We start from the raw sequence: 94,903 nt of genomic DNA, 5'->3' as shown, positions 1-94,903 counted from the left end.
CTCAGCACTGCCGGACACCGAAACAGCGCTCCGGCTTATCGACCGGTGGATCGAGGACTACAACGAAATCCATCCCCATTCCGCGCTCAAGATGGCTTCCCCTCGGCAGTTCATCAGGGCAAAATCAAACTAGCCGACATGTCCGGTGAAACGGGGTGCACTTCAAGGAAGGAATGCAGATGCCACCCTGAAAGAATAGCATCGAGGCAATGTTGATCACCTTGCCTCGCCCCCTTTCGATCATTGATCGCGCCACGGCCAGCGTGAGGAAAAGGTTTTCTTGAGGTTAATGTTTATCACCGCGTGAAGTCGACGGCATCCGCAGGGCCTACGATCCCGGCATTGTTGACGAGTATATCAATGCAGCCAAAAGCGCCAAGCACTTCGGCAACGATCGACTTGAACGGATCGAGCGAACCGAGATCGGCCTTGATGGCATGGAAACGAACGCCCTTCGGCGCGAGCAGCGCTTCCATCTCGTCCATGGGCGAGCGGCCGACCGCAACGATTGCCGCGCCAGCCTCGGCAAGCGCGAGCGCGATACCTTGCCCAAGTCCTGTATTGGCACCGGTCACGACGGCCGTCCGGCCGGAGAGATCGAAGGGATTGATCATGGCGCTCACTTCAGATCGCCGAGCGCGACATGATCCATGTCGGTATAATCCTTGTTGTCGCCGGCCATGGCCCAGATGAAGCTGTAGCTGCTGGTGCCTGCGCCCGAATGGATCGACCAGGGCGGCGATATAACCGCCTGTTCGCTGGCGACCAGAAGATGCCGCGTCTGCGTGGGCTCACCCATGAAATGAAACACGCGACTGTCCGACGGAAGGTCGAAGTAGAGATAGGCCTCCATGCGCCGATCGTGCGTGTGGCAGGGCATGGTGTTCCACAGACTGCCGGTCTCAAGCGTAGTGAACCCCAGGCTCAACTGGCAGGACTGGCAGACTTCCGGGTGGATATACTGGAAGATCGACCGCCGGTTTGCTGTTTCCGCTGCGCCGATTGTCTGCTGCCTAGCCTTTTCCGGCGTCAGATGTACGGTCGGGTGAACGACATGGGCAGGCGCTGAGACGAGATAGAATTTCGCCGGCCGTTGCGGATCGGCGCTTTCGAACAGAACCTCACCGATCCCCCTGCTCACATAGAGGCAGTCGAGCCCGCGCCAGTTCATGGACAGTGCCGTCCAGCCGTACACGCCCTGCCCCGCCAATGTTGAGAACACCAAGTTCCCGTTCTGCCAGAAATGTCTTCTGGCCGATCGCAATCGGCGCCGTCAACGCCAGCGGTTCGGCCAGAGGCATCGCGCCGCCAAGCACCATTCGATCGTAATGGGAATAGGTCAGCGCGACCTCACCCGGGCTGAAAACGGTTTCCACCAGAAACTGCTCCCGAAGCTTGTCGGTATCGAAAGCCCGCACGGCTTCCGGATGGGAAGCGTGCCGCACGTCAATTTTCATCATCTCCACCCCTGTTTGCCGGGCGCTCCCGCCGCCCGATTCCGGCAGATGAAGGCGTCGCCGATACTGCCAGCACAGTTTCTCCATCATATTATCCTCTTACCTTGTTGTACGACAAGCTTTATGTCAATGTCTTTGTGAACGAGACATCGAAAGCGGTGAAGCGTTGGCAGCAAGCCGGAATACGAGGGAGGAAACATGAGGAAGATCGAATCGCGCACTGTCACGGAAAGACTGAGCGTCACTACCATGGGTCTTGGAGGAACCGGGCTCGGTAACATGTATCGCTCGACCGAGCCGAAAGATGCCCATGCCACGGTGCATGCCGCGTTCGAAAACGGTATTCGTTATTTCGACACCGCACCGGTCTATGGCTTCGGACTGGCTGAAAGCCGGCTGGGCGAAGCGATCCGCTCCCTGCCGCGTAAGGACATCGTGATCTCCTCCAAGGTCGGCTACGATCTTGTGCCGATCCCGGAATCGGAAATGAAACCGCAATTATGGGACGCTGCCCCGCCCTTCCGTGCCGATTTCGACTATTCGCGGGACGGCGTGCTGCGCTCGATCGAGGGCACGCTGAAGCGGCTCGGCACCGACTATGTCGATATGCTGGCGATCCACGATCCGGATGAGGCCCTTCATTTCGCACCCGGCGAAGACCCCTATGCCCGTAGCCGCTTCCGCGAGGCGATGGATGGCGCCTATCCGGTGCTGGACGACCTGCGCGCACAAGGCGTGATCAAGGCCATTGGCGTCGGCATCAACCAATGGCAGATGCTGTCGGATTTCGTCGTTGCGGGTCAGTTCGACTATTTCCTGCTCGCCGGCCGCTACACACTGCTGGAACAGGAGCCGCTTTCGGTGCTGTTTCCCGTGTGCGAGCAGCGTGGCACGAGAATCGTCATCGGCGGCCCCTATAATTCCGGCATTCTGGCGACCGGCGCAAAGGACGACGCCACCTTCAATACCCGCAAGGCTCCGCCCGCCGTGCTCGATCGCGTCCGACGGATCGAGGCCGTTTGTGACCGCCACGGCATCCCCCTGCCCGCGGCCGCACTGCAATTTCCGCTCGGCCACCCCCTCGTCGTCAGCGTCATTCCGGGTGCGAGATCTGTCGCGGAACTTACCCAGAATCTCGACTACATGCGCGTAAAAATCCCGACGGCCCTCTGGAACGACATGATGACGGAAGGGCTGGTGGAAAGCGGATCACCGCTGCCGCTCGGCGCTGCGGCCTGATAGAAAAAGCCGTCGCTTTCAAATCGAATCCCGCATCCTTGCCGCGCTTGCCATGATGCGCATGGCGGCTGAAGCCGCGCCGTAACCGTTGTCGATATTGCAGACTGTGAGGCCCGGGGCGCAGCTGGCGAGCATGGCGTTAAGCGCGGTGCGACCGGCTTCCGCCGCGCCGTAGCCAACCGAGGTGGGAACGCAGATGACGGCGGAGGAGACCAGACCACCGAGCACGCTGGCCAGGGCTGCATCCATGCCGGCGACGGCGATTATGATCGGAAAACGGCGAATATGCTCCAGCCGCTCGGTCAAGCGCCAGAGACCGGCGACGCCGACATCGACGATCATCTCAGCTTCGATGCCGCGATGGCGCAACGTCCGCGCGGCCTCGCGTGCAACCGGGGCATCCGATGTGCCCGCACCGACGATCGCCACTATTCCGCGCGAAAAGACCGGCCGGACCTCACCGAAAAATGCGGTCTGCGAGATTGAGCAATAATCGATCCGCGCCTGATTGGCGGCAGAGAGCGCCGCGAGTTTTTCAGGGACGAGACGCGTCAGCAGAAGCCCGGCGTTTCGCGCAAAGGCTCCATCCAGAATGGCATCGATGTGGGTCGGCGATTTCATCTGGCAGAACACGGCTTCATCTAGCCCGATCCGTTCAGCGCGGTCGAAATCGAAAACGATGTCCTCGCCACTCATGGCTTAACCCCGACGAAGGCGCTGCCGTTGCGATAGGGCGCGAAAGAGATACCCTTGTCCGCGAGGGCCGCCGGCAGGAGCCCTGTTATCGAGGCGGTCAGGTTCGCTCTCGTTGCCGGGCTTGCGGCATCAAGACTTGCCGCATCCAACTCGATGACCACTCCCGTCTTCCGGACGCGGCAGCGCACCGTACGGGGCGACAACCGATCGAGAACCAGCAGCTCGACCGCATGGATGGCCGACAGCATCTCAGGCTCGATGCGGATCAGCGTTTCCACGCGGCTGGAGAGACAGGGGGAGGCCGGCAGATCGGACAGGTCTCCAAGACCGAGTTCACGGGCCAGCCCACGCACGCCGCTCTTGCCGATTCCAGCTTCGAGATAGGGATGGCGGACGCCATATTCGCGGGCGGCATCGAGACCTGGCCGATATTCGCCGAGATCGTCGGTATTGGCGCCAGACAGGACCTGCCGATCCGTCAGGGCCGCGATGGTGCCGTAGAGATTGCCCTTGCAGAAGAAGCAGCGGTCGAGCGGATTGTTGCGGTACCGCTCGTCGGCCAGTTCGCCGGCATCGATGACGTTGAGGTCCCAGCCCTCTGTGCGGGCCCAGTGCCGGACACGTTCCGTCGCCTCGCGCGGCACGGCGGCCGAGGCGGCATGCATGACCATCACTTTTTCGCAGCCGAGCGTGCGATGGGCGAGCACCGCAAGCGTCATGGAATCGACGCCGCCGCTGACGGCGATCGCCAGAGGTCCCATGTCGCCCAGAATCTCACGCAAGCCATCCGTCATGAAGCGTCCCAGTCTCTTTCGACCTTTGCACGAATGCCATCACGCGCGGCCTTGCCTGCGATGCCGGCGAGATCGTCGGCCTCGATCTTGACCGTCTCGCCGCCTGGTCTCGTGGCCGTCTTGATCCGCAACATGCGCCCCTCGCTCTCGATAGTGCCGGCCTCTCGTGGCAAGGTCAGCCGCTGGACGAACTGATAGCGGATGCCGATCGTGCTTGTTTCCTCGAAAACACGCTGCGCGACGGCTTGAAGCGCATCCGGCCGCACAAGCAGGCGGATATGCGCCATCATCCGTCCCTTCTTGCCGAACACGGTAGATTGCACGACGTCGAGCACCGCCTCATGCGCCCTCAAATGATCGATTGCATGGACGAGGTCCTCTGCCGTCTGGTCATCGGTCTCGAATTCGATGACGGCTATGGTTTCGGATTCGGGGAAATCCTCTGCCGTTTCGAAGCAGAGGACACGCAGGCAATTGCTGATGCCCGGCAGGCGCTTCGTCCCGAAGCCATGGCCGGAGGCGACGAGTTTGCGCGCGGTGTGCGGCACCGGCTTCCTGCAGAGATAGCGCAGGATTGCCGCACCCGTCGGCGTGACGCGCTCGCCGCCGATTCCGTCATCGATCGTGTTGAACCCTGCGATCAGCAGCGCCGTTGCCGGAGCTGGAACGGGCAGTAATCCATGAGCGGTCTTGACCCGTCCAGACCCAAGCGGCAGCGCGCCCGCCGTCCATGCCGATGCACCAAGCTGCGTGATCAGATAGGCGGCGCCGACGATATCCGCGATCGAATCCCAGGCGCCGACTTCATGGAAGGCGACATTGTCCGGGGTGGTTCCGTGCACCCGCCCTTCCGCTTCCGCAAGCAGCGATAAAATGCCGATAGCGTGGTGGACCACATCCCGGTCAAGACGCGATTGCTCAATGGCGATGCGAATGTCTCGCCAGGCGACATGAGCGTGATCACGGCCATGATCGTCAGCGTGATGGTGGTCCTGATGATGGTCATGCCTGTGAAAATGGGCATGCGCGAGCGTTTCGCTGTTTCCCTTGCGCACCAGAAAACGTCGCCCCGTCAGAATGCCGTCGTTGTGCGCAACGAGTTCAACCTTGACGCCCTCGATCATCGGGCAAAGCGCCAGCGTGTCGCGAAGCCCGGCTTCGAGATCAGGCCTGAGATCGAGCATCGCGGCGATGAACATGTCGCCCGCAATACCGCCAAGGGGGTCGAGGTGAAATGCCGTCACGTGCCCACGTCCTCACTTCGCCGGGATGGGGTCTGTCAGCGAAACGCCGTTCAGGCCGGCGATCACATCGGAAAGAGCGGGCACGAAGGCTTCGCCGTGGCCAGTCGCGACAGCCGTGGCAAAACTGTTGCGCACCGCCGCACCGATGGGATTGGCAACACTTGCCGATTGCGCGAAGGAGGCGAGATAGGACATGTCCTTGAGCGCATTGACCATGGCGAAGCGCTGGGCGTTCTCGTTGCGGTTCAGCACGAAATCGAAAAAGGCCTGGTAGAATGAGCAATCCATGCGGCTGCCCCTGATGACACTATCGAATACCTGCGGTGTCAATCCGGCCTTGACGCCGAGGGTCAGCGCTTCGGAATAGATCGCCGAGTAGCCCATGGAGATGAAATTGTTGAGCAGTTTCATCGTATGGCCGCTACCGGTCGGCCCGGTATGAATAACGCGTGCAGCGAAGGCGTCGAGCACCGTTTTTGCGCGCGCGAAAACGTCCGGCGAGCCTCCCGCCATCACGTCGAGCTTGCCTTCCGCCGCCTCCTTGGGCGTACGCGCCAGCGGTGCATCGATGAGCGTGATGCCGGATTGGGCGAGATCGGCGGCGAGCGCTACGGTAGAGGACGGATTGGATGTCGAGCAGTCGATGATCAACAGCGGTTTACCGGCGGAGGCAAGGCCATCGGCCCCCTTGATTGCCTGCTCCACCTGCGGGGAGCCCGTAACGCAGAGAACAACAATATCGCTTGCGAGGGCCAGATCCCGCGCTGTCTTCGCTTCCGTCGCCCCCTTCATCACAAGGTCATCGACTGCCTCGCGTCGGCGATGCGCAAGAACCGCCAGAGGAAATCCCTTGGCGAGCAGGTTCGCCGCCATGCCAGAGCCCATGGCGCCAAGGCCGATAAAGCCGATCCGTTCCTTCATGGTGTTGTCTCCCGTATGTTCAGGCCGGCAATGAACCGGCCGTTTTGCTTTTTTTGCTGCCATCGGATAGCAGAGGTGGAATGGACTTTATCGGAAGTGCCCGCTTGAAAGGGTCTCGGAGAGAATGACGGATAAGGACACGGCCTTTTTCAACGCCATCCAGCATACGCCGAACCTGCGCAGCGGCTTGGTGGACACGCTGATCGCGCAGATCGAATCCGGCGATCTCGCACCGGGTCAACGGCTTCCGACCGAGCAGGCAATCATGACTGCAACCGGGGTCAGCCGCACCGTGGTGCGCGAAGCTCTGGCGTCGCTGCGAGCCAAGGGGTTGATCACCACCCGGCAGGGACTTGGCGCCTTCGTGTCCAACGATCCCAATCCACGTTCCTTTTCCATCGTTCCCAACGATCTTGAATCGATCGGTGATGTTATCAGCGTCCTCGAATTGCGTATCGGCATTGAGGTGGAAGCGGCAGGGTTGGCCGCGCAACGGCGCACGGACGAGGATCTTGAGCGCATGCAGGCCAAACTCGATGCTTTGGATGCCTCGATCCTTGCCGGTGGCTCCGGTGCGGCCGAGGATTTCGCGTTTCATCGGGCAATCCTGGTCGCCACACAGAACTCCTATTACGCGCGGCTGTTCGACACATTCGGCAACCTGATGATCCCGCGCCAGTGGGCGCGCTTCGATACGATGAGCCCGGCCGAGCGGCAGAAGCACATGGCGCGGATGCGCCGGGAGCATGGCGCGGTCTTTGCCGCGATCCGCGACCGTAACGAGAATGCCGCGCGCAAGACCCTGCGCAGCCACCTCTCCCGAAGCGCTGCCCGTTTCGCCGACCTTCGCGACCAAACCAGCCAACCGGTCGACTGAGGCATCACGCCGAAAACTGCGGGATGACATATGGCCCCTCCGGTATGACGGCCACCTGCCGGTCACCGCTGCGCGCGACGCTTCGCGCGATGGCCTCGGTGACATCGCCGATCATGGTGACGCCGGTCAGGTCACGGTCATCGCCGACAAGGCCCGTGGTGAAAAGCTCGATGCGGCCGGCGCGCATAGGCTTGAGCTGCATTTCCGTCTGCCATTCGTCGATTTCAGCAAGCGATTTCGCCGTCAGGGTGGCAAGGAAGCGTTCAGGCCCCAGTTCAACCAGCCGCGCCTGTGCCTCGCGAAATTCGTGCGATCCGAACCCTTCCGAGCACTCCGACACCATGATCAGCGTGCCGCCGGGTTGAAGGATATCCAGCGGCGTCACCATGCCCTTGATCGTCTGGTAATATGTCTTGTCGAGCGGGTAACCGGCCGATGAGGTGACGACGGTGCCATATTTGCGCGGCAGGCCGATGCGCGTCGCGTCGCTGACGAAATCGACGGCAGCCGCGTGGCTGGCGATGATTTCACCGAAGGTGACGCAGACGAGATCGCGTTCTTCGTCCAGAACGGTGTTCAGCGCATAGACCTCACCGAGCAGCTTGACGATCTCCAGTTGTTCCTCATGCAGCGGATTGCCGACAAGATTGCATTGCACCGCCAACGGGTCTTCCATGAAACGGGCGGAATGGAAGGTGCGGATCGTTTCGTGATGGGCGACACCCGGTGCAATGACCTTGCGTCCACCGGACCAGCCGGCCATGAAATGCGGTTCGACCAAGCCGGTCGCGATCCTGAGATCAGCCTCGACGAACAGTTTGTCCAGCTTGACCGGCGTGTTGCGTGTCGGCGTAAGGCCGAGATCGATATGATCGTCCTCGTTGCGCGCATAATGGTTTTCAACGCGAACGGTTTCGAGCACCCAGGGATCACCGACCAGTTCCGCCAACTCCTCCCCAAGATTGGGCCGGTGCAGGCCGGTCGCGACGAGAACTGAGATGTTTTCGCGCGCAATACCGCCGGACAGCATGGTCTCGATCATTGGCCGCAGGAACAGGTGGTTCGGCACGGGCCGGGTAATATCGCAGATGAGGATGCACGCGCTGCGGCGGCCCTTCACGAGATCAGACAAAGGCGCGGAAGCGATTGGCTGTTCCAGGGCCGCGATCACCGCCGCCTTGGGATTGGTAATCTTCGGCAATGGCTGCTTGCGAATGACGGTCGGTACGGTTCCCTCCGGCAGCTGAATGGCCATATGGCCGCGACCGTAGGAGACTTCGATTGTTGTGTCACGCATCATGCCGTCTCCTTTATCCCGCCGAGATAGAGTTCCCGCATCAGCGACATGTCTCGCAGTTCCTCGATCGGACCGGAGAGGGCTATCCGGCCATTCTGCATGAGATAACCCCGTGCGGCGACGGAGAGCGCAAGGCCCGCATTCTGCTCAACCAGCAGCACGGATGCGCCGAACCGTTCACCGATATTCAGAATGATCGCCTTGATCTCCTTGACGAAAAGCGGGGAAAGGCCGAGCGACGGTTCATCGAGCAGCAGCACTTTCGGCCGGGCCATCAGACCCCGCGCGATCGCCAGCATCTGCTGCTGGCCACCGCTCAGCGATCCCCCCTTGTCGTTGCGCTTTGAGGCGAGGATCGGGAAGAACTCCTCCATCAGCCTGACGTCCGCGTTGACGGCATCGGCATCGCGGCGGGTATAGGCGCCAAGCCGCAGGTTTTCCTCGACCGTCATGTCGGCAAAGATACGCCGGCCTTCCGGAACCAGCACGACACCACGTTTGGCCATCACATCAGGCGGCTGGCCGGTGACTGTTTCGCCGTTGAAGGTGATCTGGCCGGAGCGTGGTTTCACCAGCCCTGCAATGGTCCGCAGCAGGGTCGATTTGCCCGCACCGTTCGGCCCGAGAATGGTGATGATCTCATTTTCGCCAAGGGTGAGCGAGGCATCGCGGTTGACGATCGTCGGCCCGTAGCCGGTTGTGACATTGTTGACGGAAAGCAGCGTCACAGTTCACCTCCCAGATAGACTTCGAGCACCTTGGGATCGTGCAGCACGTCCGCCGTCGGCCCGTCGGCGATCTTGGAGCCGAAATCGAGCACGATCAGCCGCTTGCACAGCATCTGCATCAGCTTCATGTCGTGATCGATGACGCAGACGCTGATGCCATGGGCCGGAAACTGCTGAACGAGGCCGACGAGGGACGCTGTTTCACGATCGTTGAGGCCGGCGGCCGGCTCATCAAGCAGAAGCAGTGACGGGCGAGTGGCGAGCGCCAGCGCAAGACCCAGAAGACGCAGGCTGCCGAAGGGCAGGATGCCGGCCTTTTCTCCTGCAAGGCCGGGAATGCCGACAAATTCGAGCAGTGACATGGGCGTTGGCCAAGCGAAATCCTCTCGTGCTGAGGCAGAAGAATGCTCGGTGGCGATCTGCACGTTCTCCAGCACACTCAGCCCCGGAAACGCCATCGCCTGCTGGAACGTGTAGCCGATCCCGTTGCGGGAAATGCGGTTGGCGGGGATGCCCGTAATATCCTGGCCCTTCCAGCGAACTGTGCCGGCAGTCGGCTTGTGCACGCCGGTGACGACGTTGAACAGCGTGGTTTTGCCGGAGCCGTTCGGCCCGACCACGCCAAGGATTTCGCCATCATGGATGGTAAGGTCCACGCCAGAGAGAGCGGTGACGCCGCCGAACTGCTTGCGCAGCCCCTTGATCTCGAGAATGGCGTTCATTGACCCGCCTCCGAAACCGCACTCGCTGTGACCGCGCGGCGCCTGGACGCGCCCATCAGTTTCGACCAGCCATCAGCAAGGCCGGCGATCAGGCCGTTCGGCAGGAAGAGAATGACGGCGATCAGGCAGACGCCGTAGAGAATGCGCGACTGGACGGGATCGAGGTTCAGCACTTCCGGAAGGAAAGAGACAAGGATACCGCCGGCAAGCGGCCCGAGCAGCAAGCGTGCGCCGCCGATCATCACCATCAGCGCCAGATAGATACTGGGGAACGAAGCGAACTGGCCGGGTGAGATGTGGCGCAGGAAATAGGCGAGCAGAACCCCGGAAACACCGGCAAAGACGCCGCTGACGACGAATGCACCGATCTTGTGGCGGCCGACATTGATGCCGATCGCGGCCGCCAGCTTCTCGTTCTCGCGGATCGCCCGCAGCGTACGGCCATAGGAGGAGTTGATGATCGCCCAGCTTGCGACGGCGCTGATCGTCACGAAGGCGATCACTAGCAGATAGAAGTTTTGAAGGTCGCCGATATCGGAGCCCAACAGGGTGACCGGCTTGCTCATGTCCAAACCGCTCGCAGCACCCGTATACTCGCCGCCATTGGTGAGCACGATGGTGAGCAACTGCCCGAAGGCGAAGGTCATGATGACGAAGTGGTGGCCGCTGACCCGCAGTGAGGGAATGCCGATCACCGCCGCCACGACCGCCGCCATGATGCCAGCGACAGGGATCGAGAACCAGAAGCCGATATCGAAGTCGCGTGCGAGCAAGGCTGCGGTATAGGCGCCGACCCCGACGAGCGCGGCATGGCCCATGGACAGGATACCTGTCTGGCCGAACAGGACCGAGAGACCATAGAGCGCGATGATATTGATGCCGGCCGAGATCGCCAGCGACAGGAAGCGGTTGCTCGGCCCCATCAGCGGCACAAGCGCGAGCAGCGCCAGCACGATGAGCACGGGAACGAGCGACCGCAGGGAAGAGAAGGATGTGATCATGGTTTCCGACCGATCTTTGTCATGGGTCCATCAGGCCATTTTCGGACCGCTGGTGCCGCCGAAGAGGCCATGTGGACGGAACAGAAGGACGAGGATCATCAGCCCGAACGAATAGGCGTCGGTCCATTCGGAAAAACCGTAGCCGGCGCTGAACCCTTCGACGATGCCGAGGATGAGCCCAGCCGCGACCGCACCGGTGAGATTGCCCAATCCGCCGATCAACGCGACGGCAAACCCCTTCATGACCATGGTTCCGCCGGTAAAGGGCGTGATCGGGAAGAGCGCGATCAGGAGGCCACCGCCCAGGCCCGCCAGGGCGCTGCCAAGCACGAAGACGCCGGTGATATAGCGGCGCACCGGAATACCCATCAGCGCCGCCGTGTCGCGATCCTCGACGCTGGCGCGCAAGGCCCGTCCGTAACGGCTTCGGGTGATCATCACATAGGTCATGACGACAACCGCAATGGTCATCAGGATAACCATGACGCGGACGGATGCGATGCGCACGCCGGCAATTTCCCAAACGGTGGTCAATGGCCGGGGAATGCTCTTCTGGTTGGCGTTCCAGAACAGGATGACGACGTGCTGCAGGACGACGATCAGACCCAGCGACACGATGAAGCCATTGGTCGGCCGCTCCAGCGTGAAGCGGAAGATTGCCCGTTCAAGCACCAGCCCCATGATCGCGACAGCCAGAACGCCCAGCACGAGCGCGACCGGAAAGGACATGCCGTTGCTGACGGCAAGCCAGGTGACGATGCTGCCGACCATGAGGAATTCGCCATGGGCGAAGTTGATGATGCCGGTCAGGCCGAAAATCAGGGTGACGCCGACGGCAATCAGCGTGATGACGCTGGCGATCGACAATCCGTTGAGGATCTGTTGCAGAAGAATATCCACGGTTCCGTCCCGGTGCTGCTCCCCGTCGGTAACCCGCGAGGATTTGCCTTCAAGCAATTGTCTGCCGGGCATGGCGCCCGGCAGACTGATGGCAGCTTTGCAGGAGCATTGTCGCCGCCATCCTGGGAGAGGCTTTATTCCGGCGCTTTTTCCGGCGGCTGCTGCATCGAGCAGGTGATGTCGCCGCCCGGTGCAGCCGCGCAGACTTCCGTTGCGTGCGTGACCTGATGGGTCTCGTTGAAGGCGAGCTGGTCGGAGACGACGCCCGAATATTTCATCGACATCAGGGCTTCGACAGTCTTGTCCGGATCGAACGTGCCGGCCTTTTCCCATGCCTTGGCCAGGAAGTGGACATAGTCATGGTAAAGCAGCGATACCGACGAGGTCACGCCATGGGGTGCACCGGCCGCGAAATAGGCGTCGAAATAGGGCTTCGAGTTCGGGTTGGACGATGCGCCCCAGCAGATCGGCACGCAGCTCATGGCAACCGGCACATCCGCCGTCAGGCCGCGTTCCTTCCAGATGCCGGGATCGACGCCGAACAGGAAGTAGCTCTTGGCGGCACCGAGTTCCAGCGCCTGCGGCAATGCCGTCAGCGTCGAGTCGCCATTGTACCAGAAGTGGATGACGTCAGGCTCGAAGCTCTTGGCCTTGGTCAGGAACGGCGAGAAGTCCGTGGTTTCCGGCGGGTAGAAGATGATGTCCGGGACGTCCTGTCCTTCGGCCTTCAGGGCCGTGATGTAGAAGGACGACAGGAACTGGCCGGTCGCATCATTGCCGACCACGAGGACCGACTTCTTCGGCTTGGCGCCGAGCAATGGCTCGAGCAGGCTCAGCACGCCGCGCGCGGTGGAACCCGAGCGCTGGAATTCCTGTGGCTCCGACTGGAACAGATAGTGGTTTTCACCGCCTGCCTTGACGGCTTCAGGCGTCAGCACCTTGCCGAGCGTGGAATTGCCGGCGAAATGCATGATCTTTGCCGGCTGGGTGATCTTCGCCATGGCCAGCGTGAAATCGTGGGATTCAGAACCGAAGATCGCGGCGACCTTTTCGTCGCGCACCAGTTCCTGGGTTGCCGCAATCGCGGTCGCGATATCGGTGCGGTCGTCGCGCTTGACCATTTCGAGCTTGTAGTTCTTGCCGCCGACATTGATGCCGCCGGCGTCGTTGATCTGCTTGACAGCGAGGCCGACGCCGGCCGGAAGCGTGTGCCCGGCGGAAACGAATGCACCCGACTCTGCTGCGACAACGCCGATCTTGACTGTATCTCCTGCATCCTGGGCAAGCGCCGGAAGTGCGGGCGCGCCAAGGCACAGCGCCAGTGCGGCGCCCCTCAATAGATTGCTTTTCACTGTTTCATCCTCCCGATGAAAGTTTTGCAGCCTTACCGGGTTGTCGTACAACCCTGTTTTCTGATAATCCTATGGGTATAGGATGTCAAGCGAGAGAGATTTGGCATTCGTCCGGCAGAAAGCCGGCTCGAAACACGAAGGGAGAGAGAAATGCGATCAAGACCATTCGGCCGCACCGGCAGGAATATCAGTGAAATCGGCTTCGGCGCCTGGGCCATCGGCGCTGCCTGGGGAGAGGTCAATGACGACGATGCCATCAAGGCGTTGCATGCGGCGCTGGATAGTGGCGTCACGTTTATCGACACTGCCGATGTGTATGGGGACGGCCATTCCGAGCGACTGATCGCGAAGGCAATGAAGGAGCGCGGCGGCGAACGGCCCTTCATAGCCACAAAGGCAGGACGTCGCCTGCCGGAACAGACGGTGGCCGGTTACAGCGCCGAAAACCTGACGGCCTATATCGATCGCAGCCTGAAAAACCTGGAGACCGACACGCTCGACCTCGTGCAACTCCATTGCCCGCTCACCGACCTCTACTACCATCCGGAAGTGTTCGAGCGGCTCGACCGTCTGGTCGAGCAGGGCAAGATCCGCAATTACGGCGTCAGCGTCGAGCGCGTCGAGGAAGCGCTAAAGGCGATCGAATATCCCGGCGTTGTCAGCGTCCAGATCATCTTCAACGCCTTCCGGCAACGTCCGGCCGAACGTTTCTTCAAGATCGCGCAGGAAAAGAACGTGGCGATCATCGCTCGTGTCCCGCTGGCGAGTGGTTTGCTCTCCGGCAAGTTCAAACGTGATACCAAATTCGAAACCACCGACCATCGCCTGTTCAACCGCAACGGCGAGGCCTTCGATGTCGGTGAGACTTTCTCGGGCGTTCCCTACGAAGTGGGTCTCGATGCGGTGGAGCGGATTCGGCCGCTGGTCTCGGGCGATACGACCATGGCCAAGTTCGCCCTGCGCTGGATCCTGATGTTCGATGCCGTGACCGTCGCCATTCCAGGCGCACGCAATCCGGCGCAGGCCCAGTCCAACGCCGAGGCCGCCGCGCTGCCACCGCTGCCGGCCGATGTCATGCAGGAAATCGCGCGGATCTACGACGAGGACATCCGCAAATACGTTCATCAACGCTGGTGAGCGCCGGATCGATCGCGAAGCTGACAATCGAGAGACAACACCATGCCCACACCGATCATTGATTCACATCATCATTTCTGGGACCCTAAAAGCGGCGGCGATTACGGCTGGCTCAGCGGCCCCTTCGAGCCGATCAACCGGGTTTTCGAGCCGGCCGATCTCAGGCCGTCGCTGGAGGCCAACAGGGTAACCGGAACCGTTCTGGTCCAGACCTGGAACGATCTCGGCGAGACCTGGGATTTCATCAAGACGGCCGAAGCGACGGATTTCGTCGCCGGTGTCGTCGGCTGGGTCGATCTCACCGATCCCGCCGTCGGTGAAACCCTTGCTGCGCTGAAAGCGAGCCCGGAAGGGAAATGGCTGGTCGGGGTGCGCCACCTTATCCAGACGGAAAGCGATCCGAACTGGCTTCTGCGCGACGATGCCCGCCGTGGCCTGAAGGCCGTCGAGGCCGCCGGGTTGGTCTACGATCTCGTGCCGAACCTGCCCCAGCTTCCGTCCTGCGTGCGTACCGTCGAAGCCTTCCCGAACATGCGCTTCGTACTCGACCACATCTCCAAGCCTAACATTCGCGATGGTGAATTCGACGATTGGGCAAGGCTGATGCGGGGCTTCCGCGCGGAACGGGATCACGTCTGGTGCAAGCTGTCAGGCATGGTAACGGAGGCCGACTGGCAGAACTGGACGCCGGAAGACCTGAAGCCCTATGTCAACGAAGTGCTCGATATTTTCGGTGTCGATCACTGCATGTTCGGCACGGACTGGCCGGTTTGCCTTGTCGCCGCTAGTTATGACCGCGTTGTCGGTGCGCTGCGCGACTGCCTAAAAGGGCTCCATGAAAGCGATCTCGACAAGATCTTTGGTGGGAATGCCATCGAGGCTTACCAGCTGCCGGAATTCACCGGCCGTCAGGCCGGGTGAACTGCGATGACAGGCAAAAAATTACGTTCGCATCGCGTCTCGGGTTCGGTGCAAGCGGTATCGGCACGCTTTATCGGGACGTCTCGGAAGAGGCGGCGCGGCAGGTGCTAGCCACGGCCTACGAGGCGGGCCTCCGCTACTTCGACACCGCACCGCTTTACGGGCATGGCCTCAGTGAACTTAGGCTCGGGCAATATCTGCGCACCGTACCGCGTGACACCATCACCGTCTCGACCAAGGTCGGGCGATACATGGTGCCACCGCGCGGTGAGGCCGTGGATTATGGCCTCTGGGCCTCGCCGCTCCGACTGAAACCGGTGTTTGACTACAGCTATGACGGCACACTGCGCTCACTGGAGCAATCGGCCAACCGGCTCGGCTTCCCGGATTTCGATCTGGTCTACATCCATGATGTAGACCGGTTTACCCATGGCGATGATTACGAACGCCGTTTCGGGGAGGCAATGGAGGGTGCCTACCGGGCATTGGACGATCTGCGCAAGGCCGGTCACGTCAGGGCAATCGGGGTCGGCGTCAACGAGAGCGACGTCGCAAGGCGCTTCGTCGAGGCAGGTGATTTCGATGCGGTGATGATCGCCGGGCGCTATACGCTCCTCGATCACAGCGCCGCGAACGACCTGTTTCCGGCTGCGAAAAAGGCGGGGACGGAAATCGTTGTCGCCGGCGTCTTCAATTCCGGCATTCTGGCAACGGGACCGGAAGCGAGCGCCGCGACCTACGATTACGGCGCCCCACCTGCCGCCATCATCGCCCGCGCGCAGGCGATCGAGCGAATCTGCGAAGCCCATAGCGTGCCAATGCAAGCAGCAGCGATCCAGTTTCCGTTCCGGAACCCGCTGGTCTCCGCAGCCGTGCTCGGCATGAGCCGACCTGAACGGATCGCGCAGAATCTCAAATGGTCAAGCAATGCGATCCCGGATGCCTTCTGGCGGGACATCGACAGCATTTGAGGTTCAGGCCACTCTCTGGAAACTCTGCCCCAACCAACTGCCCCATCCCCGGCTTTGATCGAGAATGGGGCGCACGGTCGGTGTATCAGGTGGCATCCACCGTCAATTGCTGCTGTTCGCCAAGCCCTTCAATTCCGAGACGAATGGTCTGGCCGGCGTGGAGGAAAACGGGCTCCGGCTTGATGCCGAGGCCAACGCCGGGGGGCGTGCCGGTGGAGATGATATCGCCCGGCTGCAAGCTCATGAACTGCGAGATATAGTGCACGAGGAAGACGACGCCGAAGATCATCGTCTTGCTCGAGCCGTTCTGGCGGGAAACGCCGTCCACGGTCAGCCACATCTTGAGGTTCTGCGGATCGGCGATCTCGTCACGGGTCACGACCCAGGGGCCGATCGGGCCGAAGCTGTCGGCCGATTTGCCCTTGGTCCACTGCCCGCCACGCTCGGCCTGGAAGGCGCGCTCGGAGACGTCGTTGATCAGGCAATAGCCTGCGACATGCTTCATCGCATCTGCCTCGGTGACATACCGCGCCTCGTCGCCTATCACGATACCAAGCTCGACTTCCCAGTCGGTCTTCTTCGAGTTGCGCGGGATGATGACGTTGTCGTTCGGTCCGGTGATCGCGCTCGTCGCCTTCATGAACAGGATCGGTTCTTCCGGGATTTTGGCACCGGTTTCGGCGGCATGGTCGGCATAGTTCAGGCCGACACAGATGAACTTGCCGACACGCCCGACGCAAGGGCCGAGCCGACCCGGATTGTCAACCAGCGGCAGGCTCTTCGGGTCGATTGCGGCAAGCGCGGCAATGCCCTCGCTCGTGAGTACCGAACCGGCGATATCGGCGACATGGCCCGAAAGATCGCGCACCTTGCCATCGGCATCGAGAAGTGCGGGCTTTTCGGCGCCCGGCTGGCCATAGCGAAGAAGCTTCATGGAAAAAATGTCCTGTAACTGAAGAAACGGATGATCAGGCGTTGGACCAGCCGCCATCGACGACGATGGCATTGCCGGTCATGAAGGCCGATTCATTGCTGGCAAGGAAGACAACGAGCTCGGCAACCTCCTCGGCAGTGCCAAGCCGGCCCATGGGCTGGCGGGCGATGAAGGCCGCGCGGGCAGCGTCGTAATCGCCTGTGGCACGCATGCGATCTTGCAATGAGGGGCTTTCCACCGTGCCCGGGCAAATCGCATTGGCGCGGATGCCCTTGGCAACGTAGTCGACCGCGACGGACTTGGTCATGCCGATGACCGCCGCCTTGGTCGTGCCGTAGATGAAACGGTTCGGCGCGGCAATGACGGTGGAAGCGACCGAAGCCATGTTGATGATGGAGGCACCGCCATTGTCGAGCATGCCCGGCAAAAAGGCCTTGATCATCCGATACATGGCGCGAACATTGAGATTGACCGAAAAATCGAAAGCATCCTCATCGCAATCGAGGATCGAGCCATTGTGGACATAGCCGGCACAATTGAACAGGATGTCCGGCGCCTTGATCTCGCTGGCAAACTGCGTGATCGCCTTTTGATCCAGTACGTCAAGTGCGCGGATCGTGACACCCGGCAAATCTTCGAGCCCTGTGAGTTTCGATGCATCGATGTCTGTCGCGATGGTTCTTGCGCCCTCCCGCGCGAAAGCTAGAACCGCCGCACGCCCCATGCCCTGCCCGGCAGCCGTTACGACCGCCGTCTTTCCGTCAAGTCTGCCTGTCATTTCTGGATATCCCTGGATGTCTTCTGTAACGCCGGGTCGTCATCACCCGGAACTGATTGGCTTGCGTCGGAAGCCGGAGGCAGCCCGACACGCTGCGCAGCACCCGCCAGATGCAGATGCATGGCCTTGTGGGCCGCCACGGGATCCCCTGCCTCGATGGCATCGAGGATCTGCTGGTGTTCGCCAAGTGTGATGCTGGCGAGGTCATCTGAGCGTCGCTGGTTGCCAGAGGCGAGGATACTGTCGCGTACACGTTCGGAGGCGAACATCAGGAACGGCGCCATATAGGTGTTCTGGGTAGCGGCGGCGACCGTCCTGTGAAATTCGAGATCCGTCTTCAGCCAGGTCACGCTGCCGTAGGGCGCCGCTGCCATGGTCGCCAGCGCCTCGCGCATGGCCTGCAGGTCGGTCTCGGTGCGCCGCTCCGCCGCCAGTGCCGCGATCTGCACTTCCAGAATTCCGCGTATTTCGAAAAGATTGCGGAAAGCTTCGGCCGGATGCAGGGCATCGTGATCGATGGTCAGTACGGTGGAATTCGGAACATCGGCGACGAAGGCACCCCTGCCCTGCTGCGACCAGATACGACCCTCCGAGCGCAGCCTCGCGATCGCCTCTCGCACCACGTTGCGGCTCACGCCGAATGTCTGCGCCAGCGCCTGCTCGGTCGGCAACTGGTCACCCGGTTTAAGGCGCCCCTGGGCGATCTCGCGAGTTATGGAGCTTGCGACCAGCGTCGAGAGATGGGGTCCCCGGTTGACCTTGTCGAGTTTCAACATCATCGCTCACCTGCTTCCTGAATCTGCCGCGCGCGGCAGGAAAATCCGTCCCCGGCTCATGATCGCGCCGGGGTCGAGGGCATCCTTGATCCTGCCGGCAAGATCAAGCGAAACTTCGTCTATGCGCTTGAGGAATGCATTCTGCTTCACCTTGCCGATGCCGTGTTCGGCACTGAGCGAGCCGCCATACCTGTCGACCACTTCGAAGATGACTTCTTCGGTCTCATGGAAGAGCGAGTCGATCTCGCCAGCGCCCATGCCGACTGGCGGCACCACGTTCAGATGAATATTTCCGTCGCCGACATGACCATAGGTCACAGGCAGAGCATGCGGATGGCTTTTCGAAAGCGCTGCCAGCGCATCTTCCACGAAGCCCGAAAGGGTCGAGATCGGCACCGAGACGTCGGTGCGCAGATAGCGACCGCCACGCCCCTGCGCCTCCACCATGAGCTCCCTGAGCAGCCAGAGCTGGTCGCCCTGCGCCCGGCTGGAGGCCACGACGCCATCGACGACGAGGTCCTCGGCGCTGATCAGGAAATCCTGCAGGATGGCGCGTAAATCGACACGTCCGCCTGCGGACGCCTCGATCAACACGTAGACCGGGCAGACTTCAGAAAGGGGATCGCGCAGACCGCTGCGGGCGCCAAGCGCAATCTCGATGCCGCCACGCAGGATCAGCTCGAAAGCTGTCAGAAGATCGCTGCATTCCCGTCGTGCCCGCGCATAGAGCGCCATGGCATCTTCCACGGAGCGCAGGCCGACAAGCGCCGTCTCCACCTGCGTCGGCTTCGGGAACAGTTTCAGCGAAACGGCAGTCACGATGCCGAGCGTGCCTTCGCTGCCGATGAAGAGTTGCTTCAGGTCGTAGCCGCGATTGTCCTTGCGCAGCAGTTTCAGGCCGTTCCAGACACGGCCGTCGGCCAGCACCACTTCCAGCCCGAGCACGAGATCGCGAGTCATGCCGTAGCGCAGCACGTTGAAGCCTCCGGCATTGGTGGCGACATTGCCACCGATGCGGCAGCTTCCCTGCGCGCCGAAGGTGATCGGCAGGATGCAATCTTCCGCCTCGGCGTAACGCTTGGCCTCCTCCAGAATACAGCCAGCCTCGACCACCATGGCGAAGTCGATGGCACTGATGGAACGCAGCCGGTTCATCCGTTCCAGTGATATGACCACCTCACCGCCTCCGGGCGCAGCAACCGCCGCACCGACGAGCCCCGTCAGCCCGCCCTGGGGTACGACCGGAACACCATGGAGGCTGCAACAGCGCATCAGCGCAGAGACCTCATCGACAGAACGCGGGCGCGCAACGGCAAGCGGCAGGCCGAAATGGTCGCCGGACCAGTCACGCGTGTAGCGCTCCATCTCATCGGCGCCGGTCAACAGGATGCCATCTGGAAGCGCCTCCCTCAAGATCGCCAGCATGTGTTCGCGTGGTAGGGTGACGGCGTCCATCAAACGGCCTCCGGTGTCTGCGGAAAACGACTGGACAACGACGCCAGTTGCATGGTTATCATACAACACTGATAATGAACATCAAGGGCAGCATCATGTTTCGCACAGCCCTGTTTTCGAAAATCAGAATGAAAACCATATCTTAATGGAGGAGTGATCCGATGGACGCCGAAAGCCGCTTCCGCAACATGCATGTGATGATCCGAGTCTTTGATCTCGATGTCTCGATCAAGTTCTATACCGAGCTTCTGGGCATGACCCTTCTGCGCCGGGACGACTATCCGGGCGGCAAGTTCACCAACGCCTTCGTCGGCTACGGCCCCGAAGAGACTGACACCGTCATCGAACTTACCTATAACTGGGGTCGCGAGGAGCGTTACGAACTCGGCACTGGCTTCGGCCACCTCGCCCTTGGCGTGCGCGATATTTACGCCGTCTGCGCCGAACTCGAAAAGCAGGGCGCCCGTATTCCGCGCCCGCCCGGCCCGATGCTGCATGGTACGACCCATATCGCCTTCATCGAGGATCCGGACGGTTACAAGATCGAACTGATCGATCTCGATACGATGTCCTGAGCCCTGACTTCTGGAACCGCGCCGCCGGGCGCGGTTCCTTTTTCCGATGCTGTAGACATCCCTGGGAGGAAGCTCGGTTCTCATTTGATCACGGGAATCTTGCTGCGATCGATGGTGATGGCGACCGCGATGATGAGAACCGCACCGAACACCACGTTTTCCGCAAAGATATTGACGCCGACGAAAGTCATGCCGATCCGCACGATCGAGATTATCAGCGCGCCGACAGCTGTGCGCGCAACACCGCCAAGCCCGCCGGTAATGGCCGTTCCACCAACGATGACGGCCGCGATCGCGGGAAGCAGGAGCTGGTTGGCAAGGCTCGGCGAGCCGCTCGACAGCCTGGCGGCTAGGATGACGCCGGCAATGGCGGCCAGCGTACCGGAAATGGCAAAGGCGATGATCTTTGTGCGATCGACGTTGATACCGGCGGCCAAAGCGGCCGGTTCGCCGGCTCCAACCGCCAGGCTGTGACGTCCGAAGCGGGTGTAACGTAGCGCCATGAAACTGATCAGGCCGACGATGGCGGCAAGGATGGCGACGACAGGTACGCCAACGACGGTTCCGTTGATCCAGGTCGTGCTGAGCCGACCACCTTCCTCGATGGTGATGGCGCGACCCTGCGCGAACAGCAGCGCCATACCGGCGACCACACCACCGGTCGCAAGCGTGGCGACAAAGGACGGCACCCGCAGGCGAACATGCACGACACCGCTCAGGATACCGAAGACAAGACCAGAGGCGATGGCGACTGGAAAGGCGAGCGGCCCGATCGAGGGCAGCAATTGTGCGAGGATGACGCTGGCAAGCGAGGCGACCGCCTGAATGGAAAGATCAATGCCGCCAATCAGGATGACGAAGGTCACGCCGGTCGCGAGGATGAAGAGCACGGCAGTGTTGCCGAGCAGAAGCCCCAGTGTCTCGCCGGTCAGAAAGCCGGGCGAGCCGATCTCCACGACGATAATCAGAAGGACCAGCAAGGCCGGTGGAATCGCGCCCTGAACCCAGCCGGCCGCGAACATATTGGATAATTTCTTCATGGCCCTCTCCTCACACCATTTCCCGTACGAGTTCCACCTGGTCCGGCTTGTTGCCGGGAGCAGCCTCGAAGCGAGCCGTCACTTCGCCGTCCTTCATGACCAGCACGCGATGGGAAAGACCGATCGTTTCCTCCAGTGTGTCGGACAGAAGAAGGATGGCGATCCCTTGGGCCGAGAGATCGCGCACGAGTTCGTAGACCTCCTCCTTGGCGCCGACATCGAGGCCGCGCGTGGGGTGATCGAGGATCAGAACGCGTGAGCCGGCCGTCATCCAGCGGGCGAGGACGACCTTCTGCTGGTTGCCGCCTGAAAGCTTGCGGCAGGCGATATCGGGACCGGGTGCCTTGATGCGCAGCTTGCGTATCCACTCCGTGGCAAGGCGCCGTTCCGCGACATAATCGATCCGGCCATTGCGCATCACGGTCGAAAGGTCGGCGAGCGTGATATTCTCTGCAATCGAAAGAAACATCACCAGCCCCTCGATCCTGCGCTCGCGCGGGATGTAGCCGATGCTCTTGCGCACCGCCTGTTCAGGTGTGGTGAGCCGCACGGCCTCGCCCTTGATCTTCAGCGTACCTTCCGTCTGCGGCAGGAAACCACCGAGCGTGCGGCTGATTTCCTCACGCCCCGAGCCGACAACGCCGGCTATGCCGACAATTTCGCCGGCATGGATTTTGAAATCGACTCCATGGAACGCGCCCTTCACGCCAAGCCCATTGGCTTCGAGGATCACCTCCGGCCCGGGCGGCACCTGCCGCGGCTCCTTGTAGTATTCGGTCTGCAGCCCGCGGCCGACCATGATCTCGTGCAATTGCGGGCCGGTAACCTCACTTGCCCGGTGTTCGGCGACGACCTCTCCGTCCTTCATCGTATAGACCCGGTCGGAAATGCGCAGGACCTCGTCGAGCCGGTGCGAGACGAAGACGAAGCTGGCACGCTTCTTCAAGGCCCGCACACGCTCGAACAGCACGTCGATATCGGATGCGGTCAGCACCGAGGTTGGCTCGTCGAGCAAAATTACCAATGGCCGCGAAACGCTCTCCTCCAGCGTCAGCGCCTTGGCGAGTTCCACCATCTGGCGGGCCGCGAAAGACAGCTCCGAGGTCCGCGTCGTCACGTCGATATCGACGCCGATCTTGCCGAGTTGCCTGCGCGCGGCCTCCCGCATCGCCCGCCAGTTGACGATGCCGAAGCGGGTGAACTGATGTTCCTGTCCGAGATAGATGTTTTCGGCGACGGACATATTGAGCAAAAGCGATTGTTCCTGGAACACCATACCGATGCCATGGACGGCGGCATCGCTGGTGCTGCGCAGGCGCAACCGTTCTCCGTCCAGCGTCATCGTGCCGGAATCCGGCTGCAGCGTTCCAGCAAGCGTACGCATCAGCGTCGATTTGCCGGCGCCGTTTTCTCCGATCAGGCCGATCACCTCGTTGGGGCGAATCTCCAGCGAGACGTTTTTTAGAGCCTTGACGCCCAGGAAGGATTTCGAAATTCCGTTGACTGTCAGCATGGCCGCTCACTTCACGATCTTGAGACGGAGACGGTCGAGCGACAGCGCGACGGCGGCGATGATCATCAGGCCCTGCACCGTCTGCTGGATGTAGGGCGAGATGCCGAGCAGGACCATGCCATTGGCAAGCACGGTCACGATCAGGACGCCAACCAGCGTATTGAGCACGCCACCTTCGCCACCGGTGAGCGCGGTTCCACCGACGACAACGGCCGTCACGGCGGCGAACAAGCGTCCGTCGGCAATGACAGCATTCGATTGGCCAAGTTGCGCAGCGGCAAGCACACCGGCAATGCCGAAGAAAAAGCCAGCGACTGCAAAGGCCGTAATGCGAACACGCTTGAGGTTCACGCCCGACAGTTCAGCCACGTCCTCGCCGCCGCCGATCGCCAGGATATGGCGGCCGAGGCGGGTGTGATACTGGATGATGACGGCCAGGCCGAATGCCGCCAGGGCAACCCAGACCGCAAAGGGGAAGCCGAGAAATCGCTCCAACGCAAGCGAGCGGATGGAATTATCCATCAACCGCACGGCTGAGCCACCGAGCATGTAAACGGACGTCCCGAGCCCGATGAACCAGACCCCGAGCGTCGCCATAAAGGAGGGAATGCGCAGAACCGTCTGGATGATACCGTTCATCAGCCCGATCAGTGTGCTTGCGGCAATCGCGGCAATAACGGCGAGCCAGCCATATTCATTGGTGTTGGCGTCATTGCTCGCAAGCAGCACCAGCACCATGGCGGCGACAGACAGCGCGCCTTCCACCGAAAGATCGATACTGCCCATCAGGATGATGAAGGTCATGCCCATGGCGAGCGTCAATGGCACGGCCGAGGAATTGGCGATGCGAATAAGATTGCGCGGCTCGATGAAATTCGGATTAGCCAGCGTGATCAAGATGCACAGGACGATCAGCACGATAAGAGGTGCGAACGTACGCAGCCTGCGCGCGCCCTCTCCTTGGAAAAAACGCGAAAAGGCAGCATGCATAGCTGATGTCCGCTCCAGGTTGGTGACGGGCTTCATGGTTTCAGAATTGATCGACAAAAGAAATACTCCGCATCCGGGCCGAAACGCCGGCAGCGGAAGGCTTCCGCTGCCGGCAAAGGTTCGCGGCCAAGGCCGCACCGGTCATCCCGTAAAGAGAGACTTACGTTCTGATCTGGCCGACGACACGGCCCCACAGATCGTTCCAGTCGAGCGTCGGCTGGGCTTCGACATTGGTCTTGTAATATTCCTCGACATTGTCCTTGGTGATCGAAACCACCTTGCCGTAGAACTCGCGATGTTCCGGCGGTTCGGATGCAGGATCGAACTTCTTCATCAGCGCGTTGTAGCCGAGCGCCAGACCAATGCCGCCCTGCCAGAACGGATCCGACGTGATCGTGGCGGCGAATTCGCCCGTGCGGACCGCGTCAACTGCAGCCTTGATGCCGTCGATCCCGACGACCGGAATCTTGCCGGCAAGGCCTTCGCCACGCAGCGCCTCGAGCGCACCGACGCCCATGTCGTCGTTTGCGGCCCAGATACCCTTGATCTCGTCGCCGAAGCGGGTGAGCAGGTTGCTGGTCAGGTCGAAGGCTTCGGTCGACTTCCAGTTGGCGACCTGGAAATCGAGCAGCTTGATATTCGGATTGGCGGCAAGTGCTGCCTCCAGGCCCTTCTTGCGCTCGATGGCTGCCGTGTTGGAAATCTGACCCCCGAGAGCGATGATGCCACCGGAACCACCGATCGCCTTGAACAGGATATCTGCAATCTGCTGGCCGCTGGAGACACCGTCGAACTCGATGTGCGAAACATAGTTGGGGTTGAAGTCCGCAGGATGCAGGTCAGCCGGCTTGTTCCACTGGGTGACGACATAGGCACCGGCCGCCTTGCAGGCCTCGACGATCGGCCGCGCATCCGGCGTGTCGTTCGGGTCGGAGTTCAACACCATGTTGCCGCCTGTCTTGGCGAGCATCGCCTTGATGTCGGCTATGCCCTTTTCACTGTTACCCTCGGAAACGAGTGTCACATGCTCCAGCCCAGCGAACTTGGCATAGGCTTCGGCACCCGTCTTCCAGACTGCATGGTATGGGTTGGACAACGAGCGGATCGAAGTGACCAGCGTCGGAGCTGCCTGCGCGAACAGGCGTTTCGGCATGGCGGAAACGGCGAGACCGGTCGCAGCACCGATCATCAGCGTGCGGCGGTTCATCGCGCCGAAATTCATCAGGGTCTTTCCGTCTTTCATTCTCGATCCTCCCGTTGAAATCCAAAAAACAGCGGTTCGGCAGCTCCTTGCGGCTGCGGGAACAGGTCAGAAAAGGAAGTCGCGCCCTCCGTAATTTGTACGACAACCCTTCAACACGATAACCATACCCTTTCTCTTGACGCCGCACAAGGGACTTGAGATGGTGCGTGCCGAAGAGATGCGAAGCCGCCCGAAAAACGCTGAGAATCTCGCAGTGGAGGAATGAAATGCCCGACTACATCGTGATCGGCGCCGGCTCTGCCGGATGCGTGCTTGCCGCGCGCCTGACCGAAGATTCGTCCGTCACCGTCACCCTGCTGGAGGCAGGCCCGAAGGACACGAATTTCTACATTCACCTGCCCGTCGGCTTCTTCAAGATGACGGCCGGACCACTGATCTGGGGTTACGAGACCGCGCCAGGCCGCGCGATCGGCGGTCGCAAGATGGTCTATCCGCAAGCCCGCGTACTCGGCGGCGGCAGTTCCATCAATGCGCAGGTCTTCACCCGCGGCTGCCCGGAGGATTACGATACATGGGCAATCGAAGACGGTTGTGAGGGCTGGTCCTACGCCGACGTCTCACCGTATTTCCGCCGGTCGGAAGGCAATGATTCCCTCGGCGGACCGCATCACGGCACCGAAGGACCGCTCGGTGTCAGCTCCACGACGCCGCATCCACTGACACGCGTGTTCGTCCGTGCCGCGCAGGAAGCCGGACTTCCCTATAACGGTGATTTCAATAGCGGCCGCCAAGAGGGTACGGGTTTCTATCAGGCGACAACGAAAAACGGTAAGCGCAGCAGCACGGCGACCGGTTATCTGAAGCCCGCTCTTTCCCGCAAGAACCTGACATTGCGCACGGATGTCATGGTCAATCGTATCGTCATTGAAAATGGACGTGCCATCGGCGTGGAAATCATAGAAGGCGGCCGGCCGGTTACCCTACGCGCCGACCGCGAGGTGATCGTCACCTCCGGTGCCATCGGCTCACCGAAGCTGCTGATGCTGTCGGGCATTGGTCCCGCGGATCATCTGCGGTCGGTCGGCGTTGATGTCGTTCACGCATTGAATGGGGTCGGCCAGAACCTGCAGGACCATATGGACGTCGACGTACTCGCCGAACTTTCCGGGTCCCATGGCATTGACCGCTACAAGAAGCTGCACTGGCAGGCGATGGCAGGGCTCGAGTACATGCTGTTCGGCAAGGGGCCGGTCGCGTCCAACATCGTCGAGGCCGGCGCCTTCTGGTGGGGCGATCGCAACGAAAAGACACCCGATATCCAGTTCCATTTCCTGCCGGGCGCGGGCGTCGAGGAAGGCATCGGCAGCGTCCCGGGCGGCAATGGCTGCACGCTGAATTCCTATCCGGTCAGGCCGCGTTCGCGCGGCAGCGTCACCCTTCGCACTGCCAATGCGACCGACGCGCCGCTCATTGACCCCAATCCGTATGCGGAACCCTATGATCTCGAGCGCGCCGCCGATGGTATCCTCATCAGCCAGGACATTCTCTCGCAGCCGGCCTTCAAACCCTACATCCGGCGCGAACATCTGCCGGGCGCGCAGGTCAAAAATCGCGAACAAGCAAAGAGTTTCGCGCGCGAGCACGGCCGCTCGGCCTATCATCCCGTCGGCACCTGCCGCATGGGCGCTGCCGACAATCCGGATGCCGTGGTCGATCCGCATCTTCGTGTCCGCGGCATCGAGGGCCTGCGCGTCTGTGACAGCTCCATCATGCCGCGTCTCATCTCCTCGAACACCAACGCCGCAACGGTCATGATCGCTGAAAAGGCGGCGGATTTGATCCGCGCCACCCGCTGAATACGGAGACCGCCGGTGCAAGACATTGATCCCCGCGCCTTGCTGCGCGCCACCTTCGATGCTGCGGTAAAGGCGGCCGATCCGACCCACGGCATGCGGGCGAACCTGCCGAAAAAGCCGAAAGGGCGCACCATCGTTGTCGGCGCCGGCAAGGCCTCCGCGCAGATGGCTGCGGTGCTGGAAAATCTTTGGGACGGGCCGCTCGAAGGCGTTGTCGTCACCCGCTACGGGTTCGGCGCACCATGCCGTCAGATCGAGATCATCGAGGCGTCCCATCCTGTCCCGGATGCGGCTGGGCTTATCGCCTCGCGCCGGCTGTTGGAGACGGTCAAAGGGCTTACCGAGGACGATCTCGTGATCGCGCTGATTTCCGGCGGCGGCTCCGCCCTCTTGCCTTCGCCAGCCACCGGCCTGACGCTTACCGATGAAGTCGCCGTCAACGAGGCGCTTCTCGTCTCGGGCGCGCCGATCTCGGCCATGAACACGATCCGAAAACATATCTCGACCATAAAGGGAGGTCGCCTGGCGGCAGCCGCGCACCCGGCAAAAGTCGTATCCTTCCTGATCTCGGACATACCCGGCGACAACCCGGCCTTCGTCGCCTCCGGCCCTACCGTGGCCGATCACGCAAGCCGACGCGATGCGCTCGGCCTGATCAATGCCTACGGCATTCCCCTTCCCGATGCGGTGATGGCACATCTCAACTCGGATTTTGCGGATAGCTTGAAGCCCGACGATCCACGCTTCCGGACAAACGAAACCTTCGTTGTTGCCTCCGCCGCCGTATCGCTCGAAGCGGCGGCAGCCGAAGCCCGCAGGCATGGTATCGAAGCCCTCATCCTTTCCGATTCTGTCGAGGGGGAATCCCGCGATGTTGCCAGCGTACACGCCGCCATCGCCCGCGAGATCGCTACCCGCAACAGGCCCTTCCGCAAACCGGTGCTCCTCCTGTCCGGCGGGGAAACCACCGTCACACTACGGGCAAAGGGCAAAGGGGGCCGGAACAGCGAATTTCTCCTCTCCTTCGCGCTCGGCATCAACGGCTTTGACGGAATTCACGCAATCGCCGCTGACACGGACGGGATCGATGGATCGGAAGACAATGCCGGCGCCTTTGCCGATGGCGGCACGATCGAACGCATGCGCAAAGCCGACACCGACGCCAAGGCAATGCTCACACAGAACAATACCTGGACCGCGTTCGACAGCATCAACGAGCTGCTCGTGACTGGTCCCACAGGAACTAACGTCAACGACTTCAGGGCAATATTGGTTCGATAAAGGACTGGCTTCTCGCGGACAATGAACACAGGTCGGAGCGACGTTCCCTTGGAGCCGTAAACTGCGAGAAATCAGGTTTGTTGAACCGGCGTTGGCTTTCTCAGAGTGGCGCCCCGCCGGACTGTACGTTCCATCAGGGCCGGACACCCTCTCTCGTTTCGCGTCGGAAACTGGCCCACGTGAAGTGGATCGAACCACCGCCCACTGATACGAGACAAGTTAGCTGGTCGGCAAAGAGTCTGGCCATTCCTGCGCGCCATGAAGGACGCGAAGAATGCGAACAGTTGTTCCGTTAACGGTATACGCCACGATGTATGGCGTCCCGTTGATCACAAGCTCGCGCGTACCAGCCATTCTGCCAATGCGGTCGCTCGCGGGAAAAACAATCAAGCGGCGAACAGCGGCCACGATCCGCTCGTCAATCAAGATGGTGGCTGAAGGATTATCTGCCTCGATATATGTGAAGACGGCGTCGCGATCAGATAACGCGAAATCAGACTAGGTAAGCTTCACTATCTGGACACATCCGCTTTAAGTCGAGCTGCCGCTCGACGTTTCGCGAAATGTCCCTCCACTTCATCGTGCGAGATGTCCGGTCGAGTATCGTTCAGCGCCTCAAGCATCTTAGCGCGAAACCAAGCGTCGTGCGCCTCGCTTCCGGAAAGGAGTTCGACAGGTGGCGCGTTCTTTTTGAAGTGACCGGCCACTGCCTCTGGCCCCGAGATTTGTAGACGCCTTCTTTCCTAATTTTGAGGCAGGAAGAGCATCATGAGCAAATCGAATTTCACCGAAGAATTTAAGCGTGACGCTGCGCGCCAGATCACGGGGCGAGGCTATCCGGCTGCGGAGGTTTCGCAGCCTCTCGGCGGGATCAAGCGAACATCGCGGCCAAGTTTGCCGATCTCACGCGCCCAATAATGCGTTGTAGCACAGGCCTCCATCGCGACCGTGCATTTGCGCAGTTCTGTAAAGAAGGTGAGCACTCGGGCCGCGAGACAGTTTCCTGCGCAACACTGAACGCGCCATGGCGGAATCAGCAGCAAAATCAAAGCTTTCCGCAATACTTCTCTCTTCTGCTCAAACTCTGGCAGCCGCCGTCAACAGAACGCCGCCGTGTTCAGAACGTCCAATTCACGGCATGTTGGAAAAAATACCTGCCCCCCCGAGGCGGTCAGAATCAGCGCGAAAAGTGTGTCAAAGCATCAGGGTCGGCTTCGCCCTACGACTTCTTTTCGTAGAAGTGGGCGTGGACCGAGGCGATGGCCATCAGGACGATAATGGCGACCAGGCCGATGATCTGCGCGATGGCCGTGCCGAGGAACCGGATGGCGGATAGTGGCGATGATAGTGTGGTCGACATCCCCTTGCTCGCTTCCTGTTCGGCAGGCGCATTGCCTGCCGTGACCTTTATCGCGTGTTTCCTGAGATGTTCCGTCAGCTTTCGATTGATCTGCGCATCCGTGCCGTCGGCGTCGCCGTGGAAGCGGGGACCATTCTTTTTTGTCGATGAATCAATCATGGCAACCTCTTCACTCCAGATCTAAACGCCGCGCGACCGGTGGCGCGGATGCGCGGGATCATCGACCACTCTCCGAGTCCCGCGCGTTTCATTGCGTGTTGAGGACGGACGTCACCTTTACGACGTCTCCTGGCTGCACCCGGGTGCCCTCGTCTGCCGGTATGACGACCGATTTCCCATCCTCTTGGCGAACCAGAGCGTAGCTGATATCGGCCGCGGCGCCTGCGCCTGTTGCCTTTTGTGCGGCATCAGCGGATTGGAGAAGTGCCTCCGTCATCAAGTCCCGGCTCGTCGCCAGCTTCAGGTTCAACGTGTCGAGTTCCGCCTCGGTGTTTTGCAGTTCCTGCGCGAGTTGGGCATTCCAGTCATTGCGCAGGGTGATCTCGTCCTGGTTTGCCTTGCTGACATCCTGCTTGGCTTTCAGTGACGCGGTGTCGATATCGAGAACCGAAGCCTGGATGTCTGCGATCCGTTGCTCGACCGAAAGCAACCGGGCGCTGAGTGCCAGCCCCTTGTCCGCCAGATCATCGACGCGTCCCTTGTCTTCCATGACCAGAGTCAACTGCCGGTTCTGGGTGGCGGATTTCTTGCCCAGCGATTCTATCTCGCTCTGGAGAAGAGCCTTCAGTTCGGCAAGGGCGGTCAGTTGCAGCTTGAGGCGCTTGTCTCGCGAGACCATCAACGCCTTTTCGCTTTCGACGAGGCTCTGGACATCCACAGCGTTCTTCAATTCCGCCGGCACTGCAATGTCATCCTTTTCCGCTATTTCGGCCTGCAGCCTGGCGCGGCGGATGAGAAGGCGGTTGCGCTCGGCGACCTGCACTGCCGAATCGCCTTGGGCATTGATGAAATCGCGGGCGAAGCGCTGGCCGTTTTCCGACCGGTGAAGCCCTCCTCCGAGGCTGATGGCTTTCAGCACCGTCATGTCGGGCGCAAACGGATATTCTCCGGGCGTCTGGACGTCGCCTGCCAGATAGATCGGCCGGTATTGTGCCAGTTCAACCGAAGCGGATGGCCGGTCGGGTAGACCGAAAAGTTTCTGGAGCTGCACACCCACTGCATCGGCGATCTCTGCCGTCGTCTTTCCCGATGCGGGTACTGTGCCAAGGAAAGGCAGGGAAATGTCGCCGGAAGCGCCAACGGTATATTCGCCGCTGATGGCCGACCAGTCCCGGACTGCACCCTCTGCCGTTTGCCATTCCGCCACGCGGATTCGCAATTTGTCCATGGCGCCGAGCGCATAATCGTCGGCTGCAGCCTGAATGGCTGACAGGCCAATGACCGCCGACGCAACAGAGATGCGAAGCATCGCGACTGCAGACAGGCCCCAACCCTTGCGGCCTGGGGCGGAAACTGCCGGGGCGAGAGATATTTTCATGAAAATCCCCAATCTTCGGAACTGCATCGTTCCGGGTGGAAAACAGCCGCGACAAGCGGCTGCTCTCAATAACTGCCTCGGGACAGGCAGACGGCCGGAATTGTCTTGGCGACGATGACGACATCGCTGATCAGCGACCAGTTGGTGACATAATGCGTATCGAAAGCGATACGAGATGCATACGAGACGTCATTGCGTCCGCTGACCTGCCAGAGGCCGGTCAGTCCCGGACGTGACTGCAGGTAGAAGACAGCCGATGTTTCGTAGAGTTCGAGTTCGTCTTCGACCACGGGACGCGGTCCGACGACGCTCATTTCACCACGCAGAATGTTGATCAGTTGCGGCAGTTCGTCGAGGCTGAGTTTTCGCAGCACGCTTCCGACTGCGGTGACACGCGGATCATCCTGCAGCTTTCGGGTCGCTTGCCATTCCTCGTATGCTTTCGGATTTTTCCGCAGGTGCTCCTGAAGAATCCGGTCCGCGTCGGGCGCCATTGTCCGAAACTTCAGGCAATGAAAGAAACGCCCGTTATGCCCGACGCGGCGATGGCCATAAAAGACGCGGCCGCCGTCCGAAAACTTCACCAGCGCAATGAGCATCAGGAAGAGCGGGCTGAAGACGATGAGCGCCAGAGACGCCATCACGATGTCGAATCCCCTTTTGGATATTCCCCCTATCGGCCGGTGTCCCCCGGCTTCGATGGTCGTGAAATACGGCACGCTTGCCGATCGAGTCGCAGACTTCATGGGAGATAACTCCATTTTGGTGGGCGATTGGTCGGGTCCCTTGGGAGGGTTTTGGGTATCAACTGCAGGGGAGAGTGTAGAGGGGGATTTTGTTTTTAAAAGGCAAGATCTAGCAGGTAGGCAGTTTATGAGCAAAATGCGGCGAAGCTAAAAAATATAACAGGTCCTACCAATTCACGATTCGACTGCATAACGGCGTGTAGTCGCAGTTAAAATCCAGAATTTTCAAGAAATCTACCGGAAATGTAATGTAGTTCTGAAGCGTAATACAATTACGACCCGAACGTGATTTTTCTTTCGTATTGATATTCTCTTTACGGTCCGGAATCGGAACAGGTTTTTTCTGAAGCAAAAAATCCTTCTCGCGCCGCACCATTGTTTTGCACTGCACTATCGTACATTAGAAAAATACGATTTTTGTAACAAAAGTTGATCAATAACCTCATTTGAGTACAACCAAAAGGGGCTCTTATTTGCGCATGCCTCTTTGGTTGTGTCGCCTCGATGCGGGGACGCTCGGCTGTGGTCCTTCCGCAGTTACCCCCGGTTAGCCATGACCACAGTCAATCACGCAATAACATCAAAATGCTGCCATCGCCTCGCAATCTAAAGATGAAATTAGGCTGCGGCTAAGAATTGATGCGGTAAATGACTTAATCAAGATGGAACATAGTGTTGTTCGGGCGGTTGAATCTGAAAAGCACGTTCGATATGTTAAAAAAATCCTAAGAGGAGAGGATATCTTTCCATGCCGGCTGCAGTTCAAGACATAGCCTCGGAGGGGTTCTGATGTTTGCGCCCAGGGTTTTTGTGAGCATCATCGGCGTCTTGGTTGTTTTTGCCGCTGTCACTTTCTTCTTGACCGGTTCAGCCTGGACGACGGCATGGCAGACGGTCGCCTGTGCTGTGCTGATCCAGATTGGATATTTTATCGGAGTGATGATCCTCGTGGCGAGGACCAATCGGGATAGGCGCAACGCCGCCCGGCTGCAGAATGCAGTCGCATCGACCGCCGAGGACAAGGATACAAAAACCATCCGTGTGCAAACGCCTCCGCGCCATTTCAACACCTGATCGCTGCTCGTCGCCGTCCCTTTTACCGGTCCGCCTGTAGCCAGTCCCGCGAGATAAAACCTTCGCACGTGCAGCATAAAGCTTGCGCCCTTCTCCTGATCGACCTACGTCTTGGCAAAGAGCCGAGTGTTTCGAACCGACCCCAGTTTCGGGATAACAACCAGACAGGAGCACGATCATGGAACAGGACAGCAATGTCTGCGTGGTCATCGCCGCGAAAAATGCGGGCAACACGATCGCGCGGGCCATCCGGTCGGCGCTGAGCCAGCCGGAAGCCGCCGAAGTCGTTGTCATCGATGATGGCTCCAGTGACGGGACGGCGGACGTGGCCCGCAGCGTCGATGACGGCACCGGGCGTCTGCAGGTCACAAGCTTCGACGTGAACAAGGGGCCGGCTGCAGCACGAAATCATGCGATAGCCCAATCCAGGTCTCCCATCCTTGCCGTCCTCGACGCAGATGATTTCTTCTTTCCGGGCAGACTGAAAAACCTCCTGGCCCAGCGGGATTGGGATTTCATCGCCGACAACATCGCCTTTGTAGACGAAGAAACAGCTGCAGGTGCCTATCTCCGCCTCGACGTTTTTCCGGCTGCCCCGCGCAACCTGACGCTCAGCGAATTCATTCAGGGCAACATTTCGAAACGCGGTGTCCGCAGGGGCGAAATCGGTTTCCTGAAACCATTGATACGCCGCGCCTTTCTTGATCAGCACCAGCTGCGCTACCGTGACGAACTCCGGCTGGGAGAGGATTACGATCTCTATGCGCGCGCCCTGACAAAGGGCGCCCGCTACAAGATCATTCACAGCTGCGGTTATGGCGCAGTGGTGCGGGGCAACTCGCTTAGCGGCAGTCACCGGACGATCGACCTGAAGCGTCTCTACGAAGCGGACAGGGCCATTCTTGCCCAAGACGGTCTTTCGCCCGAGGTGCGAAATCTGATTGCGCAGCACGAACGCCACATTCGCGGACGCTATGAGCTGCGGGAATTCCTCGACGTCAAACGGCAATCAGGCCCAGGAGCGGCCATCGCACATGCGGCCGGAAGGCCGACGGCGATCCCGGCGATTGTCAGCGGAATATGGGGCGATAAAACCGAACGCTTTCGGACCAAAAATGCCGACGCCCCAATCGGGCTGGGAGGCGACGGCACATTGCGCTACCTGCTTCAGCCACCAGGCAACGCTCGAACGGCGTGATGGTGGCTGAAGAGCAGGACGGTCACAGATAATCGCGGCGTATGCTCTCGATCACATGCAGGAACTGATCCTTGCGGTCGGCGAGGACCTGATCCGCGCTCAGTTGCGGGGACGCCCGCATCGCCTGCCACAGGGATAATGCCGACGGGGCAGCCAGAAGCTGCTTTGCAGCGGCGCGCAGCGAAGTCTGCCTCGGTTCCTGCACCGCCAAAGCGACGTTGCCGTCAATCTTCCGCTTGTTCGGATCCTCGAGTGCAGGTCTGTTCGTATCGAAATCGACGCCCCAGAATCGCGCACCCTTGACGATCGCTTCGGCCCGGCTGGAGACCGGAACGTGACGCGGTCGATAGGTGACGCCGACGGTCTGCGCCCAGTCGTTCCATTTGAAACTGTTGATGCTGTCCGAGGTCGTCACGGAGATCCACGGCACACGGAAGGCATCGGCGAGAATGGCGCCGTGCATGGATTCCGCCACGATCATTTCCGACTGCGCAATCTGGCGGATGACGTCCTTCGCCTCCCCGCGCGGATCGATGTAGTTCAGGCCGACCATCGTGCAGACTGCCGGCCACATGCCGGCGATTGCCGATTCCCAATGCGGCACGAAACTCTTCTTGTGGAGCTTCGGCAGGTTCCTGAAATCGGGCATTTCGGCGACCATGACGGCGGGATCGATGATTCCGAGCCTGGGATCGATACCCACTTTCTGAGCGGTCAAGGGTCCGCGAACGCAGCGAATATCCCATTCTGCCCTGTTGCTCATATCCGGCAATGAGCCGTAGCCGAAGCCGGACCCGAGCACCAGCTTGTGGCGGCCCTCCGGCAAAAGGGCGCGGTTGAGGACCGTACCGACACCGACGAGCAGGGTCTCCGGGTGTACGTCTCGAAAACCCGGAATCAGGAAGTCCCAAAGCCAGAGGTTGAGGTCGTCGCCAAAATTTCCGTGCTCGGATTCCCAGTAGTATGGGTCCATGACCATCTCCTGTGTGCGTTACGGAAGGTTTCTCAAGGGTGATCTGCCTCAGCAATCACGCGCTTCAATGGGTGTGGCAAAAAATGCTGCACCTGCTAAGGCTAGCGGGATAGTTTACCCACGGCAAGCTGGAACGCACTTTGCAACAGCCTGGGGTCGCGCCAGATCCAGCGGGCCAGCAGATCGAACTGCGGCATCTTTCGCCGCTTGATGCGCCTTGCCTGGCTCCAGAGCGCCTGCCGGCGCGCCGTGTGCTTGTAGGAATGTATGGACGCGATTTCCGTCGGCTTGCGCGAAAAGCGTCCTTCCAAAGTGTCGAGAGCAACCCAGGTGTTGAACTGTTGCGAGAGAAATTGAGGAGAATCGTTGTCGATGCTGTGAAAGATGTTCACGCCCTCGCCTCGTACCGCACCCGGTTCGTTGCACAGCACGATCCGCTTGGCTGCGATGGCGCAATCGCAGAAGAACAATACGTCTTCCGCCGCCAGCCGCAGTTCGGCTTCGAAGCGTATGGTCTCGAAAAGCCGTCTGCCGAGCACCATGCAGGACAGGTGAAGGAAGCTCCAGTTGCGCAGCATGACCTGCGGAAAATCCGGAACCTCGAGCAAAAGTGGCGTTTCGGAGAGGCGGATGACCGTCTCGGTTTTTTCCAGTTCGGCCATGCCGAAATGGTAATAGAAGGCATCGCCCCCTGTTATCGATGCCCAGTAGCAGTCCGATTCGAAACGGGTCATCGTCTCGTGGGCGTTAAGGAGATGATCTTTGGTCCAAAGGTCGTCCGAATCCAGGAAGGCGACAAACTCAGCCTGAGACGAGACGTTATCCAGACCCGTGTTTCTTGCGCCGCCCGGTCCGGCATTGGCCTGCTTGATGACCCGGACGCGGGCGCGCTCGTCTTGAGACAGTCTGTCGAGATCGGCTTCGATCGGAAACGGAGACTGGTCATCGACGATGACGATATCGAAATCCTGATAGGTCTGCGCGAAGACCGACGTCAGCGCCCGGTGCAGGATACCTGCCTGTTTCTGGTAGTAAGGAATGATAACCGTAAACTTTGCCATCTTTTCGCCCCTGCGGTTTCTCTAGAAGATGTCCCTGGTTTCCTCCCTCGGGCAGCGGCCCGGATGTCGAGGAGTTTGACCTCCCTCGTGAGCCGCCTCAGTCATTTTTGGGCTTCGTGCCCAAACATCCTCCCTCTCGATGATCCTCCCATTGCCATACAGGATGCACGCCATGCCCCCTACAGTTAACGTCAAATCCGTTACGAGCAATGTCGGTTGGAGCGTTTTATCCAAGACAAGCACATTCGGGCTTAAGTTTGTCACCGTGCCGATTCTGGCTCGTATCCTCACGCCGGAGGAGTTTGGAGCGGTTGCCGTCGCCCTGACTGTCGTGCAATTTCTGGCGATGATTGGTGGTGCCGGATTGACCTCCGCACTGGTGATCCAGCGGGAAGAGGACATGGAAACGGTTCATTCCGTCTTCTGGGCAAATCTTGCAATTTCCTGCCTCATGGCACTTGGCCTCTTCATCGGCGCGGACTTCTTTGCGGCGCTCCTGGGTGCTCCGGAAGCGGCTTACCTGTTGAAAGTCATGAGCTTTCTTATACCCCTCCAGCTCGGTGGAGATGTCGCCTATTCGCTCCTTGCCCGGCGGATGAATTTTTCCAAGGACGCCGTGTGGTCGATGATTTCCGAATCACTGGGAGCTGTGGTCGCCGTCGTTCTGGCAATCTTCGGGTGGGGCGTCTGGGCGCTGATGGCGCAACTGTTCGCGTCGGCGCTGGTGCGCTTGTGTGGCCTGTATGCCGTATCCCACTACCTGCCGCGCTTCGTGTTCAACCCGGGCCGGGTTCTGGGCCTGAGCCGTTTCAGCCTTGGCATGATGGGTTCCGAAGTCGCAAACTTCATCACCTTCCAGTCGCCGATGGTCATCATTTCGCGCTATCTCGGCCTTGCCGACGCTGGCGCTTATTCCGCCGCCAACCGTTTTGCGAGCATTCCAAACCAGGTGGTTCTGTCGGCTGTCATGGGGGTTCTGTTCCCGGCCTTCAGCGGCATGATGCATGACAAGGAGCGCCGGTCGCAGGCCCTGATGTTCAGCACGCAGGTGACGACCGTGCTTCTGGCACCGATGATGTTCGGCATCTGGGCATTGGCGGAACCGGCCATGCGTGTCCTGTTCGGACAGCAATGGGCCTATGCCTGGCCTGTCCTTGGCCTACTCGCCTTATCCAAGGGCATTCTCACACCCTGCAGCACGTTCATTCCCTATCTCAAGGGCGTTGGGCACGGTCGCGCACTGTTCTGGTCGGCAATCATCCGGGCCATCGCCACCTGCTTTGCCGTCGCCTATGGCGCAGCCTCGGGCTCTCTCATCGACGCGATGATCTGGCTGTGCATCGTCAACGCCATCACGCTTGTCGGTTATTCCTGGGCGGTGTTCCGCGCCGACGGCACACCGTTCCTCAAGGGTCTTTACATCAGCAGCCGGCCCATGCTGGCGGCGCTGGTGATGGCGCTTGTCGTCCGCTTTTTGCTTGATACGTGGGGCGGGGTGATGCCGAACGAAGTCCTGCAGATTCTGGTGGGCGCCGCCGTCGGTGGGATGATCTACTGCTTGCTGGTCATCCTGTCAGAGCGTGATCTCCTGCGAAAGATTTATACGCTGATCAAAAACAGACGCAAAAACGGCGCCGTGGATTCGTCCGAGTGAGGTGTGGCAACAAGCCTGACGCGCCTTCTTCTGGCACAAATTGCCGCTGAGCGACACAATTTCATAAACCCTGGCGTGCAATGTCGAGTCGTTTCCAGAGAAAATCAGAGACGACTGCGGGCTGCATCCTGATCTTCATCAGAACATTTGGATGTTCTGCAAAACGCTGTGGTTAAGGGCTTTTTGCCAGGCCCAGAACGGAAAAGCAGCCTCGCCGATCGCCTGATCGTGTCTTGGATGCCTGCGTGCATTGCAGCAAATCATTCATTTTTTTGCTGCGTCGCCATATTTTTCCGGCCGGTCTGCTCTATCTTTCAGATCGCAGGCCAAAATCTGCTCTGGTTGAATCGGCTGCTCTTGGGGGAGACAGCAGCCCAAACAGAGGATGTCGTCTTTGATTATCGACGCTAACACATCGGCGCGGATCAATCTGATGCGCATCTTGCTCATCTCGGGTATCGTCTTCGTACACGTTCCCCACGATCCACTGACAAGCCCGTTTACGGGTGACAACGGTTTCATCGACTGGATCCGCGTTTTTCTGGGCGACAGCCTTTTTCGCGTCGGGGTCCCGTGCCTCAGTGCCATATCCGGCTATCTGCTGTTTCGCCGCGGACTCGGGGCTTTCGACTACGGAAAAACCCTCAGCTCCAAGGCGCGCACGGTTCTTCTGCCATTCCTGATCTGGAACCTGGCGTTTCTCGTTCTGGTGCTGGTTGCCCAGCGAAGCGGTATCGGCTTCGGCTATCTGCCGGATGCGCTGAACGCAACGCCGCGAGACCTCGCGACGCTGGCAACCGCCCTTGAGGCGGCGCCGATCAACATTCCTCTCTATTTCCTGCGCGACCTCTTGCTGTGCATCCTGCTGTCACCGCTTCTTGCCGCCATGATCAGCCGATTTCCGCTGGCGACGCTGGGGCTCTTCTTCATCTATGTCGTCTTTCCGGTTCCGAACGGCATCTTCCTGAAGAAATCCATCCTGTTCGGCTTCAGTTGCGGGATTTATGTGAGCCTTCACAAGGTTGACATTCGAACTCTCGACCCGTTCGCCGGCCGGATTGCGGGTCTGTTTCTCGCGGCGGCAGTCATGCTGGCAACCGTCCTATACTGGACCGGCCCCGATTACCCCGTCTGGGTAGATATCCTGCGCAGCCTCGTGGCGCTCTGCGGCATCATCGGTTCATGGGCGATCTCCCTGCTGCTCATCCGCTCACGTCTTGGTATGCGCCTGTCGAAGCTGGAAGGCCTGAGCTTCTGGATCTTCTGCGCTCATTATCCGCTGCTGATCCTCTTCTGGATGATCTGGAACCGCGCGGGAAATGCCGATTTCTATCCGCTCTTTTATTTTTCGGCACCGATCCTTGCCCTTGCCATTCTGATCCTGACCCACAATGCAACGCGGCTTCTGACGCCACGGCTCCACGCCGTGCTGACGGGCAGCCGTGCCGGCAAATCGACCCAAGCACCGGCAGTGTCCCCGCCGCTCGGCCATGCGGAGAACAACTGGCAAGGCCCCTACCCTGCAAAGAAAGAGGTTATCCGATGACCACGACCCTTACGCTCCTTGCGAGCGCGACGTTTCTTTCGGCCGCTCTGTCGACGCCTGCATTCGCGGATGCCGCAAAATCCGGAACATCGTTTGTGGAGAATTTCGACCGGATCGACCCGCAGGTCTGGTACGTGTCGGACGGCTGGGACAATGGCGCGCACCAGAATTGCACTTGGTCGAAAAAGCAGGTTGCCGTTGAAAACGGTGTGCTGGAATTGACGTTCGAACAACGCAAGGCGGGCAAGCGAAGCTATGTCTGCGGCGAGATTCAGACCCGCAAACGCTTCGGCTTCGGCACCTATGAGGCAAGGATCAGGACGGCCGAAGGCTCTGGGCTGAATTCCGCCTTTTTCACCTATATCGGACCGACGGACAAGAAGCCCCACGACGAGATCGATTTCGAGGTGCTTGGCAAGGATTCCGGCAAGGTTCAGGTGAACCAGTATATTTCCGCCAAGGGTGGCAATGAAAAGCTGGTCGACGTTGCCGGCGGCGCGAATGCCGGTTTCAACGACTATGCCTTTGTCTGGGAACAGGGGCGCCTGCGTTATTATCTCAATGGCACCCTCGTCCAGGACGTGACGGACGCCGCCAAGATTCCCGTCAATGCTCAAAAAATCTTCTTCAGCCTCTGGGGCACAGACACCTTGAGCGGCTGGATGGGGAAATTTGACTACAGGGGGCCGGCGACGATGCAGATCGATCGCATCGCGTTCACCGCACCCGGCGACAAATGCACGTTTCCTGAATCCATCACCTGCACGCTGAACTGAATCTTGGCCGCCTCTGCCACGCGGGCAGGAAGATGATCGCTCCAAGCCGAGCACGGAGAACGGAATGTTTGTATGCTGAAAGTTCTGTACCTCGCCCATGATCTGGCCGACCCGGCAATCCGGCGAAGAACGCTGGTGCTGGAGGCGGGGAGCGCTGAAGTGACCCTCGCCGGTTTCCGCCGGGGCGCAGCCGCGCCCGAGGGTACGCGCGCGATAGAACTTGGCGTCACACGGGACGGCCGATTTGCCCAGCGGATCGCCGCCGTGGCCAAAAGCGCCATGCGCTTGGGTACAAAGCTCAGAGGTGCCGCAAAACCGGACGTCATCATCGCACGCAATCTGGAAATGCTCGCCCTTGCCAACAGGGCCAATGCGATTTTCGGGGGCAAGGTGCCCATCGTCTACGAATGCCTCGACATTCACCGCCTGTTGCTGCGTCAGGATGCCGTCGGTCGTATTCTGCGTGGTGCCGAGCACGCTCTCGGGCGCAAGATAAGCCTCCTCATCACGAGTTCGCCCGCGTTCATCGAGAACTATTTCCGCCCGCTATCGCGTCTCGAAGCCCCGATACTGCTTCTTGAAAATCAGGTCGTTGCGCTCGACGATGATCGCGCCACAAGCCTGCCCGCCGCTCGCCCGCCACTCTCCGGCCAGCCCTTCAAAATCGGCTGGTTCGGCGCCTTGCGCTGCCGGAAATCGCTTCATCTGCTGGCCGATTTCAGCCGGGCCATGAACGGAAAGTTCGAGGTTGTTCTTCGGGGACGTCCTGCCTATTCGGAATTTGAAGACTTCGACGGCTTCGTCAGGAACGAGCCCTTCATGACGTATCACGGGCCGTATCGAAACCCGGAAGATCTCGCGGATATCTACAACGAAGTGCAGTTTTCCTGGGCGATCGATTTCTTCGAGGAGGGCCTGAACTCAAGCTGGCTCCTGCCGAACCGGCTTTACGAGGGATGCCGCTACGGTACGGTCCCGATCGCGATGCGTGGAACGGAAACGGCGCGCTACACTGGCGCCAGGGGTATCGGGCTCGTCCTCGATCATGCCGATGCTGCGACGCTTGCCACACTCCTGTCGACCATGACGGCCGAGCGCTACCTTTCGGAATTCGACCGGGTCGCGGCAACGGACCCGAGACACTGGACCTTCGACAGGGGGGACGCCCGAGCGCTTGTCACGCGGTTGTCGGAACTGCGCACGCAGGCTGCACCGACCGGTCCCCTCCTGCAGGATCTTCACCAGACACACAGCAACAAGGGTGGATTGCTATGAGCGCCAATGATTTGAAGCATGACCGCTGCCTTATCGTGATACCCTGCCTCAACGAGGCGAGGCATATCGAAACCTTGATTGCAAAGCTCGACGGGGCCTTGCAGGACCTGGATGCCGACATCGTGGTTGCGGACGGCGGCAGCACGGACGGCACGCGTGCGATTGTCCAGCGGATCGCCAGCCTGAACAGCAAGGTCTCGCTGCTCGACAACCCGAAGAAAATCCAAAGCGCCGCGATCAACCTCGCAGTGGCAACGCTTGGCAGCGGTTACGAGTACCTGATCCGTATCGATGCGCATGGTGAGTATCCTTCTGACTACTGCCAGCGACTGATGGAAGATGCCCTTTCGACGGGCGCCGATTCCGTCGTGGTGGCGATGCAGACAGTGGGTTTCTCCACATTCCAGAAGGCAACGGCCTTCGCGCAGAATTCAAAGCTCGGCAATGGCGGATCAAAACACCGCACGGGCTCCGTCGGTCATTGGACCGATCACGGTCATCATGCGCTCATCCGTATCTCGGCCTTCCGGGCAATCGGCGGCTACGACGAGATGTTCAGTCACAACGAGGATGCCGAGTTCGACTATCGCCTGAACAAGGCCGGCTACCGCATCTGGATGACGGACAAGACGAGCATGATCTATTATCCGCGCAGCACGCCCGGCGCCCTGTTCCGGCAATATTTCAGTTATGGCCGCGGCCGGGCGAAGAATTTCATGAAGCATCGCTCGATGCCGAGTCTGCGGCAGTTGCTGCCTTTGGCGGTCGCTCCGATCGCCGCCGGCGCGCTGCTTGCTATCATCAGTTGGGCCGCGGCCATCCCAGTCGGGCTCTGGGCGTTTGCGTGCCTTGGATATGGCGTCTGGATGGCCCTTGGGCAGAAGAACCCCTATGGCCCGCTGGCCGCTGTCTCGGCGATGCTCATGCATTTCGCCTGGTCTGCCGGTTTCTGGCGAGAACTTCTCGATGTCCGAAATCGCCGGGTGACGCCATGAGAACCGGCTTGAGCAGCAAAGAGGATCACATCCGCATCGATATCGGCGTGTGCACCTATCGTCGACCGGAGCTCGAAAAAAACCTGCATTCGCTCGCCATGCTTGATCTACCGGCGAATGTCGGCCTGCGGATCATCGTTGCCGACAACGACAGCGCGCCCAGTGCCGCGGCGACGGTGGATGGCCTGAGGGCATCGCTCCCGTACGAGATCACCTATGTCCATTGCCCCTCGTCCAACATCTCCATTGCGCGCAATGCCTGCCTCGAGAATGCCAAGGGGGATTTTCTTGCCTTCATCGATGACGACGAGACGGCCAGCCCCGGCTGGATCGAAAATCTCCTGAGAACGGCGCAGGCGACGACGGCCGACGCGGTGCTGGGACCGGTGAAAGCCACCTATCGCCCGGATGCGCCGCGCTGGATGAAACGCGGTGATTTCCATTCGACGTTTCCTGTCTGGGTCGCGGGAGAGATCATCACGGGATATACGTGCAACGTGTTGCTGCGCCTCGACACGCCCTCGCTTGCCGGCCGGCGCTTCAATCTGGCGCTTGGCCGCAGCGGCGGCGAAGATACCGAATTCTTCACGCACATGCACAAGGTTGGCGGCAAGATCGCCTATGCCGCCGGAGCCTGGGTCGAGGAACCCGTGCCGCCTGGGCGGGCAGCCTTTTCATGGCTCGCCAAACGGAAGTTCCGGTTCGGACAGACACATGGCCGCCTGATTGGCAACCAGGCAACGGCCATGCGCAAGGCAAAGCAACTGGGCCTGGCCATGGCAAAATCCGGCTTTTGTGCCTTGGCAGCCCTCCTCTTCCTGTTTTCACCGGTGCGGCGAAACAGATATGCGCTGCGCGCCAGCCTGCATATCGGGGTCGTCGTCGGCCTTCTCGGGGTGCGCGAAATCGAGCAATATGGCGCAGTGGAGGTGAGGTCATCGTGATGCCCAGCCATCCGCAGGCAACATTCCTTTTGGCAGCCTTCAATGCGCAAGACACGATCGCACGCGCCATCGATAGCGCGTTGTCGCAGACCGGCATCAGCGTCGAGGTCGTGGTTGTCGACGATTGCTCAGCCGACCGCACGGCCGACATTGTGGCGGCCTATTCCGACCCGCGCGTCCGGCTTATCCGTCTTGAAAAAAACCGTGGCCCCGGCGGCGCGCGCAATGCCGGTCTTAACGCCGCACGCGGGGACTGGATCGTCATTCTCGACGCCGACGACGCCGTCTCCCCGGACCGCACGGAGCGGATGATGGCGCGCGCGAAGGCAGCGCAGGCGCAGATCGTCGTCGACAACCTGGATGTTATTTCACTCGAGGGCGACACCCGGCGCATGTTCGACGAAACGGATCTCTCGGCTCTGGGAACATTGAGCCTTGCAGCCTTTATCGATTCGAACGTCCTGTTTCAGACAGAACACAATTACGGCTACATGAAACCGATCTTCGAGCGCCGGTTTCTCGAGGAACATGGTCTGCAATACGATGCAGATCTCCCGATCGGTGAAGATTATCTGCTGCTGGTATCCGCGCTTGCCAAGGGCGGCCGCTGTGTCATCGAGCCGACGGCCGGGTACGCCTATCATATCCGCAGTGGCTCCATTTCTCGCGTCCTCAAGCTCCAGCATGTGGATGCCATGCTCGCCGGAGACGCCCGCTTCCTGAAGGAAAACCGGCTGGATGCCGCATCGATGATGGCTCAGAACCGCCGCCATCGCAGCATCGAGATTGCACGGTCCTTCGTTATCCTGGTCGATCAACTCAAGGCACGCTCGGTCACGGGCGCGATCAGGACCGCATGGAAAAATCCTGCGGCTGTCCGCCACTTGAGCATGCCGATCGCCGTCCGCCTGCAGCGGATGATGGCGCCCCTAGGCGCAATCGGGCTCTTCGGTAAAGGCACCAGACAATGAACATGACAAAGCCGAACTCGGCCCCGCCGACAACGTCGCAACGAGACAGCCAGCATTCCCAAAGGACCCGGAGACAGAGCGGCCCATGAATCAAAGACCCCTTCCGCTGAACACCGTTTCACCGATCCGCACCGATGATTCCGACTCCTTTATCGACCTCAATCGGCTAACCGCGATTCTGGCGAGGCGATCGCGCATGGCGGCGGTCTGCGTGATCGTCAGCTTCGCGCTGGGTGGAGCCTATCTGCTCACGGCTACGCCGGTCTATACGTCACAGGCCCAGATCCTGCTCGACGACAACCTGTCGAAATATGCGGAGGAAACGCCGGCATCGCCGCAGAGCGCCCAGCAGGCCGACACGCAGATCTCCAGCGCTGTCGAAATCCTGAAATCGGGCGAACTTGCACTGCGCGTAACCGACAGCGAGAAGCTCGCTGAAAACGACACTATACTCAATCCGCCGCAATCTGTGATGTCGATGGTGAAGTCGGCGGCAAAATCGCTGATCGGCGTTTTCAGCAGCCGTCCGGAAATTTCCGAGGCAGCCCTGAAAAACGGCAGGCGAGAGACGGCCGCAGCCTATATCCAGCAGGCCTTGACGGTGGAGCGCGTGACCAGAAGCTCGGTGATTGCTGTATCGTTCAAATCCACCGATCCGCAACTTGCCGCCCGCATTACCCGCGCCTATGCCAACGCCTATCTCAGCGACCAGTTGAACGCGAATTTCGACGCGACCGAGCGCGCCTCGGTCTGGCTGCAGGAACGCCTGACGGATCTGCGCCAGCGTGCGCAGGCGGCGGCACTCGATGCGGAGAAATTCAAGGCGGCAAACGGACTGACATCGACACGCGGTGAACTCATGTCCGAACAGCAGCTGTCCGACCTGAACAGCCAGCTGATCGTCGCACAAGCGGATAGCGCCAGCGCGTCCGCGCGTTACAGCCAGTTCAAGTCCATCCTTGAACAAGGCGCCGAAAACGCCATCAACAATGCCACGATTTCATCGGGCCAGACCGACAATTCCGTCATCCAGGATCTGAGGACACGCTATCTCGCCGTCAGCAAGCGTGAACAGGTCATCGCCCAGAATTTTAGCGCTGATCATCCACAGGCTGTCGCGTTGCGCGCGGAGAAAGCTGAGCTTTCCGGGCAGATATACCGCGAACTGGAACAGTTGACGGCGAACTACCGCAACGAGTTCGAGGTTGCGAAATCCCGCGAAGCGTCCTTGCGGAAAAGCATCGAGGGCCTCGTTGGAAACAACTCACAGGCCAACCAGTCTCTCGTCCAGTTGCGAGAACTGGAACAACGCGCAACGGCGCTCAAAACACTCTATGAATCCTATCTCGGCCGCTATGAGGAGGCAGCCCAGCAGCGCTCCTTCCCCATTGCCAAGGCGCGTATCATCTCCGAAGCCGGCGTGCCCGTGGCCCCCTCCAGCCCGAAGAAGACGATGGTGCTTGCCCTTTCGATCGTCCTTGGCCTGATGGCCGGCGCGGTCATTGGCGGTTTTCAGGAGTTTCGCGAACGGTTTTTCCGGCTGGAGGACGACATAAGGTCGATTCTCGGCCACAAGTCCCTGGGCTATCTGCCCTTCATCGGCAAGAACACCAACACGCTTTGGCACAAGACGCGAGGGCGTATCTCCAAGGCCGATGTCGAGGTCGCCAATGCTGACGCTTCCATCCCGCTGACCAAAATGACGCGGATCGCGATTGAATCGCCGCGTTCGGCTTTCGCCGAGACATTGCGCAGCGCCAAACTTGCCAGTGACGTGATCCTGCAAGGGCGCGCCAACCGGGTGATCGGCGTGATTTCGGCGCTGCCGGGCGAAGGAAAATCAACCGTTGCCGCCAATTTTGCCGGCCTTCTCGCCGCCAGTGGCAAGCGGACATTGCTGATCGATGCGGACTTGCGAAACCCGGCCATCAGCGAAATGATCTCACCGCCGGCGAAAACTGGCCTGGTCGAGGCGGTCCTGGGCGAAGCCGACTGGACCGCAGGCCTCAGGGTCGATCCGCAAACGAAGCTTGCCATTCTGCCGACCGCTTCGCGCGAGCATCTCCACCACACAAACGAACTGCTTGCCTCGCAGGGCATGGAAACCCTCATCGCCAATGCACGCAAGGTGTTCGATTACGTCATTGTCGATCTTGCCCCGCTGGCGCCTGTTGTAGACGCCAAGGCGTTCTCACCGTTTGCAGACGGGTTCCTGATGGTCGTCGAATGGGGGAAAACGCCAACGCGTCTCGTCCGTGATGTCCTCCAGTCCGATCCTCAATTCAACGCCAAGATCCTTGGCGTGATGCTCAACAAGACCGACATGGACGAACTGGGAAAATACAGCGATTTCGGCGCAGCGGAAAAATACCGCAAGAGCTACGAGAAATATTATATCGAAAAGACGTGAAGGCACTGTTCGACGGCTTCCCCACTTCAGCGTCGTTTCAACCGGAAACGGCGCTAAGCCAGGTCGTCGAGCGTATAGGCGCGAATATAATCGATCTTCATGTGGGAGCCGTCGTCCAGATCCGCGCCGGGAGCACCGGCCGATCCGCCGACCGCAAGATTGACGATCATATACATCGGATCATGCATGTCGGACGGGGTATCGGCGCGTGCAACGGCGACGTCGTCGATATACCAGACGATTTCATCCTCTTGCCAAAGGACGCCGTAGGTGTGGAAGCCCGTCGTTTCTGCCACGCTGACAGCGGTCGAGACAGAGGTTTGCGTGCCGGTTTCGTTCGAATGCACGGTAACATGCACCGTATTCTGGTCCTGACCGCGCATCTCCACGACATCCAGCTCCGGCGGCCACGAACCGTCCTCCGGAAGCAGCCAGAAAGCCGGCCAGACCCCTTTATCGTCAGGCATGTCGGCGCGGATTTCAAAATAACCATAGGTTTGTGCAAAGGATGAATGTGTCGTCAGCATGCCCGATGTGTAGGCGTGGCCCTCGACGTGGCCACTGACCGACGCAGGCGTCTTCTGGGCCGTGATCGTCAACACACCGTTGCTGACCGAAAACGGATTGGCGGCCGAGGTCGGCGCATAGGCCGGATTAACGTACCATTGCAGCTCGCCGTTTCCCGGCAATGTCGCGCCCTTCTCCGGCGCCCACCAGTATTTGCCCTCCCATAGCCCTTTCGTGCCGGTGCGAAGCTGCAAGCTGTTGAAGTCATCGTTGAATGTGCGGACGAAAGCGGAGCGGTCCAACTGCAGCTCGAACTGGCTGGCATGAAGGTCGGCGACGGTCCTGTCGGCGAAGACGAGGCTCTCCCCTCCGCCGAGATCCAGTTTGAGATTGCCGCCCTGCTGCGTCGCCCGATCGAGGATCTGGTCGAAGGATGTGAACGCATAGCCCTTGAGCCGGATGCTGTCGTCGGCGCCGAGATCGACCACGAGATCGCTGCCGTTACCCTTGGAGAAGATGAACGTATCGGCGCCAGCACCTCCGAACAGGACGTCATTGCCGCCATATCCGTCCAGGGTCTGTCGGCCGGCCGCGCCCTTGATGATATTGTCGCTGGAATTGCCGAAAGCATATCGCAAATCTCCGGTCACCGTCAGGTTTTCGATATTCGTGGGCAGCGTATAGCTCATCCATGTGCTGACGGTGTCGATGCCCTGTCCGGCACTCTCATAAGCACGATTGATCGCCGAATAGAGATAGTAGATATCGTCGCCGGCCCCACCCTTCATCGTCACGTTGACGGCACTGTCTCCCCACATGGAATCATTGGCGGTGCTCCCGGTCAAAACCGGACCAGAGCCGGTCGCGGAAAAATGCCGCGTCGATGCGTCACTATAGAACAGCGATTGCCCAAGGGCGTTCAGCACGGTTTTGCGCATCGGGAGCCTCCGTCGCGTGTCGGGCCGCAAAAGCCCGGCGACACCGGTTTATCGGAACCAAACGGTACCATCGTGACTATAGGGGAACCATCGCGCGGCGCCGTTTTCAGGCCTCAATCGACCGGTTTGCCGGTAATCCGCGCATGGTCGTTAATGGCACACTAACCCGTCCCGTTTTGGGCATGGTCGGCAGCCAGGAACGCCGGGATCATACTCCCTTCGCGGGTGCCGGGCCGGGGCGCGGAGCCACGCGTGGAAGCCGGAGAAGCCGGACCAGGGGCTGCTCAATCAACACATAGGCGATGGAACCCGCAACGATCCCTGCGGCAACGGCGCCCACAAAGGCGACGCCGGACGCCAGGCCGAGGATTGCGGCGGCTTTTGCGACGACCGAAATTGCAAATGTGTGCCAAAGATAGATCGAATAGGATGCATTGCCCAGGAAGGCAGGCACCCGCAAGGGGCGCACACGTCCTGCCGCTTCGAGCGACAAAGTGCCGGCCACGAGCGCTGCCGCAAGCGGTCCACAATTGTATTCGCCGAAGGGCAGCCGGAAGACCTGCAGAACGACGAAACCGGTCATTGCAAAAAGAACGAGCGCTAAACCAATGCCCGGTCCGGGAATGCGGCCCTTGAGCCAGAGCTCCCCGATTACCATACCGACGACGAACTCCAGCATGATGGACCGCGTATAGGTCAGAACCAAAGGATTGTTGGACCCGCTTGCCGCACCCGATACGACCAGCATCACAAAGACCAGCGTCACGGCCAACAGCCGGACATTGCGCCGGAGAAAAAGTGACCCCGCGAAGACGAGATAGAAGAACATCTCGTAATTCAGGGTCCAGCCCTGCACCAGGACGGGCCAGAGTTCACCATTGCTCGGCGAACGGGCGGGAATGAAAAAAAGCGATGCAAGTATATGTTGCGACGTCAGCACGAGATTGGGGAACAGGCCGATAGCTGCCCCGGCAATCATCAAAGCCGTTGCCAGCCAATAGACGGGAACGATTCGTACGATCCGTTCAGCCAGGAACCGGCCCGGAGACTGCGGCCGGCGGTCGCTGATCACCCACATGATGAAGCCGCTGATAACGAAGAAGACGTCGACGCCGGCGGCGCCGATGGCGAAATGATGTCCCGTCTTCTCGGCCGCATGAAACAAGACGACGGCGAGCGCCGCGCAGGCTCGCAGATACTGGATCCCGTAGATGATCTTCATTGAGCCTCGCTGTGCATGAACGTTATCTTCCATTGCCCTCGCGATCCCGTCAGCCGGCGCTTGCCCGCAAATAGGATCCGGCAAACGCGGGTCTCGTCACAGCCAACGTCAACCGGCCAGCGGAAAAATAAAGCAGGAAGGATCCGACGTGATAGGGATTGAGGATGTCGACCTCGACGAAAGCCCGCATGAAAAGAAGAACGGCGACGCCGAAGAAAACCGAGGCTTCGATGGCGTGATCCTGCGATAGAAATCGCTTCAGGTGTCCAAAGACCGTGATCAACAGAACCGAGCAGAGCAGGACCAGGCCGATACCGCCAGTTTCGACCGCGGTTTCGATGAACGTGTTGTGAAAATGAAACCCGCTGCGCGAGCCGATGAAGAACTCGGTCCAGAGACGCTCGGCTTCGGAGAAACCCTGAACCCAATAGGCCTGGTAGCCGACCCCGATGATCGGCGCATCCCCCGCTGCGGCAATCCCTTGCTGCCACAGATAGGTGCGCCCGGTCAGGGTCGAATCCTTGCCGAAAATACCCAGAACGCTGTCGACGGCGCCGCCATAGATGGCGCCGACAGCAGCGAATATCGCGAGCACGACGGTGGCGAAGAAAACCAGTTTGCGGTTTTGCGGCGACAGTTTCGACAACACCCTCAACCCCAGGCAAATACCGAGGACAGCAAGCGTCGTCAGGGCTGATGTCGCCGACTGCGCGGCATACAGGCAATAGCAGGCGATCAATCCCACACCTGCGGCCGGTCCGAGCCATGCGGAGCGCTCGTGCGTCATGAAAAAGGCGGCGAAGGAAAAATAGACACCGAGCGAAGCATAGAATCCAAGCTGGTTCTTCGAGGCGAAGGCGCCGACGAAACTGAACGTGCCGTCAAGCGGATCGAAATGATAGACCCCGAACAGCAGCGAAAAGACGAGAACCAGGCCAATGCCGGCCAGCATGCCCCTAATCAGCGTATCGATGCTGACGAGGCGCATGGCAATCAGGGCGCAAACAATATGCGAGAGATACTGCAGCCCCGCCCGTGCCGTCACTGCCGGTGCGGCCGACCAGAAGAACGACAGGCACGCAAAAATCCCGAACGCGAAAATCCATCCGAACCGCCTGTAATCTCCCAGAACGCGGCGATAATCGATCAGGACCAGGGGAAGCCAGAGGGCATAGTAAAGAAGAATGGAGACCTGACCAAAACGGGACGAATAGGCAAAGACGAAGAGAGACAAGGCGAGCGCCCCTATGGCGTAGACGCCATTTCGATCAGGGCTGATGAAGCTGGTTTTTGCTATTTTCACGATCGATCCTTGAAGCCGCCCGAGGTGGGGCGGCGGGAGACGCGAAGACGGTGGCAAGATGCTCGGCCGTTATCGCAAGGCTCCGAAAGATTCGGCTATTTCCCAAGCCGTACAGTTGCTCGCACGTCGCTGCACTCGCGGTTCAGGACACACTCCTCCGGCGATATGAATGCACGGGTATCATAGGGAACGTTCTTGTGCACCGCAACAAAGTTCTGCTCCATTACGTTGGAAGCCACTTTGAAAACAGGGTCATCCATGCTGGCACGCATTTGATGACGGCCGTTTTTGACACAAAAAAGACCGAGGTCATTTAATCTCTCCGGGCAATCCGAATTTCATAGCGCCAAATGACATCTTGCAAGAGAAACGCAATGTAGCGGCGAGCGCAACCGTGCGTCCTGCCAAGGGGTGACTTGTCGGGCAGGCGATCCGACGGCGACGTCCATGTCCTACAGTATCCCCCAGGGGCGAAACCTCCCCTGCCCGTCATTGCGCCCAATTGAACCTCGTCAAAACTCAACGGCACAAAGTCGCGGGCCATTCCATCCTTCTGAAACCATGGCCACTATTGTCCTCGTTGGATTTGAAAATGGAATCTGCCCAGCCATAGCGCTGACCACTGACCGAAGCTAAACCCGGGGGAGACCTCAAAATCCGCGAAGCCTGGAATTGCGCTATTAAATAGTGACTCTTCGTTACATCAGACCATCAGGTGCGCCCAAAATTGATATCCCCGGTTTGTCACGGCGCGAGCGCCACTGAACCGCCGCGCAATCCGACCAGCATGGAGGGCCAGTTCGGAATCGGTGTCTTTTCGGCGAGTTTGAACTGGACGCTGCTCCACCCAGGCCACATCGTGAACAGCTTCACAGATCAGGTTGAATGGGTCTCGGCCAGCGGCGAATCCGAGCAGGATTCCTGCTACCCTTTCCCACGAACAAGGCTGTCTTCCGGCATCCTTTCGCCGGTCGCGCTATCGAAAAGATGCAGCCGCTCGCCGGGAAAGCGCAGGCTTACCTTTTCGCCGGTTATATGTTGGACGTTATCCTGTGTCCGTGCGACCACGCGGCCAATGCCGGTCGCAAGAAACCAGAGCTTCTCGTGTCCGAGATTTTCCATTCCCTCCACAGTCGCATCGATGGACGGTCCCTCGCCCACATTGATCAGCACATGCTCAGGGCGGATACCGACCGTGAGCGCCGCCGGTATGGATCCGCCGATCCGCAAGGAGACAGAACCCAGTCGAACCTCGCCATTCTCCATTCGAACCTCGAACAGGTTCATCGGCGGCGAGCCGATGAATTTGGCGACGAAGAGATTTGCCGGGCGGTGATAGACCTCTTCCGGCGTGCCGAACTGCATGAGGTTGGAGCGCCCCGCCTGCTTCAGCGGCGCAAGCACTGCGATGCGGTCGCCCATCGTCATAGCCTCGACCTGATCATGGGTGACGTAGATCATCGTCGAGCCGAGTTCGCGGTGCAGGCGGCTCAACTCATAGCGCATGGCGGCGCGGAATTCGGCATCGAGATTGGAAAGCGGCTCGTCGAACAGGAAGACGGCAGGCTTGCGCACGATGGCGCGGGCGAGCGCCACGCGCTGGCGTTGGCCACCGGAGAGCGCGCCCGGCCGCTTGTGCAAATGGTCCTGAAGGCCGACCATGCGCGCCACGTCCGCGACGCTCGCCGCGATCTTCTCCTTCGCCTCGCCGCGCAACCGCATGCCGAAAGAGATATTGTCGGCGACCGACATATGCGGGAAGAGCGCATAATTCTGGAAGACCATGGCAACATCGCGCTTGGCCGGATCGATCTCGTTGACGACACGGCCGCCGATGGAAATCTCACCGGAGCGGCCTTCCTCAAGACCAGCGATCAGGCGTAGCGTTGTCGACTTGCCGCAGCCCGAGGGGCCGACGAAGACGACGAACTCGCCGGATTTGATGTCGAGATCGAGATTGCGGACAACATCGACGGAACCATAGGAAATATCGATACCCTGAAGGGAAACGGCGGACATGGCTTTTTCCTTGATTGATTGGTGGCTTACTTGACCGCGCCAAGGCTGAGGCCCTGGACGATGCGCCGTTGCGCCAGAATGGCGAACAGCGCCATCGGTAGGATGATGATGATCGAGGCGGCCGACATCGCGCCCCAATCAATGGAGGCGTAACCACGGAAGCCGGCAACGGCGAGTGTCACGGTCTGTGCCTTCTCGAAGGTGAGCGCGAGCGCGATGGTCAGTTCGTTCCACATCTTGATGGAATTGAGGATAACAGTGGCTGCGATGCCGGGAGCTGCGATCGGCACGTAGATCGTCCAGACGATCCGCAACGTGCCGGCCCCTTCCAGCCGCGCGGCTTCGGCGAGCGCTTCGGGAATATCGGCGAAGAAGGCGCGCAGCAGCCAGATCGTGAAGGGCAGTGTGAAGACCTGGTAGATCAGCGCCAGCCCGATCACCGTGTCGTAGAGCCCGATCGACTGGAAAAGCACATACATCGGCACGATGAACAGGAACTCCGGCAGCATGTAGGAAATCAACAGCAAGATCAGGATCGTCCTGCGCCCAGGTACATGTCGCTTGTTAAGATAATAGGCTGCGGGAATGCCGGCGGCGAGCGCCAGCACATTGCCGATGGCGCAGACGATCAGGCTGTTGAAGAAGGCGCCGGAAAAGCCCTGCGCCGACCAGGCACGGCCGAAATTCTCCCAAACCGGCGAGAAGAACCAGACCGGTGGCATGGCAAAGGCATCCATGCGGCTCTTGAGCGCGATGGTCAGGATCCAGAAGATCGGGAACAGCGACACGGCCACCGCGACCACGGCGACGACGTAGGGCCAGAGCCGGCGGCGGAAGGAAGCGGACGTGCTCATGCTTTTTCTCCATCGTCTGTATCGATCACCAGATAGATGATGCAAAGCGTGAGGATGATCAGCGAGAAGACCACCGCGATCGCCGCGGACTCGCCAAACTTGTAGGATTTGAACGCGGTCTGGTAGGCCAGCGTCTGGACGCTCTCGGTTGCCCTGAGCGGGCCGCCGCCGGTGGTGCCGAAAATGATATCGAAGACCTTCAGCGTATCGATGGTCCGGAAGATGATGATCGTGATCAGCACGGGCTTCAGCATCGGCAGCGTGACATGGCGGAAGCTCTGGAAGGGCGTGGCACCTTCGAGCTTGGCAGCCTCGAAAGGCTCCGCCGGCAGGCTCTTCAGCGCCGAGGAGAGAATGATGAAGGTGAAGGCTGTCTGCCACCATGTATCGATCATGATGATCGAGGGCATGGCGGTCGGCACCGTGCCGAGCCAGGCAGGGCCGGCAATCCCGACCAGCGACAGCAGGTAGTTGATGATGCCGAGCGTCGGATCCAGCATGACCTTCCAGATCAGCGAGACGGCGATGCCGGAGACCATCAGCGGCATGATCATCAATGTACGGACCAGGCCCGCGCCGATGCGGATACGGTTGATGGCGAGTGCCAGGCCGAGGCCGAGCAATGTCTCGATCACCACCGCAAAGATCGCGAAGTAGAATGTGTTGAACAGCGCTTTCGGAAAGCCGCTGCCCGACAGGATGCGAATGAAGTTCCGCAGGCCGACGAATTTTGCCTCCGAACCCCAGTTCCACTGAAGAAGCGAGAGATAGCCGGAATAGACGATGGGATAGAGCGTTCCTGCCGCCAGAAGCAGCAGGGCCGGCGCAATCAGCCAGCGGATGTGTTTGTCTCGGCGCATGGTCGATAAGATCCTGCTTTGGGGAGAGACGGGACCGGACAAGCCGGCCCCGTTGAGAAACAGCTTATTCGAGTGTGTCTTGAACGTTGGTCTGGAGTTCCGCCACTGCGTCCTCAGGTGACGTGCCCTGATAGATCTGGTGGATGGCGTCGACGATCAGCAGCACGACGTCGCTCCAGCCTTGACGGAACACCGAAGTGGCACGGGTATGCTGCATCTGGGTCTTGACGGCCTCGACATAGCCGGCATTGAGCGCCTTGACGTAATCGGCATCAGCCCAGGCTGAATCGCGCGGTGCGCCACCGGTCGCAACACCGAGCGTGGCGGTCATCTTTCTGTTCGTCGCCCATTGCACGAAGAGCCAGGCGGCATCCTTCTTCGGCGAATTCTTGGCAATCGAAATGCCCCAGGACCAGTGACCGCTATAGCCGATATCACCTGACGATGCAGGCAGCGGTGCATAGCCGACCTTGCCTGCAATCGCCGACGTCTTTGCGTCCTCAAAGCCCGGGCCGAAGACCGAGGCATCGACGAAGAAGGCCGCATTACCCTGCGAGAAGAAGCGGCTTGCATCTTCCCAGCCGTAGGACAGCGCGCTCGGCGGACCGGCTTTCAGAAGGCCGGCATAGTAGGACAGGCCTTTGGCGATACGCGGATCGTTGAAGCGGGGCTTTGCCCAATCGCCATCGAACCAGATGTTGTAGGGAAGAGCGGCCGCCTGCTCGCCCCAGGCGTCGAGCACGATACCGGTCATGGTGTCGACCAGTTCGGCCGAGCGCTTGCCGCGCATTGAGGCTCCGAAGATCTTGCCCTCGCCCTTGGCGCTGATGTCGTTGGCGGCGGCGATCAGTTCGTCCATCGTCGCCGGCACCTTGCCGCCGAGATATTTGTCGACCAGGTCCTTGTTGTAGAAGAGCGTATAGGCCTCGAACGAGATCGGGATCGCATAGAGCTGCGGGTTCGGCTCGCCGACCGGGAAGGATGCGCCCTCGCGGAAACCCTGGGGATAGTCGGCGAGATCATAAGCCGCATCCGTCTTGGAAGCGTCCTCAAGATAGGGCGTCAACGGCTCGACGACGCCGGCCTCCCACTGCGTATAGAGCGCCGAGTCCATCTGGATCATGTAGACGTCGGCAACGGATTCGGCCGAGCGAACCGCAAGGTTCATGCGATCCGAATAGAGATCTTCAGCAAAGGCATCGATCTTGACCTTGATCCCGGTCTCCGCCTCGAATTCCCCGACATGCTTGCGCAGTTCCGCCGTCCATGGGTGCTCGCTCAGAAGCACTGTGATTTCCTGGCCCGACTGCGCTTTCCAATCCATGGCAAAGGCGCTCGTGGACAGGGTGAAAGCCGCAAATGCGGCTGATAGCGTTATGAATCCCCTTCGTGTCATCGTTCTGCTCCCGGTTGAGTTTCGTGACATGTGGTAAGTTGTTCGCTTGACAACTTGTTACTACATGTTAAAGAGTAGCTAACACAGGCTTGAAGCGCTGTCTAGTGCCGGATGAAAACGCAAAAGACAGTTTCGCCGGACTGCAGGACACGCCAGACTATCCGGCGCAGCGTGACAAAGAGGACGATATGAGCAAGAGCATCCAGGAATTCGATTATGTCATCGTCGGCGCCGGTTCGGCCGGATGCGTGCTGGCAAACCGGCTGACGGAAAATCCAAGCATTTCGGTCTGCCTTCTCGAAGCCGGCCCGAGCGATCGCTCGATCTTTATCCAGATGCCGGCCGCGCTGACGTTTCCCATCGAAAGCGATCGTTACAACTGGAAATTCGAGAGCGAGCCGGAGCCCGAATTGCACGGCCGCAGCATCGGTCAGGCCCGCGGCCGTGGCCTTGGCGGCAGTTCCTCGATCAACGGCATGGTGTATGTGCGCGGCGCGAAGCAGGACTACGACGCCTGGCGCAGCCTTGGTGTCGAAGGCTGGGATTTCGAGGACTGCCTGCCCTATTTCAAGAAGATGGAAAGTTTCGAAGGCGGCCGCGATCTTGTGCGCGGGGGCTCCGGTCCGATCAGCGTCGTGCGCAGCAAGGCCGACCATCCACTTTACCGCGCCTTTCTCGATGCCGGGCAGGAATTCGGTTTGCACGATGCCGGCGACTATAATAGTGGCGCCCAGGATGGTGTTCACATCACCCAGGCGACCATTCGCGACGGCGTGCGCTGCAGCACCAGCCTTGCCTACCTGACGCCGGCCCGGCAGCGCCCAAACCTGACCGTCATGACGGGATGCCTCGTCGAAAAAATCCTCCTTGATGGACGCACCGCGACGGGCGTGACGATCCTGCATAAAGGCGAACGAAAGACCATCCGCGCGGCCCGTGAAACCATCCTTTCCGCCGGCACGGTGGGCTCTCCGCACCTTCTGATGCTGTCGGGTATCGGCGACCGGGGCGCTCTGAGAGAGCACGGTATTGCAAGTGCTGCCGACCTGCCTGGCGTCGGCGCCGATCTGCAGGATCATGTGGTTGCGCCACTGCGCTTCACCTCTCCAAAAGGCGTATCCATCCGCCGGCAACTCAACATGGTCGGCCGGCTCAAGCTGGGCATCGAGTGGCTTCTGTTCAAGCGCGGCCTCGGCGCGACCAACTTCTTCGAGGTCGGCGCCTTCTTCAAGAGCAGCGAGGCGATCGACTACGTCAATATGCAGCACGAGTTCCTGCCGTTCCTCGCCGACTTCCAGTCCGGCAAGGTAACGATCTCCGATGGCTTCCAGTATTTCGTCAGCCAGATGCGACCGTATAGCCGCGGTCGAATTGCGCTCAAATCCGCCGACCCCGCCGCCAAACCGTCGATTCGCTTCAACTACCTGACCGACCGCCGCGACACGATCGAGATGGTGGACGGCATCCGCAAGACCCTGGAAATGGCAAGCCAGTCCGCCTGGTCACGCTATAAGGGGGCTGCCGTCGACACGCCGGAGCGCGGTGCTTCCGATGCGGAGATCGAGGCCTGGCTGCGTACCGTCGCCAACACCGAACATCACCCGACCAGCACCTGCCGCATGGGTTCGGACGACTTGTCCGTTACCGATTCCGCCGGCCGTGTGCATGGGCTGGAAAAGCTGCGCATTGTCGATGGCTCCATCCTTCCACGCGTGCCGTCAGCGAATATCAACGCCCCGATCATCATGGCGGCGGAAAAGATCGCTGCGGCGATGACACGCCACTAACCGCGAAAGGAATGCTCTCGAAGGCATGCTTGCCGACTTGTCTCGACATGTTAGAGACTGACGACCCGACTGCCTTTAAAAGAGAGGAAACATCGATGACCGAAACGTGGCTGAAAAAGAAACCGATCCGCAAGAGCGGCGCCGTCCCCATGTATATGCAGGTGGCGGAAATCCTCGATGGCGAGGTGAAGGCCCGCAACGGCGCCCATTTCGCCCTGCCCTCCGAAGGCGAACTGTCGCGGGAGTTCGGCGTTTCGCGCGTCACCGTCCGCCAGGCACTGAAACAGTTGGAAACCCGCGGCGTCATCTACAGCGAACACGGGCGCGGCTATTTCAGCACGGCATCGCGCATGAAGGGCGTCTCCGGCTTTCACAGTTTCACGACGGAAGTCCGAAAACTCGGCGGCGAACCCGGCTCGACCATCGTCGCCTATGAGGAAGGCAAGCCGCTATCTCCGTCTTTCCGCAAGCATTTGCAAAGCGAGGGCGAAAGCGGTGCGGATTTCATCTTCCTGCGACGCGTGCGCAGCATAGACGGGAACCCGGTGGCGCTGGAGGATGCCTATCTCCCTGCGGCGCTCTATCCCTCCGCCACCCGTGCCATGTTCGAGGGCGGTTCGCTCTACGCGGAAATGGCTGCGACCTGGGGCATCGTGCCGACCTGGACGGATGCTCTTTTCGAACCAGTCGCCGCGACCGCCGAGGAGGCCGATCATCTGAAGATTGAGCCCGGCGCTCCTGTGCTCGCCGTCTGGCGCGTCACGGTCACCGATACGGACCAGGCCGTCGAATATGTGAAGTCCGTCTACAAGGGCGACGGCTTCATGCTCAACGTCAACCGCTACCGCCTGTAGGAGCCCGTTCGTGTCGCAACAGGATTTCGCAATCGGCATCGATATCGGCGGTGGCAGCACGAAGATCGGCCTCGTCTCGTCTGGAGGCGAGGTTGTCGAGCGGCGGCGCATTGTCCTTGGCAACGACGAAGCAGACGCCATTGTCGGACAATATGCTCATGCGATCCGCGACATCGCGGCGGCACATCCGCACGCCAGACTGCGAGGTATCGGCATCGGCTTTCCCGGCCGCATCCATCCCGACAACCTGTCGGGCGATCTCGGCAACATACCGAAGCTCGACGATTTCCCCTTGGCCGAGCGCATTGGCGGACTGTTTGGCCTTCCCGCCCGGATGGAAAACGACGGAACCGCGGCCGGTCTTGCCGAAGCGATGTTCGGCAAGGACAAAAATGCCCGGCGCCTTCTGCTGATCGCCGCCGGAACCGGCATCGGCGTGGCACTCACTGTCGATGGCAAGCCTTTCATCACGTCGGGCGGCGGTTTGGGCAATGCCGGGCAGTTGATCATGCACGGCAGCGATGGCCGCCCCTGTCGCCAGGGGTGCGTCGGTTGCCTGGAGTCGCTCGCCTCCGGAGACGCCTTGAACGGGATCGCGCAGCGTTATTGCGACGAAGTTCCGCAAAGTCCGCTCGCCATCCGGGCACGCGACTTCGGCCGGGAGGCCGATGCCTCGGACGTCGTTGTGGCGGCGCTTGAAGGCGATCCGGCGGCAAAAGCGATGCTGGCCGATGTCGGGCGCTGGCTTGGACGGGGTGCTGCCACCTGGGCGCAGATTTTCGCTCCCGATGTCATCCTGCTGGGGGGCGGACTGAGCGCCGCCGGCGATCTCCTGCTGCAGCCGCTCGAGCGCGAAGCCCGGATGTGCGGCCTTGATATGTATCTCCGCAATGTCCGTTTTTCGCTCGCTTCGCTCGGCAATGACGCTGGAATGATCGGGGCGGCCGCACAGATTTTTCTCAACACTTGAACAGAATGGAGTTTCCGTGTCCCAGTCCTATCTCGATGAAATCGGCGAGCAGCCGGCCGCCATCCGCAAGCTCAGCCACCTGATCACGGCTTCCCTGATCGATGAGGTCAAGGCGATCCGGACGATGATCGACACGGGTGACGTGCGGCATGTGATCCTGACAGGCATGGGCGGTTCGCTGTTCAGCGCCTACGGCACTTGGCTGAGGCTCAGCCAGGCACTGCCTGTGCCGGTGTCGTTGTGGGACACGTCGGAACTGATCCAGCAGGCGCCTGCCCTTCTGCGTTCGGGTGCGCTGGTTGTGGCGATTTCGCAATCGGGGGAAAGCGTCGAACTCTGCCGAATGACGGAACTCGACGCTGGCGTGAGCGCCAGGGTGGCCATCACCAATACCCGCGACAACAAGCTGTCGCGCTGGGCTTCGCTGAAGCTTGCGACGGAGGTGGGCCCCGAACAAACTGTCTCGACCAAGACCTACACCGCCGGCATCGTCGCGCTCTACATCTTCGAACAGCTTCTGGTTGGCCACCAAGAGGCGCTGGCCGAGGAAATCGGCATCCTCGCCGACGCCGTCGAAAGCCTTTTGTCCACCCTGCCGGAACAGATGGAGGAAACGCTTGCCTATCTCGGCCACGAGCAACCGTTGACTTTCATCGGGCGTGGTGGAAGCTATGCCAGCGCCATGATGGCGGCACTGGTGACGGCAGAAGCCGCCAAGGCGCCGACCCAGGCGCTGTCCGGCGGCCAGTTCCGCCACGGTCCGCTGGAATTGGTGCGGAATGGCTTCCGCAGCATGCTGTTCCTGGGCGGTCCCGGCGCCACGCTTGACCTTAATCTTAAAACCGCTGCCGATATTTCACGCCTCGGCGGCCGTTGCCTCGTTGTTGTGCCAGATGCAACTGCGATCGCAGTCTCCGACGACCTGCGGACACTCCGTCTGCCCGATGTCGCCGAAGGTCTCCGCCCTGTTCTGGAAATACTTCCCATCCAGCTTCTGATGGTTCCGATGGCGACGGCGCGTGGTTTCGAGCCCGCCAAATTTCTGAACGGCTCCAAGATTACCATCATCGAGTGACATCTCACACGCCGATCCGCTAACACGGGTCGGCGCTCTCGCCTTCAGCCAATACTAGCGTTTCCGCTCCACGGGGATCAATACGGAACGAAGGCCGCTTGTGCGGGCAATCTGATAGACTTGGCGAACCGAAGTCAGCTTGCGGGTCAAAGGATTCTTCGGTGTTGTCACGCGTAACAGCGGCCCATGCTTCTCTCGCAGCAGCAAAAGCCAGACCGGATGAAGAAACGACGATTCCTGATCGAGCACGAAGACGGGTTCGCCACCCTGCTGGATCTTCTTGCGGAATTGCGCCATGCCACAGGCCGGCAGGCTTTCCAGCCAGTCGCCATCGGCACGCCGGGCGACTTTCTCCAGAGGTTCGCTGCATGCGCTCGTATCATTCAGCATGAGTCACTCCTGCTGCCTTGACGAGGTCACGCTGCTCGTGTTGCGCATCGTGTTGCTTCATGCGCTGGCTGAGATAAAGCGTCCCCACAGAAATGAGAGCGAATGCCAGCATGATAAGGCCTAGGCTGACGGTCAGGCTTGAACTCTGCGCCACGAAACCGAGTAGCGCCGGGCCGAGCAGCAAGCCGCTATAGCCCATGGTCGTGACGATCGCCATTGCCCGGCCCGCGGCATGCGCTCCGATGTGACCGGCGGACGCAAAGACGGCGGGGATCATGTTGGCGACGCCCAGGCCACAAAAGGCCAGAACAACGAGCGTCACTGTCGGGCTCTTTGCCAGCAGCATCGTCAGGATCGACAAGGCGCAGATGATACCTCCGAATTTCAGAAGATTCCCATGGCCGAGATACTGGGTCGCACGGTCGCCGAGTAGCCGCCCGATCGCCATGGCTGCTGCGAATGTCGCGAAGGCATAGGCGCCACGGCTTTCGGAGGCACCGAGAACATCGACCATGTAAATGGCAGTCCAGTCCATCAACCCGCCCTCTGCCAGGAAGGCGAGAAAACCGATTGCACCGAACAGGACGATAAGCAGGCGTTGGGAGGACGTGAACGGCGCGCTAGGCGTGGCGCCGGATGTTGGGTTCGCGGATGACGCCTGTGTGGGGACCTTCGTGATGAGCAGTGTCGAAAACGCCGCGAGCAGGACGATGATCCCGGCTCCTCCCAGGCACTCGTACAGGGTGCCGCCATGGGCAACGGCTTTTCCAGCCAGGAAAGCGCCGATAATATTGCCGATGCTGAACAAAGCATGGAAGGACGACATGAGGTGCCGGCCGGTCGAGCGTTCCACGGCGGAGGCCTCCGTGTTCATCGACACATCGAGCGTTCCAAACGCCGCCCCCACCAGAAAAATCAAAAGCCCCAGCAGCCAGATACTTTCGACATAGGGCACGAGCGCAATCGCAAGCCCGAAGACGATGCTGCCGCACAGGCTGACGGAATGAATGCTTTTCAGTCGATCCAGATATCGGCCGACATTGATCATCAGGACGATGGCGCCGAGTGCGAAGCACAAAAGTACGGTGCCAAGTTCGCTCTTATCTAGATCCATTTTTTCAGACAACAACGGCAGGCTCGCGGCCCAGCCACCGATCCCGACCCCTGCCGCCAGGAAAAACAGACTGGAACGCAACCGTCTCGAACTGCGGATACGGGCGGTGCCAAAGCGATTTGCGGTCATGCTTCGAAAAATCCTTCGTATTTCGTTCGAGAAATCGCACGGCGCGGCGCCTGCCGCGATCGATGATGAACAACGTGATGACATCGAGCGCAAGGTCGCAGCCGGCATAATAATGACGCAAACCGAAGCACTCCGTTCTCCAATTCGGCGCGATCATATGTCGGCCCAGTCAGCGGAAAGGCAATTTCACGTCAAAATCAATAATTGCATGATATTGCTTATTCATGCAATATCATGCAAACGATTTGCGCATTAACGCGCATGTAATTGCGAAGGGATTTTCAATGAACCCACATCTGCGGCTTGCCTACAGCACGCTCTTCCCAGTGACGACCGAACTGCGGCTTTCACCCGATCTCATCGAATTCCTTGAAAACGGCGGACGGGCGATCCTGTTCGGCGAGGACGGGATGGAATATGCAACGGGCATCATGCATCCCGACAGAATACGCGATGAGACGGCCGAAACCTGGCACGCTGTGGCGGATCAGATCCGCGGGATCGCCGGACCGGCCCTGATTGCTCTCGATGCCGACATTTCCGCTGTCCATCGCCTGCATCGCTTGACTGCCGCCTTGCCCACATTAAGCGACAGCGTGGGCATGACCGATGAGGCCTTTACAGACAAGATAAGGACCATGGCGCAAGATGCCCGTCGATTGGGGATCAATTTGCTGCTGTCGCCAACCGCCGATGTCGTCGCCAGGGACAATCCGTGGCTGGCTGGACGCACGCTCGGTGACGATATAGCCGAGGTCTCGCGACTGGTTGCCGCCTATGTCCGCGGCGCGAAACAAGCGGGTATTGGCAGCACCCTGAAACATTTCCCTGGCAACCCTGTCATCACAGGCCTGCCGGCAACGCAAGAAGCCCGGGTTCCCATGACCATGGATGAGTTGCGACCCTATCTCGCGCCGTTCAAGGCAGGGATCGAGGCCGGCGCCGATGCCGTTTTCCTCAGTCCGGCCATTTTTGATGCCGTGACGCCGCCGCAGCCGGGCTCGATCTCACCGGATCTGATCCGCCTGTTGCGCGAGGACCTTGCCTTTTCCGGCCTGGTGATCACTTGCGATCTCGATCACCGGTCGACGATGGGCGACAGATCCCTCGACCAGACCGTGGTCGATGCATTGATTGCCGGAGCCGATCTTCTGCTGGTGTCGCCGGCGGCGATGCCGCATCTCGGCATCCTCGCCCAAGCCATCGTCAAGGCAGTCGAAGACGGACGTCTACCCCTGGAGCGTTTGCAATCGGCTTCGGCCGCGATCAACCGTGTTTCGAGCTGACAGATCGTAAAGGTCGCCAAAATACAAAGGCCCGCCGGCGGAACTCCGGCGGGCCTTCGTTGTCAAAGGGTCTGTTATTCAGTCCAGTCCGGCAGCATTCAAGCGCACGCGGTTGGCGGCATCCGAAAGACGCTCGGCGGACAATGCACCTGTCCGCACCGCCTCGACAAGCCCATTACACAAGGCTTCGAGATGCGGCCCGCCGGCGACGAGGAGCAAATCTGCACCGGCGGACAGAGACGCGATGGCGGTTTCGAGCAGCGACCGGCCGCGCATTGTCGCAGGCGCATCGAGGTCGTCGCTGACGATCAGGCCGGTGAAACCGAACTGCTGCCTGAGTAGCGTCATGACGGTTGCCGACGTGCTTGCCGCATTGTCCGGGTCCAACGCCACAACGGGTGCCGGGCCGGTCATGATCGCCTTCGTGCCGGCGGCAATCGCCGCCGTGAAGGGCAGTGCATTGGCCATGATGCGGTCACGTGTCGTGTGCAGCGAAACGTCGATTAATGCCGGATCGCCATCCAAATCGTTGAAACCCGGAAAATGCTTCGTGACCGCGGTCAACCCGGCTCGCTGAACGCCTTTGACATAGGCGGAAACCAGCCGCGCCACGACCTGCGCATCCGCGCCCATAGTCCGGTTTTCAAGCCAGATATTTCGACCATCGATAATATCGGCGATCGGCGCCAGGAACATCGATACCCCGAGTTCGCGGGCGCCGCGGGCCGTATCAAAGCAGCGATCGGCAAGCGCCTCGTCCGTCAAAACATTGGCCTTCGCCAGATCAGGTAGCGCGGGAACGAGACCCTGAAGTCTCTGGATACCGCCCATTTCCTGATCCACCGCAACGATCAGGTCCGGCCGCCGGGCTTTCAGCCTTTCGACGAAGGCCCGAAACTGGTCCGGCGTCTCGGATGCAAGCCGTTCCGTCGACATTCCCCGCGAGACATATTCCGTCCGCGTCTCACCGATCAGAACGGATTGACCGCCCTTTTCCAGAAACGGTTCGGCGACATCAGCAAAGTCAAGGCTGTCGAAAGCGGGCAGCAGAACGGCCCTGGCGTCTTCGCCAAGTGAAAAACTCATCATCATCTCCTTGAAACAATAGTATTTTGTCAGGTCATCTCGACATCGACGCCAAGCTCCTGGATGCGCTTGAGGATGGCGTTGTCGTGCGCGCTGGTGAAAAGCGTCGAAACCAAGGATACCGGCGCAACCTCATAGGTCGCGACCTGGCCAAGTTTGTCGGCGGTTGCCAGCAGCAATGTCTTGTTGGACGCCTTGATCATCGTTGCCTTCAGGTAGGCGTCCTCATAATCATCAGCGCGCAGCATCAGATTGTTGTCCAGCGCACAGGTTCCGAGAATGCAGTAATCGGCCTTGAGGGCGCGAACCGCCTCGATGGCACCGGCGCCGGTTGCATTGCGAGTCAGCCGGCCGAGCCGACCGCCGATCATGATGACCTCCGACAGCGGGTGATCGAGCGCGGCAGCTGCTACATCCACGGCCGTTGTAATGATCCGCACCGAAAGCGATGGCGGAAGGCTACGCAGAAAATGCAGAACCGTCGTGCTGGAATCGACCAGCAGCGTTGCGCCTTCGGGAATCACTACTGCTGCAGCCCGGCCGATCAACTGCTTCTCGCCCGTCCCCACCGTTTCGCGGCGATGGAAATCGAGAGCCGGCGTCACCAGCCGTGACGCCCCGCCATGAAACCGCTGCACAAGGCCAGCATCCGAGAGGTCGCGCAGATCCCGCCGGATCGAATCTTCCGAAACCCCGAATTCCTGCGCAAGCGCAGCCGCGACCACGCGACCGGTCGCATTGACCTTCTCCACGATAACGGCCTGCCGTTCTTCCGGAGAGAGCACTGCAAATTCCGGCTTTTCCGTACTCACGCATTCACCCTTTCGTTTTCAGTCAGAAGGCCCATATCGACCAGCCGCAGCTCCAACGCCTCGGCCGAACGGAACAGTTCCGTCTGGAATCCAAGTGCCGTCGCCGTCGCGATATTAGCCGGATTATCGTCGATGAACAGGCAATCTCCTGCGGGTACGCCGGCCCGCTGCAGGAACAGGTCGAAGATTTCCCTGCCCGGCTTCACCATCTTCTCTCGTCCCGAAACCACGAGAATGTCGAAGGCATCCAGAAACGGAAATCGCTCGAGCGCACGAGGAAATGTTTCGGCCGACCAGTTGGATATGGCATGCACGGGGACATCAGCGATCTTAAGCCGCTCCAGGATTTTGGCAGTGCCGGGTATTTCTCCGCCCAGCATTTCATGCCAGCGATGCCAGTAGGCCTCGATCAGGTCGGCTTGAGCCGGATGGCGCTCTGCAAGTTCGGCAATACCTTCGGCAAATGGCGTTCCGGCATCGAACTGCTCATTCCATGCGCCGTTGCAGACCTCTGTGAGGAACTGCGCGACGCTTGCATCGTCCGGAAGCATCTTTTTGTAGAGATAGACCGGGTTCCAATCGATCAAAACCCCACCGATGTCAAAAACGACGATACGCGCACTCATGCTGGCCTCACTGATCATTGCTCTTGAATGACGTTATGCACGAATACGATTAAACATGCAAGAAAAAGCACAAATGTGCGCATGAATTTGTAATGCACGATGAAACATGCAGAGAGCAGTACGAACAAGATGGATTGCCGATCATGCGCGTGAAGTGAGGACGTGAAGAGGCTCGGTGCGAAAAAGACCATGCGCACCTGTGTCACCGGCCACGCGAGGCCGGTGACACAGATGGGGGTATCGTGACTTCACAGGTCGAGAAGGTTCGTGACGAAATCGAAGGGCTCTACGCGCGCAGAAACTCGGCCGCCCGCTCGCCGATCATGATGCAGACCGAATTCGGATTGCCCGAAATCAGGGTCGGCATGATTGAGGCATCGGCGACGCGAAGGCACTCGATACCCCTGACCCGCAATTGCGGATCGACGACAGCCATGTCGTCATGGCCCATGCGGCAGGTGCCGGATGGGTGAAGCGCCGCGTGCGCGGTTTTCTGGCAAAAAACCCTGATGTCGGCGCGTGACTTGAGCTGAGGCTCGGGCGTATGTCGATCCTGTACATAGGCCGCGATCGCCGGCTTGGCCATGATGTCGAGGGCTGCCATCGTGCCTTCGGTGATCGATTCCAGATCATAGGGATCGGAGAAATAACGCGGTGCGACGCGTGGATTGGCGAAAGGATCGGCGCTTGCAAGGGTCACCTCGCCCCTGGAGCGGGGCCTGATCTGGCCAAGATTGACAGTACAGCCATTTCCGCCTGGGACCGCATCGACACCCTCCTCGATACCGGCGCCTACGACCATGAAATACTGGATGTCCGGCACGGCTTCATCTTTGTTGCCCCACCAGAAGGCGCCGCCCTCGATCAGGTTGGACGATGCCGGGCCGTTGCGGAAAAGCGCGTAGTTCAGCCCAGCCGCCGCCTTCCAGCGCAGCTTCTTGTATTTGTCGTAGCTGTGTGGACCGTTGAGTTGGTAGACCAGCGAAATCTCGGTGTGATCCTGAAGATTCTGCCCAACACCCGGGAGATCGGCTTGCACGTCGATGCCCTGGGCACCGATTTGGTCCTTGGGGCCGATGCCCGACAGCATCAGGAGCTTGGGCGTCGCGATCGCACCTGCGGACAGGACGACTTCCTGCTGTGCGCGAAAGACGATCTGTCGCTTGCCCCTGGCGCATTCGACGCCCACAGCGCGTCCGTTCTCAATGATTACACGCGTCACCGTGCAACCGGTCTCGATCCGCAGATTGCTCCGCTTGCGGGCAGCCTTGAGATAGGCAACGGCCGCCGAACTGCGCCGGCCGTTGCGGGCGGTGATCTGGTAAAGGCCGCAGCCCGCCGGATCGCCGGAATTGAAATCGGGATTGTAGGGAAGCCCCGCCTGCTGACAGGCCTGCAACCAGGCGCGGGTCAGCGGATGGATATAGTCGACATCCGAGACACCGAGCGGTCCACCGACGCCATGAACGTCGTTACAGAACCGATTGTTGTCCTCGGCGCGCTTGAAATAGGGCAGGACGTCGGCATAACCCCAGCCTTCTGCACCCATCTCCACCCAGTGCTCGTAATCGGAGGGAACGCCTCGAATATAGATCATCGCATTGACCGAGCTGCCGCCGCCGAGAACCCTGGCCTGCACCATGGTCGGTGTCTCCACGCGCTCCTGTACGGCCGTCGGCTCCCATGCAATGCGCTTCAACAGCGGTCCTTGGGCGGTTTTGTAATAGGCGCCGGGAATATGAATGTAGGGGCTGCGATCGCGCGGCCCTTCCTCCAGCAGCAGCACGCTGACATCAGGATTTTCCGACAGACGCGACGCGATCACGCAACCGGTGGAGCCGCCACCGACAACAATATAGTCGAAGGTGGTCAATTCATCCGGCCGGGCGGGGCAGATACCAAACCGTCCTGAGCCAAAATTACGAAGTGACATCATGACTGCCTCGCGATCGAAGCGCCGGCCTTGATCGCCAGCGCCGAAATGGTCAATGCCGGATTGACGGCCGCCGACGTCGGCAGGACCGAGGCGTCGGTGATGTAGAGATTGTCAACGTCATGGCTTCGGCAGTTCAGGTCGACAACCGATGATTTCGGGTCGCTGCCCATCCGCGCCGTGCCACACTGATGCGAGGTTGTCTTGCGGCCAAATGTATGGGTCAGCACGATTGGAAACCCTGCCTTGCGCATGACCGCGCGCGTCTTGGCGATCAAGGCTTCGTGGGCGCGCATGTTCGACCGGATCCAGTGCATGACGATACGGCCGTCGCGGACCATGACGCGGCTTTCCGGGTTCGGCAAATCTTCGCTGGTCAGGAACCAGCCATAGGCATGCCGGGCAATCAGTCGGGTGAACCAGGCCGGCGCGGGAACCGGGAAATTGGCCCGCAGGATATTACCCGTGATATGACCGAGCAATTGCACGTTTCCGAGAGGAAACCCGTATTCGTTGTTTTCATTGTAGAAATCGTTGAAGGCGATGGTCTTCTGATAAACACAGCTGTTTCGCCGGAACGGGTCGATGGCAAGCATCGCCGTCGTATTGTGGTTCATGAAGTTGCGGCCGAGCTGATCGGAACTGTTGCCGAGACCCGTCGGATGCGCCTTGCTGGTCGAGCGCAGCAGCAGCGCGGCCGACTGAACGGCACCGGCTGCGACTACGAAGCGATCAGCCGAGATGCGCTGCTCGATGCCGTCCTTCACAAAAACAGCCGCGACGATCCGCTGTCCGCTCTTATCGACGTCGAGCCGCGACACTTGGGCGCCGGTCAGGATGCTGACATTGGGATAATCAAGCGCGCTCTTCAACGGCCCAACCTCCGCGTCGATCTTGCCGAAACCGGTGTTGGGGAAGGCATCCCAACCGGTCGGCGCGCGCTCCAGCCAGGCGTCGAGATCGATCGACAGCGGAAGCGCGGACGGATGCACGCCGGCCTTTTCCAAGCGCTGGCGCACCGCCGCGATAGAGGTTTCATCGGGCACAGGCGGATAGGCGTAAGGTCCGGTATGCACAGGTTCGGTCGGGTCCTGCTGCGTGGAGCCTCGAACCTGGAAGATCGCCTCGGCCTTGTCGTACCACGGCGCCAGCTCGTCATAGGACATTGCCCAGCCCGGCGAGGCTCCATCCATATGCGGGCGGGCTGAAAAATCCTCGCGACGATAGCGATACATGACCGCGCCGAAGAACTTGGAATTTCCGCCGACGTAATAATAGTTGCCTGGCAGGAAGCTCTCGCCGTCGGTTCCCAGCCATTCCTCGGACGACCTGTAGAAGCCCTTCTGGAAGATCGCGATATCGTCACGGGCCTCCGGACTGTCCTTGAGGTGTTCGCCCCGTTCGAGGATGACGATGCGCAAGCCAGAAGGCGCGAGGCTGTAGGCCAGCGACGCGCCGCCGATGCCGGAACCGATGATGACGATGTCTGCCGTTTGTGCCATCGAACGACCTCAATCGATCCGGTTTTCGGTATCGGCATCGAAGATGACGACCTTGGATGTGTCGACGCAAAGCGCGGCCTCGCGTCCGGCACTTGCCTGTTTCGGCGGCAGGCGCGCGGTCACCTCGGCACCGCTGCAATGGAACACGACCAGCGTATCGGGACCGGTGGGCTCGACCACATCGACGTCGACGGTGAGCGTCGGCCGGATATCACCGGCAGCAATCGAAAAGTTTTCCGGCCGGATGCCGACAAGCACCCTCTTGCCAGCATATTTCCGCGCGGTTTCCGGCGACACCGCGACACCCGAAATGCGCGCCGAACCGCGCTTTGCGATATCGACGACGGCGCTGACCACCGTGCCCTGGACTTCGAGCACGCCGGGAATGATGTTCATCGACGGCGAGCCGACGAACTTCGCGACATAGACATTGGCCGGGCGATCGTAGACCACCTGCGGTTCATCGAGTTGCTGCACGACGCCGTCCTTCATGACGGCGACACGGGTCGCCAGCGTCATCGCCTCGATCTGGTCATGCGTGACGTAGACGATCGTCGTTCCCAGTCGTGCATGCAAGCGCTTGATCTCGGTGCGCATATCAACCCGCAATTTGGCATCGAGATTGGAGAGCGGCTCATCGAACAGGAAGAGCTTCGGCTGACGTACGATCGCGCGGCCCATAGCAACACGCTGGCGCTGGCCGCCGGACAGTTGCGACGGCTTGCGATCCAGGAGATGGCTCATCTGCAACAGATCGGCCGCTGTCCTGACTGCCTTGTCCCGTTCCGGCGGAGTGATCCCCCGGATTTTCATTCCGAACTCGATGTTCTGGCGAACTGTCATCGTCGGATAGAGCGCATAGGACTGGAACACCATGGCGATATCGCGATCCTTAGGCGAGAGGTCGTTGACGACTTTTCCCGCGATACGAATCTCGCCACCGGTGATGCTGTCCAGGCCGGCGATCATGTTGAGCAGCGTGGACTTGCCACAGCCGGAAGGTCCGAGAAGCACGAGGAAATCGCCTGTACCGATGGAGATCGAAACCTCCTTCAGGACCTCGTGAATGCCATAGGATTTGCGGACGCGATCGATTTCGAGAGTGGACATGGGCTCAGCCTTTCACGGCGCCGGCCGTCAGCCCGCGGACGAAATAGCGGCCCGCGACGATGTATACGACCAAGGTTGGGATGGCGGCGATCATGGCGGCAGCCATGTCGACATTGTATTGCTTGCGCCCCATCGTGACGTTGACGATGTTGTTGAGCGCCACGGTAATGGGGGACGACTGTCCCGCGGTGAAGGACACACCGAACAGGAAGTCGTTCCAGATTTGTGTGAATTGCCAGATGCAGGATACGACGATGATCGGCAGGGCCGCCGGCAGCATGACGGAGAAGAAAATCCGGAAGAACCCTGCCCCATCGATCTGCGCCGCGCGCGTCAGTTCATCCGGGATTGTGATGAAGTAATTGCGGAAGAACAGCGTCGTAAAAGAGATGCCGTAGACAGTGTGGACCAAAACCAGCCCGGGGATCGTTCCGGAAAGACGCAGGCTTCCGAGTAACTGCGCCATCGGCAGGATCACAGCCTGGAAAGGCAGGAAACAACCGAACAGCAGCATGCCGAAGAAGAAGTTGGATCCCGGAAAACGCCATTTGGTCAGGATATAGCCGTTGATGGCGCCGATGCCGGTCGAGAGAATGACCGCCGGAATGACCATCAGCAGCGAATTGATGAAATAGGGACGAAGGCCATCGCAGGCCGTGCCGATACAGGCCTGCCCCCAAGCCTTTTCCCAGGCTTCGAACGTGATCGCCTTGGGTAGGCCGACGAAGGAGCCGGCATAGATTTCGTCGAGCGACTTGAGCGATGTAACGATCATCACCCAGAGGGGCATCAGATAGAAGGCCGCGAGCGCCAGCAGCGAGCCGTAGATAAAAAGCCGGCCAAGGAGATGGGAGCGCCGTGCCGAGTTGGCCTCAGTGTTCATTGCGGCTCTCCCTCAGTTCGGAATAGAGGTACGGAACGATGATGGCAGCGACGGTCATCAGCATCATCATGGCGCTGGCAGCACCGACGCCCATCTGGTTGCGCCGAAACGTGGCCGAGAACATGAACGTCGACGGCATCTCGGTGGCGTTGCCCGGACCGGCATTGGTCAGCGCGAGAACCAGGTCGAAGCTCTTGATCGAGATGTAGCTGAGCAGCACGATGACGCTGAGAAACGCCGGCCGAAGCATGGGCACGATGATGCTCATGTAGATGCGCGGCAGGCCCGCGCCTTCAATCTGCGCCGCCTTGATGATGGAGGTGTCGATGCCGCGAAGCCCGGCCAGGAAAATCGCCATGGCGAAGCCGGTCGATTGCCAGACCGCAGCGATCACCACGCAATAGATCGCGGTATCCGGCCGCGTGATCCAGTCGAAGACAAACCCGCTCCAGCCGAGGTCATTGACGACCTTCTCTACGCCGAGATCAGGGTTCAATATCCATTTCCAGGCTGTGCCGGTGACGATGAAGGATAGTGCCATGGGGTAGAGATAAACCGCGCGCAAAAAGCCCTCGGCGCGGACCCGTTGATCGAGCAGGATGGCAATCAGCAGGCCGATCGCGATGGTGATCGCCAGGAACAGCACCGTAAACAGGAACAGGTTGACGACCGCGGTTTCCCAACGCGGGGTCGCCCACAGACGGATATATTGCTCCAGTCCGACGAAATCATATTTTGGAACCATCTTGGACGACGAAAGCGAGATCCAACCGGTCCAGGCGATGAAGAGATAGACCCCGATAAAAACAGCGACCAGACTCGGAGACAGGACGAGCCGGGGCAGCCAATGGGTCAATCGGTCCCTCATCGAGAGTGTACTGCGCATGACAGCATTCCCATCATTTTTCGCGAAACACCATTTGACCCGTCGGCCGGACTGATGCCGGCCGGCGGACCAGAACTGGATCAGCGCGCGTTATTGATACCGTCGACGAGAGACTGAACCGCATCCTTCGAAGACATGTCCGTCACGAAGAACTTGGCGACCACGTCGCTGTAGACCCCGGAAAACTGCGGCTGTGCTGCGAAGCCTTCGGTCAGACCGCCGAGCATGGCGCCACCGGCGACCGCAGCTTCACGATCGGCGAAGCTGCGCTTGGCGCAATCATCGAAATCATCAACCGGGACGTCCGAACGGGCCGGGATTGAGCCCTTGATCTTGTTGAAGTTCGTCTGAACTTCAGGGTCCATGATGGATTCAGCCCAGGCATCCTGGCCGGCAACGACTACGGGATCGTCACTCTTGAAAACGCCGAATGCGTCGATAACGAACTTGTAGTTCGGGGTCGCCGTCGGGGTCGGGAAGCACAGGAAGTCGACGCCGGGCTTCATGCCCTTGGCCAGGAACTCGCCCTTCGCCCAATCACCCATGACCTGCATGGCGGCCTTGCCGCTGGCGACCATGCCGGTTGCAACGGCCCAGTCGCGGCCGGTGAAGCCATCATCCACGAGCCCTCGAACCTGACGCAGCTTGTCGAACGCATCAACCATCTGTTCGCTGGACAGCGCGCCTTCGTCGAGATCGATCACTGCCTTCTCGTAGAAGTCCGGCCCATTGACGTCGACGAGAATGGCTTCGAAGACCTCGAGGATCTGCCAGGGCTCGTCGCCGATCGCGAGCGGAATGACGCCGGCTTCCTTGAGCTTCGGACCAGCAGCGATCAGCTCGTCCCAGCTCTTGGGCTCGGCAAGGCCGGCCTTGTCGAAGACGGCCTTGTTGGCCCAGACCCAGTTTTGGCGATGCATGTTGATCGGCAGCGAGATGTAATCATCGTCGGACTTGACGAAGGCCAACAGTTGCGGCGCGAGCGCCTTGTCCCAGCCATTCTTCACATAGAGGTCGTTCAGGGAGCGAAGAACGCCTTCCTTGGCCCAGTCCAAACCTTCATAGCCGAGAAACTGCATCGTCGTCGGCGGATTGCCGGCGGCGAGACGGGTCCGCAGCGCCTGGAGCGCGTTGGCGCCGGAGAGGCCGCCGACTGCGCTGTCCTGCCAGATATATCCCTTGGTCGCGAGCTTGTCGGTGATGACCTTGAGCGCGTTGACCTCGCTCTCGGAAACCCAGTGGTGAATGCCTTCCACCTTGCCTTTTTCCTCGGCCATGGCGACGGCTGGAATGAAGGCGATCGAGGCAGCAAGAAGTGTCGTCAATTTCATGTCAGTTCCCCTGTTTTTAGCATTGACGGTTGAGTTGGGCGGCAAGTCCGGCAGGCGGTGCTGCGCACTTGCCGTTCGGTTTTATGCGTCGATGGGGTCCACCGCCGTCGCATAAGGGATGTTGCGGCCGCCATAGCGACGGACGCGGATGTTTGCCTGCTCGGCATGCCCGGCGAAGCCCTCCATGAGGCAAAGCCGCGAACTGTAAGCGCCGATCAAAGCCGACGCTTCGTCGGTCAGGATGCGCTGGTAGGTGCAGGTCTTCAGGAATTTCCCGACCCAGAGGCCGCCGGTATAACGAGCGGCCTTGTTGGTCGGCAGCGTGTGGTTCGTGCCGATCACCTTGTCCCCGAAGGCGACATTGGTGCGGGCGCCGAGGAACAGCGCGCCGTAATTCCGCATCTTGTTCAAGAAATAATCCGGATCGCGGGTCATGACCTGAACGTGCTCGGAAGCGACGCGGTCAGCTTCGGACACCATCTCGTCAATCGTGTCGCAGAGGACGATCTCGCCGAAATCCTCCCATGCCTTGCCGGCGATTTCGGCCGTCGGCAGGATGGTGAGCAGCCGCTTGATCTCGTCAAGCGTGTCGCACGCCAGCTTTTCCGAGTTGGTGATCAAGACAGCCGGCGAATTGATCCCGTGCTCGGCCTGACCAAGAAGATCGGTGGCGACGATTTCGCCATCGACACTGTCATCGGCGATTACCAGCGTCTCCGTCGGTCCGGCGAACAGATCGATGCCGACCTTGCCGAACAGCAATCGCTTGGCTTCCGCGACATAGGCATTGCCCGGTCCCGCCAGCATGTCCACCGGTTCGATCGTCTCGGTCCCGTACGCCATGGCCGCGATCGCCTGGACGCCGCCAAGGCAATAGATTTCGTCGGCACCGGCCAGCGCCTGGGCGGCAACGATCTTCTGGGAAATCTGCCCCTTGAACGGCGGCGCGCAGGTGATGATCCGCTCGCAGCCGGCAACCCGTGCGGTCAGCACTGTCATGTGCGCCGATGCCAGCAACGGATATTTGCCGCCGGGGACATAGCAACCGACATTCTGGATCGGGACATTGCGATGACCGAGCACGATGCCCGGCAGGGTCTCGATTTCCAGATCCTTCAGGCTGGCCTTCTGGGCCTCCGCAAACCTGCGCACCTGATCCTGGGCGAAGTCGAGGTCTTCACGTTCGCGTTTGGTGAGCGAGTTGATCGCGTCGTCAATCTCGCTCTTCGTCAGGCGATAGGAACTGCGGTCAAGCTTGTCGAACTGGGCGGAAAGCTCGCGGACGGCCTTGTCGCCGCCGCTTTCCACCTTGGCGAGGAGCGCCTCAACGGCCTTGGTGACCGCTCCGTCGTTGCTGCCAGCAGATGCAGCCTGGGCTGTTTTGATGTGCCGTATCATGGGTATGACTCTTCGCTTGCGGAAGCGACGCGCTCCGCACTCCAAGGGGACAGAAGGATGAGGTTGGGAGCCGGCCGAAGCCGGCGTCTCAGTTAGAGATGCTGCTCAAGCGCACGCATCTCGGCATAGGCGGCCTGCTCTTTTTCGTAGTAGGCCGGCGACGGGAAGTCCCACCAACCGGTGGCGAACGGGCCTGCGGCATCGCGCGAGACGATGACTTCGACAAGTGCCGGGCCGCCGCACTCGAGCGCGGCCTTCAGGCTGCTTTCCAGATCTTCGTCCTTCTCGACCTTCCAGGCCTGTAGACCGAAGGCGCGGGCCGATGCCGCGATATCCGCCGAATACGGCGCGCCATTGCCGGCATGATGGCTGAACTCGGAGGCGATATGGCGCCCCATGAACTTGCGCTGGCCGCCGCGGATCGACATGTAACCCTGATTGTTCAAGACCAGGAACACCACATTGATGCCGTTCATCACGGCCGTGCCCATTTCCGGCAGCGACATCATGAAATCGCCATCACCGACGATCGCGACGACCTGGCGATCAGGCTTGGCCAGCTTGGCACCCATGGCCGCCGGGACCGCCCAGCCCATCGGCGAGTAGGAGCCGGACGTCAGATGCGTACGGGGCTCATAGATCGGGAAGCTCTGCTTGACCGAACCCTGCGTATTACCCGAACCAACCACCACGATGCCGTTACGATCGAGAACCTTTCGCAGTGCGATGAGCGGCCGCTGCGAGGTGAAGGGCGTTTCACGGCTGTTCTCGCGCGGCTCGACCTGGGCACGCCAATCGGCTTTTGCCTTCTGGACATCGGCCAGGAAGGTTTCACGGCGTCCGAGCATCGTCTGGGAGTCGGCATCCGAGAGAAGCGACAGGATCGCTTCGAGCGTCGCCTTGGCATCGGCAACGATGCCGACCTCGGTCTCGTAGTTCTTGCCGATTTCGCGCGGATCGAGGTCGATATGGATCAGCTTGGCCGACGGAATGGAGAAGGAGACGCCCTTGGCATAGGACGACGCCGACCAGTCGGTGAATCGGCAGCCGACAGACACAACCACGTCGGCGGATGCGGTGATCTTGTTGCCGCAGGTCGTACCGGTCTGGCCGACAGCACCGATGAACAGCTCATGATCTTCCGAGATCGCACCCTTGCCATTCCAGGTGATGGAGACGGCGGCGCCGAGCTTTTCAGCGAGGCTTATGAGTGCCGCCGACGCGCCAGACGTGATCGCGCCGCCACCGGCGACGATCACCGGACGTTCGGCAGCAAGAAGAACCTTCAGCGCTGCTTCGATGGCCGTGGGGTCCGGATACGCGACGCCGACCGGCAGACGCTTGCCGAGCGGGTGGATAGTGACATCCGCCGCTTCGACCTGAACGTCCATCGGAACTTCGACATGAACCGGACCGGGGCGGCCCGTCAGCATTTCGCTGAAGGCGCGGTGCATGATGCTTGGGAGGGTCTGCACCGAATTGGCCTGCCAGGCGCGCTTCGTCACCTGCTCGGTGATGCGCGGGAAGGCATTGTCCTGCTGACGCTCCAGTTCCTGCATGGTGCCATGGCCGTGCATGTAGGTCTGGGGCGAGCCGGAGACGTAGAAAAGCGAGGTCGAATCCGTATAGGCGGTGGCAAGACCGATGATCGTGTTGGCTGCACCCGGACCAACCGAGGTCGAGCAGGCCATCGGCTTGCCGGAGGCGCGGTAATAACCGTCGGCCATATGAACGGCACTCTGCTCGTGCATCACCTGGATGAAAGGAATTTCCGACCCTTCCTGCAGGAAGGCATCGAACAGCGACCAGATGCCGTGACCCGGCACGCCGGCGACATATTCGACACCGTATTCCTTGAGCGCTTTCGCGACGACTTGGCCACCCGTCAGTTTCATTTGATCGACCCTCTAAGCTTGTTATGATTGCGAAGGGACATGACTGTTTTCAGCCCCTCGACGATGATCTTATTCTTCGGCGGATGGGTGCGCGCTTCAAGTTCGCAGGCACGCAATCACTGAAGCAAGATGACGCACATTTCGGATCACCCTGCATCAGCTATGCAGCATGATTGCTTGGCACGATCAATCGGACGAGCCGAGTTGGCCGCATCCACTATACCCTAGTTCACCGCTTGCTGGCCGGAGCCAAGACGAGTCCTCACACAATAAGGCTCGCGAGCCGAAGCTCATACTGCGTCACATTGCGAATAAATAAATTAGGACGCGCACTGTTTTGCGCATGTGCGATGTGGCTTTCTGCAAGACATGAATTGCAGGCTACGGGAGTGCTGACGTGCAGAACCTGATGAGAGATCTGGCATTTGCGGATGATTTCATTTCCGCAAAACTGGTTGAGAATGTCGTCGACTATGATGTCACGGATGCCGTTGTCGTCAACATCAGCCCGTCGATCATGGTGACCGGAGACGAGCATCCGGCTGTGGTTCCCGCCTGGAAGTCCACCTGGCTGAAAGGCGGACGCATCCGCTCCGCCGAGCGCGCCGCGATCATCAAGGTGACCAACCCGACCAATCTCGGCGGCTGCATGTTCCGAGGCTGGGATTGGCTTGGAAACCGCATCCGAAGCTTCCCGCGTGATACGCCCCTTTACATCTCCCCACAGGACGAGATCGGCACCGTCAGCCTGGATCCCCGTGTTTTCACCAATGAGCGAATGCAGCCGGAAGCAGTGCAAACCTTCACGCTGAAGCTGAACCTCTGGTGGTCACCAGGCGATACGGATTGCTTCATCCACAATGAGCATCCATTCCTTGAGACGCACACGCAGATTCACGGACTGGGGCGAATGCAGAAATTCCGTCAGCGTGAAGCGTCAACGCTATACGAAGATGTCGTGATGCCGATCGGCTATTCGCACGATCCGTTCTGCCGCGTCACGGGCGACAACCAGTGGACCTACCCATGGCATCGCTACTATGCCGACACGGACAGTATCTGGCTCGCCGTCGAACTGCATCCCTGAACCAAGACACCCCGAGCGCGCCGCATTTCGATGCGGCGCGTTCAACTCATCTGGATCATGTCGGACCCATCGCCAAGATACTGCAGCGCTTCGCGCGGAATCGACGGATCGTTCCGGTCCATCACGGTCAGATCCTTCAGGTGTTCGCGCTTCAGCAAACCCGGTCCTCTGTAGTGGAGGGCGACCTTGGTCGAATAGGGCTGGCGAAACACGGTGGCGGCGATGCCGCTTGAGATACCGAACATGAACTTCTTGGCATTGCGCTTCACCTGTGCATACACACCAAACGTCAGTTCGTTCGACTGAATTCCCTCGAAATCCGCAGTGAATAGGCGGTCGGCGACAGGAAAGCAGAAGCCGTAATATTTGAACACATATTCGGTCTTGCGCGGATTGTCGAAGCTCGGAAATCGCTCGACGTAATAGTGCTGGAGGAACTCCTTGTTCTGGTAGATGCACAGCGCCGAGCGGAGCACAAACCCCTTGTAGATCGATGAGAACTGATAGCGGTCGTAGACGCCGACAATGTCGTTATGATCGGAATTGTTCTCGACAATCATGTTGGAGACGAACCGCGAGAATTCCGGCAATTGCCGCGCGGTCGCCATCGCATGGAAGAAGTTGCCATCGACAAGGGTTCGAAACTCATCCGGGTCGGCAAACAGGATCGGCACGCTCAGCCCGAAGTAGTTGGCGATGATCCTCAGGTTTGTCGCTGACGGGACATGGGCGCCGGAGAGATATTTGTTGAACTGCTGCCTGTTGACGTTGATCTTGCGGCAGACGGCCGCAACCGAACCATGCCGCTCGCACAGCGTTCTCAGATTTGTCGCCAAGGCGGCCGCGTCTCGTCCCAGATGTTCCATGGATTCCCCTCGCGTGAAGCAGAGTGAAGCGTAACTTACTTCACTTTGCAAATGACTTCAATCGCTTGCGAAATTGTGAGGCGATCATAAATCCGTCAATCTGCGGTGGTCGAATGGAGAGGATCTGGCGGTGAATTCCAAGGGAGCGACGGGATGGTCGATGATGGGAACAGGGCCCATCGCCGCCGAACACATGGTTGCCGCGATCCGCTCCGCCGGGCATCAACCGCTCTGGGTGGTCAGTCGCAGCCGGGAATATGCCAGGTTCTTCTCGCAGGACCTGAATATCCCGAAGACATCCGTCGAGGCCCGCCAGGCGCTGAACGATCCAAGCGTCAATTTCACCTATATCAGCGCGGCACGCGAACGACGCAAGCACTACATTGTGGCGGCAGCCAAGACCGGCAAACACATCCTTTGCGACGCCCCGATCGCCCGAAACAGCCGGATTGCGAACACCCTGACAGAGCAGTGTAGACAAGCGGGCGTGGCGCTTGTGGTGAACCAGCCATTACGTGCTTCCTCTATCCATCAAACGATGCGCAGACTGCTCGCGGAAGGCGAGATCGGAAAGCTCCAGTCGCTGCTGATCGTGCGGGGAGCCCCTTTTCAACCATCGCCCAATCGTCGGACCGAAGAAAAGACGGAAGACGGAGACATCCTTCTCGACATAGCGATCGAAGATATCGATCTGGCCCGCTTCCTGACCGGCCAGGAACCAGTCGAAATCTCGGCACTGCCGGGCGAAGCCACCAGAGAGGACGTCGACAAGGCCTCCTATGCCATCCGCATGTCCGGCGGCTCGGTATTCCAGGCACATGAAAGTTTCGCCATCGCGGAGATCGAAAGTGTCGTGATGCTAGCGGGCGACCACGGCGCGCTGATCGCTCACGGCACAATGAACGGCAAGGGCATGGGCACACTGATACGGCGTATGGGCGGCCGTAATGAACTCATCCCGGTGAGGGAACGCGACACCTATGTCACGACCATCGAAGGTTTCCTCGCTTCTCTTCAGCGCCCGGATACATGGATGGGCCAGGGAGACGACAATGTCATTGCGCTTCGCACCGCGGAAGCCATCGCGGCAGCCGCAAGGACACGCCGCACCGTCACAGCGTCGCATTGACGCTCGTTCAGAAAATTGAAGGGGGCCGAAAACATGGCGGATGAACGCAATCAATTGATCTTTCACTCCATGGCTTCACGCTGGAACACATTGTCGATCGATATCGATATCACACGCAAACTGGGCTTTGACGGCCTGGAGACATCCGGAACAAAGATCGCCGCCTTCCTGGAAGCAGGCTTTTCCGAACGGGAGTTGAAGGAACGCCTCGAGGGCTTGGTCCTTCCCGGAATCGGCTTCCTGATCGATCTTGAGCGACAAGGCGAAAAGCGCCGTGACATGCTGCGGGAAGCCGAAGAATTGTGCCGTCTGGCCACCGCCGCTGGCGCCGAGGGCATTGAAGCCATCACAGGCCCGCTTGACCTGAAAGTGTTTGAAGCGGGATCCGCGACATTGTACCCGACCCTCTACAGGGGCCTCATCGATGCACCAAAGGAGACACAAGTCTCGCTGACGGCCGACAACCTCCGGGCTGTCGCCGATATCGCGGCCGGTTTCGGCCTCGTTGTCTATCTTGAAGCATTGTCGTGGACGCCGTTGAACACGATGGACTCCCAGCTGCGGGTGATCGACCTGTGCGCACGCGACAATGTCAAACTTGTCATCGACTTCTGGCACTCCTACACCTCGGGCGATACTCCCGACCGCATTGCGCGCCTGCCCAGAAACTTGATTTACGGCGTCCATCTCTGCGATTCCCTGCCGTTCCCCGGTGGCATTCCGAATGAACGTATTCTGCGGGATGTGCCGACCGGAAGCGGCGTGCTCGACCTCAAGGAATGGGTGGACGCGGTCAAGGCGACGGGGTTTTCAGGCTGGTGGAGCTGCGAACTCTTTTGCAATCGCCAGCATCAGGACAACAGCTACGACGTAGCTGGAGAATTGAAAACTCTGATGGAACAGTTGATCCAATCTTAACAGGATCTTGAGAGCAGTTGCGTGACGGCGCCAAGTGCCGTGAGACACAGCGACCCAATGCAGGAAATTGTCTATTTCTCAACCCGGAGCAGACAATCAAACGACAACCGGTCGGGATCAAAGCCACAAAAATCGGTTTATCGGCCGAACTACCCTGTGACATGGCCTTGATCGCCGTAGTAATAATATGGTTCGATTAGCGGACGCTCCCGCAATCGTCGACAGACGTATTTCAGCGTCAACTCGTGACAGCTAACGGAGCGCCCACGTCAATGAATGATGCTTAGCAAGGCATCCCGCTTGATCGTCGCTATGCTGGTGTAGGCATCACCCAGCTATATGGCGAGCCTAACTGAAATGCATCATAGCGGTTTGGAGGGATGTGTGGCTGGGGAAACACATCGGCTTCGGCTGTGCATGGACGGTCAAAGATCAAAATGATCTGAGCGCCACTTCTTCGGAGAAGTTTGCGCCAAGCCCGCCTGCCCCTTGCGCAGACGGAACCGATGACACCCCTGCGTTGTTCCAGTCAAGGACAAACGGCAACAACCATAGGTGCAGAAACGGAAAGACTGTCGGCTCGTTCCGATACATTCCCGCCCGCCCGATCGTCGGCCCCCTCCCCTCCAGCCACAGCTCAATCCACACCAACGGATAGTTGCAATTAAACTTGCCTGCTCGCCTCATCGGCAAAGCAATTGTTTCGCCTATCGTTTCAATCGCACAGCACTGCCGGGCATCAGGCTCAGGAGAATTTCCCCCATTTTCAAAGCCAAGTTTCAGAACCTTATACGACGGCCGAATCTGATCAAATTCATCAACCATGACGATATTGTGGAGATTAAAAAATCAACTTTAACTTGATGATTCGAATGCGGCGGAACATCATTCCCCTTGTGGTTGAAACAACACGCCGGGACGAGGAGTCAATCCATGACAATGGCAGAATCACTTGATTTTAATAGTCATTTCAGAACATTCAGGCCTCTGACAGCCTATCGGACGGGCTCCTATACGCCCCGAGAGGAACTCCCGGCAGCATTTCTGTCGCGAGAAGCGACAACCTATGGCTGGGATAGCGTCAATTGCATCAAGGCGTCGATCGCCAACGATGTTTTGAAGAAATCCGACAAATATCCGCATACACTGACAATCGACATGAACCCCGAAACGGGGTGGCAGATCACAGCGAATTTCGACGCCTGGCAGATCGCGCCCGGCGGTTCCGGCGCCATCCTGTTCATGAAGCTGCCGCTGACCACTGCCAGGATGACTTACGGCTCGGGCGAGGTCAGTTTCAAGAATGGGTATGCACTGATTTCCATCAAACTGCGATATGTCCCGCAGGAGCAAAAGAGTGCCACCTTGGCGAGTGCCGCGGAGCAGACCATCGCCGATCTCATTGCGGATGCCGAGGGACGATCGACGGACGACCCGGCGGTGACGGTCCAGCGAATACATTATGGTGACGGAACGCCGAGCGAAGATCAGCGCGCGCTGTTCTTGGCATCGTTCGCCTATCTGATGAATCAGAATCTGGCTGCCTTCCAGCACGTATTCGCTGCCGTCAACTTGAACCAGAAGGCTGCCGAGTCAGCGTTTCAGTGGTTGAAGCCGACATACACCAGCTACGCCTATTTCCAGGGTATCGACGACAGCAGCAGCTATTTTGCTGTCTTGAACCAAGTTGAAAGCCATAGTCCGGAAGGACTTACAAACCAGGTCGCCGCCTCTGCCATACCGGATACGTGCGATTCATCAATCCTCATCTCACACCGCCTGTTTTTGGAGCGAATGGTCCTTCCGGGACTGACGCAGGCATTCACCAAGGCGCCATCGAATGCCTTCCGCATGCCGGCAACTGCCGACGTGATCGAAAGCACGCAGGAAGTGAAGCTGGATCCGGTCAAGGTCGGGGCCATCAACTATACGCCGATCATGACGTACTTCCGGCTTCAGGTCGTCGGTGCCGAAGTCCAGATCGTCAGCAAGGTCAAGATACCGATCTCTCCGGGCATCGTGGCCTATGTCAACTCCACCTATTTCTACGTGCTCGGACTGGTGAAAAAAGACGACGGTACCTACACGATGGATTTCGAACCATCGGAAGAGCCGGAAATTACCAGCTGGCATGAGATCGCGTCCTGGGTCACGTGGACGGAAGTAACCGTCGCACTCATCGGATCTGTCGTCGGCGCTGTAGTGGCGGAGGCGATCAAACAAACGGCCCAGAAGATCATCGCGGTTGTCGTCATCATCGTCGTCGCGGGTGTTCTTGCGGTCGTGCCGAGCTTGATTGCCGACGTTATTGCGGACGGAGCCGCCGCCGCATTGCCTCCGATTGGTCCCCTGATCGACGAAGCACAGGCGCCGGTGAACTGGCCCGACTCGTCGGGCTTCGATCTCAAGTCGGCGGAACTCAACGGCGCGCTCCAATTCGGCGGCTTGTTGAAGGTCTGACACTACACACCCCATCCACATCCATAATCTGTCCTGGAGGCACTCCGATGAGACATGCCATAGAACTCGTTCGGCCTAAAACATTCGAGACATTTCGCCTGCCCGACATCAGATCCCTGCAACCTGGCCGCTTCGTGGAACGCCATCACCAAGCCAAGGAACTGTTGGCGTCGGAAGCCGATACGCAAGGCTGGGATACGGCGAGCGCCGTACGTCTGTCGCAAGTCAACGCAGCCCTGAAGACCGGTTTCTACCCCAAGTCCTTTGATGCGAAGATCAGCGCGGACTGGACTGCAAAAGGTGACTTCGGCACCTGGTCGATGAGCCGTGGCGGATCGGGATCAATTGTCTTTTTGAAGATACCAATCACGCAGGCGAATATGCTCGCCTTCGGCAAGACCATCGACATCAAGGATGGCAGCATCACCATTCAGGTCAAGCTCAACTACCTGCCGCAACCTGTTCCGGCCGATGACCCGAAAGGCAATCCGAATGACCTGATCACCAATCCAGACGAGCGCTCTCCGGAAGATCCGGCGGTGGTGATCCAACACATCGACTACGGCGAAACGAAACCTCCGATGGACCAGCAGGCCATGTTCTTTTCGATCATGGGAGTGTGGTTCAACAACAATATCGGCCTCTTCAACTACGTCTTCAATGTGGTCTCACTGAACCAGGTCGCCCAGTCGGCACAATTCCAGTGGCTGAAACCAACCTACACGAGTTACGCCTATTACGACGGCGACAAGGATGTTCCAGGCGAAGACGAGGCCTATTTCGGGGTCTTGAACATGACCAACAACAAGCAGCCGAAAGGACTTGCCAATCAACTGCCGGCATCGGCGATCCCCGACGGGGCCGGTGCGTCGATCCTCATCGGAAACCGCCTTTTCCTCGAAAACATGGTGCTTCCCGCCATGCAAGCCGCCTTTCCCAAGGCAACGACTTCGGATTTCACCATCACGAATGACAACACCTCCATTCAGATGAAAAACAATCTCGATCTGGAGAAGGTGAAGGTCGGCGCGATCTATTATCAGCCGACGGCGACCAGCATGATCATGCAGGTCGTTGGCGACGAGATCCAGACCCGGATGACCGTGCATATTCCGATCAGCCCGGGTATCGACTCCTACGTTATCTCCGAAACCTGGTACCGGTTGCAACTGGTTACCAAGGACGACGGCACGCAGACGATCGGCTGGGTCGAGTCGCGGCCGGCAATCAAGGACAGCTACTACAAGAAGGCCGAGTGGGTCGTGATTACCGAGGTGATCGTTGCCGTGATCGGCGCGGTGGCCGCAATCGTCGGAGGCGCTGTTCTGACCGGTGTCACCCGTGTGATTGTCGTCATCATCATTGGTGTCGTTGCCGGTCTCGCCGCCGCGACGCCGACGCTGATCGCCCTGGCGATCTCCAAAGGCGCCGCCGCCGCGCTTCCTGCGCTGACGACGATGCTCGCTGAACTGACGGAGCCGGTCGAGTGGCCCGACACGGCCGGCTTCCTGCTCTCCCAAGTTCAATTGAATGGTTCGCTGCAATTGAGCGGCGCCTTCAAGACGAAGGGTTGACCCATGAACACGTTCGGATGGGATACGGTCTTCGTGGTCGGCGAAGACCGGCTGAATACGCTTTTGCGCGCAAACTCCGGCGAACTCACACTCGACTTCGCTGTCCAGGCAGGCGGGCAGGCATCGGGCAAATATGCCCCCTGGCAGATCGCGCAAGGCGGCTCCAATGACATCATTCACCTCAAGCTCGAAATCGCGGAAGGCACGCTTGAGTCAAACGGCAAACTGATAGACATCAGGGGACTGACGCTGATTGTCGCCACCTATCTCGACTGGCTGGCAACGGATGACAACAAGGAGGAGTTGCGGCTGGATTACAACAAGCTCGGCGAGACCGGTAACGAGCCGGTGCGGGGTGAGTTGACCGTCATCAGGCTCCTGGATCCCAACCAGGTGCTTTCGCCGGAGCAAAACGCGCTTCTCTCTTTTGCGCTTGGACAGAACCTGGTCGCAAACGCCGCCCAGGTCCGGTTCGTGTTCGCCACGGTAAACCTCATCGCTCCCCAAACGAATTCCTGGCTCACGCCGGTCAAGAACAGCTATGGCTACTTCCATCGCGAGGACCTGCAAGCCGGCTATCTTGCTATATTCAGCGTGACGACGGACCGTGCCATTTCTGGCCTCGAAAAGACGGTGGATCCGGCGGCGATCCCGACCGAAACCAACGCGACATATGTGATTTCGGACGAATTGTTCCTGAAGAATGTGGTCGCCCCGGGACTTGCGCGCTCGTTTTCCACCGACCCGAGTGCGTTTGCCTATGACGGGCAGGCGAAGATCCTCAGAAACACGCGCCGGCTTATGGCAAAGTCGGTAAAATCCGGCGCCATCACATACCACCCCGAGGTAGACCAACTGGAGGTTAGGAGCGGCGAAAACGCACTCCAGACATACTGCAAGGGCAAGGCCGACATGCACGCCGGCATCATGCTGCACTATACCGTCGATGCCCGCAACGAAGCACGCTTCGAAGCGACGGACCGCTCGCTGACATTCCTCGTCGATCCATCGCCCAAACAGACGCACAATGCGAAAATTTCATGGTGGTTCTTCATCGCTGGCCCGATCGTCATCCTGATCACCGAAATTGTGGTCATGGTCATCTCAAGCGATATCGCCAAGGACATCAGCGACGAAAATCGCGAGCGGCTTGCTTTTGGCAGACACCCGCCTTCGTCTATTCTTCTCGGCGCGGGCGACAGGATTGACGTGACCTATATGGGCGTGAACTCGGGACTTTATTTGCGGGGAAACGTCTAGAGCCACGGCTGGCGACAATTTCGGTTGTGCCGCTGTTCGAGTTCGAATAGCGGCACCCATGACCCAGAAGCGGCGCCGATATCCGCGCGCTCGAGCTTCAGCTGATTGCCTGTGATGTGCCTGCCTCGGTTTTGTCCAAGGCCGCAAGCGTTTGCATTGCCCGGCGTTCCCAGGTCCTTGCCCCCTGTTTCCGCGCGATCGCTGTCGATTTCCGCAGGACTGCTCTCGCTGTCGCGATGCCGACAGAGGCTTCCATCTCCCCCTTCAATCGCAGGAGTTCAGCAGCAAAATAGCGCTCCCTTGTCCTGTCCGCGAGCGCGAGTGCTTGATCCACGGTATGCGATGCTTCCGGAATTCGGTCCATGATGAGATAGCTTTCCGCGAGTATTCCGAGGTAGCATGTCTTGTCGATCTCCTGTTCGCCCATGTTGTCGCAGATGTGCTGCATACGCAGGAGACCGGACGCATCCTGATGGTTCGTGACCATCATCCAGCCCTGGAAGAAAAGCGCCATGTTCAGCCACAGCTGAAATCCGTTCTTCCTTGCCAAGGGGATCAATTCGTTGATCATCGCTTCCAGCATTTTCGCGTCGTGGCGCAGGGCCATAAGGATACATCCGTTGCCAAGACACGCGGCGAGGCGATAGTCCGTCTGCTGCCGCGCCTCTGCCTGGGCTTCAAGATAAAGCTCCAGGGCGTTTTCTGCTTCCCCGATAAGCTGCAGGGTCCAGGACAGGTAGATCAACGACATGCTCGGAAAATCACTTCCCACAGCTTCCGCATTTAATCGGTGCGCCAGCGCTTCATCCAGATACGACCTGGCCTGCTTGAACCGGCCCTGTGAGAAAGCACACATGCCGAGGAACTGCGTTCCAAGGACCGAAGCCCGGACATTGCCGAACTCTTTGCCGATTTCGAGAAGTTGATAACTTGCCCATTCCGCATCATCAAAGCGGGCAGAGTTGAATGCCGTACCAAACAGGCCATCCAGCGCGCGAATTGCGGCTGCTGCATCGCCAAGTGCTTCGCTGAGTTGCATCACGCTCCGGTAGGCGTCGCTTCCTTCACGTGTGACGTAGCCGTAGGTCGCATAAAGCACGTCGCCGCGTTCGAGTTGCAACCTTAGTTCCTTGCGATCCCGGCTATGCGACGGCGGTAGCTTGACCAGACACTCCAGCCCTTTGGCAAACATGTTGGCCGCTTCGACCTTCGCCCAGGTCTGCCCCACTTTTATGCCTGCCGCCAACCAGTGGTCTGCGGCTCGTTCGAATTGCCGTGCCTCGTACAAATGCTGCGCCAGAACCTCGGGATGTTCTGTTGCCGTGTTCGGATCGGTTTCTTCTATCGTGTCGGCCACCCGAGCGTGGAGCTGCCGCCGGTTTTCCCTCAGGAGTGCCCCGCAGGCGGCCTCCTGCAGGAGCACGTGCGTAAACGCATATCTTGGCCAATCGGCAAATGGTTGCGGTGCAATGAGCCCGACTTCCGTCAACCGCTGTAATTGCGGTTTGAGTGCTGCGACGGAGACATCAGCAACCCGGGCAAGGATCTTTACGTCGAACTCCCGACCAATCACGGCCGCGACCTGGGCGATCGTTTTGGCTTCGCCCAGCCGGTCGAGCCGGGCCAGCAATGCAGATTGCAGGTTGTTGGGAACCTCTATCGGACGATTTTGCGCACTTGGGGAGGCCCCATCAAGGTCTATGAGTTCGACCGCAGACCGTGTTAGTTCCTCCACATAGAGCGGCACACCTTCCGCCTTTCCAAGCAGTGACCGGGCGACCTCGGAGCCAAGCCTCACTCCTGACGCAATATTTTCAGCGAGCGCGACCGCCTGCTCGCGCGTCAGGCGTCCGATCTTCATCGTATCGATGCTCAATGGCCGCGTTCCCAAGTCCATTGAGGCCTGGCGTGACGTTATCAGGACGAGAACAGCACTATCCTGGATCTCCTCGTGAAGTACACCGAGGAGATTGCTGGAGGATGGATCGATCCACTGCGCATCTTCTATTTCCAGAAGCAGGGGACCTTGGCGTGCGATGTGACGGAGCCACCCGATGAAAACCCTGTGTACGGCCGCCTGTTGTTCCGTCGAGGTGAGTTCGGAAGGTGGATAATCTTCCTGATCCAGGGCCAGTAGCCGCGCGAGAATTGGCAGGCAGTCCGGCACGGGAACGCCGCAATTCGCCAAGAGTGTTTCAAGCCTCGTTGTTGCGAGAGGTGCGGGCAAGGCTTCCGATATGCCGCACTCCTGTCTCAAAAGCTGCAGGAAAGGAAATAGGGCACTGTTCGAGTGCGTCGACGAGCACTGCGCTACCATAATCCGTGTCATGGGGAGTTGCTGCGCTGCTTCGAATAGCAGCCTAGACTTGCCGATCCCCGGCTCACCGCAGAGAAGGAGCCAGCGCGCGCAATGGTCACGCACGACCAACTCCCCCAGCACTAGGACCCTCTGGATTTCGGTTTCTCGACCGACAAGGGGCGTAAGGCCGGCCTTGCCAAACCTGTTGCCGTGCGGCAGAGCCCCGGCGGCGCGCCATATGTGGACCGGTTCGGAGAAACCCTTAAGGGTGGCCGCACCAAGGTCCCGGAATTCAAATGATCGGTGAGCCGCCGCATATGTGGCTTGATCAACGAGGACAGTCTGCGGATCGGCGAATGTTTCCAGCCGCTGCGCCAGACTGGGGATATGACCGAAGGCCACGGTGGATACCCCTTCCGGTGCTCCTTTGACTTCCCCGACAACGACCAGCCCGCTGGATATCCCGATACGGACATTCGGCCGGGTGCCATCAGGCGCCTCCATCTGGGGAATGGCGGCGATAAGGTCGAACGCCAGCGCCAGCGCGCGGTCTGCGTCGTCTTCCTCGGCGACCGGGTAGCCGAAAAGCACCTGCAGCGAGTCGCCAATATAGTTTGCGACGAACCCGCGATGGGATCTGGCAAGCCCGCTGCAGCGGTTGAGATAATTCTGCGTGAGGTCGCTGTAGTCTTCAGGATCCAGCCGCGCCGCATATTCCGTGGACCCCACCATATCACAAAACAGGATCGTCAGCTGACGGCGTTCGGGTTGTTTCCTCGATGGGTTGGTGATTTGCGTCGAAGTCATTGCCGCAGCCGCGGCAAGCAGCTTGCGTCTTGGACCGAGCGGAATCTGCATCTCCCGCAGGTCTTCGTCAGTGAGAAGTGGCAAGCTGTCGAAATCGATCTGGGCACGAGCAAATGTCTGCGCAAGGTGCGCAAGCCCGATCTCCATCAGCCACTTATCAACATCGCTCATAGCTGCTCCTTCACGGGGCAACGAAGGCCGGCTACCTCAATCCATGTTCCAAGTTCATGCAGGCTACATCAGCGACAGGAAATATCCAGAAAATTGTCAGGGGAAAGGTTTCCCAACCGGTGATTTCGCCGCTCAGGATGGGCTGGCTATCGCCTGCCGGACATCTCAAGAGTTTTGGGGGGAACAATGACCGCGAGCATGTCTGCGGCTCCATAGAAGGTGCGAGAGGGACGGGGTTGCTTATGGAGATTTCAACTCAGGACAGGAAATGTCGGCATGCTGTACATAGTCCTTCCGTCCATAGACCAGCACGGTTTGGTCGAAGCAGAACCTCTTCGGCATCACGCGAACCAGATAGCGGCGGTTGCATCTGGCAGGCAAATCCACCTGAAAGGCTCGCAATTCCGTTGAGGGTTTTGGTTCGGTAAATCTGGAATGGCCGAGGAAGGACACGTTTCGAATGAACATGGCTTCACCGGACGTTCCAACTTCGCCGGCAATGACGGCGAAATTTCTGTCGTCCGCCTCGTCCCTGCCCGGATAATCCCGGTCGAACGGCGCTGCCCCCGTGTTCGGGATTTCTACGGATTTCACCACGACGTTGAAACGTACATCGTCTCTTTGCGGGACGCCGCCGTAGCTATTCAGGTATTTCCAGCCGAGACGGAGCACACGGTCGGTTTGCAAGTTGGCCAACGGGACTGGCAGCACCTTGATGGAAAAATCGACCGGTTCCGAAATGTCACCCTGTTCCGATGCGCCGGGGATCGGACACGGTGTGTACAAGGGCTTGTAGTTGCATTCGGCCCCGCCGGCACCCCAAAGGCAATTGCTTAGAGCACTCCAGTCGCTGGTATTGATTTCCGGGACAGCAGTCGAAAGGCTGTTCCCCTCAACCGGGACCATCCAGGGATGAATTTTCCCGGCACCCGTCCTGGTGGCCCATATTGTCCTGTGGGCGTTTATCTCCCGCAACTTGCGCTGTTCCGCCTTGAGCCGGAGGAACTGCGACCTGGTGGGACGGATGATCGTCGGAGCCTTTGCCACTGCATCGGCTGCAAACCGTTGGCCAGTGACTTGCGTGGTGAGTGTATGGCACTGCGTGCAGTTGCCGGTCGGGTCGCTCACGGTCGACGCACGTTCAAGGCTGATGCGATAGGTGCCGGTGTAACCGGATCCGATCACTCGAAAGGGCGTCGATCGGCTTCGCGGCGTTTTGGGTAGCAGATTGCCGAGACTGAAGGCAATTGCGTTGGGATCGGATCTGTCGAGAAAGCCTACGCGCGCCTGCTGGATGCTTGGCGTGATGACATAAGCGCTCTTGTTGTCATGGCATGCGGAGCATTCCACCTGAAAGGTCGGATCATAAAGGGCCTCCGCCGCGGCACGGCCCTTGTCGTCGTCATATGACCGTCCTCCCGGCGGCACAAGCTTTTGCGTCCAGTCGAACTCGCGACGATCCTTTCTGCCGTCGAAGAAAGCGGTTTCCCCGGTCAGCCTGTTGAATCCGATGACGCCGTACAAGGCAAACTTCGGGTTTGATCGCTGCCAGTATGGCGTCGGCTCGACTTCGCCGTTCCGGCTCGATTTTCGGCAGAGGAAAAGCCAGTCCACATTGCCCTGCTCGACACGGTGCAGCCGCGAGTTCAGCCCGCAATATGCCGCGCTGCCAGCCAGCGAGGGCTTGTCGCATTGTGTTATCCCGGTTGTCCACTTGACGATATTGCCTGTGGCATCGCGGTGCTCGAACTCCAGAGGATGCCCCTCCTTGTGCGGATTTGGTTTCAGGTCGACGAGATTGCCATCGACCTGGAGCGGAAGGATTCTGGCCTTGTCACTTGAACAGTCCCCGTCGGGGATAGGCCCGAAGACGGCCCGCGCCTCATCCCCAAACCGCGTAATCGTATCGCGGCTGGCCGACGCTGGCGCCCACAGGAAAGCGCCATTCCACCGCGAAGTGATCTCGGCAAAGACGGGTTCTTTCGGCTCGGAAGCGCGAAAATCTACCGCATGCACACTGCCGGTGTCGCTGGGACCGGTAGCCGTCTCACCGCGTGAAATCGGTACGTCCGCGACGACGACAAGCGTTGACATGACGACGAAGAGCCGGCGAAGATGCCTCACAGCCGTTCTCTCGACACTTACCGCGCGCGCAATTCAAGCCTGGGACTATCGATGATCAGCGTGATACGCGAGAATTTCCAGATATTGCCCGCTTTCTTGAATTCCGTCCGCAGCACGCCGGTATAATCGAGCACTGGCGTCTCTATGTCGGAATGTTGAAGCGTCACGAGGACGGTCGTCTTGCCCTGAATGGTGTTGGCATCGACGGAATGCAGCAGCGTGTTGCTCTCGAGATGCCTGGTCTGGGTCCCCTTGTCCACCAAGCCGTTGAAATATTCGTCGATATACGCCTTCAAAAGCTCATCGCCGGTTGTCTGCGAGAGTTGCTCCCCGGCGGCATTGCACAATTCGTAGAAGACTTTGTCGGTAAAAAGACCGGTAAGCCGGCTGACTTTCTGATCATCCAGAGCCCAGTTATAGAGATGGATCAGTTTCTTGGCAGCCGCCTCGTCGGCCGGTTCGGGATCATTGGTGGATAACAGCCAGGGGGCATCGGGTTGGTTCTCGCACGGCGTCGTCAACGGTTGCGCCGCCGCCCCCCATGCGAGGCCAAGGCCCAAGCCTATGATAGCAACGTTGAGTTTGGCACGACGCGCAATGAGTTGCTTGAATGTAAGCGACATGACGGATCTCCCTTTTTGAAAATGACACTGGAGAGCCACCGACTGGTTATCAGTGGATTTCGGTTCTCCTCAACATCAGCCGATCATCGATGCGTTCGATACGATGGGTCGATTGGACAGGCGAGAATGTGTCGCCGGGTTCACGGTTTCTGCGACCCTTGCCCTCTGACTCGCCGTAATCGACGAGCCCATTGATGAACAGCCTGTCCACGAACGTTCTGGCCGCATCCTCGACGCTCAAGGGTTCGATCGATCGCCCGTTGCGTGCCGCGCTCCTGGCGATCGTCTCCGCCGGATCGGCTGGCAATTCGACGTAAAGCGGCTGGTCGAGGCCATAATGCGCGGATGGGATAGGGCCGACTTTCGGCGTGTAGCTGTGTTCGATATCCTGCCCTGCAAAGCCGGTGTCGTCCTTAGGCGTTACGGATGTCAGAATGGCGGTCGCCGATTCCAGCGAAAGGATCAGCCGTCTGACAAAGACGCTTCTGAAAACGGCCTGATAGGCAGGATTTTTCGACGCTGCTGCCAGCATCATCTTGGCAGCGACCGAAGCATAATATTGCGGAACGAGCGGAGCCTGCGTGACGGCTTCGATCATGATGTCGCGGAGTTCGATCGTGATGTCCCGCAACTGATCTGGCGTCGCTACGGGATGAACGGCCAGCATGCCCGCCAAGATTTCCAAGATGGCGCCGGTGTACACCCGCGAGAAGGAGTGCGGCTTGGCCGTCAGCGTCGAGGACGGCCCACTTGGGTTCAAGCTTGCGGGTGGGGCGTAGCAGAAAGAATTATGCGCATTGCGCAGGCAGTCACAGTCCGCGTCGGCCGGAAACAGCGAATGGAGTGCTGTCCCGAATTGCTCGGCAATTCGCGAAAGGCGCGAGGCGGCGTAGATATTTCCGCTGGTGCTTGCCAGTATCGAGCTTCGCATGCTTTCGAGTTGAAGCGCGCACAATATCGCACTGACATCGCCGAAGGACTCGTGGAATGCCGCGATCTCTTCGTTGGCGGAGTGCCAAAGCTGCCTTTGAGCGACATCGAGCATCGCATGCCCGAGCTCATGGCTGAGAAGGTCGGGGCTTTCGGCGGCATAGATGAAGGTTCCCTGCGCAAGCTGGCCGCGAAAGAAGTTGAGTGCCCGCCTGTCATAGCCTGCGTTCCATCTGACACCAACATTCAGCCTGACATCAAGAATGGGGCCGCCAAACCAATCAGTTTCCGGCGCGACCGCCGGCCCCCAGAATTGAACGCCCCGCGTGAGCGCCGCGGCGGCGTTCCAATACCGAAAGTTGAGCGTGCTGGTATCGGAATCGGGGTTCGGTCGTGGCGGTGGAAAAGAAAACTGAAACGGCGGTTGGTCGATCGCGGGCTTGTCAACACTGACAAGTCCGCTTGAGGCCGGATCATTCTCCCAGACTTGAATTTGCTCTGCCAAGACATCCCCCATACGAGCTGGCGCTGCTCGGACGGGAGGTCGCTTCTGACCGTATCCGGCAGCAGTTCGCATTCTCGATGCAAAGAACGGCATGAAGGCGATGATGAATAAGGAGTGCTGTTTGGTTACCGGTCAGCGTATGCTGTTGAATGAAGCATTCATTTCGGGCGCATTATTGTTACGGCAAATACAGAAGTACGTGCATTATTAGCACGATACTACACAACTTTAAATGGCTTTATCGAACATGCCGGAGACGATGCAAATCACTTCGAGGAAAATTGCAGTCGCTGTGGTCGATCGCAAAAGGAACTGAAGCGCCACGCGGGGCCTCGCTCGTCTCGATCATACACCTGATATCATGATATGGTGGTCGGCTACGGATTGTCGGACCTTCGGCAAGGTCAGCCGGAATTCATGCCCTCCCACTGCTGCGCCAAAGTTGGCCGCTCTAAAGCCAGGAGATCGATCGCGCGGCATGCGAGATGATCCACGATGTCGGCGACGGAGCTTGGGCGACGGTAGAAGGCCGGCACCGGCGGCATGATAATCGCACCCATTTCCGTTGCCGCGACCATGGCGCGGAGGTGGCCGAGATGCAGGGGTGTTTCCCGCGCGAGCAGAATGAGACGGCGGCGCTCCTTGAGTTGCACGTCGGCAGCGCGCGTGAGCAATGAATCGGCGCGGCCAGTGGCGATGGCCGACAAGGTTTGCATGGAGCATGGAGCAACGATCATGCCGTGGGCGTGAAACGAACCGCTGGCAATGGAAGCGCCGACATCGTCGATCGAATGATGCCGGTGGA

At 59.7% G+C, this 94,903-nt stretch carries 81 protein-coding genes and 5 pseudogenes (1 of these 86 cut by a window edge); 30 read left to right on the top strand and 56 right to left on the bottom strand.

Annotated features, from left to right (window positions below; all coding sequences use genetic code 11):
- Positions 1-133: integrase core domain-containing protein (locus ASG68_RS30965; protein ID WP_156384920.1), on the top strand; the 133-nt coding region annotated here is incomplete at its 5' end.
- Between the two features lie 33 nt (positions 134-166).
- Here ASG68_RS30965 and ASG68_RS32640 read toward each other — a convergent pair.
- Positions 167-614 (bottom strand): annotated as a pseudogene (locus tag ASG68_RS32640) (SDR family NAD(P)-dependent oxidoreductase); the annotation flags it as partial.
- A 5-nt stretch (positions 615-619) separates the two neighbouring features.
- Positions 620-1,457, bottom strand: a pseudogene (kduI, locus tag ASG68_RS26350) (5-dehydro-4-deoxy-D-glucuronate isomerase).
- 198 nt (positions 1,458-1,655) lie between these two features.
- Between kduI and ASG68_RS26345 the strand changes: the two are divergent.
- Complete coding sequence (locus tag ASG68_RS26345) at positions 1,656-2,696, top strand: aldo/keto reductase (RefSeq protein ID WP_062584491.1); 1,041 nt, start codon at positions 1,656-1,658, stop codon at positions 2,694-2,696.
- Between the two features lie 18 nt (positions 2,697-2,714).
- Here ASG68_RS26345 and larB read toward each other — a convergent pair whose 3' ends face one another.
- Genes larB through ASG68_RS26325 form a run of 4 tightly spaced genes read right to left on the bottom strand, consistent with a single transcriptional unit; the run spans position 2,715 to position 6,414 of the window.
- Positions 2,715-3,392, bottom strand: coding sequence for a nickel pincer cofactor biosynthesis protein LarB (gene larB / locus ASG68_RS26340; protein ID WP_062584489.1), 678 nt, complete (start codon positions 3,390-3,392; stop codon positions 2,715-2,717).
- Entirely contained in the window at positions 3,389-4,186 is a 798-nt protein-coding gene (locus ASG68_RS26335; RefSeq protein ID WP_062584486.1) for an adenine nucleotide alpha hydrolase, read from the bottom strand. Before ASG68_RS26335 ends, larB begins: the two co-directional genes overlap by 4 nt.
- Entirely contained in the window at positions 4,183-5,430 is a 1,248-nt protein-coding gene (locus tag ASG68_RS26330) for a LarC family nickel insertion protein (protein ID WP_082478589.1), read from the bottom strand. Before ASG68_RS26330 ends, ASG68_RS26335 begins: the two co-directional genes overlap by 4 nt.
- Before the next feature lie 12 nt (positions 5,431-5,442).
- Positions 5,443-6,414 (bottom strand): NAD(P)-dependent oxidoreductase, encoded by a 972-nt coding sequence (locus ASG68_RS26325; RefSeq protein ID WP_082478590.1) that lies wholly within the window; start codon positions 6,412-6,414, stop codon positions 5,443-5,445.
- Between the two features lie 61 nt (positions 6,415-6,475).
- Between ASG68_RS26325 and ASG68_RS26320 the strand changes: the two genes are divergently transcribed.
- Positions 6,476-7,228 (top strand): FadR/GntR family transcriptional regulator, encoded by a 753-nt coding sequence (locus ASG68_RS26320; RefSeq protein ID WP_062584479.1) that lies wholly within the window; start codon positions 6,476-6,478, stop codon positions 7,226-7,228.
- A gap of 4 nt (positions 7,229-7,232) precedes the next feature.
- On the opposite strand, the gene larA is transcribed toward ASG68_RS26320, so the two are convergent.
- The 6 genes from larA to ASG68_RS26290 form a co-directional block, all read right to left on the bottom strand.
- Positions 7,233-8,525, bottom strand: coding sequence for a nickel-dependent lactate racemase (larA, locus tag ASG68_RS26315; protein WP_062584567.1), 1,293 nt, complete (start codon positions 8,523-8,525; stop codon positions 7,233-7,235).
- Entirely contained in the window at positions 8,525-9,253 is a 729-nt protein-coding gene (locus ASG68_RS26310; RefSeq protein ID WP_062584478.1) for an ABC transporter ATP-binding protein, read from the bottom strand. Before ASG68_RS26310 ends, larA begins: the two co-directional genes overlap by 1 nt.
- On the bottom strand, positions 9,250-9,975 hold the full coding sequence (locus tag ASG68_RS26305) for an ABC transporter ATP-binding protein (protein ID WP_062584477.1): 726 nt from the start codon (positions 9,973-9,975) through the stop codon (positions 9,250-9,252). The genes ASG68_RS26310 and ASG68_RS26305 overlap by 4 nt, the downstream gene beginning before the upstream one ends.
- Complete coding sequence (locus ASG68_RS26300) at positions 9,972-10,976, bottom strand: branched-chain amino acid ABC transporter permease (RefSeq protein ID WP_062584476.1); 1,005 nt, start codon at positions 10,974-10,976, stop codon at positions 9,972-9,974. Before ASG68_RS26300 ends, ASG68_RS26305 begins: the two co-directional genes overlap by 4 nt.
- 30 nt (positions 10,977-11,006) lie before the next feature.
- A complete protein-coding gene (locus ASG68_RS26295; RefSeq protein WP_062604037.1) occupies positions 11,007-11,876 on the bottom strand; it encodes a branched-chain amino acid ABC transporter permease in 870 nt (289 codons plus the stop codon).
- A 134-nt stretch (positions 11,877-12,010) separates the two neighbouring features.
- A complete protein-coding gene (locus tag ASG68_RS26290; RefSeq protein ID WP_062584474.1) occupies positions 12,011-13,228 on the bottom strand; it encodes an ABC transporter substrate-binding protein in 1,218 nt (405 codons plus the stop codon).
- Between the two features lie 150 nt (positions 13,229-13,378).
- On the opposite strand from ASG68_RS26290, the gene ASG68_RS26285 reads away from it, so the two are divergent.
- The 3 genes from ASG68_RS26285 to ASG68_RS26275 are packed head-to-tail and all read left to right on the top strand — an operon-like array spanning position 13,379 to position 16,257.
- A complete protein-coding gene (locus ASG68_RS26285; protein WP_062584472.1) occupies positions 13,379-14,365 on the top strand; it encodes an aldo/keto reductase in 987 nt (328 codons plus the stop codon).
- A gap of 42 nt (positions 14,366-14,407) precedes the next feature.
- Positions 14,408-15,286 (top strand): amidohydrolase family protein, encoded by an 879-nt coding sequence (locus ASG68_RS26280; RefSeq protein WP_062584469.1) that lies wholly within the window; start codon positions 14,408-14,410, stop codon positions 15,284-15,286.
- Positions 15,283-16,257 carry an aldo/keto reductase gene (locus ASG68_RS26275; protein ID WP_062584467.1) on the top strand — a complete coding sequence of 325 codons (975 nt, stop codon included), beginning with the start codon at positions 15,283-15,285 and terminating at the stop codon, positions 16,255-16,257. The genes ASG68_RS26280 and ASG68_RS26275 overlap by 4 nt, the downstream gene beginning before the upstream one ends.
- An 85-nt stretch (positions 16,258-16,342) precedes the next feature.
- Here ASG68_RS26275 and ASG68_RS26270 read toward each other — a convergent pair whose 3' ends face one another.
- From ASG68_RS26270 to ASG68_RS26255, 4 genes are read right to left on the bottom strand one after another with little or no spacing between them, the layout of a single operon-like run.
- On the bottom strand, positions 16,343-17,191 hold the full coding sequence (locus ASG68_RS26270) for a fumarylacetoacetate hydrolase family protein (RefSeq protein WP_062584464.1): 849 nt from the start codon (positions 17,189-17,191) through the stop codon (positions 16,343-16,345).
- Positions 17,192-17,225: 34 nt separating this feature from the next.
- Positions 17,226-17,969 (bottom strand): SDR family oxidoreductase, encoded by a 744-nt coding sequence (locus tag ASG68_RS26265; RefSeq protein ID WP_062584462.1) that lies wholly within the window; start codon positions 17,967-17,969, stop codon positions 17,226-17,228.
- Complete coding sequence (locus tag ASG68_RS26260) at positions 17,966-18,748, bottom strand: FadR/GntR family transcriptional regulator (protein ID WP_082478591.1); 783 nt, start codon at positions 18,746-18,748, stop codon at positions 17,966-17,968. Before ASG68_RS26260 ends, ASG68_RS26265 begins: the two co-directional genes overlap by 4 nt.
- 3 nt (positions 18,749-18,751) lie before the next feature.
- Positions 18,752-20,200 carry an FAD-binding oxidoreductase gene (locus tag ASG68_RS26255; protein WP_062584461.1) on the bottom strand — a complete coding sequence of 483 codons (1,449 nt, stop codon included), beginning with the start codon at positions 20,198-20,200 and terminating at the stop codon, positions 18,752-18,754.
- Positions 20,201-20,361: 161 nt separating this feature from the next.
- Here ASG68_RS26255 and gloA point away from each other — a divergent pair, with 161 nt between their 5' ends.
- Positions 20,362-20,775: a lactoylglutathione lyase gene (gene gloA / locus ASG68_RS26250; protein ID WP_062584459.1), complete on the top strand. Its 414-nt coding sequence runs from the start codon at positions 20,362-20,364 to the stop codon at positions 20,773-20,775.
- Between the two features lie 80 nt (positions 20,776-20,855).
- Here gloA and ASG68_RS26245 read toward each other — a convergent pair whose 3' ends face one another.
- The 4 genes from ASG68_RS26245 to ASG68_RS26230 all read right to left on the bottom strand — a co-directional run bounded on the left by ASG68_RS26245 (position 20,856) and on the right by ASG68_RS26230 (position 25,561).
- Complete coding sequence (locus ASG68_RS26245; RefSeq protein ID WP_062584457.1) at positions 20,856-21,815, bottom strand: ABC transporter permease; 960 nt, start codon at positions 21,813-21,815, stop codon at positions 20,856-20,858.
- Positions 21,816-21,825: 10 nt separating this feature from the next.
- Positions 21,826-23,328: a sugar ABC transporter ATP-binding protein gene (locus tag ASG68_RS26240; RefSeq protein ID WP_062584455.1), complete on the bottom strand. Its 1,503-nt coding sequence runs from the start codon at positions 23,326-23,328 to the stop codon at positions 21,826-21,828.
- Positions 23,329-23,334: 6 nt separating this feature from the next.
- Positions 23,335-24,375 (bottom strand): ABC transporter permease, encoded by a 1,041-nt coding sequence (locus ASG68_RS26235; protein WP_244484336.1) that lies wholly within the window; start codon positions 24,373-24,375, stop codon positions 23,335-23,337.
- Positions 24,376-24,478: 103 nt separating this feature from the next.
- Positions 24,479-25,561: a sugar ABC transporter substrate-binding protein gene (locus ASG68_RS26230; RefSeq protein WP_062584453.1), complete on the bottom strand. Its 1,083-nt coding sequence runs from the start codon at positions 25,559-25,561 to the stop codon at positions 24,479-24,481.
- Positions 25,562-25,788: 227 nt separating this feature from the next.
- Between ASG68_RS26230 and ASG68_RS26225 the strand changes: the two genes are divergently transcribed.
- A complete protein-coding gene (locus ASG68_RS26225) occupies positions 25,789-27,378 on the top strand; it encodes a GMC family oxidoreductase (protein ID WP_062584452.1) in 1,590 nt (529 codons plus the stop codon).
- A gap of 15 nt (positions 27,379-27,393) precedes the next feature.
- The gene (locus ASG68_RS26220; RefSeq protein ID WP_062584450.1) at positions 27,394-28,659 is read left to right on the top strand and encodes a glycerate kinase; all 1,266 of its coding nucleotides are present in this window, start codon (positions 27,394-27,396) and stop codon (positions 28,657-28,659) included.
- Between the two features lie 219 nt (positions 28,660-28,878).
- Here ASG68_RS26220 and ASG68_RS30955 read toward each other — a convergent pair.
- The 6 genes and pseudogenes from ASG68_RS30955 to ASG68_RS26205 all read right to left on the bottom strand — a co-directional run.
- Positions 28,879-29,157, bottom strand: a pseudogene (locus ASG68_RS30955) (type II toxin-antitoxin system RelE/ParE family toxin); the annotation flags it as partial.
- Between the two features lie 14 nt (positions 29,158-29,171).
- Positions 29,172-29,348 (bottom strand): annotated as a pseudogene (locus ASG68_RS32635) (type II toxin-antitoxin system RelB/DinJ family antitoxin); the annotation flags it as partial.
- Between the two features lie 174 nt (positions 29,349-29,522).
- Positions 29,523-29,673 (bottom strand): annotated as a pseudogene (locus ASG68_RS32630) (IS110 family transposase); the annotation flags it as partial.
- Between the two features lie 205 nt (positions 29,674-29,878).
- Positions 29,879-30,178 carry a hypothetical protein gene (locus ASG68_RS26215; RefSeq protein ID WP_062584448.1) on the bottom strand — a complete coding sequence of 100 codons (300 nt, stop codon included), beginning with the start codon at positions 30,176-30,178 and terminating at the stop codon, positions 29,879-29,881.
- An 88-nt stretch (positions 30,179-30,266) separates the two neighbouring features.
- Positions 30,267-31,487: a polysaccharide biosynthesis/export family protein gene (locus tag ASG68_RS26210; RefSeq protein ID WP_062584446.1), complete on the bottom strand. Its 1,221-nt coding sequence runs from the start codon at positions 31,485-31,487 to the stop codon at positions 30,267-30,269.
- A gap of 134 nt (positions 31,488-31,621) precedes the next feature.
- Positions 31,622-32,302 (bottom strand): sugar transferase, encoded by a 681-nt coding sequence (locus tag ASG68_RS26205; protein ID WP_062584443.1) that lies wholly within the window; start codon positions 32,300-32,302, stop codon positions 31,622-31,624.
- A 789-nt stretch (positions 32,303-33,091) separates the two neighbouring features.
- On the opposite strand from ASG68_RS26205, the gene ASG68_RS26200 reads away from it, so the two are divergent.
- A complete protein-coding gene (locus tag ASG68_RS26200) occupies positions 33,092-33,376 on the top strand; it encodes an exopolysaccharide production repressor protein (RefSeq protein WP_062584441.1) in 285 nt (94 codons plus the stop codon).
- A gap of 178 nt (positions 33,377-33,554) precedes the next feature.
- Positions 33,555-34,574, top strand: a complete 1,020-nt coding sequence (locus ASG68_RS26195; protein ID WP_062584439.1) for a glycosyltransferase — start codon at positions 33,555-33,557, stop codon at positions 34,572-34,574.
- Between the two features lie 22 nt (positions 34,575-34,596).
- Here ASG68_RS26195 and ASG68_RS26190 read toward each other — a convergent pair whose 3' ends face one another.
- Together ASG68_RS26190 and ASG68_RS26185 are read right to left on the bottom strand one after the other, a co-directional pair.
- Positions 34,597-35,547, bottom strand: coding sequence for a polysaccharide pyruvyl transferase family protein (locus tag ASG68_RS26190; RefSeq protein WP_062584560.1), 951 nt, complete (start codon positions 35,545-35,547; stop codon positions 34,597-34,599).
- A gap of 101 nt (positions 35,548-35,648) precedes the next feature.
- Positions 35,649-36,608, bottom strand: coding sequence for a glycosyltransferase family A protein (locus ASG68_RS26185; RefSeq protein WP_062584437.1), 960 nt, complete (start codon positions 36,606-36,608; stop codon positions 35,649-35,651).
- A 172-nt stretch (positions 36,609-36,780) separates the two neighbouring features.
- On the opposite strand from ASG68_RS26185, the gene ASG68_RS26180 reads away from it, so the two are divergent.
- Complete coding sequence (locus ASG68_RS26180; protein WP_062584435.1) at positions 36,781-38,262, top strand: lipopolysaccharide biosynthesis protein; 1,482 nt, start codon at positions 36,781-36,783, stop codon at positions 38,260-38,262.
- 264 nt (positions 38,263-38,526) lie between these two features.
- Here ASG68_RS26180 and ASG68_RS31770 read toward each other — a convergent pair whose 3' ends face one another.
- Entirely contained in the window at positions 38,527-38,712 is a 186-nt protein-coding gene (locus ASG68_RS31770) for a hypothetical protein (protein ID WP_162243614.1), read from the bottom strand.
- Here ASG68_RS31770 and ASG68_RS26175 point away from each other — a divergent pair.
- From ASG68_RS26175 to ASG68_RS26145, 7 genes are all read left to right on the top strand, one after another.
- Positions 38,696-39,808 (top strand): acyltransferase family protein, encoded by a 1,113-nt coding sequence (locus ASG68_RS26175; RefSeq protein ID WP_413814045.1) that lies wholly within the window; start codon positions 38,696-38,698, stop codon positions 39,806-39,808. The genes ASG68_RS31770 and ASG68_RS26175 overlap by 17 nt on opposite strands.
- Positions 39,805-40,584, top strand: a complete 780-nt coding sequence (locus tag ASG68_RS26170; protein WP_062584433.1) for a family 16 glycosylhydrolase — start codon at positions 39,805-39,807, stop codon at positions 40,582-40,584. The genes ASG68_RS26175 and ASG68_RS26170 overlap by 4 nt, the downstream gene beginning before the upstream one ends.
- Before the next feature lie 72 nt (positions 40,585-40,656).
- Positions 40,657-41,859, top strand: coding sequence for a hypothetical protein (locus ASG68_RS26165; RefSeq protein WP_062584431.1), 1,203 nt, complete (start codon positions 40,657-40,659; stop codon positions 41,857-41,859).
- Positions 41,856-42,854, top strand: coding sequence for a glycosyltransferase family 2 protein (locus ASG68_RS26160; RefSeq protein WP_062584429.1), 999 nt, complete (start codon positions 41,856-41,858; stop codon positions 42,852-42,854). The genes ASG68_RS26165 and ASG68_RS26160 overlap by 4 nt, the downstream gene beginning before the upstream one ends.
- Positions 42,855-42,862: 8 nt before the next feature.
- Positions 42,863-43,798, top strand: a complete 936-nt coding sequence (locus ASG68_RS26155) for a glycosyltransferase (RefSeq protein WP_244484335.1) — start codon at positions 42,863-42,865, stop codon at positions 43,796-43,798.
- Positions 43,798-44,769: a glycosyltransferase family 2 protein gene (locus ASG68_RS26150; protein WP_062584425.1), complete on the top strand. Its 972-nt coding sequence runs from the start codon at positions 43,798-43,800 to the stop codon at positions 44,767-44,769. Before ASG68_RS26155 ends, ASG68_RS26150 begins: the two co-directional genes overlap by 1 nt.
- Before the next feature lie 85 nt (positions 44,770-44,854).
- On the top strand, positions 44,855-47,179 hold the full coding sequence (locus ASG68_RS26145) for a polysaccharide biosynthesis tyrosine autokinase (protein WP_062584424.1): 2,325 nt from the start codon (positions 44,855-44,857) through the stop codon (positions 47,177-47,179).
- A 53-nt stretch (positions 47,180-47,232) separates the two neighbouring features.
- Here ASG68_RS26145 and ASG68_RS26140 read toward each other — a convergent pair whose 3' ends face one another.
- From ASG68_RS26140 to ASG68_RS26110, 7 genes are all read right to left on the bottom strand, one after another.
- Entirely contained in the window at positions 47,233-48,624 is a 1,392-nt protein-coding gene (locus ASG68_RS26140; RefSeq protein ID WP_062584422.1) for a family 16 glycosylhydrolase, read from the bottom strand.
- Positions 48,625-48,832: 208 nt separating this feature from the next.
- Positions 48,833-49,846, bottom strand: coding sequence for an acyltransferase family protein (locus ASG68_RS26135; protein ID WP_062584419.1), 1,014 nt, complete (start codon positions 49,844-49,846; stop codon positions 48,833-48,835).
- A 49-nt stretch (positions 49,847-49,895) separates the two neighbouring features.
- Positions 49,896-51,149, bottom strand: a complete 1,254-nt coding sequence (locus ASG68_RS26130; RefSeq protein ID WP_062584418.1) for an O-antigen ligase family protein — start codon at positions 51,147-51,149, stop codon at positions 49,896-49,898.
- 924 nt (positions 51,150-52,073) lie between these two features.
- Positions 52,074-53,168, bottom strand: coding sequence for an ABC transporter ATP-binding protein (locus ASG68_RS26125; protein WP_062584410.1), 1,095 nt, complete (start codon positions 53,166-53,168; stop codon positions 52,074-52,076).
- A gap of 26 nt (positions 53,169-53,194) precedes the next feature.
- Positions 53,195-54,022, bottom strand: coding sequence for a carbohydrate ABC transporter permease (locus tag ASG68_RS26120; protein WP_062584408.1), 828 nt, complete (start codon positions 54,020-54,022; stop codon positions 53,195-53,197).
- The gene (locus ASG68_RS26115; protein WP_062584406.1) at positions 54,019-54,882 is read right to left on the bottom strand and encodes a carbohydrate ABC transporter permease; all 864 of its coding nucleotides are present in this window, start codon (positions 54,880-54,882) and stop codon (positions 54,019-54,021) included. The genes ASG68_RS26120 and ASG68_RS26115 overlap by 4 nt, the downstream gene beginning before the upstream one ends.
- Positions 54,883-54,946: 64 nt before the next feature.
- A complete protein-coding gene (locus ASG68_RS26110; protein WP_162243615.1) occupies positions 54,947-56,278 on the bottom strand; it encodes an ABC transporter substrate-binding protein in 1,332 nt (443 codons plus the stop codon).
- Between the two features lie 188 nt (positions 56,279-56,466).
- Between ASG68_RS26110 and ASG68_RS26105 the strand changes: the two genes are divergently transcribed.
- The 4 genes from ASG68_RS26105 (at position 56,467) to ASG68_RS26090 (ending at position 60,964) form a co-directional block, all read left to right on the top strand.
- A complete protein-coding gene (locus ASG68_RS26105; RefSeq protein WP_062584557.1) occupies positions 56,467-58,065 on the top strand; it encodes a choline dehydrogenase in 1,599 nt (532 codons plus the stop codon).
- A 95-nt stretch (positions 58,066-58,160) separates the two neighbouring features.
- On the top strand, positions 58,161-58,919 hold the full coding sequence (locus ASG68_RS26100) for a GntR family transcriptional regulator (RefSeq protein WP_062584402.1): 759 nt from the start codon (positions 58,161-58,163) through the stop codon (positions 58,917-58,919).
- 10 nt (positions 58,920-58,929) lie between these two features.
- Positions 58,930-59,889 (top strand): ROK family protein, encoded by a 960-nt coding sequence (locus ASG68_RS26095; RefSeq protein WP_062584400.1) that lies wholly within the window; start codon positions 58,930-58,932, stop codon positions 59,887-59,889.
- Between the two features lie 16 nt (positions 59,890-59,905).
- Complete coding sequence (locus tag ASG68_RS26090) at positions 59,906-60,964, top strand: SIS domain-containing protein (protein WP_062584398.1); 1,059 nt, start codon at positions 59,906-59,908, stop codon at positions 60,962-60,964.
- A 54-nt stretch (positions 60,965-61,018) separates the two neighbouring features.
- Here ASG68_RS26090 and ASG68_RS26085 read toward each other — a convergent pair whose 3' ends face one another.
- Both ASG68_RS26085 and ASG68_RS26080 read right to left on the bottom strand, forming a co-directional pair.
- Positions 61,019-61,354 (bottom strand): hypothetical protein, encoded by a 336-nt coding sequence (locus tag ASG68_RS26085; protein ID WP_062584396.1) that lies wholly within the window; start codon positions 61,352-61,354, stop codon positions 61,019-61,021.
- Positions 61,344-62,597: an MFS transporter gene (locus tag ASG68_RS26080; protein ID WP_062584394.1), complete on the bottom strand. Its 1,254-nt coding sequence runs from the start codon at positions 62,595-62,597 to the stop codon at positions 61,344-61,346. The genes ASG68_RS26085 and ASG68_RS26080 overlap by 11 nt, the downstream gene beginning before the upstream one ends.
- A 284-nt stretch (positions 62,598-62,881) precedes the next feature.
- Between ASG68_RS26080 and ASG68_RS26070 the strand changes: the two genes are divergently transcribed.
- A complete protein-coding gene (locus ASG68_RS26070) occupies positions 62,882-63,883 on the top strand; it encodes a glycoside hydrolase family 3 N-terminal domain-containing protein (RefSeq protein ID WP_062584389.1) in 1,002 nt (333 codons plus the stop codon).
- A 78-nt stretch (positions 63,884-63,961) separates the two neighbouring features.
- Here ASG68_RS26070 and ASG68_RS26065 read toward each other — a convergent pair whose 3' ends face one another.
- The 11 genes from ASG68_RS26065 to ASG68_RS26015 all read right to left on the bottom strand — a co-directional run bounded on the left by ASG68_RS26065 (position 63,962) and on the right by ASG68_RS26015 (position 77,345).
- Complete coding sequence (locus tag ASG68_RS26065; protein ID WP_062584387.1) at positions 63,962-64,969, bottom strand: glycoside hydrolase family 3 N-terminal domain-containing protein; 1,008 nt, start codon at positions 64,967-64,969, stop codon at positions 63,962-63,964.
- A gap of 29 nt (positions 64,970-64,998) precedes the next feature.
- Positions 64,999-65,781 carry a DeoR/GlpR family DNA-binding transcription regulator gene (locus tag ASG68_RS26060; protein ID WP_062584385.1) on the bottom strand — a complete coding sequence of 261 codons (783 nt, stop codon included), beginning with the start codon at positions 65,779-65,781 and terminating at the stop codon, positions 64,999-65,001.
- Complete coding sequence (locus tag ASG68_RS26055) at positions 65,778-66,407, bottom strand: HAD family hydrolase (RefSeq protein ID WP_062584554.1); 630 nt, start codon at positions 66,405-66,407, stop codon at positions 65,778-65,780. Before ASG68_RS26055 ends, ASG68_RS26060 begins: the two co-directional genes overlap by 4 nt.
- A gap of 286 nt (positions 66,408-66,693) precedes the next feature.
- A complete protein-coding gene (locus ASG68_RS26050; RefSeq protein WP_413814044.1) occupies positions 66,694-68,340 on the bottom strand; it encodes a GMC family oxidoreductase in 1,647 nt (548 codons plus the stop codon).
- Positions 68,340-69,842, bottom strand: a complete 1,503-nt coding sequence (locus tag ASG68_RS26045; protein ID WP_062584381.1) for an FAD-dependent oxidoreductase — start codon at positions 69,840-69,842, stop codon at positions 68,340-68,342. Before ASG68_RS26045 ends, ASG68_RS26050 begins: the two co-directional genes overlap by 1 nt.
- A 9-nt stretch (positions 69,843-69,851) precedes the next feature.
- The gene (locus ASG68_RS26040; protein WP_062584371.1) at positions 69,852-70,952 is read right to left on the bottom strand and encodes an ABC transporter ATP-binding protein; all 1,101 of its coding nucleotides are present in this window, start codon (positions 70,950-70,952) and stop codon (positions 69,852-69,854) included.
- A 4-nt stretch (positions 70,953-70,956) separates the two neighbouring features.
- Positions 70,957-71,835 (bottom strand): carbohydrate ABC transporter permease, encoded by an 879-nt coding sequence (locus ASG68_RS26035; RefSeq protein WP_062584370.1) that lies wholly within the window; start codon positions 71,833-71,835, stop codon positions 70,957-70,959.
- A complete protein-coding gene (locus ASG68_RS26030; RefSeq protein ID WP_062584368.1) occupies positions 71,825-72,721 on the bottom strand; it encodes a carbohydrate ABC transporter permease in 897 nt (298 codons plus the stop codon). The genes ASG68_RS26035 and ASG68_RS26030 overlap by 11 nt, the downstream gene beginning before the upstream one ends.
- A gap of 80 nt (positions 72,722-72,801) precedes the next feature.
- Positions 72,802-74,052 (bottom strand): ABC transporter substrate-binding protein, encoded by a 1,251-nt coding sequence (locus ASG68_RS26025; RefSeq protein ID WP_062584366.1) that lies wholly within the window; start codon positions 74,050-74,052, stop codon positions 72,802-72,804.
- Positions 74,053-74,133: 81 nt separating this feature from the next.
- Positions 74,134-75,450: a histidinol dehydrogenase gene (gene hisD, locus ASG68_RS26020; RefSeq protein ID WP_062584364.1), complete on the bottom strand. Its 1,317-nt coding sequence runs from the start codon at positions 75,448-75,450 to the stop codon at positions 74,134-74,136.
- Positions 75,451-75,542: 92 nt separating this feature from the next.
- Positions 75,543-77,345 (bottom strand): thiamine pyrophosphate-binding protein, encoded by a 1,803-nt coding sequence (locus ASG68_RS26015; protein ID WP_062584363.1) that lies wholly within the window; start codon positions 77,343-77,345, stop codon positions 75,543-75,545.
- A 409-nt stretch (positions 77,346-77,754) separates the two neighbouring features.
- On the opposite strand from ASG68_RS26015, the gene ASG68_RS26010 reads away from it, so the two are divergent.
- A complete protein-coding gene (locus ASG68_RS26010) occupies positions 77,755-78,432 on the top strand; it encodes a hypothetical protein (protein ID WP_062584360.1) in 678 nt (225 codons plus the stop codon).
- Positions 78,433-78,473: 41 nt separating this feature from the next.
- Here the strand turns inward: ASG68_RS26010 and ASG68_RS26005 are convergent, their stop codons facing one another.
- Complete coding sequence (locus tag ASG68_RS26005; RefSeq protein WP_062584358.1) at positions 78,474-79,298, bottom strand: helix-turn-helix domain-containing protein; 825 nt, start codon at positions 79,296-79,298, stop codon at positions 78,474-78,476.
- A 163-nt stretch (positions 79,299-79,461) separates the two neighbouring features.
- On the opposite strand from ASG68_RS26005, the gene ASG68_RS26000 reads away from it, so the two are divergent.
- Positions 79,462-80,427: a Gfo/Idh/MocA family protein gene (locus ASG68_RS26000; protein WP_244484334.1), complete on the top strand. Its 966-nt coding sequence runs from the start codon at positions 79,462-79,464 to the stop codon at positions 80,425-80,427.
- 33 nt (positions 80,428-80,460) lie between these two features.
- On the top strand, positions 80,461-81,345 hold the full coding sequence (locus ASG68_RS25995; RefSeq protein ID WP_062584356.1) for a sugar phosphate isomerase/epimerase family protein: 885 nt from the start codon (positions 80,461-80,463) through the stop codon (positions 81,343-81,345).
- Positions 81,346-81,777: 432 nt separating this feature from the next.
- Here ASG68_RS25995 and ASG68_RS25990 read toward each other — a convergent pair whose 3' ends face one another.
- The gene (locus ASG68_RS25990; RefSeq protein ID WP_062610256.1) at positions 81,778-82,170 is read right to left on the bottom strand and encodes a hypothetical protein; all 393 of its coding nucleotides are present in this window, start codon (positions 82,168-82,170) and stop codon (positions 81,778-81,780) included.
- Positions 82,171-82,278: 108 nt separating this feature from the next.
- Here ASG68_RS25990 and ASG68_RS25985 point away from each other — a divergent pair, with 108 nt between their 5' ends.
- From ASG68_RS25985 to ASG68_RS25975, 3 genes are read left to right on the top strand one after another with little or no spacing between them, the layout of a single operon-like run.
- A complete protein-coding gene (locus tag ASG68_RS25985) occupies positions 82,279-83,805 on the top strand; it encodes a TULIP family P47-like protein (RefSeq protein WP_082478597.1) in 1,527 nt (508 codons plus the stop codon).
- A gap of 47 nt (positions 83,806-83,852) precedes the next feature.
- Complete coding sequence (locus ASG68_RS25980; RefSeq protein WP_062584350.1) at positions 83,853-85,379, top strand: TULIP family P47-like protein; 1,527 nt, start codon at positions 83,853-83,855, stop codon at positions 85,377-85,379.
- Positions 85,380-85,382: 3 nt separating this feature from the next.
- Positions 85,383-86,639 carry a TULIP family P47-like protein gene (locus ASG68_RS25975; protein ID WP_062584348.1) on the top strand — a complete coding sequence of 419 codons (1,257 nt, stop codon included), beginning with the start codon at positions 85,383-85,385 and terminating at the stop codon, positions 86,637-86,639.
- A gap of 97 nt (positions 86,640-86,736) precedes the next feature.
- Here the strand turns inward: ASG68_RS25975 and ASG68_RS25970 are convergent, their stop codons facing one another.
- The 5 genes from ASG68_RS25970 to ASG68_RS25950 all read right to left on the bottom strand — a co-directional run.
- The gene (locus ASG68_RS25970; RefSeq protein ID WP_062604000.1) at positions 86,737-89,916 is read right to left on the bottom strand and encodes an ATP-binding protein; all 3,180 of its coding nucleotides are present in this window, start codon (positions 89,914-89,916) and stop codon (positions 86,737-86,739) included.
- Between the two features lie 240 nt (positions 89,917-90,156).
- Positions 90,157-92,010 carry a hypothetical protein gene (locus tag ASG68_RS25965; RefSeq protein ID WP_156384919.1) on the bottom strand — a complete coding sequence of 618 codons (1,854 nt, stop codon included), beginning with the start codon at positions 92,008-92,010 and terminating at the stop codon, positions 90,157-90,159.
- 47 nt (positions 92,011-92,057) lie between these two features.
- Positions 92,058-92,663 (bottom strand): nuclear transport factor 2 family protein, encoded by a 606-nt coding sequence (locus tag ASG68_RS25960; protein WP_062584341.1) that lies wholly within the window; start codon positions 92,661-92,663, stop codon positions 92,058-92,060.
- 49 nt (positions 92,664-92,712) lie between these two features.
- Positions 92,713-94,191: a hypothetical protein gene (locus ASG68_RS25955; protein ID WP_156384918.1), complete on the bottom strand. Its 1,479-nt coding sequence runs from the start codon at positions 94,189-94,191 to the stop codon at positions 92,713-92,715.
- 311 nt (positions 94,192-94,502) lie between these two features.
- A protein-coding gene (locus ASG68_RS25950; protein WP_062584337.1) for a UbiX family flavin prenyltransferase crosses the window boundary here: on the bottom strand, positions 94,503-94,903 show its 3' portion. The gene runs 184 nt beyond the window's last position; 401 of the gene's 585 nt are visible here — the last part of the coding sequence; its start codon lies beyond the right edge, outside the window; its stop codon occupies positions 94,503-94,505.

The sequence above is a fragment of the Rhizobium sp. Leaf453 genome, assembly GCF_001425605.1.
In the GTDB taxonomy this organism is placed as follows: Bacteria; Pseudomonadota; Alphaproteobacteria; order Rhizobiales; family Rhizobiaceae; genus Pararhizobium.
Note: the sequence above shows the minus strand (reverse complement) of the source record. Positions and strands in the feature narration are given on the sequence as shown.

Bases quoted from the DNA above. Each gene is read 5' to 3' on its own strand.
- ASG68_RS26345 (WP_062584491.1), top strand. From the start codon at position 1,656: ATGAGGAAGATCGAATCGCGCACTGTCACGGAAAGACTGAGCGTCACT.
- larB (WP_062584489.1), bottom strand. From the start codon at position 3,392: ATGAGTGGCGAGGACATCGTTTTCGATTTCGACCGCGCTGAACGGATC.
- ASG68_RS26335 (WP_062584486.1), bottom strand. From the start codon at position 4,186: ATGACGGATGGCTTGCGTGAGATTCTGGGCGACATGGGACCTCTGGCG.
- ASG68_RS26325 (WP_082478590.1), bottom strand. From the start codon at position 6,414: ATGGCAGCAAAAAAAGCAAAACGGCCGGTTCATTGCCGGCCTGAACAT.
- ASG68_RS26320 (WP_062584479.1), top strand. From the start codon at position 6,476: ATGACGGATAAGGACACGGCCTTTTTCAACGCCATCCAGCATACGCCG.
- larA (WP_062584567.1), bottom strand. From the start codon at position 8,525: ATGCGTGACACAACAATCGAAGTCTCCTACGGTCGCGGCCATATGGCC.
- ASG68_RS26305 (WP_062584477.1), bottom strand. From the start codon at position 9,975: ATGAACGCCATTCTCGAGATCAAGGGGCTGCGCAAGCAGTTCGGCGGC.
- ASG68_RS26300 (WP_062584476.1), bottom strand. From the start codon at position 10,976: ATGATCACATCCTTCTCTTCCCTGCGGTCGCTCGTTCCCGTGCTCATC.
- ASG68_RS26285 (WP_062584472.1), top strand. From the start codon at position 13,379: ATGCGATCAAGACCATTCGGCCGCACCGGCAGGAATATCAGTGAAATC.
- ASG68_RS26280 (WP_062584469.1), top strand. From the start codon at position 14,408: ATGCCCACACCGATCATTGATTCACATCATCATTTCTGGGACCCTAAA.
- ASG68_RS26270 (WP_062584464.1), bottom strand. From the start codon at position 17,191: ATGAAGCTTCTTCGCTATGGCCAGCCGGGCGCCGAAAAGCCCGCACTT.
- ASG68_RS26265 (WP_062584462.1), bottom strand. From the start codon at position 17,969: ATGACAGGCAGACTTGACGGAAAGACGGCGGTCGTAACGGCTGCCGGG.
- ASG68_RS26260 (WP_082478591.1), bottom strand. From the start codon at position 18,748: ATGATGTTGAAACTCGACAAGGTCAACCGGGGACCCCATCTCTCGACG.
- ASG68_RS26255 (WP_062584461.1), bottom strand. From the start codon at position 20,200: ATGGACGCCGTCACCCTACCACGCGAACACATGCTGGCGATCTTGAGG.
- gloA (WP_062584459.1), top strand. From the start codon at position 20,362: ATGGACGCCGAAAGCCGCTTCCGCAACATGCATGTGATGATCCGAGTC.
- ASG68_RS26245 (WP_062584457.1), bottom strand. From the start codon at position 21,815: ATGAAGAAATTATCCAATATGTTCGCGGCCGGCTGGGTTCAGGGCGCG.
- ASG68_RS26240 (WP_062584455.1), bottom strand. From the start codon at position 23,328: ATGCTGACAGTCAACGGAATTTCGAAATCCTTCCTGGGCGTCAAGGCT.
- ASG68_RS26230 (WP_062584453.1), bottom strand. From the start codon at position 25,561: ATGAAAGACGGAAAGACCCTGATGAATTTCGGCGCGATGAACCGCCGC.
- ASG68_RS26225 (WP_062584452.1), top strand. From the start codon at position 25,789: ATGCCCGACTACATCGTGATCGGCGCCGGCTCTGCCGGATGCGTGCTT.
- ASG68_RS26215 (WP_062584448.1), bottom strand. From the start codon at position 30,178: ATGATTGATTCATCGACAAAAAAGAATGGTCCCCGCTTCCACGGCGAC.
- ASG68_RS26210 (WP_062584446.1), bottom strand. From the start codon at position 31,487: ATGCTTCGCATCTCTGTTGCGTCGGCGGTCATTGGCCTGTCAGCCATT.
- ASG68_RS26205 (WP_062584443.1), bottom strand. From the start codon at position 32,302: ATGAAGTCTGCGACTCGATCGGCAAGCGTGCCGTATTTCACGACCATC.
- ASG68_RS26200 (WP_062584441.1), top strand. From the start codon at position 33,092: ATGTTTGCGCCCAGGGTTTTTGTGAGCATCATCGGCGTCTTGGTTGTT.
- ASG68_RS26195 (WP_062584439.1), top strand. From the start codon at position 33,555: ATGGAACAGGACAGCAATGTCTGCGTGGTCATCGCCGCGAAAAATGCG.
- ASG68_RS26190 (WP_062584560.1), bottom strand. From the start codon at position 35,547: ATGGACCCATACTACTGGGAATCCGAGCACGGAAATTTTGGCGACGAC.
- ASG68_RS26185 (WP_062584437.1), bottom strand. From the start codon at position 36,608: ATGGCAAAGTTTACGGTTATCATTCCTTACTACCAGAAACAGGCAGGT.
- ASG68_RS26180 (WP_062584435.1), top strand. From the start codon at position 36,781: ATGCCCCCTACAGTTAACGTCAAATCCGTTACGAGCAATGTCGGTTGG.
- ASG68_RS26175 (WP_413814045.1), top strand. From the start codon at position 38,696: ATGCGCATCTTGCTCATCTCGGGTATCGTCTTCGTACACGTTCCCCAC.
- ASG68_RS31770 (WP_162243614.1), bottom strand. From the start codon at position 38,712: ATGAGCAAGATGCGCATCAGATTGATCCGCGCCGATGTGTTAGCGTCG.
- ASG68_RS26170 (WP_062584433.1), top strand. From the start codon at position 39,805: ATGACCACGACCCTTACGCTCCTTGCGAGCGCGACGTTTCTTTCGGCC.
- ASG68_RS26165 (WP_062584431.1), top strand. From the start codon at position 40,657: ATGCTGAAAGTTCTGTACCTCGCCCATGATCTGGCCGACCCGGCAATC.
- ASG68_RS26160 (WP_062584429.1), top strand. From the start codon at position 41,856: ATGAGCGCCAATGATTTGAAGCATGACCGCTGCCTTATCGTGATACCC.
- ASG68_RS26150 (WP_062584425.1), top strand. From the start codon at position 43,798: ATGCCCAGCCATCCGCAGGCAACATTCCTTTTGGCAGCCTTCAATGCG.
- ASG68_RS26145 (WP_062584424.1), top strand. From the start codon at position 44,855: ATGAATCAAAGACCCCTTCCGCTGAACACCGTTTCACCGATCCGCACC.
- ASG68_RS26140 (WP_062584422.1), bottom strand. From the start codon at position 48,624: ATGCGCAAAACCGTGCTGAACGCCCTTGGGCAATCGCTGTTCTATAGT.
- ASG68_RS26135 (WP_062584419.1), bottom strand. From the start codon at position 49,846: ATGAAGATCATCTACGGGATCCAGTATCTGCGAGCCTGCGCGGCGCTC.
- ASG68_RS26125 (WP_062584410.1), bottom strand. From the start codon at position 53,168: ATGTCCGCCGTTTCCCTTCAGGGTATCGATATTTCCTATGGTTCCGTC.
- ASG68_RS26120 (WP_062584408.1), bottom strand. From the start codon at position 54,022: ATGAGCACGTCCGCTTCCTTCCGCCGCCGGCTCTGGCCCTACGTCGTC.
- ASG68_RS26115 (WP_062584406.1), bottom strand. From the start codon at position 54,882: ATGCGCCGAGACAAACACATCCGCTGGCTGATTGCGCCGGCCCTGCTG.
- ASG68_RS26110 (WP_162243615.1), bottom strand. From the start codon at position 56,278: ATGACACGAAGGGGATTCATAACGCTATCAGCCGCATTTGCGGCTTTC.
- ASG68_RS26105 (WP_062584557.1), top strand. From the start codon at position 56,467: ATGAGCAAGAGCATCCAGGAATTCGATTATGTCATCGTCGGCGCCGGT.
- ASG68_RS26100 (WP_062584402.1), top strand. From the start codon at position 58,161: ATGACCGAAACGTGGCTGAAAAAGAAACCGATCCGCAAGAGCGGCGCC.
- ASG68_RS26085 (WP_062584396.1), bottom strand. From the start codon at position 61,354: ATGCTGAATGATACGAGCGCATGCAGCGAACCTCTGGAGAAAGTCGCC.
- ASG68_RS26080 (WP_062584394.1), bottom strand. From the start codon at position 62,597: ATGACCGCAAATCGCTTTGGCACCGCCCGTATCCGCAGTTCGAGACGG.
- ASG68_RS26070 (WP_062584389.1), top strand. From the start codon at position 62,882: ATGAACCCACATCTGCGGCTTGCCTACAGCACGCTCTTCCCAGTGACG.
- ASG68_RS26065 (WP_062584387.1), bottom strand. From the start codon at position 64,969: ATGAGTTTTTCACTTGGCGAAGACGCCAGGGCCGTTCTGCTGCCCGCT.
- ASG68_RS26055 (WP_062584554.1), bottom strand. From the start codon at position 66,407: ATGAGTGCGCGTATCGTCGTTTTTGACATCGGTGGGGTTTTGATCGAT.
- ASG68_RS26050 (WP_413814044.1), bottom strand. From the start codon at position 68,340: ATGTCACTTCGTAATTTTGGCTCAGGACGGTTTGGTATCTGCCCCGCC.
- ASG68_RS26045 (WP_062584381.1), bottom strand. From the start codon at position 69,842: ATGGCACAAACGGCAGACATCGTCATCATCGGTTCCGGCATCGGCGGC.
- ASG68_RS26040 (WP_062584371.1), bottom strand. From the start codon at position 70,952: ATGTCCACTCTCGAAATCGATCGCGTCCGCAAATCCTATGGCATTCAC.
- ASG68_RS26035 (WP_062584370.1), bottom strand. From the start codon at position 71,835: ATGAACACTGAGGCCAACTCGGCACGGCGCTCCCATCTCCTTGGCCGG.
- ASG68_RS26030 (WP_062584368.1), bottom strand. From the start codon at position 72,721: ATGCGCAGTACACTCTCGATGAGGGACCGATTGACCCATTGGCTGCCC.
- ASG68_RS26025 (WP_062584366.1), bottom strand. From the start codon at position 74,052: ATGAAATTGACGACACTTCTTGCTGCCTCGATCGCCTTCATTCCAGCC.
- hisD (WP_062584364.1), bottom strand. From the start codon at position 75,450: ATGATACGGCACATCAAAACAGCCCAGGCTGCATCTGCTGGCAGCAAC.
- ASG68_RS26015 (WP_062584363.1), bottom strand. From the start codon at position 77,345: ATGAAACTGACGGGTGGCCAAGTCGTCGCGAAAGCGCTCAAGGAATAC.
- ASG68_RS26010 (WP_062584360.1), top strand. From the start codon at position 77,755: ATGAGAGATCTGGCATTTGCGGATGATTTCATTTCCGCAAAACTGGTT.
- ASG68_RS26005 (WP_062584358.1), bottom strand. From the start codon at position 79,298: ATGGAACATCTGGGACGAGACGCGGCCGCCTTGGCGACAAATCTGAGA.
- ASG68_RS26000 (WP_244484334.1), top strand. From the start codon at position 79,462: ATGGGAACAGGGCCCATCGCCGCCGAACACATGGTTGCCGCGATCCGC.
- ASG68_RS25995 (WP_062584356.1), top strand. From the start codon at position 80,461: ATGGCGGATGAACGCAATCAATTGATCTTTCACTCCATGGCTTCACGC.
- ASG68_RS25990 (WP_062610256.1), bottom strand. From the start codon at position 82,170: ATGGTTGATGAATTTGATCAGATTCGGCCGTCGTATAAGGTTCTGAAA.
- ASG68_RS25985 (WP_082478597.1), top strand. From the start codon at position 82,279: ATGACAATGGCAGAATCACTTGATTTTAATAGTCATTTCAGAACATTC.
- ASG68_RS25980 (WP_062584350.1), top strand. From the start codon at position 83,853: ATGAGACATGCCATAGAACTCGTTCGGCCTAAAACATTCGAGACATTT.
- ASG68_RS25975 (WP_062584348.1), top strand. From the start codon at position 85,383: ATGAACACGTTCGGATGGGATACGGTCTTCGTGGTCGGCGAAGACCGG.
- ASG68_RS25970 (WP_062604000.1), bottom strand. From the start codon at position 89,916: ATGAGCGATGTTGATAAGTGGCTGATGGAGATCGGGCTTGCGCACCTT.
- ASG68_RS25965 (WP_156384919.1), bottom strand. From the start codon at position 92,010: ATGTCAACGCTTGTCGTCGTCGCGGACGTACCGATTTCACGCGGTGAG.
- ASG68_RS25960 (WP_062584341.1), bottom strand. From the start codon at position 92,663: ATGTCGCTTACATTCAAGCAACTCATTGCGCGTCGTGCCAAACTCAAC.
- ASG68_RS25955 (WP_156384918.1), bottom strand. From the start codon at position 94,191: ATGCCGTTCTTTGCATCGAGAATGCGAACTGCTGCCGGATACGGTCAG.